Annotated in this window: 112 protein-coding genes and 1 tRNA gene (1 of these 113 running past the window's edge); 62 read left to right on the top strand and 51 right to left on the bottom strand. The window is 42.6% G+C overall.

The annotated features are described in order from the left end of the window. Window positions 1-421 precede the first annotated feature (421 nt). From N473_RS17245 to N473_RS17255, 3 genes are all read right to left on the bottom strand, one after another. The gene (locus N473_RS17245; RefSeq protein ID WP_063369014.1) at window positions 422-1,606 is read right to left on the bottom strand and encodes a vWA domain-containing protein; all 1,185 of its coding nucleotides are present in this window, start codon (window positions 1,604-1,606) and stop codon (window positions 422-424) included. Continuing rightward, window positions 1,606-2,439 carry an AAA family ATPase gene (locus tag N473_RS17250; RefSeq protein ID WP_063369015.1) on the bottom strand — a complete coding sequence of 278 codons (834 nt, stop codon included), beginning with the start codon at window positions 2,437-2,439 and terminating at the stop codon, window positions 1,606-1,608. Before N473_RS17250 ends, N473_RS17245 begins: the two co-directional genes overlap by 1 nt. 64 nt (window positions 2,440-2,503) lie before the next feature. Then, window positions 2,504-2,725 carry a DUF1653 domain-containing protein gene (locus N473_RS17255; RefSeq protein WP_063369016.1) on the bottom strand — a complete coding sequence of 74 codons (222 nt, stop codon included), beginning with the start codon at window positions 2,723-2,725 and terminating at the stop codon, window positions 2,504-2,506. A gap of 84 nt (window positions 2,726-2,809) precedes the next feature. On the opposite strand from N473_RS17255, the gene N473_RS17260 reads away from it, so the two are divergent. From N473_RS17260 to rpoS, 10 genes are all read left to right on the top strand, one after another. Continuing rightward, window positions 2,810-3,286, top strand: coding sequence for a DUF2947 family protein (locus N473_RS17260; protein ID WP_063369017.1), 477 nt, complete (start codon window positions 2,810-2,812; stop codon window positions 3,284-3,286). 84 nt (window positions 3,287-3,370) lie between these two features. Continuing rightward, on the top strand, window positions 3,371-4,000 hold the full coding sequence (locus N473_RS17265; protein ID WP_231099589.1) for a hypothetical protein: 630 nt from the start codon (window positions 3,371-3,373) through the stop codon (window positions 3,998-4,000). A 53-nt stretch (window positions 4,001-4,053) separates the two neighbouring features. Further along, on the top strand, window positions 4,054-4,338 hold the full coding sequence (gene ftsB, locus N473_RS17270) for a cell division protein FtsB (RefSeq protein WP_063369019.1): 285 nt from the start codon (window positions 4,054-4,056) through the stop codon (window positions 4,336-4,338). After that, window positions 4,331-5,035, top strand: a complete 705-nt coding sequence (gene ispD, locus N473_RS17275; RefSeq protein ID WP_063369020.1) for a 2-C-methyl-D-erythritol 4-phosphate cytidylyltransferase — start codon at window positions 4,331-4,333, stop codon at window positions 5,033-5,035. Before ftsB ends, ispD begins: the two co-directional genes overlap by 8 nt. After that, complete coding sequence (gene ispF, locus N473_RS17280; protein ID WP_063369021.1) at window positions 5,028-5,504, top strand: 2-C-methyl-D-erythritol 2,4-cyclodiphosphate synthase; 477 nt, start codon at window positions 5,028-5,030, stop codon at window positions 5,502-5,504. The genes ispD and ispF overlap by 8 nt, the downstream gene beginning before the upstream one ends. Before the next feature lie 16 nt (window positions 5,505-5,520). Next, window positions 5,521-6,552: a tRNA pseudouridine(13) synthase TruD gene (truD, locus tag N473_RS17285; RefSeq protein WP_063369116.1), complete on the top strand. Its 1,032-nt coding sequence runs from the start codon at window positions 5,521-5,523 to the stop codon at window positions 6,550-6,552. A 2-nt stretch (window positions 6,553-6,554) separates the two neighbouring features. Continuing rightward, window positions 6,555-7,304, top strand: a complete 750-nt coding sequence (surE, locus tag N473_RS17290; protein ID WP_063369022.1) for a 5'/3'-nucleotidase SurE — start codon at window positions 6,555-6,557, stop codon at window positions 7,302-7,304. Window positions 7,305-7,309: 5 nt separating this feature from the next. Beyond that, complete coding sequence (locus N473_RS17295) at window positions 7,310-7,948, top strand: protein-L-isoaspartate(D-aspartate) O-methyltransferase (protein ID WP_063369117.1); 639 nt, start codon at window positions 7,310-7,312, stop codon at window positions 7,946-7,948. Window positions 7,949-8,046: 98 nt separating this feature from the next. Then, window positions 8,047-8,874, top strand: coding sequence for a peptidoglycan DD-metalloendopeptidase family protein (locus N473_RS17300; protein WP_063369023.1), 828 nt, complete (start codon window positions 8,047-8,049; stop codon window positions 8,872-8,874). Window positions 8,875-8,926: 52 nt separating this feature from the next. Continuing rightward, a complete protein-coding gene (gene rpoS / locus N473_RS17305) occupies window positions 8,927-9,910 on the top strand; it encodes an RNA polymerase sigma factor RpoS (RefSeq protein WP_063369118.1) in 984 nt (327 codons plus the stop codon). A gap of 548 nt (window positions 9,911-10,458) precedes the next feature. On the opposite strand, the gene N473_RS17310 is transcribed toward rpoS, so the two are convergent. The 3 genes from N473_RS17310 to pepA form a co-directional block, all read right to left on the bottom strand. Then, window positions 10,459-13,305, bottom strand: coding sequence for a valine--tRNA ligase (locus tag N473_RS17310; protein ID WP_063369024.1), 2,847 nt, complete (start codon window positions 13,303-13,305; stop codon window positions 10,459-10,461). Between the two features lie 23 nt (window positions 13,306-13,328). Further along, a complete protein-coding gene (locus N473_RS17315; RefSeq protein ID WP_039612171.1) occupies window positions 13,329-13,775 on the bottom strand; it encodes a DNA polymerase III subunit chi in 447 nt (148 codons plus the stop codon). 179 nt (window positions 13,776-13,954) lie between these two features. Then, the gene (pepA, locus tag N473_RS17320) at window positions 13,955-15,466 is read right to left on the bottom strand and encodes a leucyl aminopeptidase (RefSeq protein ID WP_039611776.1); all 1,512 of its coding nucleotides are present in this window, start codon (window positions 15,464-15,466) and stop codon (window positions 13,955-13,957) included. Between the two features lie 195 nt (window positions 15,467-15,661). Here pepA and lptF point away from each other — a divergent pair, with 195 nt between their 5' ends. Continuing rightward, on the top strand, window positions 15,662-16,774 hold the full coding sequence (gene lptF / locus N473_RS17325) for an LPS export ABC transporter permease LptF (protein WP_039611775.1): 1,113 nt from the start codon (window positions 15,662-15,664) through the stop codon (window positions 16,772-16,774). Next, the gene (gene lptG / locus N473_RS17330) at window positions 16,771-17,838 is read left to right on the top strand and encodes an LPS export ABC transporter permease LptG (RefSeq protein ID WP_063369025.1); all 1,068 of its coding nucleotides are present in this window, start codon (window positions 16,771-16,773) and stop codon (window positions 17,836-17,838) included. The genes lptF and lptG overlap by 4 nt, the downstream gene beginning before the upstream one ends. 38 nt (window positions 17,839-17,876) lie before the next feature. Here the strand turns inward: lptG and N473_RS17335 are convergent, their stop codons facing one another. After that, entirely contained in the window at window positions 17,877-18,374 is a 498-nt protein-coding gene (locus tag N473_RS17335) for an RDD family protein (protein WP_063369026.1), read from the bottom strand. Window positions 18,375-18,622: 248 nt separating this feature from the next. Between N473_RS17335 and N473_RS17340 the strand changes: the two genes are divergently transcribed. Both N473_RS17340 and N473_RS17350 read left to right on the top strand, forming a co-directional pair. Then, a tRNA-Leu gene (locus tag N473_RS17340) sits at window positions 18,623-18,707 on the top strand. A 543-nt stretch (window positions 18,708-19,250) separates the two neighbouring features. After that, a complete protein-coding gene (locus tag N473_RS17350; RefSeq protein WP_231099591.1) occupies window positions 19,251-21,071 on the top strand; it encodes a sensor histidine kinase in 1,821 nt (606 codons plus the stop codon). On the opposite strand, the gene N473_RS17355 is transcribed toward N473_RS17350, so the two are convergent. From N473_RS17355 to N473_RS17385, 7 genes are all read right to left on the bottom strand, one after another. Next, window positions 21,068-22,897 carry a DUF885 domain-containing protein gene (locus N473_RS17355; protein ID WP_063369028.1) on the bottom strand — a complete coding sequence of 610 codons (1,830 nt, stop codon included), beginning with the start codon at window positions 22,895-22,897 and terminating at the stop codon, window positions 21,068-21,070. The two genes, N473_RS17350 and N473_RS17355, sit on opposite strands and share 4 nt — an antisense overlap. Window positions 22,898-23,054: 157 nt before the next feature. After that, the gene (hemW, locus tag N473_RS17360) at window positions 23,055-24,191 is read right to left on the bottom strand and encodes a radical SAM family heme chaperone HemW (protein WP_063369029.1); all 1,137 of its coding nucleotides are present in this window, start codon (window positions 24,189-24,191) and stop codon (window positions 23,055-23,057) included. Beyond that, window positions 24,188-24,781 (bottom strand): XTP/dITP diphosphatase, encoded by a 594-nt coding sequence (locus N473_RS17365; RefSeq protein WP_063369030.1) that lies wholly within the window; start codon window positions 24,779-24,781, stop codon window positions 24,188-24,190. The genes hemW and N473_RS17365 overlap by 4 nt, the downstream gene beginning before the upstream one ends. 4 nt (window positions 24,782-24,785) lie before the next feature. Then, window positions 24,786-25,226, bottom strand: a complete 441-nt coding sequence (locus N473_RS17370) for a DUF4426 domain-containing protein (RefSeq protein ID WP_063369031.1) — start codon at window positions 25,224-25,226, stop codon at window positions 24,786-24,788. A 20-nt stretch (window positions 25,227-25,246) separates the two neighbouring features. Beyond that, window positions 25,247-25,780, bottom strand: a complete 534-nt coding sequence (locus N473_RS17375) for a YggT family protein (protein WP_063369032.1) — start codon at window positions 25,778-25,780, stop codon at window positions 25,247-25,249. A gap of 11 nt (window positions 25,781-25,791) precedes the next feature. Beyond that, window positions 25,792-26,613 (bottom strand): pyrroline-5-carboxylate reductase, encoded by an 822-nt coding sequence (gene proC, locus N473_RS17380; RefSeq protein WP_063369120.1) that lies wholly within the window; start codon window positions 26,611-26,613, stop codon window positions 25,792-25,794. Between the two features lie 16 nt (window positions 26,614-26,629). After that, window positions 26,630-27,340, bottom strand: a complete 711-nt coding sequence (locus N473_RS17385) for a YggS family pyridoxal phosphate-dependent enzyme (RefSeq protein ID WP_063369033.1) — start codon at window positions 27,338-27,340, stop codon at window positions 26,630-26,632. Between the two features lie 2 nt (window positions 27,341-27,342). Here N473_RS17385 and N473_RS17390 point away from each other — a divergent pair, with 2 nt between their 5' ends. The 3 genes from N473_RS17390 (at window position 27,343) to N473_RS17400 (ending at window position 30,404) form a co-directional block, all read left to right on the top strand. After that, a complete protein-coding gene (locus tag N473_RS17390) occupies window positions 27,343-28,392 on the top strand; it encodes a type IV pilus twitching motility protein PilT (RefSeq protein WP_039611765.1) in 1,050 nt (349 codons plus the stop codon). Between the two features lie 16 nt (window positions 28,393-28,408). Beyond that, window positions 28,409-29,533 carry a PilT/PilU family type 4a pilus ATPase gene (locus N473_RS17395; protein ID WP_039611764.1) on the top strand — a complete coding sequence of 375 codons (1,125 nt, stop codon included), beginning with the start codon at window positions 28,409-28,411 and terminating at the stop codon, window positions 29,531-29,533. A 97-nt stretch (window positions 29,534-29,630) separates the two neighbouring features. Continuing rightward, window positions 29,631-30,404: a hypothetical protein gene (locus tag N473_RS17400; protein WP_231099592.1), complete on the top strand. Its 774-nt coding sequence runs from the start codon at window positions 29,631-29,633 to the stop codon at window positions 30,402-30,404. Window position 30,405: 1 nt separating this feature from the next. Here N473_RS17400 and ruvX read toward each other — a convergent pair whose 3' ends face one another. The 6 genes from ruvX to N473_RS17430 form a co-directional block, all read right to left on the bottom strand. Beyond that, complete coding sequence (gene ruvX, locus N473_RS17405; protein WP_039612168.1) at window positions 30,406-30,861, bottom strand: Holliday junction resolvase RuvX; 456 nt, start codon at window positions 30,859-30,861, stop codon at window positions 30,406-30,408. Between the two features lie 4 nt (window positions 30,862-30,865). After that, window positions 30,866-31,423 carry a YqgE/AlgH family protein gene (locus tag N473_RS17410; RefSeq protein ID WP_039611762.1) on the bottom strand — a complete coding sequence of 186 codons (558 nt, stop codon included), beginning with the start codon at window positions 31,421-31,423 and terminating at the stop codon, window positions 30,866-30,868. A gap of 19 nt (window positions 31,424-31,442) precedes the next feature. Further along, window positions 31,443-32,402, bottom strand: coding sequence for a glutathione synthase (gene gshB / locus N473_RS17415; RefSeq protein ID WP_063369035.1), 960 nt, complete (start codon window positions 32,400-32,402; stop codon window positions 31,443-31,445). 108 nt (window positions 32,403-32,510) lie between these two features. After that, on the bottom strand, window positions 32,511-33,245 hold the full coding sequence (rsmE, locus tag N473_RS17420; RefSeq protein WP_063369121.1) for a 16S rRNA (uracil(1498)-N(3))-methyltransferase: 735 nt from the start codon (window positions 33,243-33,245) through the stop codon (window positions 32,511-32,513). Between the two features lie 96 nt (window positions 33,246-33,341). Beyond that, a complete protein-coding gene (locus N473_RS17425; RefSeq protein ID WP_039611760.1) occupies window positions 33,342-33,824 on the bottom strand; it encodes a hypothetical protein in 483 nt (160 codons plus the stop codon). A 40-nt stretch (window positions 33,825-33,864) separates the two neighbouring features. Beyond that, window positions 33,865-34,758 (bottom strand): hypothetical protein, encoded by an 894-nt coding sequence (locus tag N473_RS17430; protein WP_063369036.1) that lies wholly within the window; start codon window positions 34,756-34,758, stop codon window positions 33,865-33,867. An 80-nt stretch (window positions 34,759-34,838) separates the two neighbouring features. Between N473_RS17430 and glnE the strand changes: the two genes are divergently transcribed. Further along, on the top strand, window positions 34,839-37,634 hold the full coding sequence (gene glnE / locus N473_RS17435) for a bifunctional [glutamate--ammonia ligase]-adenylyl-L-tyrosine phosphorylase/[glutamate--ammonia-ligase] adenylyltransferase (protein ID WP_063369037.1): 2,796 nt from the start codon (window positions 34,839-34,841) through the stop codon (window positions 37,632-37,634). A gap of 15 nt (window positions 37,635-37,649) precedes the next feature. On the opposite strand, the gene N473_RS17440 is transcribed toward glnE, so the two are convergent. The 3 genes from N473_RS17440 to tolC all read right to left on the bottom strand — a co-directional run bounded on the left by N473_RS17440 (window position 37,650) and on the right by tolC (window position 40,688). After that, window positions 37,650-38,258, bottom strand: coding sequence for a TcpQ domain-containing protein (locus tag N473_RS17440; RefSeq protein ID WP_039611757.1), 609 nt, complete (start codon window positions 38,256-38,258; stop codon window positions 37,650-37,652). A gap of 31 nt (window positions 38,259-38,289) precedes the next feature. Beyond that, window positions 38,290-39,213 (bottom strand): LpxL/LpxP family Kdo(2)-lipid IV(A) lauroyl/palmitoleoyl acyltransferase, encoded by a 924-nt coding sequence (gene lpxL, locus N473_RS17445; protein ID WP_063369038.1) that lies wholly within the window; start codon window positions 39,211-39,213, stop codon window positions 38,290-38,292. Between the two features lie 125 nt (window positions 39,214-39,338). Next, on the bottom strand, window positions 39,339-40,688 hold the full coding sequence (gene tolC, locus N473_RS17450) for an outer membrane channel protein TolC (protein WP_063369039.1): 1,350 nt from the start codon (window positions 40,686-40,688) through the stop codon (window positions 39,339-39,341). A 211-nt stretch (window positions 40,689-40,899) separates the two neighbouring features. Between tolC and N473_RS17455 the strand changes: the two genes are divergently transcribed. The 8 genes from N473_RS17455 (at window position 40,900) to glsB (ending at window position 49,359) form a co-directional block, all read left to right on the top strand. After that, window positions 40,900-41,520 carry an NUDIX domain-containing protein gene (locus tag N473_RS17455; protein WP_063369040.1) on the top strand — a complete coding sequence of 207 codons (621 nt, stop codon included), beginning with the start codon at window positions 40,900-40,902 and terminating at the stop codon, window positions 41,518-41,520. A gap of 60 nt (window positions 41,521-41,580) precedes the next feature. Then, window positions 41,581-42,018, top strand: a complete 438-nt coding sequence (locus tag N473_RS17460; protein ID WP_063369122.1) for a DUF1249 domain-containing protein — start codon at window positions 41,581-41,583, stop codon at window positions 42,016-42,018. Continuing rightward, complete coding sequence (locus tag N473_RS17465; protein WP_063369041.1) at window positions 42,005-42,769, top strand: metallophosphoesterase family protein; 765 nt, start codon at window positions 42,005-42,007, stop codon at window positions 42,767-42,769. The genes N473_RS17460 and N473_RS17465 overlap by 14 nt, the downstream gene beginning before the upstream one ends. Then, entirely contained in the window at window positions 42,754-43,311 is a 558-nt protein-coding gene (locus N473_RS17470; protein WP_063369042.1) for a YqiA/YcfP family alpha/beta fold hydrolase, read from the top strand. Before N473_RS17465 ends, N473_RS17470 begins: the two co-directional genes overlap by 16 nt. 33 nt (window positions 43,312-43,344) lie before the next feature. Beyond that, the gene (gene parE, locus N473_RS17475; RefSeq protein ID WP_063360748.1) at window positions 43,345-45,234 is read left to right on the top strand and encodes a DNA topoisomerase IV subunit B; all 1,890 of its coding nucleotides are present in this window, start codon (window positions 43,345-43,347) and stop codon (window positions 45,232-45,234) included. An 18-nt stretch (window positions 45,235-45,252) separates the two neighbouring features. Then, the gene (parC, locus tag N473_RS17480; RefSeq protein ID WP_063369043.1) at window positions 45,253-47,541 is read left to right on the top strand and encodes a DNA topoisomerase IV subunit A; all 2,289 of its coding nucleotides are present in this window, start codon (window positions 45,253-45,255) and stop codon (window positions 47,539-47,541) included. Between the two features lie 222 nt (window positions 47,542-47,763). Then, window positions 47,764-48,327 (top strand): phosphoribosyltransferase, encoded by a 564-nt coding sequence (locus tag N473_RS17485; RefSeq protein ID WP_039611749.1) that lies wholly within the window; start codon window positions 47,764-47,766, stop codon window positions 48,325-48,327. A 114-nt stretch (window positions 48,328-48,441) separates the two neighbouring features. Continuing rightward, window positions 48,442-49,359, top strand: a complete 918-nt coding sequence (glsB, locus tag N473_RS17490; protein WP_063369044.1) for a glutaminase B — start codon at window positions 48,442-48,444, stop codon at window positions 49,357-49,359. Window positions 49,360-49,399: 40 nt separating this feature from the next. On the opposite strand, the gene N473_RS17495 is transcribed toward glsB, so the two are convergent. Then, the gene (locus tag N473_RS17495; protein WP_063369045.1) at window positions 49,400-50,704 is read right to left on the bottom strand and encodes an inosine/guanosine kinase; all 1,305 of its coding nucleotides are present in this window, start codon (window positions 50,702-50,704) and stop codon (window positions 49,400-49,402) included. A 172-nt stretch (window positions 50,705-50,876) separates the two neighbouring features. On the opposite strand from N473_RS17495, the gene tadA reads away from it, so the two are divergent. After that, a complete protein-coding gene (tadA, locus tag N473_RS17500; RefSeq protein ID WP_063369046.1) occupies window positions 50,877-51,395 on the top strand; it encodes a tRNA adenosine(34) deaminase TadA in 519 nt (172 codons plus the stop codon). Here tadA and N473_RS26540 read toward each other — a convergent pair. After that, the gene (locus N473_RS26540; RefSeq protein WP_023399498.1) at window positions 51,386-51,550 is read right to left on the bottom strand and encodes a hypothetical protein; all 165 of its coding nucleotides are present in this window, start codon (window positions 51,548-51,550) and stop codon (window positions 51,386-51,388) included. The two genes, tadA and N473_RS26540, sit on opposite strands and share 10 nt — an antisense overlap. A 91-nt stretch (window positions 51,551-51,641) precedes the next feature. After that, window positions 51,642-53,024 (bottom strand): membrane-bound lytic murein transglycosylase MltF, encoded by a 1,383-nt coding sequence (gene mltF, locus N473_RS17505; protein ID WP_063369047.1) that lies wholly within the window; start codon window positions 53,022-53,024, stop codon window positions 51,642-51,644. Between the two features lie 245 nt (window positions 53,025-53,269). Between mltF and purL the strand changes: the two genes are divergently transcribed. Next, window positions 53,270-57,154, top strand: coding sequence for a phosphoribosylformylglycinamidine synthase (gene purL / locus N473_RS17510; protein WP_063369048.1), 3,885 nt, complete (start codon window positions 53,270-53,272; stop codon window positions 57,152-57,154). Window positions 57,155-57,387: 233 nt separating this feature from the next. Here purL and N473_RS17515 read toward each other — a convergent pair whose 3' ends face one another. After that, complete coding sequence (locus tag N473_RS17515; RefSeq protein ID WP_063369049.1) at window positions 57,388-58,194, bottom strand: DUF5694 domain-containing protein; 807 nt, start codon at window positions 58,192-58,194, stop codon at window positions 57,388-57,390. A 559-nt stretch (window positions 58,195-58,753) separates the two neighbouring features. On the opposite strand from N473_RS17515, the gene N473_RS17520 reads away from it, so the two are divergent. The 4 genes from N473_RS17520 (at window position 58,754) to N473_RS17535 (ending at window position 63,388) form a co-directional block, all read left to right on the top strand. Next, complete coding sequence (locus N473_RS17520; RefSeq protein WP_063369050.1) at window positions 58,754-60,088, top strand: hypothetical protein; 1,335 nt, start codon at window positions 58,754-58,756, stop codon at window positions 60,086-60,088. A 220-nt stretch (window positions 60,089-60,308) separates the two neighbouring features. Further along, window positions 60,309-62,861: an intermembrane phospholipid transport protein YdbH family protein gene (locus N473_RS17525; protein WP_063369051.1), complete on the top strand. Its 2,553-nt coding sequence runs from the start codon at window positions 60,309-60,311 to the stop codon at window positions 62,859-62,861. 15 nt (window positions 62,862-62,876) lie between these two features. Further along, on the top strand, window positions 62,877-63,056 hold the full coding sequence (locus N473_RS17530) for a YnbE family lipoprotein (protein ID WP_063369052.1): 180 nt from the start codon (window positions 62,877-62,879) through the stop codon (window positions 63,054-63,056). An 11-nt stretch (window positions 63,057-63,067) separates the two neighbouring features. Continuing rightward, window positions 63,068-63,388, top strand: a complete 321-nt coding sequence (locus N473_RS17535; protein ID WP_039611741.1) for a YdbL family protein — start codon at window positions 63,068-63,070, stop codon at window positions 63,386-63,388. A 51-nt stretch (window positions 63,389-63,439) separates the two neighbouring features. On the opposite strand, the gene N473_RS17540 is transcribed toward N473_RS17535, so the two are convergent. Together N473_RS17540 and waaA are read right to left on the bottom strand one after the other, a co-directional pair. After that, the gene (locus N473_RS17540; protein ID WP_063369053.1) at window positions 63,440-63,985 is read right to left on the bottom strand and encodes a DUF1415 domain-containing protein; all 546 of its coding nucleotides are present in this window, start codon (window positions 63,983-63,985) and stop codon (window positions 63,440-63,442) included. Next, window positions 63,986-65,248 (bottom strand): lipid IV(A) 3-deoxy-D-manno-octulosonic acid transferase, encoded by a 1,263-nt coding sequence (gene waaA, locus N473_RS17545; protein WP_063369054.1) that lies wholly within the window; start codon window positions 65,246-65,248, stop codon window positions 63,986-63,988. A 145-nt stretch (window positions 65,249-65,393) separates the two neighbouring features. Here waaA and N473_RS17550 point away from each other — a divergent pair, with 145 nt between their 5' ends. From N473_RS17550 to hldE, 3 genes are all read left to right on the top strand, one after another. Next, window positions 65,394-66,833 carry a capsule assembly Wzi family protein gene (locus tag N473_RS17550; RefSeq protein ID WP_063369055.1) on the top strand — a complete coding sequence of 480 codons (1,440 nt, stop codon included), beginning with the start codon at window positions 65,394-65,396 and terminating at the stop codon, window positions 66,831-66,833. 62 nt (window positions 66,834-66,895) lie between these two features. Then, window positions 66,896-67,489, top strand: a complete 594-nt coding sequence (locus N473_RS17555) for a D-sedoheptulose-7-phosphate isomerase (RefSeq protein WP_039611738.1) — start codon at window positions 66,896-66,898, stop codon at window positions 67,487-67,489. Continuing rightward, window positions 67,486-68,934 carry a bifunctional D-glycero-beta-D-manno-heptose-7-phosphate kinase/D-glycero-beta-D-manno-heptose 1-phosphate adenylyltransferase HldE gene (hldE, locus tag N473_RS17560; protein WP_063369056.1) on the top strand — a complete coding sequence of 483 codons (1,449 nt, stop codon included), beginning with the start codon at window positions 67,486-67,488 and terminating at the stop codon, window positions 68,932-68,934. The genes N473_RS17555 and hldE overlap by 4 nt, the downstream gene beginning before the upstream one ends. On the opposite strand, the gene N473_RS17565 is transcribed toward hldE, so the two are convergent. After that, entirely contained in the window at window positions 68,931-69,656 is a 726-nt protein-coding gene (locus tag N473_RS17565; protein ID WP_063369057.1) for a 3-deoxy-D-manno-octulosonic acid kinase, read from the bottom strand. The genes hldE and N473_RS17565 overlap by 4 nt on opposite strands. Before the next feature lie 128 nt (window positions 69,657-69,784). Here N473_RS17565 and N473_RS17570 point away from each other — a divergent pair, with 128 nt between their 5' ends. From N473_RS17570 to glpG, 6 genes are all read left to right on the top strand, one after another. Next, window positions 69,785-70,828: a glycosyltransferase family 9 protein gene (locus tag N473_RS17570; protein ID WP_063369058.1), complete on the top strand. Its 1,044-nt coding sequence runs from the start codon at window positions 69,785-69,787 to the stop codon at window positions 70,826-70,828. Beyond that, the gene (gene gmhB / locus N473_RS17575; protein WP_063369059.1) at window positions 70,825-71,373 is read left to right on the top strand and encodes a D-glycero-beta-D-manno-heptose 1,7-bisphosphate 7-phosphatase; all 549 of its coding nucleotides are present in this window, start codon (window positions 70,825-70,827) and stop codon (window positions 71,371-71,373) included. The genes N473_RS17570 and gmhB overlap by 4 nt, the downstream gene beginning before the upstream one ends. Before the next feature lie 309 nt (window positions 71,374-71,682). Continuing rightward, window positions 71,683-72,879, top strand: coding sequence for a glycine C-acetyltransferase (locus N473_RS17580; RefSeq protein WP_063369060.1), 1,197 nt, complete (start codon window positions 71,683-71,685; stop codon window positions 72,877-72,879). A gap of 42 nt (window positions 72,880-72,921) precedes the next feature. Then, window positions 72,922-73,950, top strand: a complete 1,029-nt coding sequence (gene tdh / locus N473_RS17585) for an L-threonine 3-dehydrogenase (RefSeq protein WP_039611732.1) — start codon at window positions 72,922-72,924, stop codon at window positions 73,948-73,950. Between the two features lie 85 nt (window positions 73,951-74,035). Beyond that, window positions 74,036-74,353, top strand: a complete 318-nt coding sequence (gene glpE, locus N473_RS17590; protein ID WP_063369061.1) for a thiosulfate sulfurtransferase GlpE — start codon at window positions 74,036-74,038, stop codon at window positions 74,351-74,353. Further along, complete coding sequence (gene glpG / locus N473_RS17595) at window positions 74,317-75,174, top strand: rhomboid family intramembrane serine protease GlpG (protein WP_419555159.1); 858 nt, start codon at window positions 74,317-74,319, stop codon at window positions 75,172-75,174. The genes glpE and glpG overlap by 37 nt, the downstream gene beginning before the upstream one ends. Here the strand turns inward: glpG and N473_RS17600 are convergent. Continuing rightward, complete coding sequence (locus N473_RS17600) at window positions 75,152-75,547, bottom strand: flagellar basal body-associated protein FliL (RefSeq protein ID WP_063369063.1); 396 nt, start codon at window positions 75,545-75,547, stop codon at window positions 75,152-75,154. The two genes, glpG and N473_RS17600, sit on opposite strands and share 23 nt — an antisense overlap. 155 nt (window positions 75,548-75,702) lie before the next feature. Between N473_RS17600 and N473_RS17605 the strand changes: the two genes are divergently transcribed. Further along, the gene (locus N473_RS17605; RefSeq protein ID WP_063369064.1) at window positions 75,703-76,242 is read left to right on the top strand and encodes a chorismate--pyruvate lyase family protein; all 540 of its coding nucleotides are present in this window, start codon (window positions 75,703-75,705) and stop codon (window positions 76,240-76,242) included. Beyond that, a complete protein-coding gene (gene ubiA, locus N473_RS17610; protein ID WP_063369065.1) occupies window positions 76,239-77,102 on the top strand; it encodes a 4-hydroxybenzoate octaprenyltransferase in 864 nt (287 codons plus the stop codon). The genes N473_RS17605 and ubiA overlap by 4 nt, the downstream gene beginning before the upstream one ends. A gap of 55 nt (window positions 77,103-77,157) precedes the next feature. On the opposite strand, the gene N473_RS17615 is transcribed toward ubiA, so the two are convergent. The 3 genes from N473_RS17615 to N473_RS17625 all read right to left on the bottom strand — a co-directional run bounded on the left by N473_RS17615 (window position 77,158) and on the right by N473_RS17625 (window position 80,159). Beyond that, window positions 77,158-78,066 carry a LysR family transcriptional regulator gene (locus N473_RS17615; RefSeq protein ID WP_063369066.1) on the bottom strand — a complete coding sequence of 303 codons (909 nt, stop codon included), beginning with the start codon at window positions 78,064-78,066 and terminating at the stop codon, window positions 77,158-77,160. Between the two features lie 110 nt (window positions 78,067-78,176). Further along, complete coding sequence (locus N473_RS17620; protein WP_063369067.1) at window positions 78,177-79,703, bottom strand: DUF3369 domain-containing protein; 1,527 nt, start codon at window positions 79,701-79,703, stop codon at window positions 78,177-78,179. A gap of 57 nt (window positions 79,704-79,760) precedes the next feature. Next, a complete protein-coding gene (locus N473_RS17625) occupies window positions 79,761-80,159 on the bottom strand; it encodes a DUF2721 domain-containing protein (RefSeq protein ID WP_063369068.1) in 399 nt (132 codons plus the stop codon). 35 nt (window positions 80,160-80,194) lie between these two features. Here N473_RS17625 and N473_RS17630 point away from each other — a divergent pair, with 35 nt between their 5' ends. Genes N473_RS17630 through tsaD form a run of 3 tightly spaced genes read left to right on the top strand, consistent with a single transcriptional unit; the run spans window position 80,195 to window position 82,176 of the window. Then, window positions 80,195-80,542 carry a putative signal transducing protein gene (locus N473_RS17630; protein ID WP_231099593.1) on the top strand — a complete coding sequence of 116 codons (348 nt, stop codon included), beginning with the start codon at window positions 80,195-80,197 and terminating at the stop codon, window positions 80,540-80,542. Continuing rightward, window positions 80,535-81,134 carry a YjaG family protein gene (locus N473_RS17635; protein WP_063369069.1) on the top strand — a complete coding sequence of 200 codons (600 nt, stop codon included), beginning with the start codon at window positions 80,535-80,537 and terminating at the stop codon, window positions 81,132-81,134. The genes N473_RS17630 and N473_RS17635 overlap by 8 nt, the downstream gene beginning before the upstream one ends. 25 nt (window positions 81,135-81,159) lie before the next feature. Further along, the gene (tsaD, locus tag N473_RS17640) at window positions 81,160-82,176 is read left to right on the top strand and encodes a tRNA (adenosine(37)-N6)-threonylcarbamoyltransferase complex transferase subunit TsaD (protein ID WP_063369070.1); all 1,017 of its coding nucleotides are present in this window, start codon (window positions 81,160-81,162) and stop codon (window positions 82,174-82,176) included. Here the strand turns inward: tsaD and plsY are convergent. Beyond that, entirely contained in the window at window positions 82,173-82,769 is a 597-nt protein-coding gene (gene plsY, locus N473_RS17645; protein WP_155735648.1) for a glycerol-3-phosphate 1-O-acyltransferase PlsY, read from the bottom strand. The genes tsaD and plsY overlap by 4 nt on opposite strands. A gap of 105 nt (window positions 82,770-82,874) precedes the next feature. Here plsY and folB point away from each other — a divergent pair, with 105 nt between their 5' ends. From folB to N473_RS17660, 3 genes are read left to right on the top strand one after another with little or no spacing between them, the layout of a single operon-like run. Continuing rightward, window positions 82,875-83,225, top strand: coding sequence for a dihydroneopterin aldolase (gene folB / locus N473_RS17650; RefSeq protein WP_063369071.1), 351 nt, complete (start codon window positions 82,875-82,877; stop codon window positions 83,223-83,225). Between the two features lies 1 nt (window position 83,226). After that, window positions 83,227-83,706, top strand: coding sequence for a 2-amino-4-hydroxy-6-hydroxymethyldihydropteridine diphosphokinase (gene folK / locus N473_RS17655; RefSeq protein ID WP_063369072.1), 480 nt, complete (start codon window positions 83,227-83,229; stop codon window positions 83,704-83,706). Between the two features lie 5 nt (window positions 83,707-83,711). After that, the gene (locus tag N473_RS17660) at window positions 83,712-84,515 is read left to right on the top strand and encodes an undecaprenyl-diphosphate phosphatase (protein ID WP_063369073.1); all 804 of its coding nucleotides are present in this window, start codon (window positions 83,712-83,714) and stop codon (window positions 84,513-84,515) included. Between the two features lie 36 nt (window positions 84,516-84,551). Here N473_RS17660 and N473_RS17665 read toward each other — a convergent pair whose 3' ends face one another. Beyond that, window positions 84,552-85,091 carry a GNAT family N-acetyltransferase gene (locus N473_RS17665; protein ID WP_063369074.1) on the bottom strand — a complete coding sequence of 180 codons (540 nt, stop codon included), beginning with the start codon at window positions 85,089-85,091 and terminating at the stop codon, window positions 84,552-84,554. Window positions 85,092-85,158: 67 nt separating this feature from the next. On the opposite strand from N473_RS17665, the gene N473_RS17670 reads away from it, so the two are divergent. The 5 genes from N473_RS17670 to N473_RS17690 all read left to right on the top strand — a co-directional run bounded on the left by N473_RS17670 (window position 85,159) and on the right by N473_RS17690 (window position 91,162). Continuing rightward, window positions 85,159-85,833, top strand: a complete 675-nt coding sequence (locus N473_RS17670; protein WP_063369075.1) for a tRNA-uridine aminocarboxypropyltransferase — start codon at window positions 85,159-85,161, stop codon at window positions 85,831-85,833. A gap of 708 nt (window positions 85,834-86,541) precedes the next feature. After that, window positions 86,542-87,546 carry a Fe(3+) ABC transporter substrate-binding protein gene (locus N473_RS17675; protein ID WP_063369076.1) on the top strand — a complete coding sequence of 335 codons (1,005 nt, stop codon included), beginning with the start codon at window positions 86,542-86,544 and terminating at the stop codon, window positions 87,544-87,546. Further along, entirely contained in the window at window positions 87,546-89,177 is a 1,632-nt protein-coding gene (locus tag N473_RS17680; protein ID WP_063369077.1) for an ABC transporter permease, read from the top strand. The genes N473_RS17675 and N473_RS17680 overlap by 1 nt, the downstream gene beginning before the upstream one ends. Beyond that, window positions 89,177-90,208 carry an ABC transporter ATP-binding protein gene (locus N473_RS17685; protein ID WP_063369078.1) on the top strand — a complete coding sequence of 344 codons (1,032 nt, stop codon included), beginning with the start codon at window positions 89,177-89,179 and terminating at the stop codon, window positions 90,206-90,208. Before N473_RS17680 ends, N473_RS17685 begins: the two co-directional genes overlap by 1 nt. Before the next feature lie 24 nt (window positions 90,209-90,232). Continuing rightward, entirely contained in the window at window positions 90,233-91,162 is a 930-nt protein-coding gene (locus tag N473_RS17690; protein ID WP_063369079.1) for a Dyp-type peroxidase, read from the top strand. A 2-nt stretch (window positions 91,163-91,164) separates the two neighbouring features. On the opposite strand, the gene argR is transcribed toward N473_RS17690, so the two are convergent. Beyond that, window positions 91,165-91,632, bottom strand: coding sequence for a transcriptional regulator ArgR (gene argR / locus N473_RS17695; RefSeq protein WP_039611713.1), 468 nt, complete (start codon window positions 91,630-91,632; stop codon window positions 91,165-91,167). A gap of 241 nt (window positions 91,633-91,873) precedes the next feature. Here argR and mdh point away from each other — a divergent pair, with 241 nt between their 5' ends. After that, a complete protein-coding gene (gene mdh / locus N473_RS17700; protein ID WP_039611712.1) occupies window positions 91,874-92,809 on the top strand; it encodes a malate dehydrogenase in 936 nt (311 codons plus the stop codon). 123 nt (window positions 92,810-92,932) lie between these two features. Here mdh and serA read toward each other — a convergent pair whose 3' ends face one another. The 5 genes from serA to N473_RS17725 all read right to left on the bottom strand — a co-directional run bounded on the left by serA (window position 92,933) and on the right by N473_RS17725 (window position 97,821). Beyond that, a complete protein-coding gene (gene serA / locus N473_RS17705) occupies window positions 92,933-94,162 on the bottom strand; it encodes a phosphoglycerate dehydrogenase (RefSeq protein ID WP_039611711.1) in 1,230 nt (409 codons plus the stop codon). A 12-nt stretch (window positions 94,163-94,174) separates the two neighbouring features. Next, entirely contained in the window at window positions 94,175-94,828 is a 654-nt protein-coding gene (gene rpiA, locus N473_RS17710; protein ID WP_039611710.1) for a ribose-5-phosphate isomerase RpiA, read from the bottom strand. Between the two features lie 109 nt (window positions 94,829-94,937). After that, window positions 94,938-95,558 (bottom strand): 5-formyltetrahydrofolate cyclo-ligase, encoded by a 621-nt coding sequence (locus N473_RS17715; protein ID WP_063369080.1) that lies wholly within the window; start codon window positions 95,556-95,558, stop codon window positions 94,938-94,940. Beyond that, the gene (locus tag N473_RS17720) at window positions 95,558-96,100 is read right to left on the bottom strand and encodes a hypothetical protein (RefSeq protein ID WP_063369081.1); all 543 of its coding nucleotides are present in this window, start codon (window positions 96,098-96,100) and stop codon (window positions 95,558-95,560) included. The genes N473_RS17715 and N473_RS17720 overlap by 1 nt, the downstream gene beginning before the upstream one ends. Window positions 96,101-96,297: 197 nt before the next feature. Next, entirely contained in the window at window positions 96,298-97,821 is a 1,524-nt protein-coding gene (locus N473_RS17725; RefSeq protein ID WP_081221247.1) for a S10 family peptidase, read from the bottom strand. 246 nt (window positions 97,822-98,067) lie between these two features. Between N473_RS17725 and N473_RS17730 the strand changes: the two genes are divergently transcribed. The 4 genes from N473_RS17730 (at window position 98,068) to mrcB (ending at window position 103,480) form a co-directional block, all read left to right on the top strand. Beyond that, on the top strand, window positions 98,068-99,336 hold the full coding sequence (locus N473_RS17730; RefSeq protein WP_063369082.1) for a diguanylate cyclase: 1,269 nt from the start codon (window positions 98,068-98,070) through the stop codon (window positions 99,334-99,336). Window positions 99,337-99,467: 131 nt separating this feature from the next. Beyond that, window positions 99,468-99,806, top strand: a complete 339-nt coding sequence (locus N473_RS17735; RefSeq protein WP_039611707.1) for a P-II family nitrogen regulator — start codon at window positions 99,468-99,470, stop codon at window positions 99,804-99,806. Between the two features lie 10 nt (window positions 99,807-99,816). Next, a complete protein-coding gene (locus N473_RS17740) occupies window positions 99,817-101,046 on the top strand; it encodes an ammonium transporter (RefSeq protein ID WP_063369083.1) in 1,230 nt (409 codons plus the stop codon). A 187-nt stretch (window positions 101,047-101,233) separates the two neighbouring features. After that, complete coding sequence (gene mrcB, locus N473_RS17745; RefSeq protein ID WP_419555160.1) at window positions 101,234-103,480, top strand: penicillin-binding protein 1B; 2,247 nt, start codon at window positions 101,234-101,236, stop codon at window positions 103,478-103,480. Window positions 103,481-103,483: 3 nt separating this feature from the next. On the opposite strand, the gene N473_RS17750 is transcribed toward mrcB, so the two are convergent. The 5 genes from N473_RS17750 to N473_RS17770 form a co-directional block, all read right to left on the bottom strand. Further along, window positions 103,484-105,325, bottom strand: coding sequence for a methyl-accepting chemotaxis protein (locus tag N473_RS17750; protein ID WP_063369085.1), 1,842 nt, complete (start codon window positions 105,323-105,325; stop codon window positions 103,484-103,486). 118 nt (window positions 105,326-105,443) lie between these two features. Continuing rightward, complete coding sequence (gene hemL / locus N473_RS17755) at window positions 105,444-106,730, bottom strand: glutamate-1-semialdehyde 2,1-aminomutase (protein ID WP_063369086.1); 1,287 nt, start codon at window positions 106,728-106,730, stop codon at window positions 105,444-105,446. A gap of 16 nt (window positions 106,731-106,746) precedes the next feature. Next, a complete protein-coding gene (locus N473_RS17760) occupies window positions 106,747-107,763 on the bottom strand; it encodes an aspartate carbamoyltransferase (protein WP_039611702.1) in 1,017 nt (338 codons plus the stop codon). Between the two features lie 148 nt (window positions 107,764-107,911). Then, entirely contained in the window at window positions 107,912-108,346 is a 435-nt protein-coding gene (locus N473_RS17765) for a CopD family protein (RefSeq protein ID WP_063369087.1), read from the bottom strand. A 20-nt stretch (window positions 108,347-108,366) separates the two neighbouring features. Then, a complete protein-coding gene (locus tag N473_RS17770; RefSeq protein WP_063369088.1) occupies window positions 108,367-110,049 on the bottom strand; it encodes a chloride channel protein in 1,683 nt (560 codons plus the stop codon). Window positions 110,050-110,263: 214 nt separating this feature from the next. Here N473_RS17770 and erpA point away from each other — a divergent pair, with 214 nt between their 5' ends. Beyond that, window positions 110,264-110,602, top strand: a complete 339-nt coding sequence (erpA, locus tag N473_RS17775; protein WP_039611699.1) for an iron-sulfur cluster insertion protein ErpA — start codon at window positions 110,264-110,266, stop codon at window positions 110,600-110,602. 585 nt (window positions 110,603-111,187) lie between these two features. Continuing rightward, window positions 111,188-111,433 (top strand): helix-turn-helix domain-containing protein, encoded by a 246-nt coding sequence (locus N473_RS17780; protein WP_023399554.1) that lies wholly within the window; start codon window positions 111,188-111,190, stop codon window positions 111,431-111,433. A 42-nt stretch (window positions 111,434-111,475) separates the two neighbouring features. Here N473_RS17780 and N473_RS17785 read toward each other — a convergent pair whose 3' ends face one another. The 4 genes from N473_RS17785 to N473_RS17800 are packed head-to-tail and all read right to left on the bottom strand — an operon-like array spanning window position 111,476 to window position 115,225. Further along, window positions 111,476-112,855: an AmpG family muropeptide MFS transporter gene (locus N473_RS17785; protein ID WP_063369089.1), complete on the bottom strand. Its 1,380-nt coding sequence runs from the start codon at window positions 112,853-112,855 to the stop codon at window positions 111,476-111,478. 7 nt (window positions 112,856-112,862) lie between these two features. After that, entirely contained in the window at window positions 112,863-113,486 is a 624-nt protein-coding gene (locus tag N473_RS17790) for a peptidylprolyl isomerase (protein ID WP_063369090.1), read from the bottom strand. Window positions 113,487-113,501: 15 nt separating this feature from the next. Next, complete coding sequence (locus tag N473_RS17795) at window positions 113,502-114,068, bottom strand: YajG family lipoprotein (protein WP_081221249.1); 567 nt, start codon at window positions 114,066-114,068, stop codon at window positions 113,502-113,504. 2 nt (window positions 114,069-114,070) lie between these two features. Next, the gene (locus N473_RS17800) at window positions 114,071-115,225 is read right to left on the bottom strand and encodes a methyltransferase (RefSeq protein ID WP_063369125.1); all 1,155 of its coding nucleotides are present in this window, start codon (window positions 115,223-115,225) and stop codon (window positions 114,071-114,073) included. 40 nt (window positions 115,226-115,265) lie between these two features. Between N473_RS17800 and N473_RS17805 the strand changes: the two genes are divergently transcribed. Beyond that, window positions 115,266-115,343 carry the 5' portion of an alpha-ketoglutarate-dependent dioxygenase AlkB family protein gene (locus N473_RS17805; RefSeq protein WP_063369091.1) on the top strand. The gene runs 504 nt beyond the window's last position, so the window shows 78 of its 582 coding nt (coding positions 1-78); it begins with the start codon at window positions 115,266-115,268; its stop codon lies off the right edge, out of view.

The raw sequence follows: 115,343 nt of genomic DNA on the forward strand, positions 1-115,343 counted from the left end.
TCCCTTAGCAACGGTTAAAATAGCTCACTTCACCTTGCGAAAACTGAACGTACTCGCTTTGTTCACTGTCGTTAAGACTTGGATAATATTTTTTGCAAGATCGAGCGCAATCACGTTACGATTATTCATATATGGACTCCTTTGTTTTGGTCGACACCACATTACACTGTATGTGAGATGTGGTGGAGTCCATATATCGCTTCAGGATCCATTTCTTTTTGCTTAATATATGGTTTCCGGAGCAAGTCCGGAATGACATAGAGAGAACCTGCTATAGATTGATAGTAGTGTATTGATTTTGTTCGGTTAAACCGGCTTACTCCACCTTGCGCGAAAAGAATGCCAGCGCTTCGCGCTGTGTCATAAACCTTCCGCTCGATATTTACTTCGCACATTGTTGTTACACTTTACACTGAGATAATCAAGTTAATGACTTAACTGCTTGAGTGATCCCATCAATAGATAGGGGAAACATTCTACTGTCCATTAAGGTGTCTATCTGTTGAATAGATTGATAATAAGGCCAGTGTGCTCGAGGTTGTGGGTTAAGCCATGCAACTCTATCAAAATGTGATGTTAATCTATTTAGCCAAACGGCACCTGGTTCTTGATTCCAATGCTCAACACTGCCTCCTGGGTAGGAGATCTCATAGGGCCCCATAGTGGCATCCCCAACAAAAATCAGGCGATAGTTTTTGCCGAACTTATTGATTAGTTGATAAGTATCAATTAAGGAGTCATTTAGTCGATCATTATTTTTCCATACATGTTCATAAACACAATTATGAAAATAATAAAACTCGAGGTGCTTAAACTGGCTATGAGCAGCGCTAAACAACTGTTCGCATATTTGAATATGGTCATCCATTGAGCCGCCAATATCAAATAGCATTAATACACTGATAGTGTTTTCTCTTTGTGGCGCCATTTTGACATTAAGCATACCGCCTTGCTTGGCTGTTGCGTCAATCGTTTGGTTTAGATCAATCTTATCACTATGGCCACTTTGCGCAAATTGTCGAAGCTGCTTGAGTACAAGCTTCATGTTTCGACTGCTGAGATCAGCGTCTTTGTCTAAGTTTTTATATTGTCGCTTATCCCATACTTTCACGGCTTGGCGATGCTGACTGGTGTGCTGTCCAGTACGCACACCTTCCGGATTGTATCCATAAGCCCCAAACGGGGATGTACCGCCGGTGCCAATCCATTTATTGCCTCCTGCATGACGTTTTTGTTGTTCTGCCAGACGCTTTTTTAATGTGTCCATTAGGTTATCTAGACCGCCGAGGGATTTTAACTTGGCTTTTTCCGCATCACTGAGCTGTTTTTCAAACTCTTTCCTTAACCAGTCATGCGGCAAGGTTTGTTTTGTGATGGCAGAGGCTACATCGACCTGTTCAACGCCTTCAAAATATTCAGCAAAAGCGCGATCAAACTTATCGAATAGCGTCTCATCTTTGACAAAAATGACTCGTGCTAGTGCATAGAAATCTTCTATGCTACCAAAACAAAGCCCCTTCTCTAGCGCACCAATACAGTCCATCAGCTCTCTAAGACTGGCATTGATACCATGCTTTCGGAGTGTGAATAAGAAGGCTATCAGCATTATCTTTTACTCATGAAGGCGAGCTTTTCAATCAAGGATACATCTTGTTCATTTTTAAGCAATGCGCCGAATAAAGGCATTAAGCCTCCTTGGTGTGATTTGTCCTGTAGTGTTTTTGGATCTATATCTTCTGCTAAGAGTAACTTTAACCAATCAAGTAACTCACTCGTGCTGGGTTTCTTTTTTAACCCCCTAACTTCCCGTAAATGGAAAAAGACTTCCAAAGCTTGGGTAATTAACTGCGACTTTATATTTGGGTAATGTACATTAATAATTGCCTGCATCTCTGATGGAGTGGGGAAATCAATATAGTGGAAAAAGCAGCGCCTTAAGAATGCATCGGGTAATTCTTTTTCATTGTTAGAGGTGATGATGACGATGGGGCGAATTTGGGCTTTGATTTGCTGTTGAGTTTCATATACGTGAAATTCCATCTTGTCTAATTCGAGCAGTAGATCATTGGGGAATTCAATGTCGGCTTTATCAATTTCATCGATCAATAAAACGGGTCTGTGTGTAGCTGTGAATGCCTGCCAAAGCTTACCTTTAATAATATAGTTATTGACGTCATTAACTCGAACATCGCCAAGTTGGCTGTCTCTAAGTCGAGAGACTGCATCGTATTCGTATAAGCCTTGCTGAGCTTTAGTCGTGGACTTTATGTGCCATTGTATGAGCTCCGTATCCAAGCTTTTTGCAAGTTCTTGAGCTAGTAATGTTTTTCCTGTGCCAGGCTCTCCTTTGATTAGCAAAGGTTTTTCTAAAATGATGGCGGCGTTAACCGCCTGCTGTAAAGCTGAAGATGCGATATAGGTCGTGGTGCCTTTGAACATAAGTATTGTGGTCTGATGAGATAATATGTTCAGTGTGCCACAGTTAATACAAAGCTATCAAACTTCATTCTTTGCCAATGTATTTAAATCTAGGCACTGTTTTTCCATCTATTTGTACGTGCTCATTAAACATGGTAAGTGGCCTTACCCAATGATCGAAAGCCCCATATAGAGTCTGATACACAACAAGTTGTTCTTCTGTTTCGCTATGTGTTGCTATACACAATACTTTATAGTCTTTACCTTTATAGTGACGATAGATACCGACTTTAACTTCTTCAGGCATTGTTGAGTGCTCCTTTGACTGGGTATAATTAGGAAGTAATAGGCGAATGCTGAGTTCGCCATAATATAAATAAGGTTTACTAATATGAATTATATTGCGCTTGGTGATTTCAAGAAAGCATGGGTGTTTAGACACAAAGATTTGCCCATTGATGAGGCAGATTTAGCGCAAATTAAACCTATGTCAGCGCCTCGCGCTGCTGTGCTATGGAGCACCATGGTTAGCCGAGAGCAGGACCATCCAGACTTTTTCACCCCACATGATTGGGCAGGTAAAGAAGATAATTGGGAAGAAGTTGTAGAGTGGGAAAATAAGTGGGAAGAAGGTGAAGCATTATTGCCTTTGGAGATCTCGGATTACTTGGGCTGGGAAGATAATACGACGGTCTATTTTTGCTTATCACGAGACCATGTTATTGAAACTCAGTTTGGCGTATTCAAACGTTGCTGGCAAAACTTTATGTTTTTAGTTGATGGTAGTTTATTACTTGGCAAGAAGCGAGATGCAGCAGTACAGTTTTTAGAGACTGGCGAAGCTAAACTTGGAAAACGTCCTAAATGAAAATAGACCCCGCTTATAATATTTAATAGACTGACTGTATTCAGGTATGGCGCCGTGATATAAAACCCCTTAATGGGAGGGATTTTGAGAGAGCACAATACAGGCAAGCAACAGACCACTATTTGGCAAGATGAGGCTTTACGGCTTGTCTACGCTGAGCTTGTTAATGTATTTTATACTCGAGAAATTACGCGCTTATCTACTGAAGCGGATCCGAACAGACTAAAAAGATTATTAAGCAGTTTACCTTATTACGTTGAACGTGCGGCAACGCATATTGTATTAGGTGAAGTGCCTCTTCAGTTGGATAGTCATAATGGGTGTTGGGTGGCAACGCAAAGACGGGTTCCATCGCAAACACCTGATAAAATTCGGCTCTATTTTGAAAAACAAGCTGAAGTTGGGCTAGTTGTGCCAGTTGCTATAAATCAGGACCATGAAACCATTCTTTGTATTGATATGATAGATCAAGTGAATCAATCACAAATACATTGCAATCAATATGGTTGGTTCGCCAATGAAGGGCATGGCTTAGACAATGGCCATATAAGCATTCTCAAACCGACGAAAGCTTTAATGACAGCCGCCTGTTGTGGTCACCGATGGCAATATCATAAAATGATAACACCGAGATTACTTGGCCTAAGAGAGATGTTGCTTGCAAGTAGCATCAATTGGCGCAATGTAGCAAAAAAGAAACTAGTATCAGGCTGACAATTATCCTGTTGTCGACATGACTACATCATTCATTTAGTAGGGTATATTTTATGCGTTTGTTTCAGTTAGCGCTATTTTGCCTGTGTGCCTACATACAGTATAAGCTGTGGTTTGGCCATCATGGTTTGCAGGACTATCGGAGGATCACCGAAACGGTAAATACCCATCAACAAATGAATGCCGAATTACTAAAAAGAAATAAATTACTTAAAGCAGATATTGAAGACCTAAAATTAGGTTTAGAGGGCGTTGAAGAACGGGCTCGGCATGAGCTAGGCATGATCAAGCCTAATGAAACTTTTATCCGCGTATTACCTAAGAAGCACTATGAATAAAGCAATATCATTAGCTGCAGTTGTTCCTGCAGCTGGTGTGGGTTCCAGAATGGGACTTAATCACCCAAAGCAGTATTTAAAAATTGGTGAAAAGACTATCCTAGAGCATACTTTAATAAAGTTATCCAATGTTGAACCTATTAGCCATATCTATGTTGCTGTGAGCGAAGACGATGGCTACTTTGATGGTTTAGATTTAACTGAGCTAAATACAACCCGTGTACCTGGTGGCAAAGAAAGGGCTGATTCAGTGCTGAATGCTTTGAAGTCTATGCAAGCAAATCCTCCGGAGTGGGTTTTAGTGCATGATGCTGCCAGACCGCTTGTCGATATTAAAGATATCGAAAAACTGATTGCGTCATGTTTTGGTACCGGTGAAGGCGGCATACTTGCAAGCAAAGTGAAAGACACGATTAAAAAAGGCGATAAGTACATAGAAGAGACTGTGCCTAGAGATCAACTATGGCAAGCTTTAACGCCTCAACTTTTTCCTTATCAAGTACTGTTGAGTGCACTGGACAGTGCATTGAAAGAGGGGGCGATGATCACCGATGAAGCTTCAGCAATGGAAAGGGTTGGGCAGCCGGTGACACTGGTCTCGGGTCGCTCTGACAATATCAAGATTACCACGCCAGAAGATCATATGTTGGCATGTTTTCTAATGGCACAACAGCAAAAGAGTATTGAGAATGTTTAGAATAGGTCATGGCTTTGACGTACACAAATTTGGCGGCGAAGGGCCTTTAGTAATTTGTGGCGAGAAAATAGAATTTGAACAAGGTTTTATTGCACATTCAGATGGCGATGTTGCAGTTCATGCTCTTTGCGATGCATTATTAGGGGCACTTGCGTTAGGCGATATAGGTAAGCACTTCCCAGATACGGACAGTGAGTTTGAAAACATAGATAGCCGCATTTTATTGAGAAGAGTGATTGAGCAAGTAACGAAAATGGGCTATGTAGTAGGAAATATTGATGTCACACTTGTTGCTCAGGCGCCTAAAATGCGACCGCACATTGATGCAATGAGAGCAAATTTAGCCGCTGATTGCCAAGTTGAACTCGATCAAGTTAATGTCAAAGCAACAACAACGGAAAAGCTTGGTTTTGAAGGTCGCAAAGAAGGCATTTCAAGTCATGCCGTCGCACTACTTATGAAGGGGTAGTTAAGTGATTGATGCTATAGCTTCGCTAAATTACCTTTATGGAGAGCCTCTGTCTCAAGGGGACTTTAAGCAAACAGCAGAAGACTTTGTAGTTGAAGAAATACTGGATATCGAGTTTACAGGTGAAGGTGAGCATGTCTGCTTACAGATCATCAAACGCGGAGAAAACACAGCGTATTTGGCCAAGCAAATTGCTAAATTCGCTGGTGTTGCTCCCAGAGATGTGAGCTATGCTGGACTAAAAGATCGTCATGGTGTCTGCACACAGTGGTTTAGCGTACCGGTTCCCATCAAAAAACACATAGACTTTTCGCAGTTAAACTCAGACTCTATGGTCGTGATTAAACAAGTGCGGCATAACCGAAAGTTAAAAACGGGCTGTCATCGTGGAAATCACTTTGTGATAACGCTCAGGAATGTAACCAATCACTTGGATGTGCTTTCTCGCATAAATGCAGTTAGACAAGGCGTGCCAAATTATTTTGCGGAGCAGCGATTTGGTCATGATGGCCATAATTTGATAATGGCAGAACGGTTGTTTAATGGTGAACATATTCGTGACAAAAAGCTCAGGGGCATTGTGATCTCAGCTGCGAGATCGCATATTTTCAATCACATCGTGTCAAAAAGAGTTAAAGAACACGGTTTAGCTAAAACCTGGCATAGAGAGATCTTTATATTGTCCGGTAGTAATGCTTTTTTTGAAGATGACTTAAACGACGAAGTTGTTGAGCGTTTAAACCAAGGGGATATCCTTTTATCTGCGCCACTGGTTGGTAAAGGTGAGAAGGGCCTTACTGAGCTTGAGAAGTCTTGGTTGGAGGAGCATGCTGCTTGGCATCAGGGACTTGCGGAGCTGGGCTTGAAAAATGAGCGAAGAAGCTTAAGAGTGACCCCTAAATCGCTCAGTGTTAAAACCATAGACAGTCAAACTTTGCAGCTGAGCTTTGACTTACCAAAAGGGTGTTATGCGACTTCTGTACTAAGAGAGCTGATCAAACATAAAGATGTGAGCTTGAGAGATAAACAAGAATCTGGGGAGCAATAAGTGTGAAGATATTACTGAGCAATGATGATGGTGTAAGTGCAAAAGGAATCGAGGTGCTTTACAAAGCGCTCAGTGAATTAGCTGATGTGACCGTGATTGCGCCTGATAGGAATTGTAGTGGTGCGAGTAACTCTTTAACACTCATGAATCCACTGCGTACGAGCACATTGGAAAATGGGTTTATTTCAGTCAATGGGACGCCTACAGATTGTGTGCACCTTGGAGTGAACCAATTATTTGATGAACCCCCAGCATTGGTGGTGGCAGGGATAAATAATGGTGCCAATTTAGGCGATGATACGCTGTATTCTGGTACTGTTGCGGCTGCTGCCGAAGGTCGTCATTTAGGGTTACCTGCGATAGCTGTCTCTTTATGCTCTAAAAAAGAGGCGAATTATGAAACTGCTGCGGCAGTGACTTTAAGAATTATTAAGGCACTGGATAGTCATCCATTGCCACAAGATCAAATATTAAATATTAATGTGCCTGATATCCCACTGTCTGAATTAAAGGGCATTCAAGTCACTCGCCTTGGCGCACGACATAAAGCCGATACAATGACTAAGCAAACAGATCCTTGGAATCGAGATATATACTGGTATGGCACTCTGGGTTCAGAGAGTGACGCAGGTGAAGGGACAGACTTTTATGCTGTGAAGCAGGGATACGCCGCTATTACGCCATTAACTGTTGATATGACTGCCCATGAGAGTCTTGAGCGTTTAGCTACTTGGCTATCGTCTCAGGAGTAATGATTTTGCTTAATAACTATCAACGCAGTGCTGATAAATTAGTCAACAGTTTAAGAGCGCAAGGGGTTCAAGACGAAGCCGTTTTGCAGGCAATGCTCAACACCCCTAGACACCTATTTATTGATGATGTATTGAAGCATAAGTCATATGAGAATACTGCATTACCTATTGGCCAGGGGCAGACAATATCTCAGCCATATATAGTAGCTAAAATGACAGAGGTATTGCGTCAGGTTGGTGTTCATGACAATGTTTTAGAAGTAGGAACTGGTTCTGGATATCAAACCGCTATATTAGCGCAGTTGTTTGATAAGGTTTTTAGTATAGAGAGAATAAAAGCTCTTCAATGGCAAGCTAAAAGGCGGCTTCATCAACTCGATTTATATAATGTTTCTATGAAACATGGTGATGGCTGGCAAGGGTGGCATTCGAAGGCGCCTTTTCATGGCATTATAGTGACGGCTGCGGCGTCTGTTGTTCCTGAGTCTCTGTTAGCACAATTAGCTGATGGCGGTGCCATGATCATTCCCGTCGGAGTGGATGAGCAGACACTAACACTGTTTGTGAATCAAGGAGGGAAAATATCAAGACAGGACATTGCTGCTGTAAAGTTTGTGCCGCTTGTTGCTGGACCAATCTCATAAATAATTGAGGAAATATATTTTCAACCCTGATAAATTGTCTTTTATTAGTGGTTTAAGTATGCATATGTAATTAAATAATGGGATTTAATGGAGTGTGGGTGAAAAGTGCGAACTTTTTTATAGTAGGTATACTGTGCAGTTCATTAGTAGCCTGTTCATCTGTCCATAAACCTGCACCTGTAGTGAGTCTTACTAAAGGTAAGACCAAGGTGTCAAAAAAAATTCATATAAAAAATAATCGTTATAAAGTGAAAAAGGGCGATACGCTATTTTCAATTGCATTTAGCGCAAATAAAGATGTAAGAACGGTTGCCAAAATCAACAAAATTCAGCCTCCCTACACCATTTACCCTGGTCAAACTATTTTACTAAGCTATCCTAAAAAATCTAACAAAACGGCTAAAAATACAGCGCAAAAAATCAAAAAATATACAAGTAATAAACCTTTAAATAACAAACCCTCAAAAAAAGAGCTTGATCCCCCCAAGCAACGAGAGTATGTTCAAAGTCAAGCCAATAAAAAAACCAATGACACCAATGCTTTGTTGAATAAAAAGGTACGGTGGAATTGGCCCGCAGTAGGTAAAGTGACACGACGCTTTTCTATTAAAGAAAATGGCTACAAGGGAATACAGATCACAAACAAAACAGGGACATCGATAAAAGCTGCGGCAAGTGGCATTGTTGTATATGCAGGGAGTGCATTACGAGGTTACGGTAACTTGATAATTCTGAAACACACAGATGATTATTTAAGTGCCTATGCCCACAATTCCAAATTGCTAGTAAGAGAGCAGCAGCAGGTTAAAGTGGGGCAGAAGATTGCCGAAATGGGTAGTTCGGATGCAAGCTCAGTTGCTTTACGATTTGAAGTAAGGTACCGAGGTAAATCCGTAGACCCAATTAGGTATCTGCCTAAAAAATAGCGTATCGACGTATTGATGGAACACTATCACTTATTCGCTTGGGAGGATGCTTATGGCTCAAACAGCAAAACAGAAAAGTAAAGTGAACCCGGAATTAGACGATAAGTTTGACGGGGTGGATGAAGATGGTCCGAACGAAGAGCTTTTGGAAGACATTGACAGTGATGAAGAGGTTTTTTCAAAAGATGAAACGGTAAAAAACCTAGATGCAACTCAGCTCTACCTAGGAGAGATTGGTTTTTCTCCATTACTGAGTGCTGAAGAAGAAGTATATTTTGCGAGAAAAGCACTGAAAGGGTGCGAAGCGTCTCGTAAAAGAATGATTGAGAGTAATTTAAGGCTCGTAGTTAAAATAGCACGTCGCTATAACAATCGAGGCTTAGCGCTTCTTGATTTAATAGAAGAAGGTAATTTAGGCCTTATCAGGGCGGTAGAGAAATTTGATCCTGAAAGAGGTTTTAGATTTTCAACCTACGCAACATGGTGGATCCGTCAAACCATTGAACGTGCCATTATGAATCAAACCCGCACTATTCGCTTACCTATCCATGTTGTTAAAGAACTGAATGTGTACCTTAGAACTGCGAGGGAGCTAACCCAAAAGTTAGACCACGAGCCGACTGCAGAAGAAATTGCTGAATGCCTAGATAGGCCTGTAGAAGATGTCAGCAAAATGCTTCGCTTAAATGAGAAAATCACTTCTGTCGATACACCTATCGGTGGTGATAACGACAAAGCGTTGCTTGATATTATTGCAGACGAGCGTGGTTATGAACCCGAAAGTGAAGTACAAAATAAAGACATCAACCGTCATATCGTGGATTGGCTTGGTGAGTTAAATCCTAAGCAGCGTGAAGTTCTAGCACGACGTTTTGGTTTGTTAGGATATGAGCCTTCAACTTTGGAAGATGTAGGCCGAGAGATTGGTCTTACTCGTGAGAGAGTACGACAAATTCAGGTAGAAGCATTGCGTCGTCTGAAAGATATTCTTCAACATGAAGGGCTTAGTACAGACAGTTTGTTTGAGCAGTTGTAGCCATTTTTGACGTTATTAATATATTGATTTTAGAAAAGTATGCGTTGATCACCGAAGAGCTCAACAGTTAATACAAAGCAGCAACCGAGCTTTGAGATTTGCCTACTGTTCTGAAACCTTGAGTAAAAAGCCACATTGCAGTATGTGGTTTTTTATTGTCTCGAACTTTTGTAGCGTTGAAATAAGTGATTATTAAAATGTCACAAAACCAATGTCATTAATTTTCTTAATTTCACGATATAAACGTGTAATCTAGTCGCATCTAAAGACATCTTTGATTAAATAAGACAAGCATCCGATAGTACATAATACAGTGCTTGAATGCGCTTGAGTTTTTTCTTTAATTGAAAAAAGTCATAGGGTTGTCTTGAGTATAATATGGATGAGTATCACCGCTAGGTGCATTTTTATTGTAAAGTTGGTCGCGGTTTGTCGTTCGGCTTGAAAGGTGATGATGTTCTTCAGGCTGTAAGGTGGTTATCAAAGTAGAAATATTGATGGCTTGTGAGGGGGGGCATAGGCCACCATAAAGGTGGCCTAGACAGTGATTATAAGCTTTCTATTTTCGCTTTTTGCTCTAATAGTTTTGCTTTAGCGTCACTAAATTCAGTCAGCTTGGCTTTTTCTTTTTCAAGAACAGCTTCAGGTGCATTGTTGACGAATTTCTCGTTTGCTAGCTTTTTCTCTACTTGTGCAAGGCCTTTTTCTGCCTTTTCTAGTTGCTTACCTATACGGGCTAATTCAGCATCAACATCAATTAAACCAGCCATTGGGATCATAATCTCTAAATCACCGATAAATGCCGTTGCAGACGCTGGTGCATCATCTTTATTGGCAAGTACAGTGAATGCTTCTAGCTTAGCTAGTGAGCTTAAGAATGCTTGGTTTTCATCTAAACGGCGTTGATCTTGTTCACTCACATTGGCAAGCAATACGCTCAGAGGTTTGTTTGGACTGATGTCCATTTCACCTCGGATATTACGAATAGCAAGAATAAACTGCTTAACCCACTCAAGATCTTCCATTGCCTGTGCGTCAACTTGTGACTCATCAAACTCAGGGAAGGCTTGTAGCATAATCGTATTTGCTTCAAGGCCAGCTAATGGTGCTACGCGCTTCCAGATCGTCTCTGTAATGTATGGCATTAGCGGGTGCATTAGGCGTAATAAACCTTCTAATACAGTGATCAACGTATGACGGGTGCCTCGTTGCTGCTCTTCGTTGCCTTTGAATAGTACCGGTTTAGTTAGCTCTAAATACCAGTCACAGAATTGGTTCCACGTGAATTCGTATATTGTATTTGAAGCAAGGTCAAAACGGTAGTTATCTAAATGTTCAGTGAATGTTTGAACAGTGTTCTGGAACTGGCCTAAGATCCAGCGATCAGCAAGCGAGTACTGCTTAGGTGCATCGTTAAAACCACAGTCTTGCTCTTCTGTATTCATCAGAACATAACGGCTTGCATTCCATAGTTTATTACAGAAGTTACGGTAACCTTCCAGTCGGTTCATATCCCAATTAATGTCACGACCTGTTGATGCCATCGCCGCAAGCGTGAATCGGAGTGCATCTGTACCATGTGCTTCGATACCGTCAGCAAACGTTTTACGTGTGTTTTTCTCAATCTTTTTCGCTAACTGAGGCTGCATCATGTTGCCTGTACGCTTTGTTACTAGGCTTTCAAGGTCAATACCGTCAATCATATCCAGCGGATCAAGTACATTACCTTTCGACTTTGACATCTTGTCGCCATTTTCATCACGAATAAGGCCTGTAACGTAAACCGTCTTAAATGGAACTTGTGGTGTACCATCATCATTTTTAACGAAATGCATCGTCATCATGATCATGCGAGCAACCCAGAAGAAAATGATATCAAAACCTGTTACTAGTACATCTGACGGGTGGAATACTTTCAGGTCTTCGGTATTTTCTGGCCAGCCCTGTGTAGAGAAGGTCCATAGTGCAGAAGAGAACCAAGTATCCAGTACGTCATCATCTTGTGAAAGTACAACATCATCAGCAAGATTGTTTTCTTTACGTACCTCAACTTCGTCGCGACCGACATAAACGTTACCTTGCTCATCATACCATGCTGGGATCCTGTGGCCCCACCAAAGTTGGCGCGAAATACACCAGTCTTGAATGTCGCGCATCCAAGAGAAGTACATATTTTCATACTGCTTCGGTACAAACTCAATGTCACCGTCTTCAACGGCCTTGATTGCAGGTTCAGCCAGCGGTGCAACGCGCACATACCATTGATCTGTTAATAGAGGTTCAATCACAACACCTGAGCGGTCGCCATAGGGTACTGTGAGGCTGTGATCATCAATTTTCTCTAACAGACCTGCTTGCTCAAACTCTTCAATGATTAGCTTTCTTGCATCGAAGCGATCTAAACCGTGAAAACGCTCTGGTATTGGCGCGTCTAGAGTAAGTTCTTTACCATCAAAGGTGTAGCTTTCACCTTGAGTTAGTACTGCGGCATCTTTGTTAAATACATTGATCATTGGAAGCTGGTGGCGCTTACCAACTTCATTATCGTTAAAATCATGGGCAGGTGTGATTTTTACACAACCCGTGCCTTTTTCCATATCAGCATGTTCATCGGCTACGATAGGGATACGACGATTAACGATTGGCAGTAAAATTTCTTTACCAATTAAATCTTGGTAACGCTCGTCTTCAGGGTTAACTGCCACACCTGTGTCGCCAAGCATGGTCTCAGGACGAGTTGTCGCCACGATGATGTAATCTTTGCCATCTCGAGTCTTAACACCATCAGCAAGTGGATAACGCAAGTTCCACATGTGGCCTTGTTTATCTTTGTTTTCAACTTCAAGATCCGAAATTGCGGTGTGTAGTTTTGGATCCCAGTTTACGAGGCGCTTACCACGGTAAATTAGGTCTTCTTTGTAAAGGCGAACAAATACCTCTTTAACAGCTTCTGATAAACCTTCATCCATCGTAAAGCGTTCACGGTCCCAGTCGACAGAGGCACCTAAGCGGCGCAATTGCTTTGTTATAGTGCCGCCTGACTCATTTTTCCATTTCCAGATACGGTCAATGAACTCTTCGCGACCAAGATCGTGTCTAGTTTTACCTTCTTCGGCTGCAAGTTTACGCTCAACAACCATTTGTGTTGCGATACCAGCGTGATCTGTACCTACTTGCCATAAAGTATTTTTACCTTTCATACGCTGGTAGCGTGTGAGGGTGTCCATTATGGTGTCTTGGAACGCGTGGCCCATGTGCAGGCTACCTGTGACATTTGGCGGCGGGATCATGATTGAGTATGCATCGCCTTGCCCAGAAGGCTTAAAGTAGCCTTTTTCTTCCCAGTCTTGGTATAGAGACTGTTCAATATCTTGTGGATTATAGGTTTTATCCATTACACAGAACCTTAAAAAATACTTTAGTTATCAATTTCTTTAGTTGAAATATTGGCGCCAATTGCGCGCAGTTGTTTGAACCTTTCCCGGGCAGCCTGTTTGGCCATCGGCTCGACTGGGACAAAGTCATATACTTGCTCAAATCGTCGGACAAAATCCGGGATATGTGTGGCAAGGTTTATAAGTATTGTACGTCGCCCTACAGGGGGCATTTGGCCAATTTCTACAGGAGCGCCGCCTTTTGGGCCTTCTCCTTGCAGGTTATGTGGTACAAAACTGTCAGCGTCGAACTGCCACAAATGTTCGTCAATTGCATGGGCATTCTCTACTGTATCCACGTATATAAATACACGTTGCCCTGCGCGGTACAGTTTAGCAGCACTTCGGGCTGCAAGATCAAAGTGAGCCGGGACGTGATGGCTAGGCTCTTGGTCATGCTTTAACACTAAAAAATGTGCATTGATTGACATGGCATGTGACTTATCTTCAGTACTGATCACCGGACACCAAATAAAAACACTTCGTGCCTGAACAGCGTTCAAAATAAAGCCGCATTCTGACACAGAATGCGGCTCTCATCAATCTACAGTGGACCTTGAAACGAGTTATTTAACGTCCCTTCAAAAATCCATCTATGTTTAGCTAATTTTTAATCTTGCAAACCTTCAGTAATGTTTGCACGATTAAGCAGATATTGCATCAACATTGGCACTGGGCGTCCGGTTGCGCCTTTATTGGCACCACTGCGCCAAGCCGTACCTGCAACATCAATATGTGCCCAGTTATACTTCTTCGTAAATTTAGATAAGAAACATGCGGCCGTAATAGTGCCTGCTGGGCGGCCCCCTAAATTGGTAAAGTCAGCAAACGGGCTTTTCAGTTGCTCTTGGTAATCATCCCAAAGCGGCAGTTGCCAAGCTCTGTCACCACTTTGCTCTGATGCTTTTAATAGGTCGTGAGCCAGTGGGTTGTGGTTTGATAATAAACCAGAGGCATGGTGACCGAGTGCGATAATACAGGCGCCTGTTAAAGTAGCAACATCCACAACGGTTTCCGGCTCAAATGCTTCAACATAAGTTAAAGCATCACACAGTACTAATCGTCCCTCAGCATCTGTATTCAGTACTTCAACGGTTTGTCCTGACATAGTTGTAAGGATATCACCTGGACGATACGCACGACTACTTGGCATATTTTCACAGCCAGCCAATACGCCAATGACGTTAAGTGGTAGCTGCATTTCGACAACAGCACGCATTAAACCAAGCACACCAGCGGCGCCGCCCATATCGTACTTCATCTCATCCATACCTTCACCAGGCTTAAGTGAAATACCACCCGAGTCAAAAGTGAGGCCTTTACCAACAAACACGATTGGTGCTTGTTTTTCTGATGCGCCGTTATAGTGGATCACAGACATCACAGACTCATTCTCACTGCCGCGACCAACAGCAAGGTAAGAGTGCATGCCAAGTTCTTCCATCTCTTTCTCACCAACTAGGTTTACAGTGACGTTATCAAACTCTTTAGCTAGTAGCTCAGCTTGCTCACCTAGATAGCGAGGGTTACAAATATTAGGTGGCATATTTGCAACGTCTTTACAGAGCTTCGCCCCCGCTGCAATGGCTAAACCATGCTCAATGGCATTTTCACCAATAGTCAACTCTCTGCGTGTTGGAACATTGAAGACAATTTTGCGTAGAGGACGCCTAGCTTCACTCTTTTTACTTTTAAGCTGATTAAAGGTATATAAACAGTCTTGCGTTGTTTCAACGGCTTGCCTTACTTTCCAGTAAGTGTCGCGGCCTTTCACATGCTGCTCAGTTAAGAAACAGACCGCTTCCATAGAGCCTGTTTCATTTAATGTGTTAATGGTTTTTGAGATAATTTGCTTGTACTGTTTGTCGTCAAGCTCTCGCTCTTTACCACAACCAACTAATAAAACACGTTCACTCAATACATTGGGTACGTGGTGCAATAACAGCACTTGTCCTGGCTTACCCTCTAGGTCGCCACGACGCAATAAATTGGAAATATAGCCTTCGCTGATTTTATCCAGCTGTTCACCAACCGGCGATAAACGACGTGGTTCATACACCCCAACAACAATACAAGCACTGCGTTGCTTTTCTGGACTACCACTTTTAACGCTGAATTCCATTGCGACTCCTAAGTCTAAGTTATGCCATTTCAAACTTTAAATGCCACCCTACATCAAGTTAACTAAGTTACTTTAGTGCTTCAGCACTAGTAGGATATTTGATTTTGATGGCATATAATAAAGTGACTAAAATAACCAGTTTACTCAAAATTTCCTACTATTCCAGTGAAATGAGACGTTTTATAGGGGCGAACATTGCTAATTTTTCGATATTTGACTGCTGAAGTTTTAAAATCGCAGGTCGCCGTTTTCCTTACTCTAATGACGATTTTTCTCTCCCAAAAATTTGTCAAAATCTTAGCAGAAGCTTCCGGCGGCGGAATACCAGGAAAACTTGTATTGTCATTTTTAGCGCTTAATTTACCTAAATTAGCCGTATATATCCTACCTTTAAGTGTTTTTTTAGGAATTATACTGGCTTACAGTCGGATTTATGCTGACAGTGAAATGACAGTATTGAAGGCATGTGGTGTGAGCGAGTGGTATGTGGTTCGGGTAACACTCATTTCAAGTTTCTTTGTTGCGTTAATTGCAGCTACGGTGAGTTTGTATGTCGCCCCATGGGCTGGCGAAAAACAAAATCAATTACGCGAGCAAGCAAATGCGGAATCGGGTTTGACGCAATTGCGTGCTGGTCGATTCCAGCAAACCGGTAATGAAAAAGCAGTGGTGTTTATTCACAATACTAGTGATCAAGGCTCTGTATTAAATAAGGTGTTTGTTGCGCAGCTACCTGAAAAAGAGTCTAACAATGCTGCACGCATCGTGTATGCCCAGCAGGGAGAGGTGGCAGAAGGAGAATCAGGAGAGCAGCAACTGATCTTGAAAGACGGTAAGCGCTATGAAACTGATGGGTTTAGTCAAGCGTTAAACAAGACTGAATTTGGTAGTTATCAGGTGCAGATCCAAGAGCAAGAAATTGAGCGAAGAAGGCGTGAATTAGAAGATTTACCGTCGAGTCGACTGCTGGAGTTAAATACACCAGAGGCCGCAGCACAGTTTCAGCTGCGTATAGCGACACCGATTTCCATTATCCTCTTGACACTGTTGGCAGTGCCTTTGAGTGTTGTTAACCCAAGACAGGGCAAGTTTGCTAAATTGGTACCGGCTATTGGTATTTATTTAGGTTATTTTATTTTACTCAATGCCGGAAAATATTTAGTCGCAGAGGGTAAAATCCCACCATCTCTTGGCTTGTGGTGGATCCATTTATCGGTTCTATTTATTGGTGCATACCTCATTGTTAAAGGCCGGCCTTTTGGCGTATGGCTCAGGTCTATTTGGAAAAAGAGGGAGGCTGTCGCATGATGAAGATGCTAGATTGGTATCTGGGTCGGAGTATTTTACAAACTACGAGCTTTGCCTTGTTGGTTTTTGTAGGCATTAATACTTTAATTAAATTTATAGAACAGCTTCGTTCTGTCGGCCGAGGCTCTTATGAAGTCTCTGATGCACTGTTATTTACACTGTATAGCGTACCGAGTGACATTGTTGTATTTTTTCCTATGGCGGCGTTGATAGGTGGCTTAACGGGCTTGGGAGCGTTGGCTTCAAGTAGTGAGCTGGTGGTCATGCAAGCTGCGGGTATGTCGCGTTTGCAAATCATCGGCTCAGTGATGAAAACGGCTATCGTATTGGCAATATGTATGATGATTTTAGGAGAGTGGGGCGCGCCTGAAGCTGAGCGTACTGCCAAGCAGTTAAGAAACCAAGCTATTTATGGTGGAGAGGTGTACGATGCTCAAAAGGGGTTGTGGGCTAAAGATGGCAATAACTTCATTAATATTGCGAATGTAGAAAAGTCAGGAGAACTAACAAATATTAATATTTACCACTTCGCCGATGATTTGAGCTTGGAAAAAATTACCAGAGCACAGTCAGCTGTAACTTCAGATGAGGGGTGGATGCTAAAGGCTGTTGAAGAAGTGCAGATCACAGAACAGCAGGTCAGTACGTATTATGCCCAAAGTAAACTTTATAGTTCGCAGCTTACAATTGACCGATTAGGCGTTGCTTCATTTGAGCCTGAATCTTTATCTTTTAGTGGGTTGCTGTCTTATTTAAACTATTTAGAACAGAATGAACAGGACACGAGTAACTATGAACTAGCGCTATGGCGTAAGGTGATCCAGCCGGTAACGATTGCGGTTATGCTACTAGTGGCATTGTCATTTATTTTTGGCCCGCTGCGATCTGTGAGTATGGGTGCAAGGATCATCATGGGGGTAGTAACCGGATTAACCTTCCATTTGAGTAATGAAGTGTTTGGGCCCATTGTCATGGTTTATCAAATCCACCCATTCATTGGCGCAGTGATGCCCAGTATTATGTTTACATTGGTTGCAATGTACTTTTTGCAAAGAAGGCAATAAAAAATAGGCGCGATGAGCGCCTTTTTTATCGTTAATACCTAGTCGAGGCTATCGTATACTTTTTTATTTTCTTCTTTGGTTAATATTAAAACTTCTGTCTGACATACTAAATCTTGTAATGCGCGCTTATGCTTCACATCAATTAATACGAGCAAATTGCCTACCCCTAATAATGCAGTTAAGCTTCTCAAGATTGCTTGAGGCCAGGAAAGTAGTGAGCCATCTGTATTTTGCACTTTTAGTCGCCATGCCCTCATCCCAATAGTTTGACCGCTTTTAGTCCAGAAATAAGCGAAGAACAAAACTGCGACAAGTATTAGTAGTGCTGAGCGGCTGTAATACAAGGCTGGAGTGGCTTGAATGAGAGCAGAAACATCTTCATGACCACCTAAGGAATACCAGCCTAAAGACAACATACTTTGGACCACTCCTAGGAATGCAATAGTGGTAAGCATCGCAAAAGCAATAACAACGAGTGCATCATATATTAAGGACGCAACCCTTCGAATAAACCCTGCTCGGGGAAAAGTAGACATTTAAAAACCTATATAAAACTGTATAGCAATATTCTACACATAATATAGGCCCAAATTTATTAAACCTCGATATTTTATGATTTTGGTCAAATACTCAGCACTTGAACATATTTATTAAAAAAACTGCTTGCGGGGCTGTCACATATTTGTATAATGCAGGGCATAGAGACGAGGGCAAATAAACAAAGCCTAAGCTCAAAGTGGTTTTTCTTTATCTTCTCAAAGCTAGAAGATTAAAGAAAAATGATGCCAGTGTGATGGAATTGGTAGACATGACGGATTCAAAATCCGTTGCCTTCGGGCGTGGCGGTTCAAGTCCGCCCACTGGTACCACTTTTTATAGCCTCAGATAAATCTGGGGCTTTTTTCTTTCTAGAATATTATTTCTTCTTTAGCTTTATAGCCTTTCAAACGAACTTCATGACGCGATAGTTCAATTATTTAGTCTAATATCTTAGTTTACTTGTGTGCTTTTTACAGGTGCTTTGTATACGCTGAGTAGGTAGCTTTTCTCTTTTGGGGAAAGTTTCAACCCTTCTAAAATTTCCATCTCTATTTTCACTGGCTCATCGTGCTTAATCATATAAATAATTGAGTCTGCTAGACGGACTTTATTTCGAGTGGAAAGTTGGACATAAGTTATGTAGATAACAGCAGGTAGTATTAGCAGCAGTAATATGAATAAGGCTATGAAAATTTCCATTTTTGGTCTCGCATATTGAAGTAATAAAGATGATGACAAGTGTTGGCATAAAATAGTTCATAAAAAGACTGTCATATCATATTACTCATGATAAGCGTTAGATTTGCCTACTTAGTTCAAGAAATACCATATTAATTTTCTTCGACTAAACTAAAGTTGGGGCAAAATACAATATGGGTAAATTTGTGCAGCTAAAGCAATCACTTCTACTATTTAAAACAGCGGCTGTTGGTTCTGCAATTGTGATAATGATTGCCAGTTGGTTCTTATATGTTCAATTGCAACAAACCAGAGCGCTAAACGACCATCTATTTCAACTCCAAACTCAAATTCAACGTCTTTTGGATCAAGAAGAACGGTTTTTGATAGAGCGTCAGCGCGACAGCTTAGCATCGATTGAGGATGATAGGTTTTCATACCGAGAAAGCTATAGCTTATTGTTAAATATGTTAGTTGCACAGCAACGAGACTTAGAACAGTTATTTAAACTCGATGAAGAGGTTAAGCGTTTTACGCTCAAGTATGAGCAGCTGGCGTCTATGCAAGCTTTATTGGGCTATGACAAGGAAGAGGGTGTTTATGGCAACTTTAGGCGACAAGCGCATGCTTTACAAGATATTGCCAAGCAAACATCACACCCTCAGCTTGAAATACTCTTGCTGGAGCTACGTCGCCGAGAAAAAGATTTTTTACTCCGGCTTGATCCTAATTATTTACTTATGCACCAAGATCTATTATTGCGCACAGAGCAGCTCATAACCTCGCATTTCCCCGATAAATCTCAAGACTTGATGTCCATACTTAATCAATATCAGCAAGGCTTCAAGACTTATATTAGCGTGCTACAAAAGCAGGGGTTAGATCACAGTCAAGGGGTGCGGGCCGAATTGCACCAATTAAAGCTTTCAATTAGAGGTCATTTTGAAGTCGTATCAAAACAACTTTTTAATGAAGACCTGACAGAAAAGCAAAACTTGATTTTAACTTGCTTAGTGATCATCGTCTCCATCAGCTGTTTTAGTTTGTTATTACTATTTGTGCTCAATACTCGCATTTCTGAACATATAATTTCTATCAGTCGAGTGCTTAAAAATGTTGCACAACACGAAGACTTTTCGATCCGTGTAAATATTAACGGTGAAGATGAGATTGCCCAGATAGCGCACCATTTGGACAGTTTATTGGCGTTTATTGAGACCTTGTTAGAACGTTTAACTGCGGCTCAACAAAGGCTGATTGAAGAAGCCAAGATGGCTAGCTTAGGCAACATGGTCAGTGGTTTCGCGCACGAGCTTAATACACCATTAGGGGTTGCTATTACCAGTCAATCTCATCTTAAAGAGCAAGTTGAAGTGTTGAAAAAAGATCTGGAATCAGGGCAGCTGCAAAAACAAACATTAACCAATCTCATTGCAGAGGCAGAATCAGCACTGTCTTTATTAGAGAATAATTTACTGAGAACCGCGTCGCTGATCGATGACTTTAAAAAAGTATCAGTACAGCAAGAGTATGATGAAATACAAGAGTTTAACCTGAAAGCTTTGGTGAGTGGCGTACTGGACTGTTATCAGCACGAGTTGAGTAAACCTGATTATCAGTTGGAGGTGGAGATCCCAGAGCAGTTGATGCTGACAAGTTTTCCAAATGTGTTTGTGCAAATCATCACCTATAGCATTGGCAACTGTATTCAGCATGCGAAGCAAGAGGGTCGGGTACTCAATATCGTTATATCGGCTTTGGTAGTGAATGACTATATCCATTTATATGTTAAAGATGATGGAAAAGGTATCGACAAAGAGCTACTGCCCATTATTTTTGAGCCATTCATCACGACTCAACGCAATAAGGGCGGGATTGGCCTAGGGCTAAGTATTATCTATAACTTGGTCACACAAAAGTTAAATGGAGAAGTAAAAATACAAAGCCCCGCACACGGCGGGGCTTGCTTACATATTATTTTGGCTAATACATCTTTTCAATTGGAAGAAAATTAGCTTTGTTTGCTCGCAACCCATTGGTCAACAAATTGCTCAAGTACATTAAGTGGAACAGGTCCATTCTTAAGTACAACATCGTGGAATTCGCGGATATCGAACTTATCTCCTAGTTCTTTTTTCGCGGCTTCACGAAGCTCTACAATTTTGATCATACCGATTTTGTATGCTGTCGCCTGGCTTGGCATAACGATGTGTCTTTCAACCATTTTAACAGCATCAGACTTAGCGTTTGGTGTGTTGTTGACATAGTAATCAATACCTTCTTGGCGCGTCCACTTCATTGCGTGAATACCTGTATCAACAACTAAACGACATGCACGCCATAGCTCCATAGCTAGACGACCAAAGTCAGAATAAGGGTCTTCGTATAAGCCCATTTCCTTAGGTACTAATTCAGAATAGAGTCCCCAACCTTCTGTATAAGCGGTATAGCGGCCAAACTTACGGAATTTAGGCATGTTCTCAAGTTCTTGTGCAATAGCAATCTGCATGTGGTGACCTGGTACACCTTCGTGGTAAGCCAACGCTTCCATCTGATACGTTGGCATCGCTTCCATATCATACAGGTTTGCGTAGTAAATACCTGGACGAGAGCCATCTGGTGTCGGTTGCTGATAGAATGCTTTACCTGCCGCCTTTTCACGGAATGCTTCTACACGTTTAACAATCATGTCTGCTTTTGGTTTAACAATGAATAGCTCGTCAAGACGAGATTTCATGTTGTCGATCATTGCAGTGGCATCGGCAAGATACTTTGCTTTCCCTTCTTCGGTATTTGGCAGGTAAAATTGCTTGTCTGTTCTCATGAATGCCATGAATGCTTTAAGGTCGCCTTTGAAACCAACTTTTTCTTTGATTTCTCGCATTTCATCATGGATACGCGCCACTTCCTCTAATCCAATTTTGTGGATCTCGGCAGCAGAAAGTTTTGTAGTTGTAGTACGCTCAAGTGCCACATTGAAGAACTTTTCACCGTCAGGGAACTTCCAAACACCATCTCGATTGTCAGCACGCTTTTCAAGCTTATGCAAATAGCTGATCAATTTACTATATGATGGTTTAACAGCAGAGGTTAAAGCGTTGTTTGCTTCGGTAATTAAGGCATCCTTTTCATTTTGAGCGATCTCAAGTTTTGCAACTTTTCTCTTAAAATCCGCTAAAAGTGTAGAATCATCACCTGCTGAGAACGGCGCGCCTTTGATGATGTTTTTGCTGGACTCAATAACATGAGGGAAAACAAACTTAGGGGCAATAATACCTGCTTCTGCACGTTTTTCTAAGTCTTCAACGAGTTGATCAAAAACGTTCGTCACGCCATTGAGACGAGAAATATAGGCTTGCGCATCTTTGACGTCAGAAATCTGGTGTTGGTTAATCAAAAATGCTGGGATCATCGAATGTGTTCCGAACATTTGATTCACAGGGTAAGAATAACGGCGCCATTTAAAGTCTTCGATTTCTTCTTCTAAACCTTGTTTAAACAGGTCGTAACTTACTTGAGTTTGCAGGTCTAACTTGCTTCGATCAATGGCATTAATCGCGGCAAGATCTTGCTTAGTGAGTTCAAGATCTTCTAGTTGACGTGCTTCAGAGCCATCGTCCCATTTGTCATAGTCTGTTTTAATACCGAGGTATGTTTGGTAGATAGGGCTACGCATAACACTGCGATTGAAAGACTCTTCAAACAGAGCATTTGCTTTTTCTACTTCACTTTGAACAACTTGTTGCACAGGAGAAACTGGTTTAGGTTGCTCAGCTGTTTGCTGGCAGCCAGCCAATAACGTTGCTGATATTGCAGCAGCGATGATGGTAAGTTTACGCATGTTTTACCCTTTTTCTTTTATATTCATAGACTTTATTTAGCCTATTTGAGATACATTCTCAGTGTAGGCTATTATATGTTATGCAGCGAGCTACTGCTAGAACATGTGCGCGATGTGTCGGCTTGTGGCGCAATACTCTCGCTGTTGGTGCCTAACACTAGACAAATAATTCTAACAGGTCGTTTAAATATCTGTGGCCTTTAATTGTTACAAACCATGAAGCAGGTCGCTCTTCTATCAAGCCTAGCGCAATCGCTTTTTGCAGTGGTGCTTGTATATCCGATTCTTGCAATCCTGTGAATGCCGTAAAGCTTGCTCTTGATGTGGGTTCTAATAGACGAAATGTATTCATAAAAAACTCGAAAGGCCTGTCTTCTGGTGCCACTTTCCAACTGTCATACAGGTAGGGTTTGGTCAGATCCATATACCCACGCGGGTGTTTGACTTTGACTGTACGCAATATTTCGTTTTTTTCTGGTAGGGTAATTTTTCCATGTGCACCACATCCGATACCTAGGTAATCACCGAACCGCCAATAATTTAAATTGTGTTTGCAGCGATAACCAGGTTTGGCATAACCTGAAATCTCATATTGTTGATAGCCATGTTCTGCCAATAAAGTTTGTCCTGCTTCTTGTATTGCCCATAAGGTTTCATCTTCTGGCAATTTAGGTGGCTTTGAAGCAAATTGCGTATTGGGCTCTATGGTCAGTTGATACCAAGATATATGCGGCGGGTTGAGATCTATGACTTTTTGCAAATCACTTAAGGCATCCTCTAACGACTGATTGGGCAGTCCATGCATCAGATCCATATTAAAGCTATTTAAACCTGCGTCATGTGCCTCTGCTGCAGCATTTAAGGCTTCATCTTCACCATGAATACGGCCAAGGGCTTTGAGCTTGTCACTTTGCAGACTTTGCACGCCGATGGAGATCCGATTAATACCGGCTTCAACATAGTGCTTAAACCGGTCGCTTTCTACAGTTCCAGGGTTGGCTTCTAGGGTGATTTCAATGCCATCTTCAAAGCCGATAAGGGCCTCTATTTGTTCTAATAAATAAACATAGGCATCACCAGAGAGTAAGCTTGGAGTGCCACCTCCTACGAATATACTGTGAAGTTTTCGGCCTTGTATTAAGTGTAAATCTGCTTTGAGATCATCTAATAAGTGGCCAATATACTCTTGTTCTGGGATCGTACCTTTTTGGCTGTGACTATTAAAATCGCAATAGGGACATTTTTGCACGCACCAAGGTACGTGCACATATAAACTTAATGGAGGGAGATTCACAGGGTACTCTTAAAGTGGGTCATTAATTGTTGCAGTGCTTTCCCTCTATGACTGATTGCATTTTTTTCTTCCTTAGTGAGCTCTGCTGCCATTTTTTGCAGGCTTTCAATCCAAAATACTGGGTCATATCCAAAACCACCTTCTCCATGTTGCGTCGAAGCAATACTCCCTTCCCAGCTGGCTTGACAAATCACTGGCGTGGGATCGTTTTCATGCCGCATATAGACCAGTACGCACCAAAAACGGGCTGTACGATTTGCTTCATTTTCAAGACTAACCAATAATTTATCGATATTCTGCTGATCACTGGCGTCAGCACCTGCAAAACGAGCGGAAAACACGCCGGGTGCACCGTTGAGTGCATCAACTTCTATGCCTGAATCGTCTGCGATGGCGGGTAAACCTGTTTCTTTGGCTGCATGTCGCGCTTTTATAATGGCGTTTTCCACAAAAGTTGTGCCAGTTTCTTCTACATCAGAAACTTCAAATTGGCTTTGTGGTAGCACTTCTATTTGAAGCGACTCGAGCATATTCCCAAGCTCTTTTACTTTGCCTTTATTCCCAGTGGCGAGCACGATTTGTTTTGTCATATCTTTAATCTACGTAAAACTTCTGTTGAAACTTAAGAACCTGTTGCTCATTGCCTTGTTTAATATTTAACTCAAAGCGATAAACATCTTCATTGTAATAATCAAGTTGAGAGAGGTAGTAAATCGCGTCACCTTCAACGACCTGTTTAAAAGTGAGTTGCTTGTTGTTACCTAGCAAATTTTTAGCAAAGCCAGAGATTTGCACTTGCTGTGCGGTCTTCGCTTGGTCAGTCGCTAAGACAGAAATATTAATCAATGCTTTACTTTCACTGCGTATAACGCCATAAGCTTTGGCTACACTTGGTTGGATAAAGGTTGATGGAAAAGCGATATAATGTACTTCCCACTCACCTAGCATCTTAAATTGGCCGCCCGACTGTGTGCTTTGGGCATGGCTATAAGATGCACTGAATATCAATAAAACTGCTATCAGAACTAATCGCATAGTACCTCACTCACATATACTTAACGCATAAAATCCATGACCAAATGTTGTAAAAACATCATGCCAAGCACTACAACCATGATGGATAAATCTAACCCACCCAACGGAGGAATAACCTTTCTCACTGGTCGTAAAAGTGGTTCGGTTAATTGCTCGAAAACCGCGGCGGCAGGATTATAGCCTTGAACAACCCAGCTTAATAAAGCGCGGATCACTAAAATCCAAAAGACGAGTCTAAAAGCTTCAATTAGCAGGGTCAACAAACCGTCTAGTGCGGCTTTCGCAGCATCCCAATAGCCACCAAATATGAGCATTAATACAGAAGCTTTGGCGCTTGCCACGATAAAAGCAAGTACCAATGAGGCGATATCCATGCCTGCAAAACCAGGGATCACTTTACGTAACGGGTTTACGGCAAAAGAGGTTGCTTTTACTACGGCTTGGCTAACCGGATTATAAAAGTCAACTTGTGCCCATTGCATCCAAAAGCGTAGCAAAACGACCATTAAAAATAGGTCAAAAAGGGTTTCAATTAAAAAATGTATAGCACTCATGTGTTAGGTCCTTAAATTTGTGTTTCCATTTCCTCTGCGCGAGCAATACACGCATCCATTGCATTTGCTACGATCTGAGGTAATTGATTGTCTTTCATGGACTCGATGGCTGCGTGGGTCGTTCCCCCTTTTGAGGTGACATTGGCACGCAATTGTTCAAGGCTGATTTCTGGTTGTGAAGCGGCCATTTGTGCAGCGCCCAGCGCAGTTTGTTGCACTAACAGGCGAGCCTGTTGTTCATCAAATCCAAGGTTACGGGCTTTTTCTTCTATGGCTTGCATAAACAGGAAAAAGTATGCAGGAGAAGAACCAGTAACGGCAATGATATCATTTATTTGGCTTTCTTCTGTGAGCCAAGCGGTGATCCCAGTGGCGCTAAAAACTTGGTCGAGAAACGCTTTTTCATGTTCATCAATATCATGGCTAAACAAGCCAGAGACGCCAAGACCTACTAGCGAGGGTGTATTAGGCATGCAGCGAACTAGCTTGGTTCTACATTGCAGCATCTCTTGTAAACGAGATAGGGTAATACCAGCTGCAACCGAGACAATGACTTTACTGCTTAAATCGATTTGCGCGGCTTTGAATGTGTCACACAGCGCTTCCATCATTTGAGGCTTAACCGACAATACAACAACATCAGCCCGAGCGATCGCATCTAGGTTATCGCTGGTAGTTTGAACATTGAAGTCATTTGCAACCTTCACTAGCTTATCTTGGTTGCGGTTAGTAGCAATAATATTGTTGGCACTGAATCCGTTCTTGAGCATACCGCCGATAATGGCATAGCTCATATTTCCAGTGCCGATAAATGCAATTGTTTTGTTAGACATATTATCTTTATAGCCTTTATTGTCTTTTTCCAAAAATATCAGTACCTATCCTTACCATGGTAGCACCAGCTGCGATGGCTGGCTCTAGATCGCCACTCATGCCCATTGAAAGTGTATCGATATGTGGATATTGGGTCTTTAGTTTATCAAAGCAATCTTTCATTTGCTCAAAATATTGCAGTTGCTGATCGACATTGTCTGTTTGTGCTGTGATGGTCATTAACCCTCTTAAAGTTAATTGTTTGGCACCATCAATAAACTCAGCCAGTTCAGTGAGCTCTTCGAGCATACAGCCTGATTTTTTTTCGTCACCGCTGATATTAACTTGAATCAAGATGTTTAATGGTTTTAGGTTGGATGGCCTTTGCTCACTTAAGCGTCTGGCAATTTTGATTCGGTCTACGCTTTGTACCCAGTTAAAGTGCTCAGCGATATGACGAGATTTATTCGATTGAATAGGGCCGATAAAGTGCCATTCTATATCTCGATATTGCTTGAAGTGAGTCACTTTATCGACCGCTTCTTGGACGTAAGATTCACCGAATTGGCGCTGACCTGCTTCATAAGCTTGTTGGATTAAGTCGATTGGTTTTGTTTTTGATACAGCTAAAAGCTGAACAGGGTCAGAAATATGACTATTTTGCTCTGCTTTTGTTATGCGATCATAGGCGTTATTTAGCCGTTCTGCTATTGTAACCATATTATTATTTGCTCGTAGTGGAGTCATAGATGGATATTACTGAATTATTAGCCTTTAGTGTGCAACATAAAGCGTCGGATCTACACCTTTCGTCGGAAGTTTCACCGATGATACGTGTCGATGGTGACGTACGTCGCATAAATATACCCGCTTTAGAAGCGAAGGACGTAAATAGTTTAATTTACGATATTATGAATGATAACCAGCGCAAGGACTATGAGCAAAACCTTGAGGTGGATTTTTCGTTTGAAGTACCTAATTTAGCCCGTTTTCGTGTTAATGCGTTCAACACCAGTCGAGGACCTGCTGCGGTATTTCGTACTATCCCCAGCCAAGTACTGACGCTCGATGAGTTAGGTGCACCAGATATTTTTAAGAAAATTGCAGAAAATCAGCGCGGCTTGGTACTGGTAACTGGCCCCACAGGTTCAGGTAAGTCGACCACGTTGGCTGCGATGGTGGACTATATCAATAGTACTAAACATCATCATATTTTGACCATTGAAGATCCCATTGAATTTGTGCATCAAAACCAGCTGAGCTTGATTAACCAACGTGAAGTTCACCGTGATACACACAGCTTTAATGCCGCCTTGCGCAGTGCATTACGTGAAGACCCTGATGTGATTTTGGTCGGTGAGCTGCGAGATTTAGAAACAATACGACTTGCAATGACCGCGGCCGAAACGGGCCACCTTGTGTTTGGTACGTTACATACGACTTCAGCCCCTAAAACCATTGACCGTATTATTGACGTCTTTCCTGGAGAAGAGAAGGACATGGTTCGTTCTATGTTATCTGAATCTTTGCAGGCGGTTATCTCGCAAACTTTAATTAAAAAAGTAGGCGGGGGACGGGTCGCTGCCCATGAAATTATGCTGGGTGTACCAGCCATTCGAAACTTGATCCGCGAAGATAAAATTGCCCAAATGTATTCAGCTATCCAGACTGGCGCGTTACATGGTATGCAGACAATGGATCAATGCTTGATGAATTTAGTTAACCATGGTCTTATCACCACGCAAGATGCACATTCAAAAGCGCATGACAAAAATCAATTTGGTGCTGCTGGGTTTTAATACGGGGTTTTAAATAATGGCGTTATTAGATTATTTACAATTGATGGTAGACAAAGAAGCATCAGACTTGTTCGTGTCATCAGGGCTGGCTGTGAGTGCAAAAATTGATGGTGAGCTGCGCGCATTGGATGAAGACATACTGGACAGTGATGGCGCTTTGGCCATGGTTGAGTCTGCGATGTCAGAGACACAGAAACAGCAATTCCATGCTGAAAAAGAATGCAATTTTGCTGTTGCAAACGATGCTGGACGTTTCCGCGTGTCCGCATTTTGGCAGCGAGATTGTGCGGGTATGGTTATTCGACGGATTGTAACGGACATACCTGATGTTAATCAGCTCGGCCTGCCTTCGGTCTTAACTGATGTGATTATGTCTAAACGTGGCTTAGTCCTGTTTGTGGGTGGAACGGGCACTGGTAAATCGACTTCACTGGCTGCGCTGCTTGGTTATCGAAACCGCAATCAGCGAGGTCATATACTGACCATTGAAGATCCGATTGAATTTGTCCATGAGCACCGAAAAAGCATCATTACACAACGTGAAGTTGGGCTGGATACTGAGAGTTTTGAAGCCGCGTTGAAAAGTTCGCTACGTCAGGCGCCAGATGTGATTTTGATCGGTGAGATCCGTTCTCAGGAAACCATGGAATATGCCCTGAGTTTTGCTGAAACAGGCCATTTGTGTGTGGCCACCTTACATGCCAATAATGCAAATCAGGCCATCGATCGGATCATGCATTTGGTGCCTAAAGAGAAGCATGACAAGCTGAAATACGATTTGGCTCTGAACCTTCGAGCGATTGTCGCACAGCAGTTGGTGCCGACTTCTAAAGGTGAGGGGCGCGTTGCTGCGATTGAAATTTTGTTAAACTCTCCTATGGTTGCGGAATTAATTAAAAAAGGAGATATTGGCTCTATTAAAGAAACAATGTCAAAGTCGAAGGAAATGGGAATGCAGACGTTCGACCAAGCTTTATTTGAGTTGTATAAAGCACAACGCATCAACTATGCCGATGCGCTACATCATGCTGATTCTCCTAATGATTTACGTTTAATGATTAAATTGCAGAATAATGAGCAAAAAGGCGCTGGATTTTTGCAAGGGGTCACGATTGATGGTCTGGAAAGCAAGAAAAATTAAGCTTTTTTGCTTCCTAGCTTTTTACCAACTGAGCCTAGCACATGATTGCTGGGCTCAGAATGAGTACGTCGATATATATATTAGAGATGATGTATATATGAATTATACAGCCTTGCTATCGGGTCGCTCCCCCCTTGATGTAGATGACTTCGGTGGACAGTTTGTGCGTCGTGATGTGGTTGATATGGTATTGCTGCATCAAGCTTTGATTTTGGGCGGATTTGAAAAGCCGTTTAGATACCGTCCAGGCAATGTCAATTTCAGAGATTCCAACTTATTAGACCAAGGTAAGCAATTGCTGAGCTTTGATACCTATTGGTATGAAGAAGCACAACTTAAGGCTGACAAATTATTTGTCAGCGATCCGGTTATAAAAAAAGGTGAGTTCTATGCAGGTCTGTATTACGCGAAAAATAATGAACAAGTTGCCAATATTCAATCTATTGAAGACTTAAGCAAGCTGACAGCAGTTTCTTCTAGTCGCTGGCCTGTAGACTGGTATACGTTGAGTGCTTTGCCTTTAAAAGAGTTAGTCGATGAGCCTACATGGTCTTCTCAAGCTCAGATTGTAAATAAACAGTGGGCTGATTTCATGTTAATACATTTAATGCCGGTGTTAGGGAATGATTTTCAACTGGCAAATATCAATCTTGTCTCCCACCCCAAGTGGGTTATTTTACTTGATAGCAGCCGTCATTTTGTGATTTCTAGGCTACATCCAGATGGTGAGCGGGCATTCGAAGCGTTGCAAAAGGGCTTACAAAAGCTACGAAAGCAGGGAAAAATCCAAGCGGCGTATCGCCAAGCAGGACTATTCCCAGATATGAAACAATACAAGCAACTCAATGTATCCGATGACAAAGGAAAGTGAGTTAATCAGTTTCCCACATTTGCTCAAAAAAGCTCTCTAAAATAATCACAGCAGACATACCATCAACATTGTCCTTAGCCAATGAACGATAGCCTCCTTGATCAAATAATCTGGCTTTGGCATCGGTTGTTGTTAGGCGTTCATCTTGCGTTTCAACAGGGAGTCGATAATTATTGTGTAATCGATTGGCAAACTTTTTTGCAGAAAAAGTCACTTGCTGATTAGTACCGTCCATATTTAATGGCAAACCAACAACGAGCAGATCGGGTTTCCATTCGTTAACGTGTTGCTCAATATCTGGCCAATGAGGGATGCCATCCCTTGCTTTTACTGCCCCTAAACTGGTGGCTGTACCCGTTACTTCTTGGCCTATGGCCATTCCTATGCTTTTTGTACCAAAATCAAACCCCATGACGGTGCGCTGACCTTTTGGGGTTTTTGGCTTTTTACTACTCATTTTATTATGCATGTCCTGCTTGATTGCTCAGCTGTGCGATATCAATACCCAACATACTGACCGCTTTTTCCCAGCGTTTTTCTGGTGGTGTACTGAATATGATTTCCGGGTCGGCTTGAATAATAAGCCAAGAGTTTTCCATAATTTCTTTTTCTAGCTGACCTTTTTCCCAGCCAGAGTACCCAAGGGTAATGATAAATGCATCGGGACTATCGTGAAAGGTTAAAGAAGCTAAGACATCTTTGGAGGTCGTGATCATGATGTCAGAACTGAGTTCTTTGCTCGAGGCATAACCAATTTTGGGTGTATGTAACACAAACCCTCTGTCCGTGTGCACCGGTCCACCAGCAAAAACCGTTTGGTCAGCAGCACTGCTGTCTTTGTCATTATCGATTTCTATCTGGTCTAGTAGTTCACCCACAGTGACATCAATGGGATGATTGACAATCAATCCCATTGCGCCTTCTTCGTTATGTTCACAGATATAGGTGACGGAGCGTTTGAACATCGGGTCCTGCAAACTGGGCATTGCGATAAGGAAGTGATTAGCTAATGATTGCATGCGAGACCCCTTCTATGATTTAACTTTCAGTATGGTTGAGTTTAGCTTCAATCGCATCAAAAAACTTGTCCATAATAGATATATCGTACGCAGCTTCGATTTCCTTAACACAAGTCGGTGCGGTCACGTTGATTTCGGTTAGCTTATCGCCAATGATATCTAAGCCTACAAATAACAACCCCTTTTCTTTTAGTGTTGGTGCTACTGCCTCAGCAATTTTGCGATCGCTATCGCTAATTGGTCTTGCTTCACCTCGACCTCCAGCGGCTAGGTTTCCACGGGTTTCACCACCTTGTGGGATACGGGCTAAGCAGTATGGAATGACTTCTCCGTCAACGACGAGTACGCGTTTATCCCCTTGTTTTATCTCGGGGATATAATTTTGTGCCATAGCAAAGCGACTGCCATGTTCAGTGAGCGTTTCACAGATCACACCAATATTTGGGTCGTTATGCTGCACTCTGAAAATAGAAGCGCCACCCATCCCGTCAAGCGGTTTTAAAATAATATCTTGATGTTTATCTAAAAAGGTTCTGATCTGACTTGCGCTTCTGGTGACTAATGTGTCAGGTGTGTGCTCACTAAACCAAGCTGTGAACAGCTTTTCATTGGCATCTCTTAAGCTTTGCGGCTTATTGACGACTAAGGTTCCGGCTAGTTCTGCTCGCTCTAGTATGTAAGTTGCGTAAATATACTCGGTATCAAAGGGCGGATCTTTACGCATTAAAATCACATCCAGTTCACTCAATGCGATGTCTTGCTTATCATCTAACTCATACCAGTGGCTTTCATCATTAAACACGCGGGCTTTAGCGGCTGTCGCTCGACCTTCACCTTGGTACATATACAGGTCGTCCATTTCCATGTAATAGAGCTCAAATCCACGTTGTTGAGCTGCCATCATCATGGCAAAACCGGTATCTTTTTTGATATTAAAACCACTGATTGGATCTGAGACTATTCCAAGTTTGACTGCCATCGCCGTTACCTTATGTGTTATTTTCGATGTGTATGAACAAAATGCTCAACAGTCAAACGATTAAGATTGACTGCAAATTACCTATGATATGAGGGCTTATAAAAGGATTTAAAGGGCCAAATCACCAAACTGTAATTGTAAGGCACTTAAAACGGTTAAGGCAGCGGTTTCAGTGCGCAATACCCTAGGTCCAATTTTAATATCGATAAACCCTTGCTCTGTCGTGTTAGCCATTTCTTCATCGGTAAAACCGCCTTCAGGGCCCACTAAAAATCGTACCCCTTGGCTTGGGACTGTCAGAGTTTTGATGGAGTGATCAGCCCTTGGATGTAAAGTGAGCTTTAACTCGCCACTTTGCTGACTTAACCATTGCTCTAGCGTGATGGGAGGGTGAACGACAGGTACATAGTTTCGACCTGATTGTTCGGCTGCAGAAATTGCTATCTTTTGCCATTGCTGGTGTTTTTTGGCCAATCGCTCGCCACTGAGTTTCACGCCACATCGTGTTGTGAATAGCGGTGTGATTTCACTGACACCAAGCTCCACGGATTTTTGAATTGTAAAGTCCATTTTATCACCACGAGAGATGCCTTGACCAAGGTGAACTTTGAGTGGTGACTCTACACATTTATCGACAAATTCGAAAGGGGTTACTTCAACGGCTTTTTTTGAGATTGCGGTGATTTCAGCTAAGTATTCACCGCCTTGTCCGTTAAACAGACTGACGTGTTCACCTTCTTTCATCCTGAGTACACGTGCAATATGCCCTGCGGCATCTTCATCTAAAGTCGCAGGTTGATTAATGACTAAGTCTGAAGGTTGGTAAATGTGTGGAATTCGCATAATGTTGAACGTATCAATTGGATATGCGCTCATGTTAAAGTTTTCATTGCGCTGAGTCCATAGAGTCGTTAGATAACCGGCAGCATGTTAGCGAGTTTAGTCGGTCGTATCAGTTTTCAAAACAACGAATTCGCTGAAGGTATCATGTTTGGTTGCGGCCAAACTGGAGTTGCATGTTAAATGGTTGTTATTAAATGGGTCATTAATACGATGGTAATCATAACCATTAGGTAACTGCTCTATGGTGTAACGCTCCGCATGTAAGGAGTTAAAAATAAATTTTTGCTTTTCATCGGCTAGATTATAGTCGAGCGCATAGATGAGCACCCCTTGAATTTTATGGTGCTCGTGTAAGTAAGTTGCAAGTTCAGAGACGCTTATTTCATTGTCAAAGTCACAGTAACTGTAATCTTTGATCTGATCCTTAAACATCATTTTGAGCATTTGCTTGGTATTGTCACCAGCGATTATTAATTGGCTTGACGTGTCAGGAGAGAGTGACTTAACAAATTCGACAAACTCCTGACTGAACTCCCAATTGCTGTCAACAAGTAAAAAGTTATCTAATTTCAAGGATATAAGTCTCCAGGAATAAGATATCCATAATCTAGTTCGGTGTTTAAATTGAAAACATGTTTATTAGTAAATAGCCCATGCTACAAAAAACAGCAAATTCTAAGCAGGCAATCCCAATATTATCTTGATGGTCGACCTCTAGACCAATATCTACTTTGGGTAACACTATGAGGATCATCAAACGGCTAAAAACATAGAGCAAAAACCACATAAAGACAGAGTGTGTCACGACTAAGAGCAGGTTATCGACAATTTTATCGGGATAACTCGGTGCACTATGTAACCCCGCGTAGATAGCTAGTGCGAGGCCGATAGTTTTACCCGCATAGCGGATCCCTATTGAGGTATTGGCAAGATTAAAATTATATTGCAAAGACGCGCCTTGATTTTTTTTTGCAAAACGAGACTCTCTAATTTTGCTATCTAATGCGAAGACGGCTTGTAGAAAAACGAAGCAAATAGTGACAATAAGCAAGGATTGCGGTGTATTAGGCTCTAGCCAATGGTACAAGCCTAGTACCAAAATACTATTTCCAATCAACATCCCCGAGTCAACTAAAGCGGCACAGACATTCTGTTTCAAAATCGCTTGTGTCTCGTTAAAGCGATATAAGATCCATTTGCGATGAATGGCTTGGCCGATACAAATATACACCCATATCAGTGCTATAGGCAGGAGAACTTGGAAATGTACATTAGCAAGGTTAAAGGCGTCTAAGTGACCAAAAAAATAGCCGACACTGGCGCATACAACGGCCACTTTTGCAGCGTAATTGATACCAAGTGCAAAGTTATCGTGTTGTGCCAATTCTTTTTGAAGTAATTTTTTTGCGCGCACTTGAACCATGACTCGCAGGCTAGTTAACGCCAAAAAAGCGAGGGCGATACCGCTTAACAGGGTGAAAAAATTGCTGTTTTCTAAAGACAAGTAACTCATGCTCAGTGTAAGGTTGTTGTTATTTATCGTTACTATAACACCGCACAACAAATGAGCCACAAAGCACAGGAGGTTTTTCTATGGAACAAGGCCAATTGAGTCCCGAGTTATTCGCTTTAGCACAGCAGCGTTTTACAGAATTGTTTCCAGAGCAGATGGCAAATGCACAGGTATTGAGGCTATTGGCACTCAGTGATTTTGCTTATCGAATATTGGCTCAGCATCCAGACTGGCTGAAGTGGCTACTGGACCAGAGTGCGATGAAAAGCCGCCATATTGAACCTGCTTTGGGCGGTGACTTTAAAGTTCTATCGGATAGTGAGTGCTTTGCACAACTGAGACGCTATCGTAAGCGGTACTGGCTTAAGTTGATGTGGCTTGATCTTGTTTTAGGCAATGACATTGCAGACAGTATTGAATATCAATCTAAATTGAGCGAGCAGTTGATTGATAGTGCCAACCAGTGGGCGTTTGAGCAGGTTGCTAAAAGTAATGGGGTACCACTAGATGGATCAAATCTACCATTGCCGATGTTAGTACTGGGTATGGGGAAACTGGGGGGACAGGAGCTTAACTTTTCATCTGATATTGATTTGATTTTTACTTATCCAGTGTCTGTTAAAACGCAAGGTGGGCGGCGAAGTATAGAAGCGCAAGTATTTTATACCAAAGTCGCTCAGAAGCTGATTGCCGCATTGGATCAGCGTACAGCAGATGGTCAGGTGTTTAGAGTTGACATGAGGCTCAGACCATTTGGAGAAAGTGGTCCTTTGGTCATGAGTTTTTCTGCGATGGAGGATTATTATCAAGATCAAGGGCGCGAATGGGAACGCTATGCGATGTTAAAAGCGCGCTTGCTGGGCCAGCCTAACCACTATTGGGATGAGTTTAGAGCACTCATTAAGCCTTTTGTATTTCGTCGATACATTGATTTTTCTGTTATTGAATCACTGCGGAAAATGAAACATATGATCGCACAGGAAGTCAGGCGAAAAGGGCTCATCAATAATATTAAATTAGGTGCGGGCGGGATCCGAGAAGTTGAATTTATTGTCCAAGCTTTGCAAATGATCCGAGGTGGGCGGGAGCCTGATTTACAGACCCCTTCTTTACTACAAGCGTTAAATGTGTTGGCACGCCAAGACGTGATCCCAAAAAGTGTGGCTGCTGACTTAGAGAGGCAATATTTACTGTTGCGCAGGGTGGAGCAGTATTTACAAGCATTTAATGACGAGCAAACTCAAACATTACCCATTGATGTTACCAATCAAAGTCGTTTGTGTGTGTTATTGGGCATCTCAGATTATGGGCAGCTGGTGGTGTATATAGAGCAAGTTCAAGCGCAAATTCGCCAAGAGTTCTCTCAAGTTATCGGAGAAGAGGCCCATGACGCTCAAACTTTAAAGGCTTGCTTTGTATCGGCTTGGGAATATCAGGATGTCAGTTACCTGGATATTGAACTGGACGAGCAGGCTCACGCGAAATGGCAAGACACATTAAATGTATTCCATACTGATATCACAAAAAAACAAATCGGTGTGCGAGGGCGAGATGTGTTAGATAAACTGATGCCGCTTGTCCTTAGTGAAATAACGCCATTAAGAGACCCAGAGGTATTAGAAAGGGTTTTGAACGTGATTGCGAAAGTCGCTTCTCGCACTGCGTATCTTGAGTTGCTTTACGAAAATCTGGGGGCACTAAAACAACTTATTAAGTTGTGTTCACACAGCGTATGGATAGCCAAGCAAATTGCCAGATACCCTATATTACTGGATGAACTCATCGACCCCGCAGTATTGTATCGGCCACTACCGCTTAATGCGTATTACAATGAAATTCAGCAATATTTCTTACGTATTGACCCTGAAGATTTAGAGTTACAGATGGAAGCGCTGCGTCAATTCAAACAAACGCAGCAACTGAGAATAGCGGCTGCCGATGCGACAGGTGTGCTCGACATCATGAAGGTCAGTGACCACCTAACAGCACTTGCTGAGTCAATCGTGGCAAAAGCAGTGGAGATCGCTTGGGGACAAATGACTAGCCGATATGGCACGCCGCAAGGGACCTCTGCAGAAGAAAAAGGGTTTGCTGTGATCGCTTATGGCAAGGCGGGCGGTTTTGAATTGGGGTATGACTCTGATTTGGATCTTGTGTTTGTACACAATTGTGATGGTCAAAGTAAAACCACAGGTGATAAAGCCATTGCTTCGAGACAGTTTTATTTAAAATTGGCTCAGCGCCTAATGCATTTATTCAATACACGCACACTATCAGGCATTTTATATGAGTTAGATACGCGCTTGAGACCGGAGGGCAACTCGGGGCTACTGGCGATCAATATTGAGAGTTATCATCAATACCTTCGAGAGCAGGCATGGACGTGGGAGCATCAAGCGTTGGTGAGAACTAGAATGATAGTGGGTGAAGATGTATTGGTGAAACGTTTCCATACTATTCGTCATGATATTTTATGTCAGCAGCGTAATACGAGTGAGCTGCAATCAGATATTGTCAATATGCGTGAAAAAATGCGCCAGCACTTATCACAAGACTCAGAGGCAGAGTTCGATTTAAAACAAGGCGCTGGTGGTATGACAGACATTGAGTTCTTAGCACAGTATTTAGTACTGGCTTTTGCTTATGACTACCCCGCTTTAACACGTTACTCAGACAATATTCGAATTTTTGAGATTGCGAACAAGGAATCTGTCTTGAGCAGTGACTCTCAAGCGCAATTAGCACAGGTGTACTGCCAACTACGAGAACATTATCACTTGAATAGTTTGAATGGTTCAGGAAAAACTGTGGATGCGGCATTACTGTCCGCACAAAGCGCGAGTATTAAAGCTATATGGCAGGCCTACTTAGAGTAGGCCTGAAATGAACAATTAATTGGTTAGACGTCGGCAGTTTTCTCGGACGAACATTGATGGGTTTTCTGTGATCACAGCCGCACGCTGACGGTGGCAGAAAAAGGTGTACACTTCAAATTCGAAGTCGTCATTAATGGCTTTGCCCACTTGGTACAGCGCGCTGACAAAGTCAGAGTCAACTCGGAAATTTTGCTTCACAACGTAATCTTTACTCAGGTACCAAAATAGCTCGATGTCTTCTTGTTTCGCATAATTAGTGAGTACACTTTTTAACGTATTCCCCATCTCAAAGCGACGCGGTTGGCTCTCTCCAGTCCACCTTTGGTGCGTTGGCTTAACGACGAGCCCACGTTGAGCAAGTGCATCGTCTAGTGGGAAAGTGGGTTTACCAATATCCATCACAAACTTTTCCCGCTCAGTGTCTCGTTCATTAACGCGGTTTCTGTAATTAGCGTAAAATTGCGATAAGCCTTGCGCTGCCGCATTTGTCGTCTCTTTGAACTCCATTTTTGGAATATTACCGTATAAAAAGTAATACGCTGCCCACACGAGTACCACGCCCAGTGTAAGGTGTCTGGTCCAAAACCACATTGCCGATATACGTTTTTTATTTTTTCTAGCCATTTTATTTTAGTTCGACGTCGTTATTTGATTTCTAATAATACGAAGGCGCATCTTTATCTGGTCGAGTTTTGAAGCGTCTATGTAACCACATATATTGTTCAGGTGCTTCCATGATCGATTGTTCCATTCGTTGATTTACCCGTGTGACATCATGGTTTTCATCGTCACTTGGAAACTCTGCCATCGCTGGTTGAATCGTGATGTGGTATTTACCCTGTTTATCACGTAAACCAACTAAGCTCAATGTCTCACACTTTTTACTGGAAGCAAATAGCAGTGTACCTGTGGTGGTCGCGGCATCGGGCACAGCAAAAAATGGTGCAAATTCACAGCGCTTTCTACCGTAGTCTTGATCTGGCAGGTAGTAACATACTTTTTTGTTATGAAGGGCTTTAAGTAGCCCCTTTACATCACGTTTGCCGATCAGGAATTCATTAGATCGTAAACGCCCCTTGGTCATGAAATATTCCATCAAAGGGTTATTGTGAGGGCGATAAAAGCCAATACCTTGGGTGTGTGTGCCAAGTACTCTTCCTAACATTTCTAGGTGCAACATATGGGGTACGAGCAGTAAAACGCCTTTGCCGTTTTTATTTGCGGCTTCAAAATGTTCTAACCCTGAAATAGATCCCACTGCGCGCTTGATACGCCACTCAGGCCACCACCAAGCCATTCCCGTCTCGAAAGTCGCAATACCTGTATTTTCCATGTTTTTTAAAACCATGGCGCTGCGCTGTTGAGCATCCATGTCGGGGAAGCAAAGCTTAAGATTCACTTCAGCAATTTTACGGCGCTTCTTTAAGAAGCGGTGCACGAGTCTACCCAGCAGTCGACCCAGCATAAACTGTACACTTTGGGGTAACCAAGAGAGTGAATATAAAATGATAACACCTATCCAAGTTAGCCAGAACTTAGGTGCCAAAAATTGCAGTTTAAATGTTGGATTGTGGACCAAGTGAGATGCTCTCGTACAGCTTTAAAAGAGCGTAGTTTATCGATAACGGCTGTGATGCTCAAGTAGCGGGGAGGAATGGCAGGAAATATCAGACCAGCGAAGTGCTGATCTGATAAATATTGTGCTTAAAGCGCTGCTTGAAGGCCTTTGTTGATCGCTTCTAAGTCTGCGCGACTCAATTCGCCCGATGCTTGCTTTAATTGTAGCGTCGAGATGATGTATTGATACCGTAAGTTGGCTAAGTTTTTCTTTGCACTATACAGGTTACGTGTGCTCACCAGTACATCTACAATTGTACGAGTACCTACTTCAAAACCAGCTTCTGTTGCTTGCAATGCACTTTCAGCTGAAACAACTGCTTGCTCTAGGGCACGGTAAGTTGCAACGTTTGACATCACTTGGTTATAAGATGTGATGACTGAACGGGTCACGTTACGCATGGATGCTTCCAAATCTTCACTTGCAGCAACATAAAGTGCTCTCGCTTGATCGGTTGCAGCGACGGTGCGACCACCAGAATAGATTGGTACACTTAAGTCTAAGCGAATATTTGTTGTGTCGCCGCGTGGCGCAAGTTCTCTAGCTGGAGAATTAGCAAGCGTATCTCCGTGAGTCGCTGTCAGAGAGAGTGTAGGGTAGTGACCAGCTTGTGCTAAATCAATTTGGTCTTCCGCTATTTCTAACGACGCTTTTGCAACTTGAAGTGCTAAGTTTTTCTCTTTTGCAATATCAATGAAGCCAACTGACTTTCTGTTTGGTTTCACCGTAGAGAATTTGTCAGTATTTAATGCGTTCAGCTTAGAGTGGTACTTACCAGTGATCGTACGAAGTGTTTCACGGGCAGTTTCCACATCATTCTGTGCCACGATTTCATTCGCAACAGATTGGTCAAACTGAGCCTGTGCTTCGTGCACATCCGTGATCGCCGTCAACCCTACTTCATAACGTTGCTTTGTTTGCTCAAGTTGACGTTCAATAGCTCGTTTTTCAGCTTGGACAAACTCTAAATTATCAAGTGCACTCAGTACGTTAAAATAACCTTCTGCAATACGTACAATCAGGTTTTGCTTTTCTTGTTCGTACTGGGTTAAAGATTGCATTGCGCGCTTTTCTGCAATGGATAAGTTTTCCCAGATACCCATGTTAAAAATGGTTTGGTTCAGTGTGAGTGTACGACTGAATGAATCATTCCAGCTGTCCATCACTTGATAGCCAGTTAAATCATTTTGTGTGGCAGGCGCGCCAGTCGTATCTGTGTCAGAGTAGCTGAAGCTTAAGTTTAAAGAAGGTAGAAGTTCACCAAGTGCACTGTCTTGGGCATATTTTTGTGCGTCCGCACTCGCTTTTGCGCGTAAAACAGCAGGATCATTAGCAGTGGCAATATCGTATACTTGTAATAAGTCTTCTGCGTTAGCGGCATTGCTTGACAAAGCACAGCTCAAGCCAACCAGCATAGATAAAATGGTTTTTTTCATTATTTGTGCAGTCCTTAGACAATTTTGATGTCAGCATGTTACCTTGTTTTAAAACAAAATCCCAACGGCTAAACAGAGATAAAGGCAAAACAAGTGTAACAGAATATAATACTTAGTAAGTTCACATGGTAAGTATATTCACGTTAATTAAGAGCGATATGGGGATAAAATAGCCTAGATTAAACCCCTTTTGATGAATGTAGGATGAAATATGAAAGAAATTAGCCAGTACAGCCGAGAGCATGTGATGTTAAAGGCATCACCGAATCAGGTATTGTATGATGGTTTTTTCAAAATTGAAGAATATGTGTTTGAACATGCATTATTTGAAGGCGGGGTAAGTGAGCCGATCCGTCGCGAAATACTTGAACGAGGCCATGCGGTGGCAGTATTGCCGTATGATCCCGTTAGCGATCAGGTTCTGTTAATTGAGCAGATCCGGATTGGTGCACTGGCGACGAAAGACACGCCTTGGTTATTAGAGTGTATTGCGGGCATGGCTGAAGGCAGTAAGGATTTGGAAGCGGTTGTGCGTAAAGAAGCGCAAGAAGAAGCGGGGCTGGATTTGGGGGAGTTGCATTACATGCGTTCTTATCTGTCGAGTCCCGGTGGGACAACCGAGCGTCTATATTTGTATCTTGCACAGGTAAATTTGCGTGACTATCAAGGTGGGACCTTTGGCTTGCCGGAGGAGGGAGAGGACATTAAAACACATGTACTGTCATTTGAAGATGCTATGAGTAGATTGGAAACTGAGGAAATAGATAACGCTGCCACGGTGATTAGTCTACAATGGTTAGCGCTAAACAAATCAAAACTGTCATTTAAGTAGTAAACGGGAGTCGTTTTGTCTGACTTGATCCACCAAAACAAGCATAATGAAAAAGCGCGTATGAGCGGTTATGTACAGTCTTTGCCTAAGTACATTACATTGTGTGAACGTAACTATTTACGTGCACTCAAGGTGTTGCCTGAAGAGGTAATTGGTGCGTGTCGTCAGATCAAGATAGGTTCTATGGACTTTTTCATTGCCGTTGAAGCGGTAGAAAAGTACACAACGGACATCAAAGTCACTCAGCAGCATAATTTGAGCAACCACCTCGGTCAGTTTCAGTTATCGGTGAGACTCTATCACGATGCTAAAGTTGCTGAGGTAGTTCAGCATAATTATCATCAGCGCGTTAAACCTTCGTATAGATACCCTAACCCAAGCATGCACCACAAAGATGAAAAGTATCAACTTAATGCTTTTTTAGGCGATTGGTTAGTTGCCTGTGTTGAGAATGGTCGTGTACCGCTAGATTGGGATGTAAACAATGGCATGGTTTAATGCAATAGTTGAACTTAACCAATCGCAGTTAAAGCTTGCTCACATTACGGATACACACCTGTTTGAACAGTGTAATGGGGAGTACTTTTCAGTCAATACGGCCGAGCATTTCAGGCGTGTGCTGGCAGATTTGGCGTTACAAAATCTAGATGCAGTTATTTTTGGAGGTGATCTTACTCAGGATCATACTTTTGCTTCTTATCAGCTTTTTGCTCGTTTAATTGACGAGTCTGCACTGACATGTCCCGTTTTTTGGCTGCCAGGTAATCACGATGATATTGGCTATTTAAATGAAATAAGCCAGGGACAAATTATATCAGCGAAAAAGATTAGCTTTGCATTAGGTCAAGTACTCTTACTGGATAGTAAAGGGCCGACCCCTGCCGGGTGGGTCAGTGAAGCACACTTAGAAGAAGTAACAGGTCAGTGTGTCGTGCCAAGTCTGGTTTTTTGTCATCATAACCCACTTGCTATTCAAGGCTATTTGGATAAGCACATGCTGGAGAATGGCCCACAATTACTCAATCGTTTAGTCGACTCGCAAAATGTTATCGCGCTCTTTCATGGCCATGTGCACAATGAGTACGTCTTTAGATTTAGAGAACTGTCTGTATACGCCACCCCCGCGACCTCCATCCAGTTTAAGAAATTTACAAATGATTGGCAGCAAGAAAACCTCGGTGCAGGGTATCGCATAATTAACTGGTCAGAAGGCGGGGTGCAGACAGAGGTAAAATGGCTAACAAAGTAATCTATATTCACGGTTTCAATAGTTCAGAAAAGTCATTTAAGGCCCAGCAACTGGGGGAATATTTTAAAGACCGTTGTGAATACTGTGTTCCTCGGTTACATTATGATCCGCGCGTTGCAATGCTTCAGTTGGAAAGTATGATTGATGATAAGTGCGCGCTGGTTGGCAGTTCTTTGGGTGGTTTTTTTGCCACATACTTATCACAAACGTTTAATTTACGCGCGGTAGTGGTCAATCCGGCAGTGCGACCGGACAAATTACTATGGGATTACCTAGGTCCTCAGTATAATCCCTATCAAGAAGTGAATTATGAACTTACAATAGAGCATATGAGTGCATTGCAACGCATGTATATTGCAAAGCCATCAATGCCAAGTAATCTTTTACTATTGCAGCAAACAGCAGATGAAGTATTACCTTATCAAGATGCTGTGAACTATTACCGAGACTGCCCATCAATAATAGAGTTTGGTGGTGACCATAGTTTCGTTGGCTTTGAGAGGCACTTTAGTCGCATTGCCAACTATCTTAAAATTAAATAAAACAGTTAGAACTAAAATTAGTCAGTAGCATTTATGAGTCAGCAAAATTATAACGCAGAAGCCATTGAGGTGTTGAATGGCTTAGAGCCGGTTAAACGCCGCCCTGGGATGTACACAGACACCACGAGACCCAATCATTTGGGCCAAGAAGTTATTGATAACAGTGTCGATGAAGCGCTGGCAGGGCATGCAAGCAAAATTGATGTGATTCTGCATGAAGATAACTCATTGCAAGTGATTGACGATGGCCGAGGCATGCCTGTGGATGTGCACCCTGAAGAAGGCATTCCTGGTGTTGAACTGATCCTGACTAAGCTCCATGCGGGTGGTAAATTTTCAAATAAAAACTATCAGTTTTCCGGTGGTTTGCACGGGGTAGGTATTTCCGTTGTGAACGCACTCTCTACCCGTGTAGAAGTGACGGTTAAGCGAGATGCTCAGCAATATGAAATCGCATTTGAAAACGGTGACAAAGTTCAAGATCTAGAGGTCACAGGTAGTGTGGGTAAACGCAACACCGGTACTTCTGTGCAATTTTGGCCAGATGCGAGCTACTTCGACTCTGCTAATTTCTCTTTAACTAAGCTAAATCACTTGCTTAAGGCCAAAGCTGTTTTATGCCCGGGCTTACGTATCCGTTTTATCAATAAGCAAACGAAAGAGACGCAAGAATGGCATTATGAGTCTGGCTTGGAAGACTATTTAAGTGACAGCGCCAAAGATTTAGAAGTGCTGCCAAAGTCTCCATTTACAGGTAGCTTCAGCGGCTCGACAGAAGGGGTTGATTGGGCGCTACATTGGTTGCCAGAAGGCGGTGAGTCCATTGCTGAAAGTTACGTGAATCTTATTCCAACTGCACAGGGCGGTACGCATGTGAATGGCTTAAGGCAAGGTTTGCTGGAAGCAATGCGAGAGTTCTGTGAGTTCCGTAATTTGTTGCCAAGAGGCGTAAAGCTCACGCCAGATGATGTTTGGGATAAATGTAGTTACGTTTTATCTGTTAAAATGCAAGACCCCCAATTTGCTGGTCAAACTAAAGAAAAACTGTCGTCGCGCTCATGCGCAACGTTTGTGTCAGGAATAGTGAAAGACGCATTTAGTTTATGGCTCAATGAGCACACAGAAACAGCGGAACTGTTGGCTGAGTTGTGTATCAGTAATGCGCAAAAACGATTACGTGCAGCGAAGAAGGTGGTACGTAAAAAAGTCACCAGTGGACCGGCACTGCCAGGTAAGCTCACCGATTGTTCGGGCAGTGAAACAGAGCGTTCAGAAATATTTTTAGTAGAGGGTGACTCTGCGGGCGGATCAGCTAAACAAGCACGTGATAGAGAGTTTCAAGCCATTATGCCACTGCGTGGTAAAATTTTAAACACGTGGGAAGTGGACTCCGGTCAAATTCTTGCCTCGCAAGAAGTGCATGATATTTCTGTCGCGCTTGGTATCGACCCCGATTCAACAGATCTATCGACGCTGCGTTACGGCAAGGTGTGTATTCTTGCCGATGCGGACTCCGATGGATTGCACATTGCAACGCTGTTGTGCGCGCTATTTGTTAAGCACTTCCCAACTTTAGTGCAGGCGGGACACGTGTACGTTGCTATGCCGCCGCTATTTAGAATTGATGTCGGCAAAGAAGTATTTTATGCCCTAGATGAAGATGAAAAACGGGGCATTTTAGATCGTATTGAAGCCGAAAAGAAACGCGGGAAAGTGAACGTTCAACGCTTTAAAGGTTTGGGTGAAATGAACCCAATGCAATTGCGTGAAACGACAATGGACCCGAATACTCGCCGCTTGGTTCAGCTCACATTGGATGAGCAAGAGCAAACATTAGAAATGATGGATATGCTACTGGCGAAAAAGCGCTCTGGTGATAGAAAGGCTTGGTTAGAGCAACATGGCGATAAAGCCGAGGTATAACAAGAAGTAAGGTGTATCATGACTGATCCACAAGCCCTCTCTTTACAGGGCATAGAACAATTACCTATGGGGCGTTTTACTGAAGACGCCTATTTAAATTACTCCATGTATGTGATCATGGACCGGGCATTGCCACATATTGGTGATGGCCTTAAGCCTGTGCAGCGTCGTATCGTGTATGCGATGAGTGAATTGGGCTTATCAGCGGCTGCAAAATATAAAAAGTCAGCACGTACCGTCGGTGATGTATTGGGTAAATACCATCCACATGGCGACAGTGCCTGTTACGAAGCCATGGTATTAATGGCGCAGCCATTCTCTTATCGTTATCCTTTGGTCGATGGTCAAGGTAACTGGGGTGCTGCTGACGATCCTAAATCATTTGCTGCAATGCGTTATACCGAAGCGCGCTTGTCTAAGTTTTCTGAGGTATTACTCAAAGAGCTTGGTCAAGGTACAGTGGACTGGGTACCTAACTTTGACGGCACGATGAAAGAGCCGCAAGTATTACCTGCAAGACTGCCACACATTTTATTAAATGGGGTTACAGGTATCGCCGTTGGTATGGCGACGGATATTCCACCTCACAATGTCAATGAATTGGCTTCTGCTTGCTGTATGTTGTTAGACAAGCCAAAAACAACGCTAGAAGAGTTGTTAGAAGTTGTCCAAGCGCCAGACTATCCAACTGAAGCTGAAATCATCACACCAAAAGACGATATCCGTAAAATCTACACAACGGGTCGTGGCTCAATTAAGATGCGCGCGGTGTTCCATGAAGAGCAGGGTGAAATTGTTATAACAGCGCTGCCTCATCAGACATCGGGTGCAAAAGTACTGGAGCAGATTGCGGCACAAATGACCGCGAAGAAGCTGCCTATGGTGGCAGATTTACGTGATGAATCAGACCATGAAAATCCGACGCGTATTGTCGTAGTGCCTCGTTCCAATCGGGTGAAATCTGAGCCGTTGATGGCGCACTTGTTTGCCACCACTGATCTTGAGAAAAACTACCGTGTAAATCTCAACATGATCGGACTAGATGGCCGCCCTCAGGTTAAAGATCTACAACAGATTTTATCTGAGTGGTTGATCTTCCGTCGCGAGACGGTACGCAGACGTTTACAATATCGTTTAGATAAAGTATTGGCGCGTTTGCATATTCTAGAAGGTTTGATGATCGCCTTTTTGAATATTGATGAAGTGATTGAAATCATTAGAAATGAAGATGATCCAAAAGCAGAGCTCATAAAACGTTTTGGTTTATCAGAAACGCAAGCCGAAGCCATTTTGGATCTGAAACTTCGTCACTTGGCGAAGCTGGAAGAGATGAAGATCCGCGGTGAGCAAGACGAGCTGAGCAAAGAGCGTGACAAGCTTGAACTTACTTTAGGCTCAGAGCGTCGCATGTCGACTTTGATGAAAAAAGAAATTCAAGAAGCGGCAGAGTTATATGGCGATGAAAGGCGCTCACCTGTGATTGAACGTCAAGAAGCTAAAGCACTGAGTGAAAAAGACTTAATTCCATCTGAAGCTGTCACAGTTGTGTTATCTGAAAAAGGCTGGGCGCGTTTCGCTAAAGGTCATGACATTGATGCTGAAGGCTTAAATTATCGTTCAGGGGACAGCTATAAGGCATCAGCCAAAGGCAAGAGCAATCAACCGGCAGTCTTCCTTGATAGTTCAGGTCGTGCGTTCGCCACCGATGCGCATAGTTTGCCATCGGCAAGAAGCCAAGGTGAGCCTATGACTGGACGCTTTAACCTCGCTGCGGGTGTGAACTTTGAACATGTCGTGATGGGGGAGGAGCAAGAACTTTATTTAATGGCAACCGATGCAGGTTATGGCTTTATTGCTGAGTTTAACGATTTAGTCAGTAAAAACAAAAATGGTAAAGCATTGGTTAGCATTCCCAAAGGTGCTGAGCTCATTGCGCCAATCTCGGTGAATGATGTTGCCACTGATCGTTGTATGGCGATTTCTAATGAAGGGCGCATGTTACTATTCCCACTCAGAGACTTACCGAAACTTGCCAAAGGTAAAGGTAATAAAATTATCTCAATTCCAAGTGCTAAGGTACAGGCAAGAGAAGAGTTTGTTAAAGTGCTCGCTGTAGTACCAGATGGGCGTGCAGTTACCCTGTACGCAGGTAAGCGTAAATTAACGCTCAAGAACTCTGACTTAGAGCACTATTTTGGTGAGCGCGGCCGTCGTGGTAATAAATTGCCTCGAGGTTTACAACGCGTTGATAACTTTGAAATTGAGTTAATTGAACAAGACGACTCAGAAGCAGATACGCCAGAATAAATACAGTGGTGAGCGGGCTTTGCCCGCTCACGATTTAATCACCGCTAATAATCTTTCTATTATTTTTCATTTCAACGTCTTTTTTCCGTCATTTTGTCGTAAAAACTCTGATGTACCGCAAGCAATTTCTACCCGACTCAGCTAGAATACACGGTTATAAGTTATTCTTGTTCAGAGTGACACATGATCAGGTGCCACTCGCACTGACAATACGGGGTTTTTATGTCTGATAAGTGCTATATCACGGCGCAACAGCTACTAGAGGATTCATTTCGTTTAGCGGCTCAAGTGTATGAAGATGGGTTTCGTCCGGATTTTATCATCGGTATTTGGCGAGGTGGTGCGCCAATAGGTATCGCTGTGCAAGAGTACTATGATTACAAAGGTATAGAAACTGACCATATCGCAGTACGTACATCTTCGTACTATGGGATTGGCAAGCAGTCGAAAGAGATCAAAGTTCACGGCCTGCACTACATCATAGAAAATGCTAACGCGGGTGACTCTTTATTGATTGTTGATGATGTATTTGATTCTGGCCGCAGTATTTTTGCGTTAAAAGAAAAGCTAGAAGAGCTAATGCGCCTAAACTTGCCTAAAGATATTCGCGTTGCTTGCCCATACTACAAACCAGCAAACAAAAAAGTACCAATGACGCCGGACTACTATATTCATGAGTCTGATGAGTGGCTAGTATTCCCACATGAGCTATCAGGCTTAACGCCAGATGAGTTAATCGAGGGTAAGTCAGACCTTGCTAATATTAAAGATTTATTTGCGAAGTAAGTCATTACTTATTTTATGAAAAGCCGTTGAAAACGCCGTTTTCAACGGCTTTTTTATGGCCGGGTGATAGCGCTTTTGTTACACTCCGCTCATTGTGATTTTTGCATTTTTACTATGACAGACTATCAATCTATTCTAGAGCGCACAGTGCGACATGTTCAGCCATTATTACACCATGGTCAGGTCGCTGATTACATTCCAGCCCTTGCAGAGCAGAAGTTAGGTCAGTTTGCTATTGCGATCCAAACACAAAATGGTGAGACATATAGTGCGGGCAACTGTGAGGCTAAATTTACTGTGCAGTCAGTCTCGAAAGTGATGACTCTGACATTAGCACTACAGCGCTATGGTGATGACTTATGGCAAAGAGTAGGGAAGGAACCTTCTGGCACCGCATTTAACTCATTAACACAGTTAGAGTTTGAAAATGGCATTCCAAGAAACCCTTTTATCAATGCCGGCGCGATAGTCACGTGTGATGCGCTTTACTCGCGTTTAAGCGCGCCTATTCATACCATGTTAGAAAGTTACCGAATGCAAACCGGTAATCCTAAGCTGGGTGTCAACAAAGTGGTTGCCCAGTCAGAATATGAACACCGTTATCGTAATGCAGCGATGGCTTACCTGATGAAGTCCTTTGGTAACTTCAATAATGAAGTTGAAGAAGTGCTTTGGTCTTATTTTAACTTCTGTGCGATTGAATTGAACGCCGCGGAATTGGCGAAGTGCTTTTCATATTTATCCAATGGTGGTGTGTGCACGCAAACACAGCAGCAAATTTTGCCTGCCAAACAGATCAAGCAACTTAACTCATTGCTATTTACCAGTGGTTTGTATGATGCGGCAGGAGATTTTGGTTATCGAGTTGGTATGCCAGGAAAGTCGGGTGTATCTGGTGCTATTATTGCTGTAGTACCGGGTCGTTTTACGATAGCGGTTTGGTCACCTGGTCTTGATAAAGTGGGGAATTCAGTTGCAGGAATTGCCGCGTTAGAGTTTCTTGCTGAAGAGCTCGGAACAGCTATTTTCTAACGCAGCTCAGTTTGCGCACACTACATGTGCGCAAATCAATTTATTGATCCCAGTAAGATTGCTCTAAAGAGTCTTCTCTTTCTGGTAAACCACGAGATAATCGCGGTGAATGCTGTACCAGTACCTCAAAGCTTGCGCGGTTTGCATATTTGCTGATCTGTGCAAGTGAAGAATAGGTAATTGCAGCTTGCTCGTGCTTAGCAGAATTTGGCACGTTCAAACGATGGTAAACGTTAGCTGACAAATCATGCAATACCGCAGCGAGTGCACAGTCCCCTGCACCATTGGTGTTTTTAATGGTGTCTGGACCACCCATGTATGGTGCTGTATGGCTATATACACGAATAGGATTATCACAGTGAGACTTGCGCATTGCGCGCGAGAATTCATAGCGGTTAAATTCAGGAATAGCACCTGGCAATAGCGGGTATTCGGTTTCACGCTTCATGCTATCTTCCACATAACCTGCCATATATAAGCCTGTAGGGCCTGCTGTACAGATCACTAAATCAACCCAGTCAAGTGCTTTATCTGCCGCCATCAGTGGGTCATCAAAGCCTGTGATAGCTTCGCCTTCTTCCTCGTTCATCGCGAGAATATCAACGTGTTTTTCGACAAATTCAGCCCACCACTGCGGATCTTGTTCAATTAAGAACTTGGTACCTAAAGTGAGTACAACTGGTACGCCTGCTTTGTTAGCATATTCTACCGCTTGCATGGTTGCTTGTGTCATTGTCTCATCGCCTTTGGTACGCATGAGATACGCACTGATCACCAAGGCAGATGCGTTTTCGATCAATGATTGGCTAATTGACTCTGGGCGCAAGTAGTTCATTAAACCTGCGCTGATAGCAAAGGTACGTTCACCGCTATCATCAATCAGTGTGAAGCAACGGCCAATGGGACCTGCAACTGGCTGAAGGTGGTCTAGATCGACGCGGCTTGATGTATTACATAAAAACTTATATGCATAGCTGCCGATTTCAATACTTTCACTCATAACACCTAATAGCACTGAGCGATCGTCAGCCAGTACCGAATAGTTGTGCATGGTGTTGCCAATGGTGCCGCCAGCAAATTCGTAGTCAATCATGTCATCACGTTTTAAACGCTCATAAAGTGCATTGGTGACATCATTGTCTATGACTTGTGACATACCACGCTGCAGGTGGAATTCATCCAAAAAAGCTTGGTCGACTTTCGCTTCGATGTCGACAACGATTTGGTCGATGCCGCAAATATAGTTACGTTTCAAGCGATCTTCAGCATTTAAGTGGTTGATAAGTGGGTCCTTATCTTCCACAGGAAAATAATGCTTATGCCTACGGTGTCCCGGAAATTTCATGTTTTACCCGTGTGTTTTGAGCTCATTAAATAAAAAAAGCGGCGAATTATAGCCTAATTTTATATTGGTGAGCCATGGTAATTTGGTAATTTTAGCAATAATTCTGTAACCAAGGGGTTTCTACAGCGCAAGCTGGTATACTAGGTTTCATAGTTACTCTGTAAATTTTAGTATGAATAACCAAGAATTAGACGAATATTGGATGCGACAAGCGCTGGCATATGCTGACAAAGCAGAGGCAGAGAATGAAATCCCCGTTGGTGCTGTGATTGTGCAAGATGGAGAATTGATTGCTGCGGGCTGGAATCGCTCAATTGGTTGCCACGACCCATCTGCGCATGCAGAAATGATGGCTATCCGTGAAGCGGGCAAGCAAGTGCAAAATTATCGTTTAGTCGATTGCACCTTATATGTCACATTGGAGCCGTGCCCAATGTGCGCAGGGCTGTTGGTACATAGCCGGGTTAAACGTGTAGTTTTTGGTGCGCATGACGCTAAAACTGGCGCGGCAGGGTCGGTCATGAATCTATTGCAAGAACCGCAATTAAATCATCAGCCAGAGGTATGCTCCGGTATACTTGCTCAGGAATGCAGTGAGAAGTTATCGAACTTTTTTAGACGTAGAAGAAAAGAACATAAGGCTGCGAAAAAAGCGCGCAAATTGCAAGATAATAATGCGGCTCAAGATTGAGCCGTTTTAGCATCTGCAGCAAGCTGTAATAAAGAGTAGATGCGGCGGCGCAGGAGAATTTTTTTATGTATGTTTTTGAGCATCACACGACGGCGATTTGGGTTCGTGTTACGAGTATTGCGCTTAAATTGATGAGTTCGACGTCTTCTTAACATCAGAACCTCCTTACTGTGAGAGAAAAACTTTACGCGTGACAGAGATACCTGTTTTATATGACAGGCTTATGACAACGAGACTAGGATGCCGTTAATTACCGGAACTGAAAGGGAGCGCTCCATTTTCGTCTAACCAGACCAGAGCGTCGAAGTAGCGGCGTATATTATCGACATAATGTACAGCAACATCGCCACGCGCATATCCATATCTTGTACTTCGATAGTAGCGTTTTTTAGTCAGCAGTGGTAGTCGTTTTTTAACATCCGCCCAACTATTCGGATTGCCACCTTGTTGTTTTGTCAGTTTTAATGCATCTCTGACATGCCCCATACCTACGTTATACGCAGCTAAAGCCAACCAAGTTCTGTCTGGATCAGATACACCCTCAGGTACCCTTGAAATTAAGTTCGCAAGGTATTTTGCGCCGCCACGGATGTTTTGTTCCGGTTTAAGTCTGTGTTTAACTCCAACACGTTTGGCTGTACTTTGAGTCAGCATCATAATGCCACGAACGCCGGTGGGGGATTTTGCTCTGGGGTTCCACATAGACTCTTGATAACTCAGCGCTGCCAGTAGTCGCCAGTCTACGTTATGTTCTTGTGCATATTCGATAAACCATGGCGCGTATTTAGGTAGTACAGCTTTGCTTGCTTCGACAAACGCCACAGTATTTACGTAATTGAACTGCTCAACATGACCAAAATACTTTTCTTCTAAAGCGGCAAGCTGATTGTTGCTTTGTATCTTGGCAAAAAATGGCAGCAGTAAAGCATAGAGTGAGTCATCATTATGCTTTTTCATCACCCAAGCGATAGGATCTGATTGAGTGACAGAAAACGCAATGCTGAGGTTGGGATGATAACGTCGAAAGAGTGCCAGTGAGTGAGAGTCAACGATGGTGTATTCAATGTCACCTGATAAAATACCTTGCAGTAATTCTTCTTGATCTAAGGCTTGGGTCGTTTGCCATTGTAGCTCAGGATAATCTTGTTTTGCCGCTTGTAACGAAAGTAAGTGATGGCTATTGGCGAGTACGGTAACAGGCCCTGTTAATTGACCATAGTGCCGAGGGCGCTTTTTCCCTTGTTTGTATACTAACTTTTGACTGATGTCTCGATAAAAAGGGCCAAAGCGAAAGTGTTCGGCGCGCTTTGGGTGGTAACTTATCCCTGAGGCAATGATGTCTATGTCGCCTCGCTTTAACTGCTCAAAGAGCTTTGCTAAGTTGAAAAATGGAGTGATGTGAAGGTGGACGTTGAGCTCATCGGCAAACATCCCCGCCAATTCATATTCGAAGCCTTCTTCCTCGTTGTTGCCCTGATAATAGGTCGCAGGGCCGACCAAAATCCCAACATTCAATGTCCCTCTGTTCTTGATCTGTTGAAGTTGATTTGGGGGCGCTTTGTCACAGCCAACGAGCAAGAGAAACAATATTACAATGCTTAATAAACCCTTTAGCTTGTTTTGTACCATGCTTTTTCCATATATGAACTTTATTAAGTTATGTGTTAATTCTTTGAGATACAGTGTGTTTGCACGCGATGTGGGTGTGCACTAAAAGCAAAATCAAACTTTTAATCGTATGCTCTCAAGTATATACCTATTTGTGAAGCGGGTTTTTTTCGATAAATGACAATTTTGAGTTAAATCTGTGCGTCAATTCGACTATAATAGCGGCCCAAAATATCGTTCAATCCTTAACCCCGGATGAAATATCTATGTTAATCCTACGTGGTGCACCTGCACTTTCTGATTTTAAAGTCCAAAAGATCCTTAAAAGCTGCGCGGATGCAGAGTTACCTGTTACAGGCGTATATGCTGAATTTATGCATTTTGCTGATGTAACGGCTGACCTTTCAGAGACAGAACTCGACAAGCTAAGCAAGTTATTAAAGTATGGGCCTACCGCCGTCGAGCACAAGCCTGAGGGAACACTTATTTTAGTGACGCCTCGCATTGGAACTATTTCTCCATGGGCTTCAAAAGCAACTGACATCGCGAACAACTGTGGTCTAGATAAGGTTCACCGTGTTGAGCGTGGTATCGCTTACTATGTTGAGGGCGCACTAAGCGCAGAGCAATTAGCGGATGTGGCCAAATTACTTCATGACCGCATGACAGAGTCTGTACATAGCAATTTAGAAGATGCAGGACAGTTATTCCGTGTTGAAGAGCCGCGCCCAATGTCATCTGTTGACATTCTTGGCGGTGGCCGTGAAGCACTTGCAACGGCCAACGTTGAGCAAGGTTTTGCATTAGCGGATGATGAAATTGACTACCTAGTAGAAAACTTCACAAAGCTAGGTCGTAACCCGAACGACATCGAGCTATTCATGTTTGCACAAGCGAACTCTGAGCACTGTCGTCACAAAATTTTCAACGCCGATTGGACAATCGACGGTCAAGAGCAGCCTAAGTCGCTGTTTAAAATGATCAAGAATACTTACGAGACGCACCCTGAAAATGTACTGTCTGCTTATAAAGATAACGCAGCGGTAATGAAGGGCTCTAAAGCGGGTCGTTTCTTCCCAAATAAAGAAGGCGAGTACAGCTACAATCAAGAGAACATTGAAATCTTGATGAAGGTTGAAACGCACAACCACCCAACGGCGATTGCGCCATTCTCTGGTGCATCGACGGGTTCTGGTGGTGAAATTCGTGATGAAGGTGCAACAGGCCGCGGCTCTAAGCCAAAAGCAGGTCTAGTTGGCTTTACTGTATCTAACCTTCGTATTCCTGGTTTTGAGCAGCCGTGGGAAACAAACTTCGGCAAGCCTGGCCGTATCGTTAATGCACTAGACATTATGATCGATGGCCCTCTAGGTGGCGCGGCGTTTAACAACGAATTCGGTCGTCCTAACCTACTTGGTTATTTCCGTACTTACGAAGAAAAAGTGAATAGCCACAACGGTGAAGAGGTACGTGGTTACCACAAGCCAATTATGCTTGCTGGTGGTTTAGGTAATATCCGTACTGAGCATGTGCAAAAAGGTGAAATCCCAGTAGGCGCTAAGCTAGTAGCCCTTGGTGGTCCTGCTATGAACATTGGTCTTGGTGGTGGTGCTGCATCATCAATGGCATCGGGTCAGTCAAACGAAGACCTAGACTTTGCTTCTGTACAGCGTGAAAACCCAGAGATGGAGCGTCGTTGTCAGGAAGTTATCGATAAATGTTGGCAGCTAGGTGATGAAAACCCAATCGCATTCATCCACGATGTGGGCGCGGGTGGTCTTTCAAATGCATTCCCTGAGCTAGTAGACGATGGTGGCCGTGGTGGTAAATTCCAACTACGTAACATCCCGAACGATGAGCCGGGTATGGCACCACATGAGATCTGGTGTAACGAATCACAAGAGCGTTACGTACTTGCCGTAGCAGCTGAAGACTTCGCACGCTTTGAAGAGATCTGTAAGCGTGAACGTGCACAGTACGCGGTGATTGGTGAAGCGACAGAAGAGCGCCACTTAACCGTTGCGGATAGCCACTTCGATAACAACCCAGTCGACCTTCCACTTGAAGTGCTACTTGGTAAAGCGCCTAAGATGCACCGTGACGTTGAGTCAAAGCAAGTTGAAGGTGAAGCACTTAAAACAGATAGCATCGACGTAGAAGAAGCTGCTAAGCGTTTACTTCGTCTACCGACTATCGCTGAGAAAACATTCCTTATCACCATTGGTGACCGTACGGTAACAGGTCTAGTGGCACGTGACCAAATGGTTGGCCCTTGGCAGGTACCAGTGGCAAACTGTGCAGTAACAGCAGCTGCGTTTGATACTTACCACGGTGAAGCTATGTCAATGGGTGAGCGTACACCTGCGGCACTTCTAAACTACGGTGCATCTGCACGTTTAGCAGTGGCAGAAGCGTTAACGAACATTGCAGGCGCAAACATTGGTGGTCTTGAGAACATCAAATTATCTGCAAACTGGATGGCAGCAGCAGGTCACCCAGGTGAAGACGCAGGCCTTTACGAAGCAGTTAAAGCGGTAGGTGAAGAGTTATGTCCAGCACTTGGTCTAACTATCCCAGTTGGTAAAGACTCAATGTCGATGAAGACAACATGGCAAGACGATGGTGAAGACAAGGCGGTTACAGCACCACTTTCTCTAGTAATCACTGCATTTGGCCGTGTAGAAGACATTCGTAAAACAGTCACGCCTCAGCTTCGCACTGACAAAGGTGATTCAAGCCTCATCCTAGTTGATTTAGGTGCCGGTCAAAACCGTATGGGTGCATCAAGCCTTGCACAGGTTTACAAGCAACTTGGTGACAAGACGCCTGACGTTGATAGCCCAGAGCTATTAAAAGGCTTCTACAACGCGATGCAAGCACTTGTAGCAGACGACAAGCTACTTGCTTACCACGACCGTTCAGATGGTGGTTTATTCACAACTGTCGCTGAAATGGCATTCGCAGGTCGCACAGGTGTGACAGTAAACTTGGATAGCCTAACAGGCTCTGACATCGAAGCGCTTTACAACGAAGAGCTAGGTGCCGTCATTCAGGTTCGCAACTCTGATCTTGCAGCAGTTGAGGCGGTGTTAGCTGATAACGGCCTTACTGCAATCAGCCACACTATCGGTGCACTAAACACGGAAGGCAAAGTTATCTTCAACCGTGGCGGCGAAGCTGTGCTTGCCAATACACGCACTGAACTTCGTACTATCTGGGCTGAAACGACCTATAAGATGCAGGCACTTCGTGATAACCCAGAGTGTGCTAAGCAAGAATTTGATGCAAAATTTGACGAAAAAGATCCTGGTCTTAACGTCAAATTGAACTTCGACCTAAATGAAGACGTTGCTGCACCTTACATTGCAACCGGTGCGAAGCCTAAGATGGCAATTCTTCGTGAGCAAGGTGTTAACTCACACGTTGAAATGGCAGCGGCATTTAACCGTGCAGGCTTTGCAGCAGTCGACGTACACATGAGTGACATCCTTGAAGGTCGCCTAACGCTAGAAGAGTTCAAAGGCCTTGTAGCATGTGGTGGTTTCTCTTACGGTGACGTACTTGGTGCTGGTGAAGGTTGGGCTAAGTCAATTCTATTCAATGACATGGCACGCGACCAGTTCCAAACCTTCTTTGAGCGTCAAGACACGTTCAGCTTAGGTGTGTGTAACGGCTGTCAGATGTTATCAACTCTGAAAGAGCTTATCCCTGGTACTGAGCACTGGCCACGTTTTGTAACTAACAAGTCGGAGCGTTTTGAAGCACGTTTCAGCCTTGTTGAAGTACAAGAAAGCCCGTCAGTATTCTTCCAAGGTATGGCTGGTTCTCGCATGCCAATCGCAGTATCTCACGGTGAAGGTCACGCTGAGTTTGCAAACGACGCAGCAGTGAAAGCAGCACTTGAGTCAGGCACAGTCGCAGTTCAGTATGTTGATAACTTTGGTCAGCCGACTACGCAATACCCGAATAACCCGAATGGTTCACCAGAAGGTATTACTGGTATTACATCGCTTGACGGTCGCGCAACAGTGATGATGCCACACCCAGAGCGTGTATTCCGTGCAGTGGCTAACTCTTGGCACCCAGATGAGTGGAAAGAAGATAGCCCATGGATGCGTATGTTCCGCAACGCACGTAAGAACGTGGGTTAATTGAGAACTCTGTAGTATGAAAAAAAGGTCACTTCGGTGACCTTTTTTATTGTTTGAAGAAAGCGAACTCTTGGCAGCGATACCCACGACAAGAGTGGAAAGAAGATAGCCCATGGATGCGCATGTTTCGTAACACACGTATGAATATTGTCTAATTATTTAGCTTGTTTGAATAAGGCCACTTTAGAGTGACCTTTTCTATTCTGAAACTTGAGTCTCACCATAATATATTGTTATTTTAGATACTCAGTTACATCTACTGCTTGACGTGCTGTGTCTAACTTTAAAAAGTCTTTAAATATTGATGTGTGCCCTTGACCGCCAATCACTAACACGCGTTCGCCCGGTTGGGCATATTGTTGAATATTGGCATACATGCGGAAGTTTCTGTGCCACCAACTGGCGGCGGCATCTGCGCCCTCGAATCCTTTTCCTGCACCCACATGGTTGGTTTTAAAGTATAAAGACTTATTGAGGTTGTCCCACTCAGTACTATTACTGATAAGTAGCAGCTCTTTTAATGACTTTGTCATTTGGTTGTGTTCCATTTCTTGGGTGAGTTGAGCAATAAATGCTCCAAAACGCTTTTGCGTGTTGGCGTCATGTTGCGCCATGTACTCAAACAAAGGTTTAGATTGCCAGTGGATTTCTTGCTCGTCATATAAATGCACATGGCTCAGACCTGCATGTTTGGCTACTCTAAATCCCAGTTGGTAGATTTCATTACTTTTTAAAGTAAATTGCCCTTGTAAGTATTGCGTATATTCTTGCTGAGTTTGCTTTTGATACTTTTTATTATATTCCAGTAGCACCACCGTTGGTTTAAAGTCACTGATCCGCTTAGCGAGTGCCTCTAAATAGCTTTGGTTTTCGGGTGTCATGACATTAATTTGTTTGGTTTTTACGGTATCAGCTTGCGGGTTTGCAAAGTGAAATACACCCATGAGCATGAGCTGCGCAGGATCTGGTTGTGTTGGCTCTTTAGCCGTGATTGAAAATGATTGTAACAGGGCAATGATACACAGAGTGATTTTTTTCATTTTTATATCTCCAATGATACGCCTAAAACAGATGAGTAAGGCGGCTTCAAAACATAGCGATCAGCGTGAATTAATAGTTAAATTAGGTACAGATCGACATAATATAATTGATTCTTATACGCATTCATACGGTTTGATTGTTGAAAAAATATCAGGTTTGCAGAGAAGGAGTTGTAAATGTTGCGTTCGTAAACGGCGTTTGCATTGATGGTACGCTGTTATTGATACAGCCACCTAAGGTTTACGATGACCGTGTATCTGAGTTGGCAGTGACCTTTTTGGTAAGATTGAATCAATGATCAATTATAAAAGATATCATGGTTATTTCTGACAAAAAAATCACCCCTTTTTGTGGCTTCTGTCGTTATATCTGTTAGATAAGCAAAAGCATAATAAAAACGCATCGAAGTACATGTTCGGGAGCAAACGAGGTCAACCTTATCTAGCGGCCGATAAACATAATCATAAGATACAAATCCGAGTTTATCGTTCGTTTAGTTCAGTGTAAATTGACCATGCTTTTTAACAGCTAAGATTCATAATAAAAAAGGAAGAAGTAATGACGAGACTTTTATACACCACTTTAGCTGCGTCAATGACACTTGCACTGGCTGCCTGTGGCGGGTCTTCAGGTGGGAGTAATACTGTTCAGGCAACAAATCAAACCCAACAAACCAATACAGAGGGCACTGCACAAGTTAACAAGACTGAAGCACAAACAATTACTCTAAGAGCTGAGTCTGAAGAATGTTGGCGTTATCAACCTATGCAAGTTGATATTGTATTTCACGATGAGAGCGGGGCATCGTTAGGCTCAGCTCAAACAGACTTCAATGGTAATTTCTCCGGAGAGCTTCCTGTCGGCACAAAGCACCTTTCTGTGATTGGTGAAGTGAGTGACAGTGTTGACGGTGAATACAAGTATATCCGCACAGAACTTGATATTGAACATAGAGAGAACTTGGGAACTTATTATTTTAGAACATCTAAGCAGTGCAGCTGTGAGATGTATAAAGTGGATGATTCGGATTTAACATTAACGCAAAATGGGTACTTCCTTCTTTCTAATAGTACCTTACCATCCAATGGTAACATAGCTGTGTGTGATGGCAGTGAAACGTTATATTTAGCGGCGATTTCACGTGAACATAACGATGCTAAAGCGGCGGTTATTTCATTGCCAGATAGCCCGCAAACGGTCAAAATTTCTGATGCGGACTTTATTCATCATGGCGTGACAGTGGATAAACAGATAAGTCATACAGCCCAAGTAATAGGCACTTTTGGTACTGCCTCAGACGCATCTGCATTAGTATTTAATCAAAGGCAAACAACCGATGAAACTATGCCGTTATATGTTTTCCCTGATGCAGTGGAGCACAGTTACTACCACCAAATAGAGTTCAAGCAAACCACGACAGACGTGGCTCGATTCAAGGTATGGACATCAGCTAGAAGCAAAGTAAACACAGAACATGAGTTCGGCGAGAATGAAATACCCCTGTTATCAGGAAGTTTGAATGACGAGATATTGGGCGTGTCTGGTCGAGAAAACGCGACGTATGACTTTAGTACAATAAATGAGGATTTGACCCGCGTTGAATTTAAATATAGCTACTTGGTCAGTGATAATGCTGAGACACGCTATGACTGGCAGATAAATGGCGGAATTAAAGGGACCATCCCACAGTTGTCTTTTGGAGATGTGTTCAAAATACCGGAAGAAGACACAAAGTTGGAGGAGTTAGGCGCATATTTATACGGGTACCTAGGTAACGAAACTGACACTGAGACATATGCGAGGTTGTTAGATGTTATCGCAAAGGGAGAGTCTCGACATCGGGCCGAATTTGACAACTTTATTTATACGAGGGCGTTGGTCGAGTTTGACTAATACGACAAAAGGTCACTAAGGTGGCCTTTTTTGCTCTTTGACGGTTACTTAAAATCTTATATGAGTGAGGTAACTACCTGTTTAAAAATCAAAATATATACAGAGTTAGCGGTATCTCTATAACTTTTGCTAATTTTACAACTTCTTACGCTCTTCTACATTACATTGTGTGCATGATGGCTTAAACTAATCTTTCTGATGGAAAATAGTTTAGGAACGAATGCGACGTTTTTTAGTATACGTTGGGATAAGCTGCGGCTTATTACTGATCACGGCTTTTATTTTTCGATCGCCTTTAAGTCTTGCGGTTGCCAACCTGTATCTAACACAAGATCAAGGTCAGCTAAATTGTTTAGAGTGGTCTGTCGCAGGCTTCACTGAAATACACATTAGCAAGGTGTGTTTTAGGCATGAACAAGCCAATGTGGTTGGTGAGAATATCTCTCTAACACCTAACTTGATCGCGGTCCAGTCGCTGAAGGTTGAGCAAATCTTAGATGCGTCAGCGCAGTCATCTAAGCCTTTGAAAAAGCTTTCACTGCCTTTGTTGAACGCTCGACCACTGTTGTTGGTAAACAATGCACTTATAGAATCAGCGCATTTGCATCAGCCATTGAATATCTCAATTAATGAAACAGCGTTCAATACGTTTAACATCAAGGGCGATATACTCGCGCAAGTCACCGTAGCATCAGATAACATCACAGTGAATACTAATTTATCAAGTGCAGGTTTTACACCGTATTTTCCAGCGCAAATCCAGCATCTGTCGGGACAATTGTCGGTCACATTCGATGGTATACAAGCCGACCTAGCAGCCAACTTGACAGCGCATATTGTAGATAACAGCGTCGTAGATTGTCCGGTTGAGGCGCACCTCAGCGGAGACGTGTCTAGCCGCGTTAATGTAAATACACTTGGTGCCAATATTGATTTATCGATGTTAGATATGCGCCTCAATGGTAAAGCTTGCAAAGGGATGGTTCGTCTCCAACATTCTCTCCCAGCAGATGTGCTGAGCACGAGTTGGCAGCTGTCCGTGCCTAAACCATTTTCAGCAACCATGAGTCAGCTTGAAATTTCCGAGCTTCGCTTGAGTGACCACAATGATAAGTCCTCTATAGAATTCAATAACGTATTGTTTAGCATGACCCAACACACTCTCTCTTCCAATTTGAAAGTGAGCCATCAACATGAGCTGGGTTGGTTGGCGCTTCAGTCAAAGCTGCAAGTCGAGGACAGTCGCCTATCAACTCAGGGAGATTGGCTAATCAGTAGCGCAGCGCTGGGCTCTGAGGATGCTGTAACGGTACAAGATTTGGTTAGCCAGGGAGACTTTTCGCTGTCAGGCAAACTTGGAGAAATTATCAAGGTTCATTTCACAGCACACACATCGATTGGTAAGCTGACAAAAGCGCAAGCGGGTTTTGATAACACTGAGCTGAATGTAGATGCGCGCTTCACTGTGGACATGGGCCATTTGGAAACAGCGTTGAACCAAGCGTTTGAAGTGGAACTACTGAAAACAGACATGAGTGCAGAGCGCTATCGACTTGAAGATGTATCGGGCAAACACGTTTTAATTGAGAGTAAACTCACGCTAAATGCGCAGCAAAAATTGACTGGATCGTTTGATATTGAAGTGGGGTCGTTCAAGCGGGCACAGCTACGAGGTAAAGACATTGCTCATGCCATGGTATTTAATAGCGATCTTAACGAGACTGAATTGGCTGTGCAATTTGATGGGGAGACGCACCTTGGGTTAGTGGCCACACCTCAGTTATCTTTTAGGCATGGTGTTTTGACCTCAGCGGGGCGTTTCTCTGAACAGTTAACGTTAGAGCATGTTTTTCATCTTGATGAATTAGAGGTGTTAGCGAAGCAGAAAATAGGGCCACAGCTAAACGAGCTGGATGTGACCATACCGGAGCAAAGTTTCTTAACTTTACAGTCAATAATTCAACAACTTGACCCTAAGCTACAACTTAGTGAAGGGACTGTTTCAGCCAAGTTGAAAGGGGATATGACAGCACGTGCCTATTTCTTTGATATGACCTTGGAAGAAGGCGGTATTTTGTATGACTCCCATTATTTGAGTGGGATAAATATGCCCATTACAGGGAGAATGCAAGCTGATCAAATCACGATAGAAGAGTCGCTGATAGGTATTCAAGAGATCCGCTCTGGCGCTGTCATTGAAAATGTTCAAGCAATCTTATCATCTTATGATGGCAAGCCGATGTTGAGTAACATCAGTGCGTATATATTTGATGGCCAGCTCAGTGCTGAGCAGGTAAGTCTCTCAACAGATGATCAACGCTTTTTAGTCGAGGCTGACAACTGGGATCTCGCAGTGATTGCCAATGCGGCAAAAAATGCAGGCGTTGAGCTGAGTGGACGTGTTTATGGGCAATTACCTGTGACGATAATTGATGGAAAACTAGAGATCCATGATGGTAAGCTCAATAACATTGATGTGGGTTTACTGAGTATTAAAAATAACCAGTCAGTCGAGGCGTTGAAAGCACAGCAACCGAGCTTGGAAACTGCTTTTGGTATGTTGGAGAGATTGAATATCGAGAAGCTGTCGAGTGACGTGAATATGTCGTCCGACGGTTGGCTAGACTTAGGCGTGCAAATAACCGGAGTCAATGAGCAACAAGGGCAACCAATTAACTTTAATTACACACACAAAGAAAATATTTTTCAGCTATTTAGGGCGTTGCGCTTGAGCGATGAAATCACTAAAGAAGTTGAGAAAGCATTAAACTAACAGGAGCAATAAGGCATGAAATGGATGCTAACTTTGGTGCTGGTTTTAGTTACATCAGCTTGTACGCATAAAGTGCAGGTTGAGACAAAAGAACCAATTACCATCAATTTAAATGTAAAGGTTGATCACGAAATTCGTGTGAAAGTAGACAAAGAGCTAGACGACTTGTTTAGTGATGAAAGCGAATTATTCTAAGGAGTGAAAACATGAGAGCAAAAATTATATTGACCACAATCGCAGCTGCATGTATGAGCTTTTCTGTGATGGCCTTGTCATTGAATGAAGCAAAATCACAGGGGATGGTGGGCGAAAATGCAGCGGGTTATTTAGGGGTAATTAAAGGATCAAGCGACGTGAAGAAGCTTGTTGCGGATATCAATAAAAAGCGCAAGGCGAAGTATCAGCAATTAGCGAAGAAAAACGGGATTAGTTTGTCACAGGTAGAAAAACTGGCTGCGGAGAAAACGTATAAAAAGACTTCTTCTGGGCACTTTATTCAAGTGAATGGTAAGTGGGTAAAAAAGTAGTGTCAGTTTGCAATAACTGCGCTAATTAGCGCAGTTATTTTATTTAACTTTTTACTTTTTGTGCGTGCAGCTAGCAAGTAATTGTTGCCAAAATGCTTCACCTTTACGCCTAGCTAGGCGAATATTATTGTCTGGGATAGACTCTGGATCTTCATAAGTTTCCAATGCAGCAGCCATACTCTCTTCTCTGATCAGGTGCAATGTTGGGTAGGGGGCGCGATTAGTATAGTTGGCAGGGTCATCTTCATCGCTGTCTGCAAAGACATAGTCTGGATGAAAGTTAGCAATTTGATATACGCCCTCAAAACCCTGTGCACAGAGCAGTGCATTCGCTAAATCAACCAAATCTAAAAATGACTCGAAGTCAGTGAAGCCATGTGAAAAAACCAGCAGAGTGGTTTCTCTCGATGCGTTTTGATTTAGCTCAAAACACTGTTTCAACATATCCATGACTGCATCGTCATGACTGGTGGCCTCGCTGATGTGATAATAGATGGCGTTTTGTTCCACTTCTTTTCTAGCAAAGGGACAAAAGTTGTATTTGACGATGACATTACTCACCCAGCTTTTCATTGTATTGATTATGTGATCACTCATTTACTGCTCCAGTAGTGAATCGATAATATTGAGGGTGCGACAGATTGCGCCTTGGTTTAGTGCCAGGCATGCATGCGCCTGTTCGCCAAGTAACTTCGTAGCAGTGGGATCAGTTAAATAGTTGTTTACGTGTGCAAGCAACTCAGATTGATCTGAGCAAATTTGTGCGCCCTGTTGAGCAATGAGCTGCGGATAAATATGAGAAAAGTTATAGGTACTAGGCCCACTTAACACACCGACAGCACTTGCTGCCGATTCCAAAGGGTTATGGCCACCTCGTTTAATTAAGCTCCCTCCGATAAAGGCAATTTGGGCACACCCGTATAGAAACTTCAGCTCACCGAGGGAATCAGCGAGGAGAACTTGGCAGTTTGAATTGTATGGCCCACTGCGACGGCTAATACAAAGCTCTGCGTCACTTAATAAGTCTGCGACAGGGTTAAATTGCTCAGGGTGACGTGGCGCGATGATCAATAAAGCCTCGGGTATTTTTTCTAATAACTTTTTGTGCACGGCTATGACTTGCTCATGCTCACCAGGATGCGTTGAACCGGCTATCCAAATTGGCCGTTGCCCCAACTGAGCGCTTAAATCATGCATCCGTTGCAGATCATGATCATCAAGTGTGACATCAAATTTAATTGACCCTGTAGTGGACACGCGCTCTGGCGGCAGACCAAGCGCGACAAATCTTTGCGCATCTTCTTCGTTATGACTTGCCAGCACCGTGATGTGACTCATGATATGTCGAGTTAAAGGTGCGACTTTTTGATAGCCTCGGTATGATTTCTCTGATAACCGAGCATTGATGACGGCGACAGGGCATTGGTGTTTATTGGCATAATAGAACAGGTTTGGCCACAACTCAGTTTCTAAGACAAGTAGTAACTTTGGTTTTAATGTTTTGATAAAACGGCGAGCTGCAAATCCAAAATCAATGGGGAGGTAGCAGACAGAGACTGAATCTTTGAATTGTTTAGTAATTTCATCACGGCCAGTCGGTGTATTACAGGTAACGATGATTGAATTACTTGGGTATTGTGCGCTTACTTTTTTAATAAGTGGCACTGCTGCGAGGACTTCGCCAACTGATGCACAATGAATGATGATGGCCTGTTGTGGTAGGCGCAGATTTACGGTACCAAAACGTTCACTAAAATGCGCTTTGTAACCGCCGTTTTTTTTACCCCTGATCTGATATAGGTAAAACGCAATAAGTGGCGCAAGCAAAATTAAAATTAAGGAGTAAATAAGTCGAATCATAGTGTCAGGGCAAAAATAAAAGCATAGTTTAACGCGCTTGTTGCGTAATGGAAATTACCATAACAATTTTACACATATCGGAACGTGCTCAAAAGCACTAAATTTGCTAGTATGCTCGCCCCTGATTATTTTTGAAAGAAATATAATGTTGTCAATTTATAAGAAGTTGTTGTTTGCTGTTTCTTTACCTTTGTCTTTTGTCGCTCAAACGGCGTTTGCGATGCCGACGGCTTATCTCCCTCTTGGTAAAGATAATATACTAGAATATCAGATCGAAAAGATGTTCACGCTGACGGCTGTTACTCCGATGAGTAAGCCTTATCGCATTTCAGAAATTAACCAACACATTGTAAAGCTTGGCAACATAGATCCTGCATTGCAAGCAAGTATTCGAGCGCGTATTGCACCCTACCTTCAAACCGATGCGATCACTCGCAGAGGAATTAAATTACGAATAGATTCAGGCGAAGAGCAAAGAATTGCCAATGATCGAGGCAATTATTCGACCGAATATGCTGAGATTTCGCTAGATGGCATTTATCGTGGTAGCGATAATTCTTTATTACAGTTTGGCGCTGAGTACCGCGTCGAGGCTGGTAGGTTAGTGCCTTATAATACTTTTTATGCGCTGGGGGGGGAGAATTTACAACTAAATATAGGTTACAAAGAGCATTGGTTTTCGCCCTTTAAACATTCAGCTCAAGTGTATTCGACAAACGCTCAGACGCCTTTATCTGTCTCTTTGGGGCTCAACTCGCCACTAAAAGGTTGGTGGAACTTAGATTTTGAATTCTTCTATGCTGAATTAGAGCATGTTGAGAAAGGCATTCATTACCAAAACAAACGACACGACGGTACGCCTAAATTAGCAGGTACACATCTGAGTATTGAGCCGCTGACGAATTGGAAAATAGGTATTAACCGGATGATGCAATTCGGAGGTGGCCCAAGGGAAGTGTCTGGTAAGGATGTGCTGCAAGCATTTTTTGACCCTGCAGGCAGCGATAATAACGCATTAACCGGTGGTACCGACAACGAACTTGGCGATCAATGGGCTACAGTCACTACGTCTTTTAAAACAGATTGGTATACACCTGTTGAGTGGTATATCGAGCATGGCGGTGAAGATACCCGAGAGCATAAAAACTATTTATTTGGTAACTCTGTGACCAGCTATGGTTTTTACATGCCAGAATTAACGAAAGATGTCTCGATGCGCTATGAGTTTTCAGATATTAGTGAGCTTTGGTATGTACACCATATCTACCCTGCGAAAGGTAATAGTATCAATGATTTCGTGTTGGGTCATTTTGCAAGTAATCATCGAGTATTTAATCATGGCGTAGCGACGCAGAGTCAAGTGATTGAAGTCACGTATGCAGAGAGCTTTGATTCACTGTGGCGATTAAAATGGACCACAGTAGATAACCAGAATAATGAGAAATATGATTACAAAAAGCAAAATGAAATCCAGCTCTCTAACTCTAGAAAAATTGATGACTATCAACTAGAAACAAGCCTGACCGTGGGCAAAGATGTGTTTGGAGAAAATTACACTTGGCTGTCAGTCAATGTATACTGGTAATACACGGGTAATAATTAAGAAATAGCACAATTTTTGGGCTTGTAAGAAATTGAAGGTTCACTATGTCAGTCAATGAACAAATTGCAAATAGCTACTTGGACAGTTTAGAACGCCACATGGCATTATTTGCCAATATGGCCAATTATCATCAAGAATCGGTAGCACTTTTAGAGGCGTGTCAGAAAACGCTTGCTGCGGGCGGAAAGGTTATCTGGTTTGGCAATGGTGGCAGTGCAGCGGATGCGCAGCACCTTGCGGCAGAGTTTGTAGTTCGATATAAATTAGAACGTGGGCCATTGGCATCAATCGCGTTGACGACAGATACATCTATTTTAACTGCACATAGCAATGACTACCACTTTAATACCGTGTTTGAAAGACAGGTTCAGGCGTTATGTAAGCCAGAGGATCTGGTTATTGGACTGACAACTTCTGGTACCAGTGAAAATATCAATTTGGCTTTGGCTGCCGCTAACGAAATTGGTGCGTTCACAGTGGCATTAACTGGCCGCCAAGGCGGTGAAGTCAAAGACATCGCTAAATTACCGATTATCATTAACTTTGACGAAACAGCGCGTATTCAAGAAGCACATATGTTTATTGGGCATTGGCTTTGTGAGGCTGTGGACCTGTCAATTGCGGAGCAAAATCAATGAACTTAGCTGCTTTACAAAACCTTCACAACGCTAAAATTCTAGTTGTGGGTGATGTGATGCTAGATCGATACTGGCATGGGGATACTGGCAGGATCTCTCCGGAGGCGCCTGTTCCAGTTGTGAAAGTAAGTAGCTTAGAAGATAAAGCGGGTGGCGCGGCTAATGTTGCGAAAAATATTGCGCACTTGGACGGCAAAGTAGGATTACTAGGCTTGATTGGCCAAGATGAAAACGGTCGCAAGCTTAACAGTATTTTAGAAGATGAGAGTATTGATTCTCAATTGGTTAGTGTTGATACCTTACCGACGATAGCCAAAATGCGCGTGATAAGTCGTCATCAGCAGGTTGTTAGGCTGGATATGGAAGAGCAGTTCTTACCTGAGCATAGTGCGTTACTAACTGAGAAGTTAAAGGCCGTTATTGAGGCTTATGAGTATGTTCTTTTCTCTGATTACAACAAGGGTGCGCTTGCCAATATCAAAGAGATGATTGAGGTGGCAAAACAAGCTGGAAAAACGGTGCTTGTAGACCCTAAAATGAGCGATTTATCTGTTTATCGTGGTGCTGATTTTATTACTCCAAATCTCAATGAGTTTAAGTTGGCTGGCGGGGACGCAAGCACTGAGTCGGCACTTACCAACAGCGCAAGGCAACTTATCGCTGATGCTGGCATTGGTGCAATGTTATTGACGCGCTCTGAGCAAGGGATGTCACTCATCTCTGCTGATGATAAGCATGACTTTTCTGCGCAGGTGCTAGAGGTTAGCGATGTGACTGGCGCTGGCGATACCGTGATTGCGACACTGACTACGATGCTCGGTGCTGGGATGAATGCGAAAGATGCGGTAGAAATGGCAAATTTGGCGGCAGGTATCGTAGTTGGCAAGCTGGGCGCTGCGACAGTTTCTCCTGAGGAGCTCAGTGCGAAGTTGAGTCAATACTTGAGGGAGACAGGCGAGCACTATCAAGCCCCATTTGAAGATGTGTTACAGCACATTTCATTTGCCAAGCAAAATGGCGAGAAAATTGTGTTTACTAATGGGTGTTTTGATATTTTACACGCAGGTCATGTGCGCTATTTAGCGCAGGCTAAAGCGATGGGAGACCGTTTAGTTGTTGGGTTAAATAATGATGAATCTATTTCTCGCTTAAAAGGTGCGGACAGGCCAATTAACCCATTAAATGAGCGTGCGATGGTGATTTCTGCGTTGGCATCGGTTGATTGGGTTGTTCCTTTTGGGAAAGAAGAAGAAGGCGATACTCCTGCTAACTTAATAGCGACGATCAGCCCTGATGTATTGGTTAAAGGGGGCGATTATAAGGTTGAAGAAATCGCTGGCGCTGATCATGTATTAGCACAAGGTGGTCAGGTTGAGGTATTGTCTTTTCTAGACGGTTGCTCAACCTCAAATGTCATTAAAAAAGCACGTTTAAGTAAAAGTTAACTATCTAGATGTGTTTGGTAGGCACTAATCAGTGTTTGCCAATCCGCATCATCAAAAAAGAAAGTCGGCCACTTGCCGGCTTCTTTTTTAAATGAACGGGCTAACCTGTCTATATTCGCCTGTTGCCAAGAACCCTCTATATGACGTATATCACCTTTATCAAAGTCAATGAGGTTAACGTGTCCTTGGTCATCGAAAAGAATGTTATTGATATTGAGATCGTCATGATAGACACCTTTTCGGTGAAAATCCGCGATGGTTTTTCCCACAGCCATGAGCTCTTTCTTTGTCGCAGAGTGTTGCTTAAGTTTTTCACACAGACTTTGTGCATCAGGTATCGCCTGGGTTAGTATGTCCGCGCGATAAATACCAAACGTAACTTTGACATAGGCTGCAATAGGTACTGGCACGGGGAGCTGCAATTCTTTAAGTTGTGTGAGAAGTTTAAATTCTTTAAACACTCTGGTCTTTTCGAGACCTAAAAATAAGTACTGGTCACTGAGCAACTTGCCAATTAAACCGCCTCTCCAGTAATGTTTTAATACGGCAATATTATTATTCTGATATCGAATAAACCAAGCTGGGGCACGGCCAAGTTTGCTGTTAACGACCGCATCTTTTTGTCGCCAATGTTCGACATTAAACCAGTCGTGGGTAATGCTTAATTCGCTGTCTTGTGGCGTTAATATGAAATGATTGTCAGTGTTGTCTATTTTGAGCATATGAGGCTTGCAAAATGGTAATATGCGGCAAGTTTAGCGACTTTTTCTCTAGAGTGAAATGCACAAGTGTTGCAAATCGAGACGATTAATTTAAGATCATGCGTTCTTAAACTGATTGGGTAAGACGAGTGTCAAAAACGATTTCTTCTATTTGCGTGCTTCGGCTATCAGCCATCGGCGATGTCTGTCATGCAGTGTCTGCTGTTCAAGCGATTCAACGAGCACATCCTCAAGCTAAGATAACCTGGGTGATTGGGAAAGTAGAGGCGATGTTACTGGCCGATTTACCGGGCGTTGAATTTGTGGTGTTTGATAAAAAACGCGGCAAAGCGGCTTTTAAGGACCTGAGAGCTCACTTTAAAGGCACACAATTTGATGTATTGTTGCACATGCAAGTGGCTTTTAGGTCTAATGTTGCGGCGCTGTGTATTCCTGCGAAGGTGAAAATTGGTTTTGATAGTACGCGTGCTAAAGAGTTGCACTCGTTAGTCGTTAATCAACGTATCACACGTCAAACTGAGCCACATGTATTAGAGGGCTTTCACCATTTCGCTCAGGCAATTGGCGCTCAGCCTCAAGACCCGACTTGGAGTATGCCCTATACAGCAGAGGATGAGGAACAGGCAAGATCATTGTTACACGGTCTTGAACGGGTGTTTGTTATCTCACCGGCTGCAAGTAAACAGGAACGAAATTGGTTGCCAGAACGATATGCTGCGCTTGCAGATTATGCGGCGGATCAGGGGTTTAATGTTGTTATAACAGGTGGTCCAACTGAGTTAGAAATCAGTTTAAGTGCGGCTATTGTGAAACATGCACAGTGTAATATTTTAAACCTAGTCGGCAAAACGGGATTAAAAACACTATTATGTGTGCTTAAAGAAGCAAAGTTAGTGCTTGCACCTGATACGGGTCCTGCGCATATGGCTGTGACGGTTGGCACGCCTGTGATCGGTTTGTACGCACATTCAAACCCCAAACGTACCGGGCCGTATTTGTATCAGCACTATGTTGTTGAGGTGTATCATCAAAATGTGCTTAAGCAAAAAGGTAAGCCTGCCAGTGAGTTGCCGTGGGGTACTCGAGTAAAAGGCGCAGATTTAATGGCGCAAATTAGCGTTGATGATGTGACAGCGATGTTTGACAAAGTTGTTCAGCAAGAGAAATTATGAAATCTAAAGCAGTATTCTTAGATAGAGATGGTGTGATCAATCATGATCATGCTTATGTACATGCCATTGAAGACTTTGAGTTCATTGATGGCGTGTTTGAGGCGTGTCAATACTTTACAGGATTAGGTTATAAGCTTGTCGTGGTGACGAATCAATCTGGTATTGGTCGCGGATACTACGATGAAGTTCAGTTCCAGCGTTTAACGCAGTGGATGTGTGAGCAGTTTAATAGGCTGGGTATTGACATTGCGGGGGTTTATTTTTGCCCACATCACCCTAAAAAAGCATTACCACAGTATTTGCGTGATTGTGATTGTCGAAAACCAAAACCTGGCATGCTATTACAAGCGATTGAAGAGCACGATATCGATCCGAAAAACAGCATTATGGTTGGAGATAAAGTTTCAGATATGAAGGCTGCCATTGCGGCAGGCGTGAAGACCAAAGTTCTGGTGCGTTCAGGGCAAGAGTTCACTGCCGAGGATGAATCATTTGCTGATTTTGTTTGTGGCTCTTTAGCGGAGCTGCCCCAAAAATTAGGCTAACGCCCATTTAGCTTTACGCTCATATAAAACAAGATAATCACAATCCGTGCATTTAGCTTGCGAACCTTTTAAAATATACTCAAGTAATTTAACTCATTCATACAACAAGTGGGTAATTGGCTTGAGTATGACTTTTCATTTGGTGTGTACCCTTTTAATTGATTTAACCTGAGTTTCAACGTCTATCGAATCGAAACAACATTGCATTGAGTTTAATAAACCATGCAGTATTCGAGGCATCATAGTCGTGTGTTCACCTCAGAAGCAAAATTAGGCGTACACACTCCGTGCAACCAATGGAGACTCTACATGAGATCAGCGGCATTTTACAGCCAACTTCAACAACAAATAGAAGAAGTGAAAGCTGAAGGCTTATATAAAAAAGAACGCATTATTACATCACAACAGCAGGCAGAAATCGCTGTATCAACAGGTGAAAGCGTTATTAATTTTTGTGCAAACAACTACCTAGGCTTGGCTAACCATCCAGATCTGATTGCCGCAGCACAAAGCGGTTTATCTGATCATGGTTTTGGCGTTGCATCTGTACGCTTTATTTGTGGTACTCAAGATATTCACAAGACGTTAGAAGAAAAAATCAGTGAGTTTTTGAAAACTGAAGATACGATTTTATACTCGTCATGCTTTGATGCTAACGCAGGCTTATTTGAAACGATCCTTGGCCCAGAAGACGCAATTATCTCAGACTCTTTGAACCACGCATCTATTATTGATGGTGTACGTCTGTGTAAAGCTAAACGCTTCCGTTATGCAAATAATGACATGGCTGATTTAGAGAAGCAGTTGATTGCCGCAACCGAAGCGGGCGCTAAAACTAAACTGATAGCAACTGATGGTGTTTTCTCAATGGATGGTGTTATCTGTAACTTAGCAGCAGTGTGCGATCTTGCGGATAAGTACGATGCACTTGTCATGGTCGATGATTCTCACGCAGTTGGCTTTGTTGGCGAGAATGGTGCGGGTACAGCTGAGTATTGTGGTGTTATGGATAGAGTGGACATTATCACCGGTACGCTTGGTAAAGCACTAGGTGGTGCGTCAGGTGGCTACACATCAGGTAAAAAAGAGATTGTAGAGTGGTTACGTCAACGCTCACGTCCATACTTGTTCTCTAATTCATTGGCACCATCAATCGTGACGGCATCAATTAAAGTACTTGATATGCTTAAAGATGGAAAAGCGCTTCGCGATCAATTATGGGAAAATGCAGCTTATTTCCGCAATGAAATGGAAGCCGCAGGTTTTACGTGTGCAGGTAAAGATCACGCAATCATTCCAGTCATGCTTGGCGATGCAAAAGTCGCTGCTGAAATGTCAGATAGATTACTTGCTGAAGGGATTTACGTGATTGGTTTCTCTTTCCCTGTGGTGCCAAAAGGTCAAGCTCGTATCCGTACGCAAATTTCAGCGGCACACACTAAAGAACAATTAGATAAAGCGATTTCAGCGTTTATCCGCATTGGTAAAGATTTAGGTGTGATTTAATTGCTAGGTGCTAGCGCACCTACTTTCTAACGAGTGAACATTATGAAAGCATTATCCAAGTTGAAAGCTGAAGAAGGGATCTGGATGACCGATGTGCCAAAACCAGAAATGGGGCACAACGACTTACTGATCAAGATCCGTAAAACGGCAATTTGTGGCACCGATGTCCATATTTATAAGTGGGATGAGTGGTCTCAAAATACGATTCCAACCCCTATGGTCGTGGGCCATGAGTATGTGGGTGAAATCGTCGATATGGGCCAAGAAGTACGAGGCTTTTCTGTAGGTGATCGTGTTTCAGGAGAAGGTCATATTACATGCGGGCATTGCCGCAACTGTAGAGCTGGCCGAGTACACTTGTGTCGCAACACCATTGGTGTAGGGGTTAATCGAGAAGGCTCATTTGCAGAATACTTAGTGATCCCAGCTTATAACGCCTTTAAGATACCAGATAATATTTCAGATGAATTAGCATCGATTTTTGACCCATTTGGTAATGCTGTACATACGGCTCTATCATTTGATTTGGTTGGTGAAGATGTACTCATCACTGGTGCTGGTCCAATTGGTATTATGGCGGCTGCGGTTGCTAAACATGTAGGCGCGCGCCATGTTGTCATAACCGATGTGAATGAATATCGACTAGACCTTGCACGTAAAATGGGGGCTACTAAGGCTGTCAATGTGGCAAGCGAAAGCCTTGAAGATGTGATGGAAGAACTAGGTATGACAGAAGGCTTCGATGTAGGCCTAGAAATGTCGGGTGTACCAGTTGCATTCAATAGCATGCTGAACAACATGAATCACGGCGGTAAAATTGCGATGCTGGGTATTCCACCAAGTGATATGGCTGTTGATTGGAACCAAGTCATTTTTAAAGGCTTAGTTATCAAAGGTATTTACGGACGTGAAATGTTCGAGACTTGGTACAAGATGGCAAGTTTAATTCAGTCTGGTTTGAACCTAGAACCTATCATTACCCATGAATTTAATGTGGATGATTTCCAGCAGGGCTTTGATACAATGATCTCAGGCCAGTCTGGTAAAGTGATTCTAGACTGGACAAAGTAATTTAAGTCCAATAGGCGGCTTTAAATTGTACTTTCCTTCGTATAAGGTATTGTATTAATTGAGCCGCTTTTTTAATGAGAGAGATATGGCTTTTAAACATATTAGTATTGAACAAACACAAGCATTAATCGCACAAGGTAACGTGGTTGTTGCAGATATCCGCGACCCTAATTCGTTTGCAGCGGGACACATTCCTGGTTCAGAGCACCTTTCGAATGAAAATTTAGCCCATTTTATGCAGGAAAAAGAGTTTGAACAGCCAATTATTATTGTTTGTTATCATGGGATCAGCTCTCGAAATGCTGCGAACTATTTAGTTGAGCAAGGCTTTGAAGATGTTTACAGCATGGATGGTGGCTTTACTCAATGGGAGCAAACACTCCCAGAACACATAGAAAAATGAAGCTGCTTGGCTCCTTTTCAGACCCTAGAGCGGTTCAAGGAGCCGTTGATTATCTGAGAACAATTGGAGTAGAAAGCCAGTTACACAGTGAAGATGGACGGACTGTGTCAGTCTGGGTACAAGAGAGTGACTTGCAGACTGCCCAAGCTGTTTGGCAAGAGTTTCTCAAAAACCCTTATCATGAAAAATACAGCAATGCGTCTTGGCAAGTGGGTGAAACGGATGGCGCATTAAAATATCAAGGAACACAGCTAAATTTATTCCAACGTTTTATTCGACTAAACTGGCTCATACAGGCAGTCGCAATGATTGCTTTGCTTGTTTATGTCAGTTTTTATTACTTTACGCCTAATGCTGTTTTTGAAGCCCTCAAATTTGATACTAATCACCCTTGGAGTTGGCTAACTCCTGCTTTTATGCACTTTGGTGCGGTACATTTATTGTTTAATTTAAGCTGGTGGATTTTTTTGGGTAACCAAATTGCCAACAGAGCAGGTTTTATAACTTTACTCTCTCTTTTTACCGCCAGTGCATTATTGAGTAATTGGGCTCAGTTTTTACTTGTAGATGAAAACTTTGGCGGACTCAGTGGAGTTGTGTATGCACAATTGGGGTTTTGCTGGATTTACTCACACCTAAATAAGCATGAACAGGCTATTTTGTCTAAGCCCATTATTGGCTTTATGCTGGTGTGGATGATACTGGGGTTCACCAATGTGTTATTTATTAGTATGGCAAATTGGGCCCATTTAATTGGTCTGTTAACAGGAATGAGCCTTGCTGCAATAATGTATCGGCCTAGTGATACAGGTACTTCGTAAATAAAACTTCTCTAATGATCTCTTGACCAGTCTCGTCTTTTAACAGAGATTTCAGCTTTGCTGCACATCGCTTTCTTATCTCTTCTCTACCGGTCAAAGATTTTATGGTCTCTTCTGGCTCTTTGCTCAAGATCTGTACGATGGCATCTCTTAGCAGGGGGGTGTGGTGTTCGACCACCGCAATATTTGCGATGTCGTCTAGCATCAAGTCTATCGTTACACGAACATAACCTAACTTTTTATTTGACTGGCCAATATAGTTCGTAATGATGTCTGGCTCAAAGCCATAATAACCCACGCTAGACTCCGCTTTGAGTTGAAAGCTTGTAGTACTTGCGATGAGTGCTGCAATTAATAAAAGAGTACGAACCATAATCGTCTGAAAATACGTAACTAAATGTCAACAATATCGTTAGTTTATACTTAAATTTAAAGCATGAACAGGCAGCAATAAGATAATCGCGAACTTTTTTGCGTTGCTAAGCTTTGTTATCATGGCTTTGGTTTAGTCTTGAATGAATTATCGAATTGTTAAAAAGTCCTATTTCTTTAGATTTTAATTGGGGGAGCTTTACCCAAGTTGCAGACAAAGCTCCTGTACAAATACATGAACGACTGGTTGAGCAAGGCTCTTTGACGGCATTACTGAAAAGCCAAAGTAGCAGCTTTAGAGTCGGCGTATTGGGAGAACAACCGCTCGTGCCACCTCCGTGCATCATGGAGGCCTTAGGAGAGCAAACTGAGCTGGCGATATGCCGAGAGGTTTTACTATTTTGTGATGAACAGCCACATGTATATGCGCAAAGCTGGATTTCATTGGAAGCAAACGAACACGGCTTACAAAACCTGGGTGAAAAACCCCTTGGTGAGAAGTTATTTGAACAGTCAATATGGCACCGAGGTGAATTGGAGGTGAGTTGTGTTGATGATTTGCAAGCACGGGCACAATTATGTGAACTTTTTGGTGTAGAAGAGAGACCTGTATTTGCTCGACGTAGCGTATTTACGAAAGGCTCTGCTAAAGTTTTGGTGTGTGAGATTTTTAACAGTGAGATTATAAATAAATGAAAAGTGTCTCGTTGCAATATGCAAACATCTCTGAATATAAACAGTTAATGCGACTTGATAAGCCAATAGGCACGTTTTTACTGTTGTGGCCCACGATGTGGAGCTTGTGGCTTGCCTCAGAAGGTGTGCCCAGCTTATTGCACATAATAGTCTTTTCACTGGGCACTTTCCTAATGCGCAGTGCAGGGTGTGTCATTAACGATTATGCTGATAGAAAAGTAGATGGCTCAGTGAAAAGAACGGCAATGCGTCCACTGGCTCGTGGCGCAGTCTCAGAGCGTGAAGCGCTTTCTCTGTTTTTGGTGCTTATTTTGGCTTCTTTTGCACTTGTACTCACTTTGAATTGGCAAACGATAGCCCTGTCGGTGGGGGGGGTTATATTAGCTGCTTTATATCCCTTTATGAAACGTTATACACACCTACCTCAGGTGGTTCTAGGGGCTGCATTTAGCTGGGGGATCCCAATGTCATTTATGGCGGCCACAGGGGAAGTACCTATGATCGCATGGCTGTTGTTTATAGCCAATGTTCTGTGGACGGTGGCATACGATACTATGTATGCCATGGTTGATAGGGATGACGATATTAAAATTGGCGTTAAGTCCACAGCGATTTTATTTGGCAAGTGGGACAGGCACATTATTGCATTATTGAATATCAGTTTTTTGCTATGTATGTTAGCGGTTGGCTTATATTTTGATTTAAGCCTTTGGTATTGGATTTCTCTGGCTAGTGCTTGTCTCATGCTGGTGTATCTACAGCGTGAAATTACGACTCGCAGTAGGGAGGCTTGCTTCAAAGCATTTTTAAACAATAACTATGTTGGCCTAGCACTGTTTATTGGGGTTGTGGTTAGTTGAGTCGTTTGGCCCACACTGAAAAGTGTGGGCGTAGCGCGTCGAGTAAGGAGAGGAGTTAAGAATGCACTGGCGCATCGTTTACCTGCAGTTGAGAGGCTGTTTTTTCAATCAACTGAAGTAAGCTACTAACGTGGCTATTGCCGCTTAATTGGTGGTTGGTATTGATGACTAATTGTTCGTGGCTGTTGTCTTTGTTGGTTTTAAGAAGTACCAACTCAGGGTCCTGTGCAATTGTTTTAGAGTGTTCAATACTTGCAATTGCAAAGCTCTGGCTGTTCTTCAATCCATCAATTACTTGTGTGATGTTGCCAATTTTCACACTTGTCGACTTATTTAAACCTTCAACCGCTTCATTTAGCATACTCTGAACCTGCTTAGACTGGGAGAAGCAGCTATACATTGGGTACTGTGATAATTCACCTCTTCGAATACACTCTTGCTGCGCAAGAGGGTGTTGTTTGGACACAAATAAAATAAGCTGGTCAGGTAAATGAATATCACTGATCAAGCTTGTTGCAGAGGATAAATACACACTGATATCGACTTCACCAAGTTGAAGTTTTCTTGTCAGTTCATGCTCATCCAGCAATTGCATCTCAATTTTAACATTTGGCGAGTCTGCCAAGAATCGGCCACAAGACATGGGGACAATCTCGCTTGCTTTTGCGGTATAACCCACAACAAGCTTTTGCTGATCTCTGCCAAATAGGCTTTGTTTGATGGTGTTTTTTGTTACATCAAGCTCACTTAGCGTGGCTTTACAGTAATTTAAAAACAACTCACCTTGTTCTGTTAATTTCACTGAGCGTGTAGAGCGCTTTACTAGCTCACAGCCAATCTCATCTTCCAGAGTTTGTATGCTTCTAGTTAAAGCTGATGTACTAATCTGGGTTTGTTCGGCAGCTTGTCTGAAATGACGAAGGTTGCCAAGAGCAACAAACTGCTCAAGTTGTTCAAATCTCATTTGAAATTCCTTTTATTTCAACAAAAATGCAATCATGACGTTGATTTCCTAATACTAATACAGATTAAGGAAACATCCAAGTGAATTTTTTACATTTCGCTTACAAAGTTTTAGTCGGGATAGGTATCTTTAATTAAAATGAATTGTTCCAGATTATTTATAAACAAATCAACTAATTTGGGATCAAATTGCTTGGATTTCTGAGATTTTATCTCGTCAAGTACCTTTTCTAGGGTCCAAGCGGCTTTATAACAGCGTTTGCTCCCTAAAGCGTCGAAAACATCAGCGATTGCAGTAATTCTTCCAACAATATCAATATCTTCTCCTTTTAAACCTTGTGGATATCCTGAACCATCCCATTTTTCGTGATGCTGATGAGCAATTGTTGCACCACATTGCAGTATTTCATTCGTGGATTTTTTCAATATGTCATAGCCGAGTTGCGCATGCGTTTGCATTATTTCCCACTCATCATTGGTCAGTTTTCCGGGTTTGTTCAGAATAACATCTGGGATGCCTATTTTGCCGATATCGTGCAATGGCGATGCCATTTTAATTATTTCAGCTTTGTAACTATTAATCCCATACAACTCTGCAAGTAGTTTGCTGTACATCGCAACACGTTTGACGTGTGAGCCAGTTTCTTTGGAGCGTTTTTCAACGGCTTCCCCTAAAATATAGGACAGCTCTCTTTGAGATTCTTTGACTGTTTCCCTTAATTTAATATTGTCATGGGCCAAAGCGATGTTATTCGCAAAAAATTCAAGTAGTTGACAATCAGTACTACGAAGTGAACTCTCTTTACTGACATATAACATGGTTTCGAGCCCGCCCTTGGACGTAAAATAGCCGACATATTCATTGCAAGACTTGCAAGAAGTTTTCCTATTATGCGTTTCGATGAATAAATTTTTGACGTTGCTCGGAATTTTATCTGAGCTCGGCTCTACACCTTCTCCTGATGCGGCTAACAATTTGAACTGAGAACCAGAATCAGTCTGTTGATTAGTTGCAGCTGCACAATAAATTTCTGAATCGGAAAGTCCGAGTACTTGTGCGACATGCTCTAAAATAGTCGATGCAAAATCTTGTACATTGTCACACTCTAAAAAGCTCGAAGATGCTGCAATGATCCTCTCCAATCCTTTTTTGTGAAGTTCTATGGTTTGAATGTCTCGGTGAGAGCGCAGTGCTGAATACAGCAGTGTTTTAAGTTTTACAGCAGTGAGTTCGGTTTTATTTTTATAATCGTTGATATCATAGTCACGTATTACGGATTCTTCAGGGGCTTCGCCTGGTTGCCCCGTTCTGAGAATTAACCGAATATCATGGTTCGCCATATCATTGCGAATAAATTTGATTAAATCTAACCCTGCGTGGTTATTTTCCATAACCACATCAATTAGTCCAACGGAGATACAGTCTTGGTCTTCCAAAATTTTCATGGCTTGCTTGGCGGAGTACGCGTGATGAAATCGCAATGACTTTTCTTCGAACTTAAAGTCAGATAGAACTAATTTGGTAACCTGATGAATATCCTCTTCGTCGTCTACAACCAATACGTCCCAAAAAGCGTGCTCTTCAGGCTGTGAAGTTTCTTCCCTTAGTTGCTCATTTGAAAAAAGAAAACTACTCACACATGACCTACCTTTAATCGTTGATATTGTCAGTATAGTAAGGTCAATACGAGTTGCTTACTCTTGCAGTGGCTTTTTTTCAATATTATTAAGTTCGATTTCTATTGCGTCACATGAAATATGGATCTCGTATAAAGACAGCATCAGTGATCCGATGAGGCAACATAGACTGACACCAAATAAGATTATGCCAAGTAAGCTAATATCGATAAACAGTGCAAACATAGATAAAGTACATAAGATGAATGAGAACACCCCCCATACTTGCATGAGCCTTATGAGTTTAATCCGTTTTTTTAAATTGTTGATTTGCTGCACGACTAAAGGACGCAAAGTATCTCCTTCACGTGCGTTTAGCTCTCTTATTAATTGCGCAAGTACCAAAAAGCGATTGGTATAGGCCAGTAACAACAGTGAAATAGCGGGAAATAACAACCCTGGGGTGGTAAGCGTCATAGAGCTCTTCCAATTTACACACTACAATATTGTTTATGATAGCAAAATTAGCATTGAGTGCGATGGTTGAATTAGAACAATGGTGCTGTATTTTTAGTACAGATAATATGATTGAAGCCCACTTGGTAAATGGCCTATTACATCAGGCTCGCATTAAAACCAGCATGCAAGGGGAGGCGCTGTCTTCAACCTTGGGTGAGCTACCTTTTGCCGACAATACCATTAAGATCTTTGTTCCAGCGATAAAGTTGCCCCTTGGAGAAGAAATATTGGTAAACTATCGCCAGAAAAAATCAAAATTAGATTGGCAGTGTCAACATTGCAATGAGCTTAACGGCTCAGCGTTTGAGTATTGTTGGCATTGTGGAAAAGAATATGAGTAAAGCAAACAACTTTCAGCGCATTCGTGAGCTGAACTATTTACAAAAAGCAGTTTTAGCGGCTGCTATTTTGGAGAGAATGACACCTAACTATGGATTGTTTAGTGAAGCTACAGGGTTTGGTGATGAGCAAGTATTTAGAAATGCGTTGAATTTGTGCTGGGAAAAGCTGCTATTACCAAAGAGTAAAATCAGCCTGGAAAAGCAAGTTGAAAAAATAGAACCCAACGTACCAGAGTTATCTGATTTTGATATGTTTGGTACTTATCCCGCAATTGATGTTTCGACGGCATTATTGGGATTTATTCAAGGGCTCATGACTAAAGACGAGATTGAGTTTGTCAATGTTGCAAAAATCTCGCAAGCCACGGTGGCGCGATACATTGAATTTTTGTTCGCCCAAGAAGATGTTATTCCAGATAATAAGCAGGTTCGTGAGCACCCACTAATGCAATACGAAATTGAAGTATTGGGTGAGCTTATCGACTTTGTTGAGCGTATGGGGCGTATAACTTCTGAAAATGTGAAGCAATTAAAAGCGCAAGCGATAATCGATGGACAAACCAATATTGGTTTGTCCATTGAGAATATGTAGTTAAAGAATGTAGTGGAGAATAAGATTGCGTATTTTAGGTATTGAATCTTCCTGTGACGAAACAGGTATAGCTATTTATGACGATGAACAAGGGTTACTTGCCCATCAGCTATACAGTCAGGTTAAAGTACATGCCGATTATGGCGGAGTGGTTCCTGAGCTTGCCTCTCGAGATCATGTTCGCAAAACTATCCCATTAATCGAAGCGGCGTTTGAGCAGGCTGGATGCGGCCCTGAATCTTTAGACGGTATTGCGTATACCGCAGGTCCAGGTCTTGTTGGAGCCTTGCTTGTGGGCACTTCTATTGGGCGTTCTTTAGCATTTGGTTGGAACATACCCGCGGTTGCAGTACACCATATGGAAGGGCATTTACTGGCACCGATGTTAGAGGATGACAAACCAGAGTTTCCTTTTGTTGCACTACTTGTATCCGGCGGCCATACCATGATGGTGAAAGTGGCTGGTATCGGTGAGTACGAGATTTTAGGTGAATCAGTTGATGATGCAGCAGGTGAGGCCTTTGATAAAACGGCTAAATTGTTAGGCTTAGATTACCCAGGCGGACCATTACTCGCGAAGTTAGCAACCCAAGGGACACCTGAGAGATTTGTATTTCCTAGGCCGATGACAGATAGGCCTGGTCTAGATTTCAGCTTTAGTGGCCTCAAAACCGCAGCTGCCAATACCATAAAAAATGAAGGTGAGGATTTACAAACGAAGGCTGATATTGCACATGCATTCCAAAGTGCAGTGATTGATACATTGGCTATTAAGTGTAAACGCGCGCTAAAGCAGACAGGGATTAAGCGCTTAGTGATTGCCGGTGGTGTCAGTGCCAACGTTGAACTGCGAACAAAGCTTGAGCGAATGATGCAAGGGATGAGAGGTCGAGTTTATTACCCTCGCACTGAGTTTTGTACAGATAATGGTGCAATGATAGCCTTTGCAGGTATGCAGCGTCTCAAGGCAGGACATATCGCGCCACTGGATATGAAGACGCAGCCACGTTGGCCTTTAGACAGTCTACCTGCCATCTCTTAGTCTTTTTTGGCCGCTTTTTTGCCGACTTTAGGCTCCTTTCCTTGTAGGAGCCTAGTGATATTTGCTCGGTGCCTGAAAATAATCAATAGCGTTAAGAAGCCAACGGGCAATGTATATTGAGGCTTTATTAGCCAAGTATAGAACGGTGCAGCTGTTACTGTGACGATAGCGGCGAGTGATGAATACCGAAAGGCCCACAGCACTGTGAGCCAAGTTAAAATAAGCAGCCCTGCGAGAGACAAACCAATTGGTAGCAGTGCGCCAAATGCGGTCGCAACTGCTTTTCCACCATTAAAATGGAAGAAAATCGGATAAATATGCCCAAGACACGCACTTACAGCGACAGCACCAAGCCAAATAGGCTCGATGTTTAAAAAGTAAGCACCCCAAACTGGGATAGTTCCCTTTAATACGTCAAAAATAAGTACCAAAGCGGCAGGTACCTTACCTCCAATACGCAAAACATTGGTTGCGCCTGGGTTATTTGAGCCAGAAAAGCGTGGATCAGGCAGCGAAAAGAGCCTCGAGATTAAAATTGCAGAGGAAATAGAACCAAATAAATAAGCACAAATACACATTAAAATGACTAACACAAGCTTCCTTATTTTTTATTGCTTTGTTTTGGGCTATGATCGCGATTCTTTTTACACGGCCTAATATTTTTCGCCGACCCCGTTTTAGTCATGCTAGGAGTATACATGGACAAGGTCTATATCTCGCAATTACACGTCGAGACCATAATAGGAGTTTACGACTTTGAGAAAGAAAGTAAACAAAGCCTTTATTTTGATATTGAAATGTCTACAGATATTACCCCAGCTGCGCAAACTGATGACATTAACCTCACCGTCGATTATGCAAAGGTGAGCGAACGTGTCATTACGTTATCGGAATCTATCCAAGTTGAGCTCTTAGAGACCTTGTTAGAAAGGTTGGCTGCCATGATTTTAGGCGAATTTGCTGTGAGTGATGTTCGAATTAAAGTCAGCAAACCCGCAGCTGTCGCACAAGCGGCTACTGTAGGTATTGAAATATACCGGAAAAAATAACATGGCAGAAATTTACATTAGTATTGGCTCTAACGTGGATAGAGAGCGACATTTTAAAAACGGCCTGACCGCCTTGATAGAACACTTTCCTGACTATCAGCATTCTAATGTGTATGAAAGTGAGCCAGTTGGGTTTAACGGTCGCAACTTTTTTAATTCTGTTTTTGCAGCTTCAACAGATATGTCAGTAGAAGCAGTCTGCAAGTTACTAAAAAAAATTGAACGGGACAACGGCCGAATACATGGAGATAAAAAGTTTAGTCCTCGGACTTTAGATCTCGATCTATTGCTATATGACGATTTAGTATGCGAACAACCAGCACAGCTGCCTCGTGATGAAATTACCAAAAATGCCTTTGTGCTTTTACCTTTGTCTGAGGTAGGAGGACATGTCACACTGCCGACGACAGGTGAAACAATTTCTGCCATTTGGCAAAACTACAGTAACCCGTGTCAAAAGCTATGGAAAGTGGAGTTGTAATTACAATGAGTCTAATAGAAATAATTGTTCTAGCATTAATTCAGGGGTTGACGGAGTTTTTACCCATTTCGAGCTCCGCGCATTTGATATTACCGTCCCAAGTTTTTGGCTGGCAAGATCAAGGGTTGGCGTTTGATGTCGCGGTACATGTAGGTACGTTGTTTGCAGTCGTCATTTATTTTCGTAAAGAAGTAGCGGAAATTCTGACTGCGTGGTTTAAGTCATTTGGCGCGCAGGGGACCACGGATGACAGTAAGCTAGGTTGGTTTATTTTACTTGCGACACTGCCATCGCTGGTTATTGGTTATTTTGCTAAAGATTTGGTCGAGGAATATTCACGCAATGCCTGGATCATTGCAGGGACAACGGTTGGCTTTGGTTTATTGCTTTGGTACGCAGATAAAACAGCAAAACAAATTAAAACAATTTATCAAATCAATTGGGTCATGGCGTTGTGCATTGGTCTATCTCAGGTAATTGCGATGTTGTTGCCTGGTACATCTCGTTCAGGGATCACCATGACAATTGGTCTGATGATGGGATTGAACAAGCAAAGTGCAGCGCGTTTTTCGTTTTTAATGTCTATCCCAGTGATTGCCGCTGCGGGGAGTTATCTGACCTATAAACTTATTTCAGAGGGAGATGAGTTTAATATTGCAGATATCGTGACAGGTGCAGTGCTGTCCTTTTTTGCCGCCTATGCGTGTATTCATTACTTCTTAAAAGTCATTGAGAAGATGGGTATGTTGCCATTTGTTATTTATCGACTGGCGTTAGGTATGTTCTTAGTGGTTTATTTGTCGATGTAAATACAAGTCTGGGGCTTTTTGGCCCCAGATTTTTCTTCAATCGAGTGCTTTTTCATACACGACCACTTCTGCACTGCCTAACGGCTCAGTGTGAATAGCTGTTTTGAGGTATTCTAAGCCAATTTTTTTCATGACATTAATCGAGCCCTGATTGTCAGCGTGAGCCAGTGCAGTGAGCTTTGTTGCGACTTTATGCTCGGTCAAAGTGTCTGCTATCTGCAAAGCGGCTTCTGATGCGAGGCCTTTTCCCCAGCTCGATTGCATAAATCGCCAGCCGATCTCCAAATTAGAGTCATCTCTTTTAGCTGTAAAAAAATCCATCGGGCGCACGAGTATCCAGCCAATAAACTCATTGCTATCCAATAAAAAGCAGCCCCATAGCCCCCAGCCTTTGTCTTGGTTAGAAAATTGCTTGAGGCGAGGAATGAATATCGAGTTGATGTCGTCTCGACTTGTGCTTTGACCACCATTGATAAACTGCATAACTTCTGGGTTCTGATCTAATGCAAATAGCAGATCCGCATCGTCCGGAGTGAGCAGGCGATAGGTTAGTCGATTTGTCTGATTAACTCTCATAATAATAGCTTTATCCTTTATTGTTAGACTTGGTACAATGGCCTGTCTTTTTTGTTGGGAGAATATTTTGGGCAACTCAGTATTGGCACTTCGTGCGCAGCAAATTTCTGAATCGAAGAGAGAATTTAAAGCACGTGGTTCAAAACTTACTCGCTGCGAGGCTTGTTTGCTCGCTGAGCCTTTATGTATCTGTGCAGGTATCAGACAGGCCCAGTGTTCAAGTGCCGTGTGTTTATTAATGTATCATAACGAAAGTTTTAAGCCATCAAATACTGGGCGTTTAATCGCTGATATCGTTCCAGATAATCATGCCTTTAGATGGGACAGAACCGAACCCAGTGAAGCCCTACTCGCGCTTTTGGACAATCCGAACTATCAGCCAATCGTCGTTTTTCCTGAAGAGAATGTTCAGCCGCAACGAGTGATCAAGTCCGTCCAACGTATTGACGGTAAAAAGCCTCTGTTTATTTTTCTCGATGGTACTTGGCGAGAAGCGAAAAAGATGTTCAGGAAAAGTCCCTATTTAGATCGATTCCCAGTGTTATCTATCTCTCCACAAAGCTTGTCTAATTATAAATTGCGTGTAGCACCGCATGAGCATCAACTAGGTACAGCCGAAGTGGCTTGTGTTGTTTTTGCCGAAAATGGTGAAGCAGAGGCCGCAGAAAATTTAACTTCCCACTTTGTAGATTTTAGAGATGCGTATTTAAGAGGTAAACGAAGCAAATTTGTGGAAGTTTAGACATGAAGATAGCGCGACTCTTTCGAGTCGCGCTTGACGGAATCTTCTAAACAGCATCCTGCCATGTTGAATAACTCAACTCCCTAATTCATTTCCATACAATTCGCTTGGTGTTTTGGTTCTGCGAATTATTGCACTTCCTGTACAAGTCCACTTGGGTTGTCCTAACCCCGTCCTAGCTTGCATCAAACTTATCCTTTGTTTGACATTACCCTGCAATTAATCCTTATGGGTTGTTCCATTACCCTTCCTAACTCCATCTAGTCCTGACATCCTGAAAATGTAAACATCCTTACTTAAATATTTGCGTCCTGCAAATACAGCATAATCCGAGTTCCATATTCCAATACCGGGAACCTATCCATGTATTGCGTCTTACATCCTTTTTCCTTGCAATGCCTCTCCCTAAGAGACAGCTAAAGTATATGTCGGTTTGGGCTGGAAAACATTGGCTTGAAGATTATAAAAAAAAGACTATGTTCTATTTGATAAATAAAAATTATTAAATAACAATAGGTTCCTAATTTGAGGGCGGTGAAATCTATATCAGATTACTCGATATCTACAGATACAGTGAGATATCTCTTACAGATAAATTGTCGATAAGCGGCAATAATAATTTTAGTCACTCGAGTCAGTGGGCTGTAATTTATGTATAATCGCGTTAGAATTAGTTGATAATAATAATTGTTTGGATTTGGAGTCTTCATGAAACGAGCTATCGCCACATTATTGACCGCTGTGACCTGTATGCCAGCTTTCGCAGCGGATGAAGTAAATATCTATTCATTTCGCCAACCATTTTTAATTCAGCCTATCCTTGATGATTTTACAAAGCAGACAGGAATAAAAACGAATGTTGTTTTTGCAAAAAAAGGCTTGATAGAGCGTGTAAAAAGAGAAGGTAAGCACTCTCGTGCGGATTTGGTTCTGACTTCAAACTTTAGTGCCATGATTCAGTTGGAAGATTTAGGCTTAACTCAAAAGATCGCCAGTAAAGCGGTTGAAAGTAACATCCCAGCATCATTTAGAGATCCAGAGGGACAGTGGGTTGCATTGACCAAACGTGTGCGCAATGTGTACTCATCTAAATCAAGGCTTGGCAGGTTAGAAACGCTCAGTTATGAAGAGTTGGCTGATCCTAAATACAAGGGTAAGATTTGTACTCGCTCGGGCAAACACCCATATAATTTAGGCCTTGTGGCTTCTATGATTGCACATCACGGTGAGACTGAAACTAAAGAGTGGTTGGTTGGAGTAAAGAATAACTTGGCACGCAAACCTCAAGGTAATGATCGCGCACAAGTGAAAGCGGTGAAAGAGGGGCTGTGTGATATTGCATTAGGTAATAGTTATTACTTCGGCAAAATGATGACGGATGAGAAACAAAAGTCTTGGGCTGACTCTGTTTACATCAATTTCCCTAATCAAAAGAACCGCGGCTCTCATTTGAATGTTTCCGGTGTTGTTCTAACCAAGTACGCAAAAAATAAAGAAAATGCCTTGAAACTCATAGAGTTTATGACGGACAATAAGGCACAGAATATGTACGCATCGACGAATATGGAATATCCGGTTAAACCGGGCGTCGAATTATCGAAAATGGTAGCGTCATGGGGAGCGTTTAAGGAAGACAGCTTACCACTTGCTGAAATTAGTAAATACCGTCCGTTGGCTCTGAAGCTAATTGATGAGGTAAAATTTGACCTTTAATGCAGCTAAAAAATAAACTGTCGAATTGGCAGATAACAGCGTGGGTGATCGGCATTTGCCTGTCTACCCCGCTGGCATTTCTCATTTTTGAATCATTGCAAGGAGAATCTGAAGTATTCTCGCACCTTTGGGATACTGTTCTCTGGGATTACATTAGCAATACGGTTTTGTTAATAGTCGGTGTCTTGTTACTCAGTGCTTTCATTGCACTGCCTCTTGGATGGCTAACGGCATATTGCCACTTCCCTGGCAAGCGAATATTTGAGTGGGCCTTGATGCTGCCACTTGCCATGCCTACCTACATCATCGCTTATGTATATACTGATCTACTTGATTACGCGGGGCCAGTACAGATTTTTTTAAGGGACTGGTTTGGGTGGGCAAGCCCTGATGACTATTGGTTTTTTGACATTCGAACTTTGCCCGGCGCCATCGTCATGATAGCACTTGTACTCTATCCCTATTTATATTTAATTTTTAAAACGGCGCTTAGAGAACAATCTTTTAAATTGGTTCAGGCAAGTCAATTAATGGGACTGTCGCCATTTCAGAGCTTTCTGAAAGTGAGCCTGCCATTGTCTCGTGGTGCCATTGTGGCTGCTCTTGCACTGATAAGTATGGAAACCATGGCTGATTTCGCTACGGTACATTACTTTGCGGTTAGCACGCTGACCACCGCAGTATATGATACCTGGTTGGGCTACTACTCGCTGACAGCCGCGGCTAAAATTTCCGGTATTATGTTACTGTTTTTATTTATTGCTCTGTCGCTAGAAAAAATGAGCCGCAGCAGCAAAGTCGTGCATGAACGGCAAAGCAGTGTGAACGACACGAGTTTGTATGAGCTAAGTGGTAAAAATGGTTGGTTGGCGACCGCATTTTGCAGTTTAGTATTGATCTTGGCATTTTTTATTCCGGTTGGGATCCTGTTAAGTTACGCCATCGATTATTTTGACCAGGCTTGGAATGACGCGTTTTTCAATTACGCGTGGCAAAGTTTGAAGATCAGCCTATATGTAAGCGCAATCGCAATTTGTTTTAGTATTTTGGTGGTGTTTTATCAGCGAATTGGAGAGCAAAAGACGAAGAGTTTTCCCGGCAAAGTCGCGAGTATGGGGTATGCGCTACCCGGTACAGTTTTGGCGATAGCCGTGTTACTACCACTGACTTTATTTGATGATTACTTAAATCGTTGGTTAGATGGCACTGGCTTTGAGCCTGGGCTGTTATTTAGCGGCACTATTTTCGCTTTAGTGTTTGCTTACGTGGTGCGTTTTTACGCCATTGCTCAAGGTGCCGTTGAGGCGAGTTTTGTCCGAATAAGCCCCAGTATTGATATGGCCAGCGCCTCTTTGGGGAAAAATAATCTACAGACTTTAGGTCGTGTACATATTCCCCTGTTGAAGCGTGGCATACTGACCGCAGGTTTACTGGTTTTTATTGAGTGTATGAAAGAATTACCAGCAGCGCTGCTGCTCAGGCCGTTTAATTTTGAGACACTTGCGACACATGTTTTTCAGTTTGTCAGTGATGAACAGTTAGAGCTGGCTTCCATCTCAGCATTGTTTATCGTACTGGTTGGATTAATTCCTCTTTATTTAGTCAATCGCTCAATGGAGCAGCAATCATAATGTACAGCCTCGCTATTGAATCCTTGCAATATAGTTACGATGGACATGCCGTGATCGATAACCTTGATCTACAGGTGAAAGAAAATGAAATTGTCTGTTTATTGGGGGCCAGTGGTTGCGGTAAAACAACCACTCTAAAAGCCATTGCGGGTTTGATCAGACCACAGCAAGGCGTGATAACTATCGGCCAAAATACGGTGAATGATGGCAAGCGCTTTGTAGCGCCACAGCATCGAAATGTTGGTATGATGTTTCAGGATTATGCGTTATTTCCGCACCTAACGGTTGCACAAAATGTGGCCTTTGGTTTGGGGAAGTTGAGTCGTGATGAAAAGCAAGCTCGCGTATCTGAAATGTTGGAGCTTGTACATTTAGGAGCTTATGCATCGCGTTTTCCACATGAACTTTCTGGTGGTCAACAACAACGTGTTGCTATTGCCAGAGCGTTGGCATATCGGCCGAGTTTATTGTTGTTAGATGAGCCGTTTTCAAATATTGATGCGCAAGTTAGATTTCAGTTGATCAGTGATATAAGAAGTATTATTAAAGATCAAAAAGTTTCTGCGATTTTTGTTAGCCATTCAAAAGATGAAGCGTTTGCTTTTTCAGATAGGTTGGCCATCATGCATCAAGGCCAAATTGCCCAATTAGGGTGCCCAACAGAGCTGTTTCATCAACCTAAAAATCAGGTGGTTGCCGAGTTTTTAGGTAAGGGAGTTTATCTAGACGCGACACATGCGGGCAATGGCGCATTTAGTACACAGTTTGGGCAAGTGAGTTCACTAACACAGCAAAGTGATACTGAGCATAAGGGTAAGATATTTGTTCGACCGAGCCATATTGAATTGTTCAATACCGACCACGGCGAAATAAAAGTCAATCAAGAGAGGTTTGTGGGTACAGAGTATTTATACGCTATCGAATTGCAAGGTCAGCAGTTAGAAATTGCCAAGCCTGCAGACAATCCGTTAGATTTGTCGAAGCCTATCTCTTTAAAAATTAAGCCTCATGCGGTAAATTTCTTTTCTTAGAGCGATTAACGATAAGGAAAAGGTATGGCCCAACCGCAATCGGGGATTTGTGCAGAAGCAAATTTGCATGGCTTACATTTATTCTTTAATGTTCTTGAAGGGCAAGATGAAGCTGTGCGAGAAGCATTAGCACAGGCTGGGCGCTTACAAGACGAGTTAAGCGATCGATTCTCTGAATCCATGCTCAGCAGTTTTGTCGCAATTGGTGCTCAGTACTGGCCACATATCTATCCTGAATTCATACCTCCAGAGCTGAAAAGCTTTCCTCATATTCGTTCAAATGATCATTTGATCCATAGTCAGCCCTTTGATTTGTTGTATGTCATTCGCTCGGACAGAGAAGATGTAAATCACTTATTTGCACAAAGCGTCATACATATGCTGGGTGGTTGTGTTGAGCTCGTCGCGCACGTACGCGGTTTCCGGTTTTTGGACGGGCGAAATTTTAATGGTTTTATTTACGCGAGCGAATCGCCTCATGGTCGCTTCAAGCGCAAAGTCGCCTTAGTCGATAATCCAGAAGGTATGGACCATCAAGGGAGCTATATCCACATTCAACGAGTAAAGTTTGATTTATCTCGGTGGCAACAACTCCCCATTGAAGAACAAGAGGCTTTAATGGGGCGCACGCGTTTAGACAATAAGCTGATTGAGCCTAAAGCAGCATTCAGTCACGCCAGTAGAGCAGAATTGAAGGATGCTGAAGGGTTGGTGTTATTGTTAGACCAGAGCATGCCATTTGGGGATGTGTTTGAGCAAGGGAGCATAAATTTGAGTTGTGCAGCCCATGGTAATGCCTTTGAGACCGTGTTGATGAGTCGTTTTGGTTTACTCTCTGGGCAAGATTGCTATGATCCGTTACTTGATTATTCTGAAGCAGATATGGGCGCATCTTTTTTTGCACCATCTTTGCAATTTTTGATAGAGATGGCGCAAATAGTGAAGGACGATTAAGGTTATACGTTATCAAATAACGTTTTTACTTTATCTAAAGTCTCGTCAATTTCAGATACTTTTGCTGGAGCAATAAAAATCGTGTCATCACCAGCGATTGTGCCAAGTACCCCATCGGCACTACCTAATGAGTCAAGTAGTCTTGCGATTAATTGCGCCGCACCTGGGCTGGTTCTTATGATAATCATCATCTCATTGTGCATGATGTCGATAACCAGTTGCCTAAGCGGACTTTTTGCTGTTGGTACACCCATCTCAGCGGGTAAACAGTAAACCATTTCTTGTTTGGCATTTCTGGTCCGTACCGCGCCAAACTTACTTAACATTCGTGATACTTTACTTTGGCTTATGTTATCAAAGCCTTGATCTTTTAGCGCATCAACTATTTCGCCCTGAGAACCAAAGTTTTCCTCTCTCAAAAGTGCTTTAAAGGCTTTAACTAAGGCTTCTTGTTTGTCTTGCGCTTGCATATACATCTCTTCAATTAATTTTGGTTGCCCGATTTTACACAAATCCTAACCGTTACCCAAATTTTCACGATGGAGTAATTTTCATGGTGTATCGTAAAGGCAAATTGCAAAAAGTTGTCTGTTGTTTACAACTATAGTCGAAAAAATCTCGAAAATAACGCGGATAAATTTGTCTTTACTCTCGCTTTTCATTATCTTTACAGCACACAAAATTCCTACCTTCAATATATGGAGAATTATAATGAAAGTTGCTGTATTAGGTGCCGCTGGTGGTATCGGTCAAGCGTTGTCACTTCTGCTTAAAAACGGTTTGCCTGCAGGCTCTGAGCTAGCACTATATGATGTTGCACCAGTTGTTCCTGGTGTTGCGGTTGATCTTTCTCACATCCCAACAGCTGTATCAGTAGCTGGTTACGGTAAAGATGACCTTGATCCTGCTCTAGCGGGTGCAGACATCGTTTTGATCCCTGCTGGTATGCCACGTAAACCTGGTATGGACCGTGCGGATCTGTTTAACGTTAACGCGAGTATCGTTAGAACTCTAGCTGAAGGTATCGTTAAAAACTGTCCTAAAGCGTTTGTTGGTATCATCACAAACCCAGTAAATGGCACAGTACCAATTGTACGTGAAGTATTCAAAAAAGCGGGCACTTATGATGCTGCACGCGTATTCGGTGTAACTACACTTGACGTTATCCGCGCTGAAACATTCATTGCTGAACTTAAAGGTCTAGACGTATCAGAAGTTAAAGTACCAGTTATTGGTGGTCACTCTGGCACGACAATCCTACCTTTACTTTCTCAGGTTGAAGGCGTTGAGTTCTCTGATGAGGAAGTTGCTTCTCTTACTAAGCGTATCCAAAACGCAGGTACTGAAGTTGTTGAAGCGAAAGCGGGTGGCGGTTCTGCAACGCTTTCAATGGGTGCAGCTGCAGCACGTTTCTGCTTCTCACTTGTTAAAGGTCTTCAAGGCGAAGAAAACGTATTTGAGTACGCATATGTTGAAGGTAACACTGGCGATGCTGAGTTCTTTGCACAGCCTATCCGTCTAGGCAAAAATGGTGTTGAAGAGCTTTTACCATACGGTGAACTAAGTGCGTTTGAGCAAAAAGCAAAAGACGACATGCTAGCGACGCTAGAAAAAGACATCAAAGAAGGTGTTGATTTCATGGCTTAATGCCAAGTTATTACACTAAAAAAAGCTGCTTTTAAAGCAGCTTTTTTTGTTTGTACTCTTTTATTGAGGCACTAAAAAGCTGGCAACTTGCCAGCTTGATTATGTTCATTTGTATGAAGAAACTTAGTGCAGGATACGTGCTCTAATAGTCCCTTCTACCGCACTCAATTCTTTTAAAGCAACTTCTGAGTGATCACTATCAACATCAATAACAACATAACCAATACAGTCATCCGTTTGCAGATACTGTGCAGCGATATTGATACCATGCTGTGCGAAGGCTTGGTTGATTTGCGTAAGTACACCAGGTCTATTTTCATGGACATGCAATAAACGACTACGATTTGATAGTTCTGGTAGTGATACTTCAGGGAAATTGACTGCCGTGACTGTTGAGCCGTTGTCAGAGTACTTGGCTAATTTGCCAGCAACTTCAATACCAATATTCTCTTGTGCTTCTTGGGTTGATCCCCCTACATGAGGTGTCAAAATAACATTGTCGAACTCTCTAAGTGGAGATACAAACTCTTCATCATTTGACTTAGGCTCAACAGGGAATACATCGATGGCAGCGCCAGCGAGCTTTTCATGTTGTAGAGCTTCTGCGAGTGCGTCGATATCCACAACGGTGCCACGTGATGCATTGATCAAGATTGCGCCTTGTTTCATTACTTCAATTTCAGCCATACCAATTAAGTTTTTAGTTTGTGGCGTTTCAGGCACATGCAAACTGATCACGTCTGCACGTTGGAGCAATTGTGTCAGGTTTTGAACTTGCTGTGCGTTACCGAGCGTCAGTTTATCCTCTATGTCGTAAAACTCGACCTTCATACCGATATTCTCAGCCATGATCCCAAGTTGTGTACCAATGTGACCATAGCCAATGATGCCCAATGTTTTTCCACGCGCTTCGAAAGAGCCAATTGCTGATTTAAACCATTGACCGCGGTGTGCCATTGCGTTTCGCTTTGGAATACCACGAAGCAATAATAAGATTTCACCCAACACTAATTCTGCGACTGAGCGGGTGTTAGAGAATGGAGCGTTAAAGACAGCAATACCACGGCGTTTAGCCGCATCTAAGTCAACTTGGTTCGTACCAATACAAAAGCACCCAATAGCGACAAGTTTTTCTGCTGCATTTAATACGTTTTCAGACAGGTGTGTGCGCGAGCGTATACCAACGAAATGAACGTGTTTGATACGCTCGATTAATTCATTTTCAGGTAGCGATGTCTTGAGGTACTCTATATTACTGTATCCATTGCGCTTTAATGTCTCTACGGCACTTTGGTGCACGCCTTCTAACAATAATATTTTAATCTTATCTTTAGACAAAGATACCTTACTCATGACTCATTCCTATTACCTAGTTTGTGGACCCTGTGGTGTCCCTGTAATTACGGTGTTTGCACCTCGGTGAGCAAATAGCCCATTAGTGACAACACCGACGATTTGGTTGATCTGTTCTTCTAACGCTTTCGGATCCGTAATGTTTAATCCATGAACGTCTAAAATGACGTTACCGTTATCTGTAGTTACACCATGGCGGTAAACTGGATCTCCGCCAAGCTTCAGCAATTCTCTAGCAACATAGCTGCGTGCCATCGGAATCACTTCTACTGGCAGTGGGAAATTCCCCAGCGTACTAACATGTTTGCTCTGATCGACGATACATACGAATTTTTTTGCAACCGCAGCAACGATTTTTTCACGTGTCAGTGCAGCGCCACCGCCTTTAATCATGTGTCCGTGTTCGTTGATTTCATCAGCACCATCTACATACACATCAAGCTGTGTAACATCATTCAGTTCAAAAACTTCAATACCGAGTGCTTTGAGTTTCTCGGTTGATGCTTCTGAGCTAGAAACGGCGCCTTTAATGTCATCTTTGATGCTGCCTAAAGCATCAATAAAATGATTCACAGTAGACCCTGTGCCCACACCAACAATGGTATTTTCTTCTACATGCTCTAGTGCAGCCCACGCAGCTGCTTTTTTCATTTCATCTTGTGTCATAACGTAATCACTTTGTTGTCTTTTAATTGGTTGAGATTATACGCTTAAACACTCGAATTGTATGACAAATAATTACACTCTTAAGCGTGAATTTCAGGAACAAATACACTTATCGCCACTGGTAATATTGGCTAGGCGTTAATATTGCGGGTAAAGGCACATCCCAGGCCTCAACCGGCAGTTGACTGACCTTTTGGCAGTCATGCGCTAATCCAATTAACTGTGGCTTGCTCCACCCCTGATTATAATAATTGGCAAGTGTTCGGTCGTAATAGCCGCCACCCATGCCTAACCTGTTGCCTTGCCCGTCAAATGCGACTAATGGCATTAACAAATAATCCAGCTGCTCTAATGGGCAAATTTCACTACAATTCAATTTAGGTTCTAAGATAGCATAGCGGTTTTGGCTCATGGTTGAGTTTTTTTCATATTTTTGGAACAGTAAAGTTGTGCCGATAAAAGGGTGAATTACAGGTAGGAAAACATCCGTTTTATTATCCCAAAGTGATTGAATTAAAAGGTTTGTTCTCAATTCTCCGTCATTGGGTAAATAGACCCCAATTCGGGTGTTTTTTGGGGGTTTTATGTGTTGAATAAAATTAATGTTTAAGTCATATTCTGCTTTAGATTGAAAATTTTCATCCAGAGAATTTCTTTTTTTTCGTATGGATGTACGAATTTTTTTTCTTACTTGCGCCTTTTCCAAGTTGCAACTTGAATTTTCTTTCATTAGAACTGCACCATTTCAGGGAAAGCTAAACTGAAACCCAATATGATGAGTAAGATAAATAAAATGGCAAGTAGTACATAAAGCAGTTTTTTGGACTTTGGTTTTGGCTCGGTATCTAAGTCAAGTTCATCGAAAAGTTCATCACTTTGCCATTGCTCCTCCTCTTTTTCATCACCGCTTTTTTCATTCCCATCAATTCTTTGCTCAAGCTCTTCTAGCTTTTCTTCAATTCTGATTAGGCTACTGGTGATATAATCGAGGGCTTCAAATACACGCTCATTCGCTGCATTATTAGCAACTGGAGCACTCTGCATATTGCTTTGCTGAGGCTGTACTTTACTTTGAAATCCGTAAATGGCTAAAAGTTTAGCTTGCTTTAAACACTTGTTTTTATCAGTTGCACCAAATAGTGGTTTTCCCTGCGTAAACGCAATAACTTTTTGCTTTGACACACCTAGCTTTGTGGCTAAGCTTTCCATCGCATTTTGGCTGTCTGTATCAGCATTAAATCCGACAAAAACAACTCTAAATTGGTCACTCATAGATGATCTCATTTTTTTCTAATAGGAAGAGTATACCCAAAAAGCCATCGGAAGCATTGAATAAATCTACGAGAGTGATTTATAGCAATTGATGCATTGGAAATGAGTGCTGTCTATAAGTCAAGGATGAGATTAATGATGTGTTAATCAGTGGATTGGAGCAAGAAAGTGGAGGGAAGGCCTCCACTTCGACAGCATTAATATTTGGCAGCTTGACCAGATTTCGGTAAAGCTTGATTTATAAATGCTCTTAAGTCTTCGTTAGAAAGCCTCAGATCTTCATAGCGTAGATACATCATATGACCAGAGCGATAACCTTTAAAACTCAGTCTATCTTTCATTTTACCACTTGGATCTAAGTGCCATAGGTTGTATTTACCATCAAAGTAGTTAGTTGCGCCGTCGTAATACCCTGATTGCACCATCACATGCAAATAAGGGTTTTGTGCCATTGCTAAACGCAAGCGCTCACCAACAGTATTTTTGGTTCTATCCCATGGGCGGACAGGGCCAAACATATTGTATTTTATATCTGTTTTGTAATTGAGCTCTTGGCGAAAGTAGTGGTTGATAGCTGGTGTAAATGAATGCAACCAAGAAGTGAGCTCTGGCCAGTAATCCGGGATGTCACCTGCTGCACGTTTATCAATACCCAAGTACCTTGAGTCAAGCCTACCGATGGTTAACTCTCTATCACGAAGCAGTTCTTTCCAAAATGCTCCTGTTGGGATATCTAAATTATTCTGTGCGACAAATCGTTCTGTTAAGCCAGAATATTTAGCAACTTGAGCGGTAACGGCTTGTTTTTCTTCGGCACTGATCATTGCGCCTTTGGCAAGTGCAGGTAGATAGGTATTAAGTGTATAAGCTTCCACCTCTTCTAATACTTCAAGTAAGTCTTTATTTTGGAGCTGGTTATCTAACGCGTTGTGGTACCACGCTGTTGCAGCAAAATAAGGCAAGCGATTAGCTGCTTTGACAGGACCATCGCGTTTTATCCCAATATCGGTAGGAGAAACTAAAATTACACCATTTAAATACATCCACTGTTGATTTTGTAATTCATGGGCTAGTCCTGCAACGCGTGTTGTACCGTAGCTTTCACCAATTAAAAATTTAGGGGACAGTGCTCTGTCATGACGGTTGATAAAAGTATTGAGCCACGTTGCAAGATATTTTACGTCCGCATTGACGCCAAAAAATTGCTTTTGTTGAAACTCTTTGCTTGGCATTTTACCTTGTTTGTCAGGTAGTACTCTTGAATAACCCGTGTTAACTGGGTTTACAAAAACAATATCGGTTGTGTCTAGAACGGAGTAAGGATTATCTTTTAAACCATACGGTTGCAGCGGATAGCCCTCATCGTCTATTTTGAGCACGCGCGGGCCAGTGTAAGCGATATGCATCCAGACTGACGCCGAGCCTGGTCCGCCATTGAATGAAATGAGCAGTGGTCGTTTAGCGATGTCCTTTACTTTATCTTTTTTGTAGTAGGTATAGTGTAAAGAAGCGATTGGGTGGCCTTCATTATCCCACAAAGGCTGAGTGCCTGTTGATACGGAGTAATTTAGTTTTGAGCCATTGATGGTTGTTTTATGTTTTGTCGTGACCTGATGATCTATGTCAAAACTTAATTGACCGTTTGTATTACTATTTGCACTGCTGAGCGCACTGATACACAGTAACATGAGACCTGATACTATTTTGGGTACGGCTGTCATGGGGTTCCTCGGTATTCTCTTCCAGCTTACATTTAAAGCTTTTTTAATGCTGAATTCAAAGTCAATGAGACTAAACAGCAATATTTGCAGCCCATTACAATTTGTTTACCATTTAGGGGCGATGCAGGTTTTTTTTGTCACAAAAATCGCGTATATTTCACCCTTATGTCTGTAGTATTAAAGTATTTAGCCCTGTTAAATTCTTGTTTAACTACGCTCTCATTGTAGTCATTAGAGAAAGTTTCCATGCAAAAAGTATTAATTGTTGAAGATAGTAAGGTTGTTCAACAAATCTTACGCCATTTGGCATCACAATATTTAAATGTCGACATAGACTTTGCTTGGTCTCTCAAGGAAAGTAAAGCGCTACTTGCGAGTAATCGCTACACTTTGGCCTTGGTAGATTTAACATTGCCCGATGCAATGGACGCCGAAGTGGTGCAATTAACTTTGAGTCATAACGTTCCCACAGTGGTACTGACTTCTAAAATTGATGAGTACAGTCGACAACAAATGCTGGAAATGGGTGTAGTCGACTATGTGATAAAAGATAACCGAGATTCCTACTTATATGCAATTAAACTGGTTAGCCGATTACTGCGTAACCAAGGTTGCAAGGCTCTGATCGCCGATGACTCGATGATTAGCCGAGCGGTTATGAGGCAAATGCTAGAAAAACAACTTTTTACGGTTTTTGAAGCGCAAGATGGTGAGCAAGCACTTACTATGCTCAAGGCTGATCATGACGTGAAACTGCTATTAACTGACTATGCGATGCCTACGATGGACGGTTTTGAACTAGTAAAAGCGGTTCGTAACTTCCGTGGTAGAGATGATTTGGCCATTGTTGGATTATCTGGTGCAGGGACCCATGGATTGTCTGCAAAGTTTATTAAATACGGTGCAAATGACTTTCTGATGAAGCCATTTATGAATGAAGAATTCCATTGCCGTGTAATGCAAACCATGGAACAGCTTAACTTGATTGCTGAGATAAAAGACTATGCCCACAGAGATTATCTGACCGGTTTATACAATCGACGTTACTTTTGCCAACAAATGGATCGCTTACTTAAATCAGGCTTAGACCATAGTTGCTTAGCTTTACTTGATCTTGACCTATTCAAAGAAATCAATGACCAATATGGTCATTTGGGCGGGGATAGCATTTTGACACAAGTGGCGCAGCTTCTGAATGAATCATTTTCTGAAAGCCTAGTATCACGTGTTGGCGGAGAAGAATTTGCGGTATTGTTGGCTGAGAGTGATATGCGTAAAGCCAAAGCGGCTTTTGATAATTTTCGTATGAAATTTGCGGATAACATTTTTCATGTGGATGAGCATCAACTGCGGTGTACCTTGAGTATTGGCATTGCAAAATGTGAATTTTCAACTTTAAGTGAAGTGATGCGCCATGCGGATAAAGCGCTATATCAGGCCAAAGCGCAAGGGCGTAATAGCGCAGTGACCGCTTGCACCAAATCAAACAAAATGCTTGAACAGTGCACCAGCTAAGTGCACTTTTTAACTTTTATTTCTTCCTTACAATCATATCTTACTGATAAATAGGCACTTATCTTTTTGGCATAAAGGTTGGATTGTGTATTCCATCAACAACAGGAATCACACTCCATTGGAGGCCAACAATGAAAATGATAAGTGCGATAATTAAGCCTTTTAAATTGGACGAAGTGCGAGAAGCACTTGCCGAGCTCGGAATAGAGGGCATGACCGTGGTCGATGTGAAAGGATTTGGCCGACAACGCGGCCATACTGAGCTGTACCGAGGTGCAGAATATCAAGTCGACTTTATCCCCAAAATTAAAATTGAAATTGCGACTCACAGTGAAAACTGCCAACGCGTCGTCGATACCCTAACACAAGCGGCAAACACCGGAAAAATAGGCGATGGTAAGATTTTCGTTTATGACTTAGAGCAAATCGTGCGGATCCGCACGGGTGAATTAGACGAAGAAGCTATTTGAGGAGCACCTGATGGATAACACAATCATAGAATTACAATTTTCACTCAATACTTTTTATTTTTTGATATCAGGTGTTTTAGTTATGTGGATGGCTGCTGGCTTTGCCATGCTTGAAGCAGGTTTGGTGAGATCTAAAAACACCACTGAAATTCTGACTAAAAATATTGCGCTCTATGCTATTGCATGCACCATGTATTTGTTAATTGGCTACAACATAATGTATGTGGGCAATTCGGAAGGCGGATTTGTACCAAGCTTTGGCGCATTGATCGGGGAAGCTTCCGCGGATGCAGACCATGCGTTGGAATCTGACTTTTTCTTCCAGGTGGTATTTGTCGCAACGGCGATGTCTATTGTTTCTGGCGCGGTTGCTGAAAGAATGAAGTTATGGGCATTTTTATTATTTACAGTGGTACTTACTGGACTTATTTATCCAATACAAGGTTATTGGAGTTGGGGTGCGGGTTTCTTATCTGAATTAGGGTTTGTTGACTTTGCAGGGTCTGCCATTGTGCATGGTGCAGGTGCCGCAGCTGCATTGGCTGGTGTACTTCTACTGGGCGCGAGAAAAGGCAAGTATGGTAAGCATGGAGAGATCTACCCAATTCCTGGCTCCAACCTACCGCTTGCAACGCTCGGTACGTTTATTTTATGGATGGGGTGGTTCGGATTTAATGGCGGATCTCAGCTATTTTTAGCGGATAAAGAAAATGCGATTGCGGTGAGTCAGATCATGCTCAATACCAATGCCGCCGCTGCAGCAGGCGCAATATCAGCGCTGTTAGTTTGTAAAATCATGTGGAAAAAGGCAGATTTAACGATGATTTTAAATGGTGCATTGGCAGGTCTTGTGACAATTACGGCTGAACCTGCTTCTCCAACTCCTCTGTTAGCGTGTATTCTTGGTGCGCTTGGCGGCAGCCTAGTGGTGTTTAGCATCGTCACTTTGGACAAGCTAAAAATAGATGATCCTGTTGGCGCGATATCTGTCCATGGTGTGTGTGGTTGTTTAGGGGTAATGATGGTGCCTTTCTCTAATAGTGACGCGAATTTCGTATCGCAGTTGATAGGGTTGGTATCGATTCTAGGCTTTGTTTTTGTCACATCATATCTAGTATGGGCACTTTTGAAAAAAACCATGGGGATCAGGGTGACAGAAGAAGAAGAGCTCAGTGGCATGGACCAACATGACTGTGGTGTAGATGCTTACCCTGAATTTGTCACAATACGAAATCACTAATACGTAAGCGGTTAAAAAAGCAGGTATAAGCCTGCTTTTTTAGTTTCAGTCACAGTGAATCTAAGTTAATCTAGCATCATTGTAATTACGGTAAACATCGCCTCGGTAAATGTCAGAGAAAAAACGTACTCCTGCAAACAAGTCAAAGCCAAAACGGTCCACGAGAAAAGCGCCTAACCCTAAAAAAATGTCAATAAAGCAGCGCCTTGGAATATTAAAATCAAGTGTATTGCAGACACTGTGGGCATTGTTTTGGAAAGGTGGGCTTGCCGTTTGTTGTGCAGTCGCAATGTATGTGATTTACCTCGACGCCAAAGTGAGCAAGCAATTTGAAGGAAATAAATGGCAGCTGCCTGTGCAAGTCTATGCGCGAGCTATGTCATTTTATCCGGATCAATATCTTTCAGAAGAAGAAGTGCTCTGGGAGTTAGAGCGGCTAAATTATTCAAGAGTTAATAGAATCAAAGGCACAGGCCAATATCTTGTCCAAGGGCGTACTATCACCATTTTTCGACGTGCATTTGAGTTTTATGAAGGCGCAGAGTCACCTCGGGTCTTTACGCTGAACTTTGCAGGTAAGAAATTGGCAAATATCGTTGATAAAAGTGGTCGACGTATTTCTGGTGAGCGACTGGAGCCCGTACAAATTGCCCGTATTGGCAATGAAACTAATCAAGACCGTGAATTTGTACCTCTGGCTAAATTTCCAAATGTGTTAAAGCAAGCGCTTTTGGCCGTTGAAGATCGTAACTTTTATGAACATCACGGGGTATCTGTGTGGTCTATTATGCGTGCCTTATACAGCAATATACGCGCTGGCCGCACGGTACAAGGTGGAAGTACGCTGACACAACAACTTGCAAAAAACTTTTACCTCACTCGAGAGCGCTCAATCATCCGAAAAATAAATGAGGCGTTCATCGCTTTAATCTTAGATTATAGATATAGCAAAGATGAAATTTTGGAAGCCTATCTTAATGAGGTTTATTTGGGTCAAGCCTATAATCAGGGCGTGCATGGAATGGGCTTAGCTTCAGAGTTTTATTTTGCCAAACCTGTTGATGAGTTGGAGTTTGATCAAATTGCACTATTAGTGGCCATGGTTAAAGGGCCTTCGTTTTATAATCCGAGAAGATACCCAGAGCGAACCATGGAGCGTCGAGATTTGGTGCTGCGCTTAATGGCAGAAAACGGCATCATCTCCACCACAGAATATCGCCAGTCACTGGAGCGGAAAATCGAGATACAGCCTCTGAAGGAGAGCTTACTGCAGTCTTACCCAGGTTATCTGGAGCTAGTGAATCGCGAGTTAAAAGAGCTAGTCCCCAGTGACGATATTATTCATGCTGGTGTGCGGATATTTACGTATTTTGAGTTACAAAAACAAAGCGCGATGGAAGAGGCTGTCGTGTCTGGGTTGCCGTATTTGGAGCGCCGTTTTGGTACCTCTGGATTAGAAGTTGCAATGATTTCAGTCAATGCTGAGAAGTCTGGCGTATCAGCATTAGTTGCAGGCAGACAGATGCGGTTTTCTGGTTTTAACCGCGTATTGGACACTAAACGGAGCGTGGGATCATTGGTTAAGCCTGCGATTTATTTGACGGCTTTACAGCAAGATTATAATTTAGGGACATTGATAGAGGATGCGCCTTTACAAGTAACGGATGCTTCAGGTAAAACCTGGTCTCCGGAAAACTTTGATCATAAATTTAGAGGCCAGGTGCCTTTATACGAAGCATTCAGTAAAAGTTTGAATATACCAGCGGTTAATCTAGGACTGGATGTGGGGGTGCATCAAGTTGCACAAACGATGACTGAACTTGGCATACAAAGTGATATTCCAACTTACCCCTCGATGTTATTGGGCGCTGTTGAACTATCAAGCTTCGATGTCGCGCAAATGTATACTACATTGGCTGCCAATGGCCGTTATAGTGCGCTTACCAGTATTTCTGCGATCACGGACTCTGCTGGTAAGACCCTATATAAGCATCATCCTGAGCGTGCGCAACGTTTTGATCCTGTTTCTGTGTATATGACCAAATATGGCCTCAAACGTGTGACAAAGAGTGGCACGGGTAAGCGCTTAAATAAGCATTTCCCCTCGGTACAGCTAGCAGGTAAAACCGGAACAAGTAATGACATGCGAGATAGCTGGTTTACGGGGTTTGACCACAACACGGTTACGGTGACATGGATTGGCCGTGACGATAATAAGCCAGCGAAGTTAACTGGCGGGCGAGGTGCACTTGAGCTCTATATTCGTTATTTGAAGCCGCTCAATCCGCAAGCCATAGTCGATGAACGGCCTGCTGGAGTAAAATGGGCTTTTGTGAATAAGCAAACGGGCAAGCAAGCAGCGCCGCATTGCGGCCCTGCGATACAGCTGCCACTTCGAGCTGAGTTGTTTAATCCAAACCCTAGCTGTCAGTGATGATTAAGTTCTGAACTGACTCATCGCAGACTTTAAGTTGGCAGCCATGCTACTGAGTTGATGTGCATCGTCTTGAGTGGCTTCTGCAGAACCCAAAGTGTGCTCTGCAAGGTCACTGATTTCGCCAGATTCTGAGAGCGCTTGTTGTGTTGCTTGAGTCTGTTGTTGGACAAGCTCTCTAATGACATGCCCCTGTTGATCAATATCCGTCATGCTTTGTTCTGCTGCACTTAATATCTGATTAGTCTGGGTTGCGGCAGTCACCCCTCTTTCCATTTTTTCAACGCTACTTAACATTTTTTGTTGCGTATCATTTGAGGCATTTTGCAATGATTTGATGATGGTATGGATCTCTTCAGTTTGTTGTTGTGTACGTTTTGCTAATGTGCGCACTTCATCAGCTACAACCGCAAACCCTCGGCCTTGTTCACCTGCACGAGCAGCTTCAATTGCCGCGTTGAGCGCAAGTAAATTAGTTTGTTCAGCAATTTCGCTTATCCCTAAACTTACCTTGCTGATGTTTTGGCTATCTTGCGCGAGTTTGTCTAAAGCGAGTCGACTTTCTTCAAATTCGCTTTGTAGCACAGTCATATGTTGCGCCAGTTCTGTGGTATTTAGACTGCCCTGTTTTACCTGCTCAGCAGCGGTACTTGCAAGCTCTGTTGCATGTTGTGCAGAGGTTTCAACAGAGTCTGCGGCACTTGCCATCTCTGACAAAGCTGCATGTATACCAGAGATTTTGATTTGCTGCTGTGCAACATCATGACGTGTATCTTGGCTGATATGACTTAGCTTATCTGTGGCATGGTGTAAGTCGCTGGTGGTGTTGTGCACATCACCAAGAAGCGTTGTAAAAGCATCGAGCACTCGATTATATTGAGCGACGATTTCATTGAGCTCATCACTGCCATGGGAAGTTGCACGAGCTCGCAGATCACCTTGCGCAGCGCGTTGTGCTGATTGTGAAAACTCAGAAATCGTATCTACGACCGCGAAATAAAACCCTAGCATTAAGTAAAGCGCGATGGATAAACTGAGAATAGACGCAGCGGCCACTAAATTACGAATAGTTTGCTCTCTTTCAAGCTTTTCCTGCAACATGGCTTTGAGCGTGGGTAAAGCAACAGTAACTAAATCTTGTGTTTTACGCTGAACATTGCGGTGTGCAGTTGAAAATGCACCGGCTGTCAGTTCAATATCATCGGGGTCGAGTAGCTTGGTTTTAATGGCTTGCTGATAGCTATCTAATGCTGAATTAAGCGCATTAATTTGTGTTGATAGTTGCTGTTTTACAAACTGGCTCTCTAATGCGGCGACCTCTAGCTTGTCGAGCAATTGTGATTTTACGATAGGTAATGCTTTATTGAGGTTGGACAGTGCAATGAAGGAGTCCGGCGTAAATCGTCCGCGACTTATGATCCCATTTGCTTGTTCCGCAATATCGTTGATTTGATACACGACTTTCGGCAGAGACTCGACCAATGAGCGATTTAAATAAGAGCGGCTTAAGTCGTTATCGATGGCCAACTTGGATGCGATAGAAACTTGCTCCAGTGGTGTATTCGACGCTTTTGCATTGACAGAAAAACCACTTTGGTCAAGCAACCTTTGGTTATCTTGTTGTCTGTCATTAATAATATTTTCTAGTAGTTTAGGGTATAGATTAAGCCCTTGCTGCTGCTGTTGGCTAACTTGGATTGAATGAGTCAACGTCGAATTAAGAAAAAACAGACTCAATGCCAGTGGTAAGAGCAAAATGCCAAAAACGAGGCTAATTTTTGTTTTGTATTTTAATTGCGCCATAAATGCAATGGCGGGGCTACATAGTGATCTGAGTCCTGTCATAATTTAAGTCTTTGTTATTGAATCACGAGATAGAGACCTGAGTAATACAAAGAATAGTTCAAAGGAAAAGAAATTTTTTCTTCAAGATGAAAAAAAAGCCCATGAAGGGCTTTTTTATTTAAGCAAGGAGCTTCGCAAAAGCACGATCAGCCGCTGCGATAGTGTTGTTGATGTCTTCTTCGCTGTGCATAGTGCTGACAAAGCCAGCTTCAAATGCGGATGGTGCAAGGTATACACCTTCTTCTAGCATCAAGTGGAAGAAGCGCTTAAATCTATCTAGGTCACATTCAGTCGCCTGTTGGTAGGTATCAACACGCTCGGCGGAAGTGAAAAAGAAGCCAAACATGCCACCGGCGAAGTTAGTCGTCAGTGGAATACCATGCTTATCCGCTGCCGCTTGGAAGCCAGCACATAGCGCTTTGCTTTTAGCTTCTAACGTATCATGTAAGTTTGGCTCAGAAAGTAACTCAAGTGCTTTAAGGCCAGCTGCCATCGCAATGGGGTTACCGGAGAGCGTACCCGCTTGATAAACAGGACCTATTGGTGCGATGTAATCCATGATTTCACGCTTACCACCAAAGGCACCTACTGGCATGCCACCACCGATCACTTTGCCTAAGCAAGTCAGATCTGGATCGATATTGTAATAAGCTTGCGCACCTCCAAGGGCAACACGGAAGCCTGTCATCACTTCATCGAAGATAAGTATTGACTTGTGCTCATCACATACTGCACGAAGGCCTTCTAAAAACCCTTCAACAGGTGGGATACAGTTCATATTGCCTGCAACGGGTTCAACGATAATACACGCGATTTCGTCTTTATATTCTTCAAAAATCGCTTTGACTTCATCCAAATTATTAAATGACACTGTAAGTGTATGTTTTGCAAAGTCAGCAGGAATACCCGGAGAATTTGGTACGCCCATGGTTAGTGCGCCAGAGCCTGCTTTTACCAGTAGAGAGTCGGCATGACCATGGTAGCAGCCTTCGAATTTTAATATCTTATCTCTGCCAGTGAAGCCACGAGCGAGGCGGATCGCACTCATTGTCGCTTCAGTACCTGAGCTCACCATACGAACTTTTTCAATCGACGGCACAAGAGCTTTAACTTTTTCTGCCATTAAAATTTCAGTTTCAGTAGGCGCACCGTAGCTCAGGCCGTTTTCCACAGCTTCTAATACCGCTTGTTTAATTTCTGGGTGGTTGTGGCCAAGGATCATCGGTCCCCAAGAGCCAACATAGTCAATGTAACGATTATTGTCAGCGTCAAAGGTAAATGGACCTTCTGCTTTGGTGATAAATAATGGTGTGCCGCCCACACCATTAAATGCCCTTACTGGCGAGTTAACGCCTCCTGGGATAGAGGTTTGTGCACGCTCAAATAAGTCTTGGCTAATTGTCATAATGTATCCTTTTTGGTTAACTTTGGCGCTTTCTGCTGAACCAAGGTACGTTGGTTTCGTATTGCTGTACTTTGTTTTCTACACCGAGCGTCAGTGCGAAAAGGGCCATACGGATCAAAACACCGTTTTGTACTTGTCTGAAGATTGCCAAGTTATCATTACTATTTAAATCGTTGTCTAGTTCATTCGCATCACTGCGGCTATCTCTAGGGAGTGGGTGCATTAATACTGATTCAGGCTTACAGTGTGCGTCGTAGATTGCTTGGCTTATTCTGAAGCCGCCACGGTACTTGTTTGCTTCTTCTTGAGACGGGAAACGCTCTTCTTGAATACGCGTTTGATAAACGATATCCGCAGCGAGATTCCCCTCCATTTGAGATACAAGCTCGATTTGGTGTCCAGCATTGGAGACCGCATCCAAGACATAATCTGGCATTTGCAAGCCATCTGGCGCAACCATTGAAAACTTAATATTTTTATAGTGACAAAGAAGCTTTGATAGCGAATGCACGGTTCTGCCATACTTTAGATCGCCCACTAACGCGATATGCATACCATCAACAGTACGGTCAAAGCGGCTAAGCTCTCGGTCAATCGTTAATAAATCTAACAGTGCTTGCGTTGGGTGCTCGTTTGGCCCATCACCACCGTTCAAAACAGGTACATCTGAGCCTGTGGCAAATTCAGCCACACTGCCCGCATCTGGGTGGCGCATAGCAACAGCATCCGCATAGGCAGAAATAACACGCGCTGTATCATACAAAGACTCACCCTTAGCCAATGCAGAGCTTTGCATACCTGTGGTTTCTCTTACTAAACCACCTAATAAGTTAAATGCAGTACCAAAACTGACACGGGTACGAGTGCTTGGCTCAAAGAATAAATTTGCCAGTACAGCACCTTCAAGCACTTGAGTACGCTTATGCTTTTTAGCATAAGGTTCCATGCGCTTTGCAACGTCAAAAATTAATTCAATGGCTTCTCTATCGAGTTGATTGACAGAAAGGATGTTTTCACCTTGGAAACTTAGCATGCGGCGATTCCTAATCACAGATTGACAACAGGAGGCGGGGTGCGCTCCTAACCGAGATAACCTTGGCAACGCAGGTTACTGGAACGATATGATAGCATAATTGCGCGCTAACAGGAGAGTATGACGGCAGGATACCGTCATATTTCTATTAAAAAAGTGGCTTTAAGACTGCGAGTAAGATGATAGGTAGCAATAAGAACACAGGGAACTCGTTAAAGAAACGATAAAATCGAGTGCTGCGAATATTTCTGTCGTGTTTGAAGTCGGCGAGGAGCTTGAAACAATACGCATGATAAATATAAAGAATAATCACAAACACGAGTTTATAGTGTAGCCACATGTTGTATTTAAACCACTCTCTACCGTACTCCATGATAGTCAATACACCAAAGACGGTGGTCAAAATTGCAAATGGTGTGACAAAGTAGAGTAGTCTTCGCTCCATAATCTTTAGCATGGCAGAGCAGGCTTTTTCTTCTGTCATGGTGTGATAGATAAATAACCTTGGCAAATAAAAAATGCCGGCGAACCACGCGACCATAAAAAATATGTGCAAAGCTTTATAAATCAGCAAAGCGCTCATAATGCCCCTTATTTTTTTGATTAAAGTAAACTGTTTCTCATGGTGAGGATGTGGCGCAGCTTATCCCAACGCACAACCCCCATTATTTGTAAGCTATCTTTTTGGTTGTAAACATACACTGCGCCAGAGCGCTTATCTTTCAATATTTCGAATGCCTCAGCCAATGTCGCTTGTGTACTGAGCCCTTGTAGTGGCAAATATTTAATCGTTGCGCTGTCATCAGATACCAAGGTTAAATCATACTCTGCCAAACGGTAGCCATTTTCTTCATCGTAAGTGATCAGGGGAGTTTGGCTATCGACTGCACTAAGTGTTGCTTTAATTTGCTCTGGGTCGTTTGAGTACAGCAATTTAAAATCTTCTTCCATCTCTTCCACGATCCCGACTTTTTGCAGGGCTTCTTTGGCAGGAGAAACTTGATAAGGCAAGCCTTGAAAGTCAAGTTGTTGAATGAAAATAGAACGATTACCAAAAACTTGTAACGCGGTCACATAGGCGGTAGAAATCACCAACATTGCAGGTACCACGATTTGCGGATTTGAGGTGAGTTCCATCACGGCTGTTAAAGCCGCTAGTGGGGCATGTAAGGTGGCTGCTAATAGTCCTGCCATGCCAAGTACTCCATAGGTACCAGCGACATTGACTTCTGGTGAAATAAATTGTGCAAAAAAGGCCATGAGGGTGCCCATGATAACACCAAGCCCTATCACCGGTCCTATCAATCCGCCGGGAATACCCAGCCCAATTGCAAACAAGGTGGCAAGTAGCTTTGCAATGAAAATAGTCGTGAGCAATTGCAAATTGTCTGGCGTTTCAACGGCAAGTTTAATGGCGCTCATACCCGAGCCCATGGCCTCAGGCACCATATAGCCAATGAGTCCAGCAATTAAACCAGCAAGTAGCAAACGTGGGAACATACTAATTGGTTTAAAAGTTTTGATAATTAACATCAGGTTTTGATTGAATGCAAAGGCAACAGCACCCAGTGCAAACCCACATATGATTAAGTACGGGTAGTGCCAGAAGCTGAGCATTTCTATTTGAATTAATGAAAGTTCGGAGACATTACCAAATACAAACTGTGTTGCTAAGGCGCCAGTAACGGCTGCCAGCATGATGGGAACAAAGATATGGATTTTGTACTCCCTAAGCACGACTTCCATAACAAAAATAACAGCCGCTAAAGGGGTATTAAATGAGGCGGCAATGCCGGCTGCAACACCACAGCCGGCCAGTGTTCTTGCTGCGTTATGGGGTAAGTGTAAGCGTTCAGTCAAAACGCTTGCACCTGTTGCTCCCATGTGGACAGATGGCCCTTCACGACCCACTGAAAAGCCACAGATAAGTGCGATACCACCGCCAAAAAACTGGTTCACAGAGTTCCAAATTGGCATGTGTCCATAGTGGTGCTTTATGCGGTTTATAACAAAAGGAATACCGAGTCGATAATGCTTAAACCCCGTTAAGTTTGCAAATAGTGCGATAACTAATGCTGCGCCGACGGGAAGCAGTAGCCTTTGGTGTTCTGCTAAAGAGGTAAAGTCATCATGACTTTCAAGAAAGGTAGACTGAACAAACTCTATCATCAAACGGAATAAGATGATTAAAATTGCAGCAATTAATCCTGCGCACACGCCTAGCAGGCAAAGCTGGGCGGAAGTTCGAGGTTGTGCAAGGCGTCGCCTCACTTGATCAAGTGTCATAATTCAATGCTTGAGGTTGAAGTTTCATCAGTATTTTATCAAAAGAATAATACTAAGTCCCTGACATAAATCTAGCTTTATACACTTTTATGACAGTGATTATTCAGTTTGGGTACATACTGGGCGTGCAAGAATTCAGGGACATGACCATACTTGATTAAAATAGTCGGGTATTAGATAATTCCGCTAATTATTGTACAAGGGTCGAATGCACATGTCAGAAGAGTTACCGATTAAGTTTAGCGATGCAGCTGCTGCACGCGTAAAAGAATTGATTTCCGAAGAGGAAAATCCTGAACTAAAGCTTCGTGTATATGTAACTGGTGGAGGATGCTCTGGTTTTCAATATGGATTTACGTTTGACGAAAAGGTAAACCCAGGCGATTTGGAAATCGAAAAAAATGGTGTGGTCATGGTGGTGGACCCAATGAGTATTCAATACTTAATGGATGGTATCGTCGATTACACTGAAGGGTTAGAAGGTGCACGTTTTTTTGTAAACAACCCAAATGCGACGACGACTTGTGGTTGTGGTGCAAGTTTCAGTGTGTAACAACTGAGACGGTTTCAAATCACTGGGAAAAGCCATGCAATAGCATGGCTTTTTTATGCCGGGTTAGTCACATGCATCATTAAGACAAAAAACCCGAGGATAAATGCTGAAAATAAAAGAATATAAACAAAACCGCGTTTTCCTTGCTTAATGGGGACATTATTGATCCGCAAAAAGTAATACCATCCAAAACACAAAATAAGTGGCAATAAAAATAAGATCCGGAACATTTTGAAGCCCTTTTTTTTAAGTTAATTTTAAGATTAGCTGTAAATGCTTATTTTTAAAAGAAAAATAAATTATTTCAAATACTGGTACAAGATATAAAATTTTTGTTAAAGTGTAGTATGTACCCTACATGAAAAAAACGAATATAGTTTTTCAAAAATTTATTAGGTTTTAGCGGTAAGATAGTCTATACCTAATTGGGTACATAGGAACACGCCTGTTGTTGATACAGGAAATGTGCAAGGCCTATAGGGCCTACAGAGGTATTATTTTTTAAAATACAATAGCCAGCCGAGTGAGACGGGCAAATTTCACGAGGCCAGTTGAGATTAATCATCAAGTAGGAGATGTTTATTTATGATGGGTAAAACGGTTTCTTCGGAAGAAAACGGAAAGTTAACAAAATGGTTAAAATCGAAGCGTCATGAGAAAGGTCATACAATGCGTAGCCTTGCTCAAGTTTTAGGGACGCCGCATTCTTTTATCGGAAAGATTGAGAACCAAGAGCGCCGTTTAGATGTGATTGAATTTTTACGCTATTGTGAAGCGTTAGAAGTTGACCCGTATGAAGGCTTATCTTTAATTAACAAAGAAGAGCTATAACCCTTTACGGGATTAAGAATACAAGGTGCAGGGAAATGCACCTTAGTCTTGTTTCTTATAATCAGTCTCTATTGCATAGAGCTTATGTCGGATAAAGTAGAGAAAGACCAAAGATGGGATCACCATCAACGCAGTTATAACAAAGAATACTGCCCAGTTACCCCCTAGCCAGTCATCAATAACGACACCACTGTAACTCGACAATACGGTTCGGCCTAAACTGCCTAATGATGCCAGTAGCGCATAATGCGTTGCACTAAAGGTTCTATCGCAGAGCATAGAAATGAAAGCGACCATGGCAACCAATGACCACGCTTGGGTAAAACCATCAACAACAATGGCCAGAGCATAAAGTGACACTTTTGGCCCAGCAACGGCTATCCAAGAAAAAATCAAGTTAGAGGCAGCCATTGCGACACCACTGATAAACAAACCTTTTACGATGCCGTATTTATGATTAAAAATACTGCCAAGGAAAGCAAATACAATGGTAATAAGCCCGGTGCCGAGCTTTGAGAATTGCGCAATTTGCGTATTTGTAAATCCAATTTCTTTATAAAATACGATGGACATACGCGCCAAAAACGCTTCGCCAATCTTAAATAAAAAGATAAAGGTTAAAAGCGCGAGTGCTGTTTTGACACCATTTTTATTAAAAAAGCTGACAAATGGCGCGACCAGTGTCACTCCAAGCCAAGCGAGTAGCTTATTGGTTTTGGAATGGCCAAGTTGAGAGAGTTTTTCTTCGTATGCTTTTTGTATTTGCGCTTGTGCTGTATCACGGTGAGACTCCGGCTCTTTAGCTACCAATGTCACAATACAGAGTAACGCCATTATCACTGCAAGCAGTATATACACATCTGACCATGATATATTGGGCAGATCGGCTGCAATGAAAGGAATTGCGCCGAGCAAGGCATATCCGCTCCACCAACCTGAGGTTGCCATGGCTGCGGCTGCTGTTGACTTTTCACTTTCTGATTGGGGCAGTACATCAATACGATAACCATCGATAGCAATATCATGTGTTGCAGCAAACAATGCAATTAAAAAGCACAGTAGAGCCGCATAAAACAGACTCGTTTTTAAATCAATAAATGCCAAACATGCGGCACTTGCCGTAATAACGACTTGCCCGAGTAAAATCCAACTCCTGCGCTGACCCAGCATACTACCAAGCACGGGGAGCTTCAGTCTATCGACCAATGGAGACCACAGAAAGTTAATGGTATAGGCGCTAAAAACAATACCAAACAATCCAATTAGACTGCGGCTAAGGCCTTCATCTTTTAGCCACGCAGACATGACTGAGCCAATCAGCACCCAAGGGAAGCCCTGACTCATACCAAATGCAAATACAGTCAGCAGTCGTTTGTCTTTGTAATAACTTAGGTATTGGGAAATACTGGCTGATGTCATCATGGTTTAGTTAAAACTCTTCAGCGGGTAAGATATCGACGCTATGAATGATAACCGCGGTCTTTGGGATAAATGAGTAACCTAACTTTTGATTGTAGCCGGTTTCCACTTGCATGATTTTATCCAATGTTTCATAGCCATCGGTGACATTACCAAATACTGCAAACCCCCAGTCTCTACCTGGATTTAAATGGTCATTGTCATCCATATTAAAGAAGAACTGACGGGTACCCGAATGCGGTTTACTGTCTTGGTAGGCCATCGCGACGGAGTACATTTCATTTTTAAGGCCATTACCACTTTCATTGAAAATGGGTTTGCGCTCGAACATGCCATCATAGTCTTTGTCGTAGCCGCCTCCTTGGATCACAAAATCTTTTTCATTGGCTTCATCACGTTCAACTCGATGAAAAACAGAACCTTTATAGTCACCATTGACAACATAGGTTAAAAAGTTATTGACCGTCAACGGCGCGCGCGAGCGGTCCAGCTCTACGATGATTTTACCCAGTGATGTATTGATCTGAACTTTAGGGAACAGATTGTCTTTTTGGACGAAGCGTCCTTCTTTATTAGCTGCTTGTGCAAAGCTTGCTGTTACAATTATGAAAGCAAAAACCAATATGCGGATCATGTTGACTGCCTCTTATTATTGTTGTGCGATAAAATCAATTAACTCTTTGTCTTTAATTATATGAGTGACAAGTTGTTGTGCGAGCATATTAAGCTGACCTTCCACCTTGGCTTGGTCGTGTTTTAATGAGCCCGATAGCGCGCGAGTCCCTGTGTATGACTTACTAAAAGTACCACTTGGCTTATTGACCGTCACTTTAAATTCAGCTTCGGCATTGCTTTCATGCTTGCTGTATGTTTCAGTCACTTGCGCTAAGAACTTATTTATCTCCAGTGTAATTGTTGTTTTTGCTTCTGAAGTAATGTTTGCGTTATTCGCTACCAAGGCCTGTTTAAATACATTAGAAATAGTGACCGGCAAGTTTGCATCAGGTAAGTAAACAGCAGGCTCTGTATCCAGAACTTTGACGGTGAACTTGGATGTTCTCAGGTCGACAATGTTTACGTTCAAAGGCACATTGAGCTGCACGACTTGGCCAGCAGAATATTCAGGGTTCATGATGACTGACTTTGGGGCTGCTGCGCAACCTGATAACACGGTTAAAATGCCAGCCGTTGCAAGAGAGTAGAATATTTTTGCCATGATTAGCTCCTTTTTATTACGCTTAATACGGTAAACTTTTTATTGTTGCCCAGCACCTTACAATTACCAAAAAGTCGTTGCAACTTATCTAGATAGTCTAGATGCCGGTTGCCTATGATTCTGAGTTCCCCTCCATTTCGCAAGGTATGTTTAGCCTGCAAGAACATCTGCCATGCAATGTGATCTGTGATGGCCTGTGCTTGGTGGAATGGTGGGTTACACAGCACTAAATCCGCACTATTCGGTGCAAAGCCAGTTAAGCAATCATTGTGAATAAATTGGCAGTCAGAGAATCTATCTGGCAAGTTATGTTCGACATTTAATTTTGCACTGGCCACTGCCATCGCAGATTCATCTACAAAGGTGACTTTTGCATTGGGCATACGGTTTAATGTTTGCAGTCCAATCACGCCATTACCACAACCTAAATCAATGATGTTGAGCGCCTTTTTACCTGCAGGTAAATAATTGAAGAAAAACCGTGCACCTATATCTAAGGAATCACGTGAAAAAACATTGGCATGATTGGTGATAGTCATCTCTGTGTTTTCTAATGACCAAGATATTGGAAACTTGCAAGCAACGGGCTTGTTGGTCGTCTTAGAAAAAATGAGCCGAGACTTTTTAACGGCCAAACTGGTTTTTGGTTCGTAAATAAAGTGGTTAAACGACTTTAGTGTCGAGGTATGGATCTCTTTTGCTTTACCTGCGGCAATAACAGGGATGTCTGCGGGTAAGTGACTCAATTTTGCTAACTGGTGCTGTAAATAACCGGCATTTTTAGGTATTTTTAGTATCACTAAATCGATGTCATGGGGCAGCACATCCAAGCTATCTAAAAATGAGATATGGGTATCAGGTAGCTGGTTTTCGCTCAAATTGTATTTACATGCTGCAGTGCTCACAAAAGAGTCGTTGACAAAATGAATGGCAGGGAGCTGATCATCATGTTGGTAAATAACGGACAGTGCGCAACTAAGTGCGCCAAAGCTGTCATTTAACACTAATATTTTTCGCACATCAGAGTAGTCTTCGTTGATGTGTTCAAGTAGATACTCGTCTGCGGCATCCCAAGCCTGTAAACTGCGATTTTTTTGTTCTAGAGGAAATCGATGTAAAGTAAATGGGCGATTAGCCAATACCGCGTCGGTTGTCATAGGTCTATATTTTTCACTAACAATGTGAGTGCATAATATCATGTCACAGCTGAACAAAGAATGTTTGCCTGAAGGCTTTACGTATTTTCCACAGGTTATCTCTTTTGATAAAAGCTTG

The sequence above is a fragment of the Pseudoalteromonas luteoviolacea CPMOR-1 genome, from assembly GCF_001625685.1.
GTDB lineage: Bacteria > Pseudomonadota > Gammaproteobacteria > Enterobacterales > Alteromonadaceae > Pseudoalteromonas > Pseudoalteromonas luteoviolacea_K.

Coding starts and splice junctions, on each gene's coding strand:
- N473_RS17245 (WP_063369014.1), bottom strand. CDS start 1,606: ATGCTGATAGCCTTCTTATTCACACTCCGAAAGCATGGTATCAATGCC.
- N473_RS17250 (WP_063369015.1), bottom strand. CDS start 2,439: ATGTTCAAAGGCACCACGACCTATATCGCATCTTCAGCTTTACAGCAG.
- N473_RS17255 (WP_063369016.1), bottom strand. CDS start 2,725: ATGCCTGAAGAAGTTAAAGTCGGTATCTATCGTCACTATAAAGGTAAA.
- N473_RS17260 (WP_063369017.1), top strand. CDS start 2,810: ATGAATTATATTGCGCTTGGTGATTTCAAGAAAGCATGGGTGTTTAGA.
- ftsB (WP_063369019.1), top strand. CDS start 4,054: ATGCGTTTGTTTCAGTTAGCGCTATTTTGCCTGTGTGCCTACATACAG.
- ispD (WP_063369020.1), top strand. CDS start 4,331: ATGAATAAAGCAATATCATTAGCTGCAGTTGTTCCTGCAGCTGGTGTG.
- ispF (WP_063369021.1), top strand. CDS start 5,028: ATGTTTAGAATAGGTCATGGCTTTGACGTACACAAATTTGGCGGCGAA.
- rpoS (WP_063369118.1), top strand. CDS start 8,927: ATGGCTCAAACAGCAAAACAGAAAAGTAAAGTGAACCCGGAATTAGAC.
- N473_RS17310 (WP_063369024.1), bottom strand. CDS start 13,305: ATGGATAAAACCTATAATCCACAAGATATTGAACAGTCTCTATACCAA.
- N473_RS17315 (WP_039612171.1), bottom strand. CDS start 13,775: ATGTCAATCAATGCACATTTTTTAGTGTTAAAGCATGACCAAGAGCCT.
- pepA (WP_039611776.1), bottom strand. CDS start 15,466: ATGGAATTCAGCGTTAAAAGTGGTAGTCCAGAAAAGCAACGCAGTGCT.
- lptG (WP_063369025.1), top strand. CDS start 16,771: ATGATGAAGATGCTAGATTGGTATCTGGGTCGGAGTATTTTACAAACT.
- N473_RS17335 (WP_063369026.1), bottom strand. CDS start 18,374: ATGTCTACTTTTCCCCGAGCAGGGTTTATTCGAAGGGTTGCGTCCTTA.
- N473_RS17350 (WP_231099591.1), top strand. CDS start 19,251: ATGGGTAAATTTGTGCAGCTAAAGCAATCACTTCTACTATTTAAAACA.
- N473_RS17355 (WP_063369028.1), bottom strand. CDS start 22,897: ATGCGTAAACTTACCATCATCGCTGCTGCAATATCAGCAACGTTATTG.
- N473_RS17365 (WP_063369030.1), bottom strand. CDS start 24,781: ATGACAAAACAAATCGTGCTCGCCACTGGGAATAAAGGCAAAGTAAAA.
- N473_RS17370 (WP_063369031.1), bottom strand. CDS start 25,226: ATGCGATTAGTTCTGATAGCAGTTTTATTGATATTCAGTGCATCTTAT.
- N473_RS17375 (WP_063369032.1), bottom strand. CDS start 25,780: ATGAGTGCTATACATTTTTTAATTGAAACCCTTTTTGACCTATTTTTA.
- proC (WP_063369120.1), bottom strand. CDS start 26,613: ATGTCTAACAAAACAATTGCATTTATCGGCACTGGAAATATGAGCTAT.
- N473_RS17385 (WP_063369033.1), bottom strand. CDS start 27,340: ATGACTCCACTACGAGCAAATAATAATATGGTTACAATAGCAGAACGG.
- N473_RS17390 (WP_039611765.1), top strand. CDS start 27,343: ATGGATATTACTGAATTATTAGCCTTTAGTGTGCAACATAAAGCGTCG.
- N473_RS17395 (WP_039611764.1), top strand. CDS start 28,409: ATGGCGTTATTAGATTATTTACAATTGATGGTAGACAAAGAAGCATCA.
- N473_RS17400 (WP_231099592.1), top strand. CDS start 29,631: ATGAATTATACAGCCTTGCTATCGGGTCGCTCCCCCCTTGATGTAGAT.
- ruvX (WP_039612168.1), bottom strand. CDS start 30,861: ATGAGTAGTAAAAAGCCAAAAACCCCAAAAGGTCAGCGCACCGTCATG.
- N473_RS17410 (WP_039611762.1), bottom strand. CDS start 31,423: ATGCAATCATTAGCTAATCACTTCCTTATCGCAATGCCCAGTTTGCAG.
- gshB (WP_063369035.1), bottom strand. CDS start 32,402: ATGGCAGTCAAACTTGGAATAGTCTCAGATCCAATCAGTGGTTTTAAT.
- rsmE (WP_063369121.1), bottom strand. CDS start 33,245: ATGCGAATTCCACACATTTACCAACCTTCAGACTTAGTCATTAATCAA.
- N473_RS17430 (WP_063369036.1), bottom strand. CDS start 34,758: ATGAGTTACTTGTCTTTAGAAAACAGCAATTTTTTCACCCTGTTAAGC.
- glnE (WP_063369037.1), top strand. CDS start 34,839: ATGGAACAAGGCCAATTGAGTCCCGAGTTATTCGCTTTAGCACAGCAG.
- N473_RS17440 (WP_039611757.1), bottom strand. CDS start 38,258: ATGGCTAGAAAAAATAAAAAACGTATATCGGCAATGTGGTTTTGGACC.
- tolC (WP_063369039.1), bottom strand. CDS start 40,688: ATGAAAAAAACCATTTTATCTATGCTGGTTGGCTTGAGCTGTGCTTTG.
- N473_RS17455 (WP_063369040.1), top strand. CDS start 40,900: ATGAAAGAAATTAGCCAGTACAGCCGAGAGCATGTGATGTTAAAGGCA.
- N473_RS17460 (WP_063369122.1), top strand. CDS start 41,581: ATGAGCGGTTATGTACAGTCTTTGCCTAAGTACATTACATTGTGTGAA.
- N473_RS17465 (WP_063369041.1), top strand. CDS start 42,005: ATGGCATGGTTTAATGCAATAGTTGAACTTAACCAATCGCAGTTAAAG.
- N473_RS17470 (WP_063369042.1), top strand. CDS start 42,754: ATGGCTAACAAAGTAATCTATATTCACGGTTTCAATAGTTCAGAAAAG.
- parE (WP_063360748.1), top strand. CDS start 43,345: ATGAGTCAGCAAAATTATAACGCAGAAGCCATTGAGGTGTTGAATGGC.
- parC (WP_063369043.1), top strand. CDS start 45,253: ATGACTGATCCACAAGCCCTCTCTTTACAGGGCATAGAACAATTACCT.
- N473_RS17485 (WP_039611749.1), top strand. CDS start 47,764: ATGTCTGATAAGTGCTATATCACGGCGCAACAGCTACTAGAGGATTCA.
- glsB (WP_063369044.1), top strand. CDS start 48,442: ATGACAGACTATCAATCTATTCTAGAGCGCACAGTGCGACATGTTCAG.
- N473_RS17495 (WP_063369045.1), bottom strand. CDS start 50,704: ATGAAATTTCCGGGACACCGTAGGCATAAGCATTATTTTCCTGTGGAA.
- tadA (WP_063369046.1), top strand. CDS start 50,877: ATGAATAACCAAGAATTAGACGAATATTGGATGCGACAAGCGCTGGCA.
- N473_RS26540 (WP_023399498.1), bottom strand. CDS start 51,550: ATGTTAAGAAGACGTCGAACTCATCAATTTAAGCGCAATACTCGTAAC.
- mltF (WP_063369047.1), bottom strand. CDS start 53,024: ATGGTACAAAACAAGCTAAAGGGTTTATTAAGCATTGTAATATTGTTT.
- purL (WP_063369048.1), top strand. CDS start 53,270: ATGTTAATCCTACGTGGTGCACCTGCACTTTCTGATTTTAAAGTCCAA.
- N473_RS17515 (WP_063369049.1), bottom strand. CDS start 58,194: ATGAAAAAAATCACTCTGTGTATCATTGCCCTGTTACAATCATTTTCA.
- N473_RS17520 (WP_063369050.1), top strand. CDS start 58,754: ATGACGAGACTTTTATACACCACTTTAGCTGCGTCAATGACACTTGCA.
- N473_RS17525 (WP_063369051.1), top strand. CDS start 60,309: ATGCGACGTTTTTTAGTATACGTTGGGATAAGCTGCGGCTTATTACTG.
- N473_RS17530 (WP_063369052.1), top strand. CDS start 62,877: ATGAAATGGATGCTAACTTTGGTGCTGGTTTTAGTTACATCAGCTTGT.
- N473_RS17535 (WP_039611741.1), top strand. CDS start 63,068: ATGAGAGCAAAAATTATATTGACCACAATCGCAGCTGCATGTATGAGC.
- N473_RS17540 (WP_063369053.1), bottom strand. CDS start 63,985: ATGAGTGATCACATAATCAATACAATGAAAAGCTGGGTGAGTAATGTC.
- waaA (WP_063369054.1), bottom strand. CDS start 65,248: ATGATTCGACTTATTTACTCCTTAATTTTAATTTTGCTTGCGCCACTT.
- N473_RS17550 (WP_063369055.1), top strand. CDS start 65,394: ATGTTGTCAATTTATAAGAAGTTGTTGTTTGCTGTTTCTTTACCTTTG.
- N473_RS17555 (WP_039611738.1), top strand. CDS start 66,896: ATGTCAGTCAATGAACAAATTGCAAATAGCTACTTGGACAGTTTAGAA.
- hldE (WP_063369056.1), top strand. CDS start 67,486: ATGAACTTAGCTGCTTTACAAAACCTTCACAACGCTAAAATTCTAGTT.
- N473_RS17565 (WP_063369057.1), bottom strand. CDS start 69,656: ATGCTCAAAATAGACAACACTGACAATCATTTCATATTAACGCCACAA.
- gmhB (WP_063369059.1), top strand. CDS start 70,825: ATGAAATCTAAAGCAGTATTCTTAGATAGAGATGGTGTGATCAATCAT.
- N473_RS17580 (WP_063369060.1), top strand. CDS start 71,683: ATGAGATCAGCGGCATTTTACAGCCAACTTCAACAACAAATAGAAGAA.
- tdh (WP_039611732.1), top strand. CDS start 72,922: ATGAAAGCATTATCCAAGTTGAAAGCTGAAGAAGGGATCTGGATGACC.
- glpE (WP_063369061.1), top strand. CDS start 74,036: ATGGCTTTTAAACATATTAGTATTGAACAAACACAAGCATTAATCGCA.
- glpG (WP_419555159.1), top strand. CDS start 74,317: ATGGGAGCAAACACTCCCAGAACACATAGAAAAATGAAGCTGCTTGGC.
- N473_RS17600 (WP_063369063.1), bottom strand. CDS start 75,547: ATGGTTCGTACTCTTTTATTAATTGCAGCACTCATCGCAAGTACTACA.
- ubiA (WP_063369065.1), top strand. CDS start 76,239: ATGAAAAGTGTCTCGTTGCAATATGCAAACATCTCTGAATATAAACAG.
- N473_RS17615 (WP_063369066.1), bottom strand. CDS start 78,066: ATGAGATTTGAACAACTTGAGCAGTTTGTTGCTCTTGGCAACCTTCGT.
- N473_RS17625 (WP_063369068.1), bottom strand. CDS start 80,159: ATGACGCTTACCACCCCAGGGTTGTTATTTCCCGCTATTTCACTGTTG.
- N473_RS17630 (WP_231099593.1), top strand. CDS start 80,195: ATGATAGCAAAATTAGCATTGAGTGCGATGGTTGAATTAGAACAATGG.
- N473_RS17635 (WP_063369069.1), top strand. CDS start 80,535: ATGAGTAAAGCAAACAACTTTCAGCGCATTCGTGAGCTGAACTATTTA.
- folB (WP_063369071.1), top strand. CDS start 82,875: ATGGACAAGGTCTATATCTCGCAATTACACGTCGAGACCATAATAGGA.
- folK (WP_063369072.1), top strand. CDS start 83,227: ATGGCAGAAATTTACATTAGTATTGGCTCTAACGTGGATAGAGAGCGA.
- N473_RS17660 (WP_063369073.1), top strand. CDS start 83,712: ATGAGTCTAATAGAAATAATTGTTCTAGCATTAATTCAGGGGTTGACG.
- N473_RS17665 (WP_063369074.1), bottom strand. CDS start 85,091: ATGAGAGTTAATCAGACAAATCGACTAACCTATCGCCTGCTCACTCCG.
- N473_RS17675 (WP_063369076.1), top strand. CDS start 86,542: ATGAAACGAGCTATCGCCACATTATTGACCGCTGTGACCTGTATGCCA.
- N473_RS17680 (WP_063369077.1), top strand. CDS start 87,546: ATGCAGCTAAAAAATAAACTGTCGAATTGGCAGATAACAGCGTGGGTG.
- N473_RS17685 (WP_063369078.1), top strand. CDS start 89,177: ATGTACAGCCTCGCTATTGAATCCTTGCAATATAGTTACGATGGACAT.
- N473_RS17690 (WP_063369079.1), top strand. CDS start 90,233: ATGGCCCAACCGCAATCGGGGATTTGTGCAGAAGCAAATTTGCATGGC.
- argR (WP_039611713.1), bottom strand. CDS start 91,632: ATGCAAGCGCAAGACAAACAAGAAGCCTTAGTTAAAGCCTTTAAAGCA.
- mdh (WP_039611712.1), top strand. CDS start 91,874: ATGAAAGTTGCTGTATTAGGTGCCGCTGGTGGTATCGGTCAAGCGTTG.
- serA (WP_039611711.1), bottom strand. CDS start 94,162: ATGAGTAAGGTATCTTTGTCTAAAGATAAGATTAAAATATTATTGTTA.
- rpiA (WP_039611710.1), bottom strand. CDS start 94,828: ATGACACAAGATGAAATGAAAAAAGCAGCTGCGTGGGCTGCACTAGAG.
- N473_RS17715 (WP_063369080.1), bottom strand. CDS start 95,558: ATGAAAGAAAATTCAAGTTGCAACTTGGAAAAGGCGCAAGTAAGAAAA.
- N473_RS17720 (WP_063369081.1), bottom strand. CDS start 96,100: ATGAGTGACCAATTTAGAGTTGTTTTTGTCGGATTTAATGCTGATACA.
- N473_RS17725 (WP_081221247.1), bottom strand. CDS start 97,821: ATGACAGCCGTACCCAAAATAGTATCAGGTCTCATGTTACTGTGTATC.
- N473_RS17730 (WP_063369082.1), top strand. CDS start 98,068: ATGCAAAAAGTATTAATTGTTGAAGATAGTAAGGTTGTTCAACAAATC.
- N473_RS17735 (WP_039611707.1), top strand. CDS start 99,468: ATGAAAATGATAAGTGCGATAATTAAGCCTTTTAAATTGGACGAAGTG.
- N473_RS17740 (WP_063369083.1), top strand. CDS start 99,817: ATGGATAACACAATCATAGAATTACAATTTTCACTCAATACTTTTTAT.
- mrcB (WP_419555160.1), top strand. CDS start 101,234: ATGTCAATAAAGCAGCGCCTTGGAATATTAAAATCAAGTGTATTGCAG.
- N473_RS17750 (WP_063369085.1), bottom strand. CDS start 105,325: ATGACAGGACTCAGATCACTATGTAGCCCCGCCATTGCATTTATGGCG.
- hemL (WP_063369086.1), bottom strand. CDS start 106,730: ATGACAATTAGCCAAGACTTATTTGAGCGTGCACAAACCTCTATCCCA.
- N473_RS17760 (WP_039611702.1), bottom strand. CDS start 107,763: ATGCTAAGTTTCCAAGGTGAAAACATCCTTTCTGTCAATCAACTCGAT.
- N473_RS17765 (WP_063369087.1), bottom strand. CDS start 108,346: ATGAGCGCTTTGCTGATTTATAAAGCTTTGCACATATTTTTTATGGTC.
- N473_RS17770 (WP_063369088.1), bottom strand. CDS start 110,049: ATGACACTTGATCAAGTGAGGCGACGCCTTGCACAACCTCGAACTTCC.
- erpA (WP_039611699.1), top strand. CDS start 110,264: ATGTCAGAAGAGTTACCGATTAAGTTTAGCGATGCAGCTGCTGCACGC.
- N473_RS17780 (WP_023399554.1), top strand. CDS start 111,188: ATGATGGGTAAAACGGTTTCTTCGGAAGAAAACGGAAAGTTAACAAAA.
- N473_RS17785 (WP_063369089.1), bottom strand. CDS start 112,855: ATGATGACATCAGCCAGTATTTCCCAATACCTAAGTTATTACAAAGAC.
- N473_RS17790 (WP_063369090.1), bottom strand. CDS start 113,486: ATGATCCGCATATTGGTTTTTGCTTTCATAATTGTAACAGCAAGCTTT.
- N473_RS17795 (WP_081221249.1), bottom strand. CDS start 114,068: ATGGCAAAAATATTCTACTCTCTTGCAACGGCTGGCATTTTAACCGTG.
- N473_RS17800 (WP_063369125.1), bottom strand. CDS start 115,225: ATGACAACCGACGCGGTATTGGCTAATCGCCCATTTACTTTACATCGA.